84 protein-coding genes and 1 riboswitch (2 of these 85 running past the window's edge) are annotated in these 115,343 nt (G+C 42.0%); of the genes, 52 read left to right on the forward strand and 32 right to left on the reverse strand.

Features of this window, described 5'->3' with window-relative positions; all coding sequences use genetic code 11:
* From AC1XUO_RS05425 to AC1XUO_RS05470, 10 genes are all read right to left on the reverse strand, one after another.
* Positions 1-425, reverse strand: the start of a protein-coding gene (locus AC1XUO_RS05425; RefSeq protein ID WP_483328750.1) for a lipopolysaccharide biosynthesis protein. 946 nt of this gene lie to the left of the window's left edge; the window shows 425 of its 1,371 coding nt (coding positions 1-425); its start codon is at positions 423-425; its stop codon lies beyond the left edge, outside the window.
* A 182-nt stretch (positions 426-607) separates the two neighbouring features.
* On the reverse strand, positions 608-1,750 hold the full coding sequence (gene gmd, locus AC1XUO_RS05430) for a GDP-mannose 4,6-dehydratase (RefSeq protein ID WP_483328751.1): 1,143 nt from the start codon (positions 1,748-1,750) through the stop codon (positions 608-610).
* A gap of 95 nt (positions 1,751-1,845) precedes the next feature.
* Positions 1,846-2,964 carry an acyltransferase family protein gene (locus tag AC1XUO_RS05435; protein WP_483328752.1) on the reverse strand — a complete coding sequence of 373 codons (1,119 nt, stop codon included), beginning with the start codon at positions 2,962-2,964 and terminating at the stop codon, positions 1,846-1,848.
* A 130-nt stretch (positions 2,965-3,094) separates the two neighbouring features.
* On the reverse strand, positions 3,095-4,036 hold the full coding sequence (gene fcl / locus AC1XUO_RS05440; RefSeq protein ID WP_483328753.1) for a GDP-L-fucose synthase: 942 nt from the start codon (positions 4,034-4,036) through the stop codon (positions 3,095-3,097).
* A 150-nt stretch (positions 4,037-4,186) separates the two neighbouring features.
* Positions 4,187-5,188 carry a mannose-1-phosphate guanylyltransferase gene (locus tag AC1XUO_RS05445; RefSeq protein WP_483328754.1) on the reverse strand — a complete coding sequence of 334 codons (1,002 nt, stop codon included), beginning with the start codon at positions 5,186-5,188 and terminating at the stop codon, positions 4,187-4,189.
* A gap of 128 nt (positions 5,189-5,316) precedes the next feature.
* Complete coding sequence (locus AC1XUO_RS05450) at positions 5,317-6,642, reverse strand: UDP-glucose dehydrogenase family protein (protein WP_483328755.1); 1,326 nt, start codon at positions 6,640-6,642, stop codon at positions 5,317-5,319.
* A gap of 57 nt (positions 6,643-6,699) precedes the next feature.
* Positions 6,700-9,018 (reverse strand): GumC family protein, encoded by a 2,319-nt coding sequence (locus AC1XUO_RS05455; RefSeq protein ID WP_483328756.1) that lies wholly within the window; start codon positions 9,016-9,018, stop codon positions 6,700-6,702.
* 107 nt (positions 9,019-9,125) lie between these two features.
* Entirely contained in the window at positions 9,126-9,953 is an 828-nt protein-coding gene (locus AC1XUO_RS05460; RefSeq protein WP_483328757.1) for a polysaccharide biosynthesis/export family protein, read from the reverse strand.
* Positions 9,954-10,181: 228 nt separating this feature from the next.
* Positions 10,182-10,916, reverse strand: a complete 735-nt coding sequence (locus AC1XUO_RS05465; RefSeq protein WP_483328758.1) for a tyrosine-protein phosphatase — start codon at positions 10,914-10,916, stop codon at positions 10,182-10,184.
* A 780-nt stretch (positions 10,917-11,696) separates the two neighbouring features.
* Positions 11,697-13,610, reverse strand: a complete 1,914-nt coding sequence (locus AC1XUO_RS05470; protein WP_483328759.1) for a hypothetical protein — start codon at positions 13,608-13,610, stop codon at positions 11,697-11,699.
* Between the two features lie 1,071 nt (positions 13,611-14,681).
* Here AC1XUO_RS05470 and AC1XUO_RS05475 point away from each other — a divergent pair.
* The 3 genes from AC1XUO_RS05475 to gmd (AC1XUO_RS05485) all read left to right on the forward strand — a co-directional run bounded on the left by AC1XUO_RS05475 (position 14,682) and on the right by gmd (AC1XUO_RS05485) (position 18,081).
* A complete protein-coding gene (locus AC1XUO_RS05475; protein ID WP_483328760.1) occupies positions 14,682-15,683 on the forward strand; it encodes a mannose-1-phosphate guanylyltransferase in 1,002 nt (333 codons plus the stop codon).
* A gap of 227 nt (positions 15,684-15,910) precedes the next feature.
* Positions 15,911-16,852: a GDP-L-fucose synthase gene (gene fcl / locus AC1XUO_RS05480; protein ID WP_483328761.1), complete on the forward strand. Its 942-nt coding sequence runs from the start codon at positions 15,911-15,913 to the stop codon at positions 16,850-16,852.
* A gap of 86 nt (positions 16,853-16,938) precedes the next feature.
* Complete coding sequence (gene gmd, locus AC1XUO_RS05485) at positions 16,939-18,081, forward strand: GDP-mannose 4,6-dehydratase (protein ID WP_483328762.1); 1,143 nt, start codon at positions 16,939-16,941, stop codon at positions 18,079-18,081.
* Between the two features lie 253 nt (positions 18,082-18,334).
* Here the strand turns inward: gmd (AC1XUO_RS05485) and AC1XUO_RS05490 are convergent, their stop codons facing one another.
* Positions 18,335-18,514: a hypothetical protein gene (locus AC1XUO_RS05490; RefSeq protein ID WP_483328763.1), complete on the reverse strand. Its 180-nt coding sequence runs from the start codon at positions 18,512-18,514 to the stop codon at positions 18,335-18,337.
* A 596-nt stretch (positions 18,515-19,110) separates the two neighbouring features.
* Here AC1XUO_RS05490 and AC1XUO_RS05495 point away from each other — a divergent pair.
* Positions 19,111-22,455: an ExeM/NucH family extracellular endonuclease gene (locus AC1XUO_RS05495; RefSeq protein WP_483328764.1), complete on the forward strand. Its 3,345-nt coding sequence runs from the start codon at positions 19,111-19,113 to the stop codon at positions 22,453-22,455.
* 255 nt (positions 22,456-22,710) lie between these two features.
* The gene (locus AC1XUO_RS05500; RefSeq protein WP_483328765.1) at positions 22,711-23,172 is read left to right on the forward strand and encodes a hypothetical protein; all 462 of its coding nucleotides are present in this window, start codon (positions 22,711-22,713) and stop codon (positions 23,170-23,172) included.
* Between the two features lie 93 nt (positions 23,173-23,265).
* Here AC1XUO_RS05500 and AC1XUO_RS05505 read toward each other — a convergent pair whose 3' ends face one another.
* Both AC1XUO_RS05505 and AC1XUO_RS05510 read right to left on the reverse strand, forming a co-directional pair.
* Positions 23,266-23,706: a hypothetical protein gene (locus AC1XUO_RS05505; RefSeq protein WP_483328766.1), complete on the reverse strand. Its 441-nt coding sequence runs from the start codon at positions 23,704-23,706 to the stop codon at positions 23,266-23,268.
* A gap of 416 nt (positions 23,707-24,122) precedes the next feature.
* Positions 24,123-24,578 (reverse strand): ferritin-like domain-containing protein, encoded by a 456-nt coding sequence (locus AC1XUO_RS05510; RefSeq protein WP_483328767.1) that lies wholly within the window; start codon positions 24,576-24,578, stop codon positions 24,123-24,125.
* A gap of 651 nt (positions 24,579-25,229) precedes the next feature.
* On the opposite strand from AC1XUO_RS05510, the gene AC1XUO_RS05515 reads away from it, so the two are divergent.
* The 10 genes from AC1XUO_RS05515 to AC1XUO_RS05560 all read left to right on the forward strand — a co-directional run bounded on the left by AC1XUO_RS05515 (position 25,230) and on the right by AC1XUO_RS05560 (position 40,660).
* Positions 25,230-26,288: a calcium:cation antiporter gene (locus tag AC1XUO_RS05515; protein ID WP_483328768.1), complete on the forward strand. Its 1,059-nt coding sequence runs from the start codon at positions 25,230-25,232 to the stop codon at positions 26,286-26,288.
* A 596-nt stretch (positions 26,289-26,884) separates the two neighbouring features.
* Positions 26,885-30,025, forward strand: a complete 3,141-nt coding sequence (locus AC1XUO_RS05520) for a SusC/RagA family TonB-linked outer membrane protein (protein WP_483328769.1) — start codon at positions 26,885-26,887, stop codon at positions 30,023-30,025.
* A gap of 27 nt (positions 30,026-30,052) precedes the next feature.
* The gene (locus AC1XUO_RS05525) at positions 30,053-31,597 is read left to right on the forward strand and encodes a RagB/SusD family nutrient uptake outer membrane protein (RefSeq protein ID WP_483328770.1); all 1,545 of its coding nucleotides are present in this window, start codon (positions 30,053-30,055) and stop codon (positions 31,595-31,597) included.
* 74 nt (positions 31,598-31,671) lie between these two features.
* Positions 31,672-35,103 carry a VCBS repeat-containing protein gene (locus tag AC1XUO_RS05530; protein WP_483328771.1) on the forward strand — a complete coding sequence of 1,144 codons (3,432 nt, stop codon included), beginning with the start codon at positions 31,672-31,674 and terminating at the stop codon, positions 35,101-35,103.
* 172 nt (positions 35,104-35,275) lie between these two features.
* The gene (locus tag AC1XUO_RS05535; protein ID WP_483328772.1) at positions 35,276-35,725 is read left to right on the forward strand and encodes a MarR family winged helix-turn-helix transcriptional regulator; all 450 of its coding nucleotides are present in this window, start codon (positions 35,276-35,278) and stop codon (positions 35,723-35,725) included.
* A 128-nt stretch (positions 35,726-35,853) separates the two neighbouring features.
* Positions 35,854-36,903 carry an HlyD family secretion protein gene (locus AC1XUO_RS05540; protein WP_483328773.1) on the forward strand — a complete coding sequence of 350 codons (1,050 nt, stop codon included), beginning with the start codon at positions 35,854-35,856 and terminating at the stop codon, positions 36,901-36,903.
* Between the two features lie 22 nt (positions 36,904-36,925).
* Complete coding sequence (locus tag AC1XUO_RS05545; protein WP_483328774.1) at positions 36,926-38,506, forward strand: DHA2 family efflux MFS transporter permease subunit; 1,581 nt, start codon at positions 36,926-36,928, stop codon at positions 38,504-38,506.
* A gap of 19 nt (positions 38,507-38,525) precedes the next feature.
* Positions 38,526-39,824 carry a TolC family protein gene (locus AC1XUO_RS05550; RefSeq protein WP_483328775.1) on the forward strand — a complete coding sequence of 433 codons (1,299 nt, stop codon included), beginning with the start codon at positions 38,526-38,528 and terminating at the stop codon, positions 39,822-39,824.
* 144 nt (positions 39,825-39,968) lie between these two features.
* Entirely contained in the window at positions 39,969-40,346 is a 378-nt protein-coding gene (locus tag AC1XUO_RS05555) for a hypothetical protein (protein WP_483328776.1), read from the forward strand.
* A gap of 5 nt (positions 40,347-40,351) precedes the next feature.
* Entirely contained in the window at positions 40,352-40,660 is a 309-nt protein-coding gene (locus AC1XUO_RS05560; protein ID WP_483328777.1) for a hypothetical protein, read from the forward strand.
* A 96-nt stretch (positions 40,661-40,756) separates the two neighbouring features.
* Here AC1XUO_RS05560 and AC1XUO_RS05565 read toward each other — a convergent pair whose 3' ends face one another.
* The gene (locus AC1XUO_RS05565; RefSeq protein WP_483328778.1) at positions 40,757-41,632 is read right to left on the reverse strand and encodes a DUF808 domain-containing protein; all 876 of its coding nucleotides are present in this window, start codon (positions 41,630-41,632) and stop codon (positions 40,757-40,759) included.
* Positions 41,633-42,064: 432 nt separating this feature from the next.
* Here AC1XUO_RS05565 and AC1XUO_RS05570 point away from each other — a divergent pair, with 432 nt between their 5' ends.
* From AC1XUO_RS05570 to AC1XUO_RS05585, 4 genes are read left to right on the forward strand one after another with little or no spacing between them, the layout of a single operon-like run.
* The gene (locus AC1XUO_RS05570; protein ID WP_483328779.1) at positions 42,065-45,220 is read left to right on the forward strand and encodes a SusC/RagA family TonB-linked outer membrane protein; all 3,156 of its coding nucleotides are present in this window, start codon (positions 42,065-42,067) and stop codon (positions 45,218-45,220) included.
* 10 nt (positions 45,221-45,230) lie between these two features.
* Positions 45,231-46,709: a SusD/RagB family nutrient-binding outer membrane lipoprotein gene (locus tag AC1XUO_RS05575; protein WP_483328780.1), complete on the forward strand. Its 1,479-nt coding sequence runs from the start codon at positions 45,231-45,233 to the stop codon at positions 46,707-46,709.
* A 12-nt stretch (positions 46,710-46,721) separates the two neighbouring features.
* Positions 46,722-47,582: a glycerophosphodiester phosphodiesterase gene (locus AC1XUO_RS05580; RefSeq protein WP_483328781.1), complete on the forward strand. Its 861-nt coding sequence runs from the start codon at positions 46,722-46,724 to the stop codon at positions 47,580-47,582.
* A 30-nt stretch (positions 47,583-47,612) separates the two neighbouring features.
* The gene (locus tag AC1XUO_RS05585; RefSeq protein WP_483328782.1) at positions 47,613-49,154 is read left to right on the forward strand and encodes an alkaline phosphatase family protein; all 1,542 of its coding nucleotides are present in this window, start codon (positions 47,613-47,615) and stop codon (positions 49,152-49,154) included.
* A gap of 78 nt (positions 49,155-49,232) precedes the next feature.
* Here the strand turns inward: AC1XUO_RS05585 and AC1XUO_RS05590 are convergent, their stop codons facing one another.
* A complete protein-coding gene (locus tag AC1XUO_RS05590; RefSeq protein ID WP_483328783.1) occupies positions 49,233-50,099 on the reverse strand; it encodes a sugar phosphate isomerase/epimerase family protein in 867 nt (288 codons plus the stop codon).
* 659 nt (positions 50,100-50,758) lie between these two features.
* On the opposite strand from AC1XUO_RS05590, the gene AC1XUO_RS05595 reads away from it, so the two are divergent.
* The 3 genes from AC1XUO_RS05595 to AC1XUO_RS05605 are packed head-to-tail and all read left to right on the forward strand — an operon-like array spanning position 50,759 to position 53,100.
* A complete protein-coding gene (locus AC1XUO_RS05595) occupies positions 50,759-51,556 on the forward strand; it encodes a glycosyltransferase family 2 protein (protein WP_483328784.1) in 798 nt (265 codons plus the stop codon).
* Positions 51,540-52,400: a glycosyltransferase family 2 protein gene (locus AC1XUO_RS05600; protein ID WP_483328785.1), complete on the forward strand. Its 861-nt coding sequence runs from the start codon at positions 51,540-51,542 to the stop codon at positions 52,398-52,400. The genes AC1XUO_RS05595 and AC1XUO_RS05600 overlap by 17 nt, the downstream gene beginning before the upstream one ends.
* The gene (locus AC1XUO_RS05605; protein WP_483328786.1) at positions 52,393-53,100 is read left to right on the forward strand and encodes a glycosyltransferase; all 708 of its coding nucleotides are present in this window, start codon (positions 52,393-52,395) and stop codon (positions 53,098-53,100) included. Before AC1XUO_RS05600 ends, AC1XUO_RS05605 begins: the two co-directional genes overlap by 8 nt.
* Before the next feature lie 2 nt (positions 53,101-53,102).
* On the opposite strand, the gene AC1XUO_RS05610 is transcribed toward AC1XUO_RS05605, so the two are convergent.
* The 3 genes from AC1XUO_RS05610 to AC1XUO_RS05620 form a co-directional block, all read right to left on the reverse strand.
* Entirely contained in the window at positions 53,103-53,972 is an 870-nt protein-coding gene (locus tag AC1XUO_RS05610) for a glycosyltransferase family 2 protein (protein ID WP_483328787.1), read from the reverse strand.
* A gap of 65 nt (positions 53,973-54,037) precedes the next feature.
* Positions 54,038-54,442, reverse strand: coding sequence for a sugar 3,4-ketoisomerase (locus AC1XUO_RS05615; protein WP_483328788.1), 405 nt, complete (start codon positions 54,440-54,442; stop codon positions 54,038-54,040).
* 17 nt (positions 54,443-54,459) lie between these two features.
* Complete coding sequence (locus AC1XUO_RS05620; RefSeq protein ID WP_483328789.1) at positions 54,460-55,446, reverse strand: glycosyl transferase; 987 nt, start codon at positions 55,444-55,446, stop codon at positions 54,460-54,462.
* A 181-nt stretch (positions 55,447-55,627) separates the two neighbouring features.
* Between AC1XUO_RS05620 and AC1XUO_RS05625 the strand changes: the two genes are divergently transcribed.
* The 5 genes from AC1XUO_RS05625 to AC1XUO_RS05645 all read left to right on the forward strand — a co-directional run bounded on the left by AC1XUO_RS05625 (position 55,628) and on the right by AC1XUO_RS05645 (position 62,951).
* Entirely contained in the window at positions 55,628-56,416 is a 789-nt protein-coding gene (locus AC1XUO_RS05625; protein WP_483328790.1) for a methyltransferase, TIGR04325 family, read from the forward strand.
* A 205-nt stretch (positions 56,417-56,621) separates the two neighbouring features.
* A riboswitch (cobalamin riboswitch) is annotated at positions 56,622-56,755 on the forward strand.
* A 180-nt stretch (positions 56,756-56,935) separates the two neighbouring features.
* Positions 56,936-59,299: a TonB-dependent receptor domain-containing protein gene (locus AC1XUO_RS05630; RefSeq protein ID WP_483328791.1), complete on the forward strand. Its 2,364-nt coding sequence runs from the start codon at positions 56,936-56,938 to the stop codon at positions 59,297-59,299.
* A gap of 36 nt (positions 59,300-59,335) precedes the next feature.
* A complete protein-coding gene (locus AC1XUO_RS05635) occupies positions 59,336-60,043 on the forward strand; it encodes an ABC transporter ATP-binding protein (RefSeq protein ID WP_483328792.1) in 708 nt (235 codons plus the stop codon).
* A complete protein-coding gene (locus AC1XUO_RS05640) occupies positions 60,044-61,441 on the forward strand; it encodes an ABC transporter permease subunit (protein ID WP_483328793.1) in 1,398 nt (465 codons plus the stop codon).
* 46 nt (positions 61,442-61,487) lie between these two features.
* Complete coding sequence (locus tag AC1XUO_RS05645) at positions 61,488-62,951, forward strand: DUF3526 domain-containing protein (protein WP_483328794.1); 1,464 nt, start codon at positions 61,488-61,490, stop codon at positions 62,949-62,951.
* A gap of 52 nt (positions 62,952-63,003) precedes the next feature.
* Here the strand turns inward: AC1XUO_RS05645 and AC1XUO_RS05650 are convergent, their stop codons facing one another.
* Positions 63,004-63,426 carry a response regulator gene (locus tag AC1XUO_RS05650; RefSeq protein ID WP_483328795.1) on the reverse strand — a complete coding sequence of 141 codons (423 nt, stop codon included), beginning with the start codon at positions 63,424-63,426 and terminating at the stop codon, positions 63,004-63,006.
* Positions 63,427-63,627: 201 nt separating this feature from the next.
* Between AC1XUO_RS05650 and AC1XUO_RS05655 the strand changes: the two genes are divergently transcribed.
* Both AC1XUO_RS05655 and AC1XUO_RS05660 read left to right on the forward strand, forming a co-directional pair.
* Positions 63,628-65,328 (forward strand): GH39 family glycosyl hydrolase, encoded by a 1,701-nt coding sequence (locus AC1XUO_RS05655; RefSeq protein ID WP_483328796.1) that lies wholly within the window; start codon positions 63,628-63,630, stop codon positions 65,326-65,328.
* A gap of 120 nt (positions 65,329-65,448) precedes the next feature.
* Positions 65,449-66,174: a beta propeller repeat protein gene (locus tag AC1XUO_RS05660; protein ID WP_483328797.1), complete on the forward strand. Its 726-nt coding sequence runs from the start codon at positions 65,449-65,451 to the stop codon at positions 66,172-66,174.
* 106 nt (positions 66,175-66,280) lie between these two features.
* On the opposite strand, the gene AC1XUO_RS05665 is transcribed toward AC1XUO_RS05660, so the two are convergent.
* Positions 66,281-66,790, reverse strand: a complete 510-nt coding sequence (locus tag AC1XUO_RS05665; RefSeq protein WP_483328798.1) for a DUF892 family protein — start codon at positions 66,788-66,790, stop codon at positions 66,281-66,283.
* 11 nt (positions 66,791-66,801) lie between these two features.
* On the reverse strand, positions 66,802-67,161 hold the full coding sequence (locus tag AC1XUO_RS05670; RefSeq protein ID WP_483328799.1) for a response regulator: 360 nt from the start codon (positions 67,159-67,161) through the stop codon (positions 66,802-66,804).
* Positions 67,162-67,553: 392 nt separating this feature from the next.
* On the opposite strand from AC1XUO_RS05670, the gene AC1XUO_RS05675 reads away from it, so the two are divergent.
* The 8 genes from AC1XUO_RS05675 (at position 67,554) to AC1XUO_RS05710 (ending at position 74,222) form a co-directional block, all read left to right on the forward strand.
* On the forward strand, positions 67,554-69,182 hold the full coding sequence (locus tag AC1XUO_RS05675; RefSeq protein ID WP_483328800.1) for a MutS-related protein: 1,629 nt from the start codon (positions 67,554-67,556) through the stop codon (positions 69,180-69,182).
* Positions 69,183-69,367: 185 nt separating this feature from the next.
* On the forward strand, positions 69,368-69,946 hold the full coding sequence (locus tag AC1XUO_RS05680; RefSeq protein ID WP_483328801.1) for a Crp/Fnr family transcriptional regulator: 579 nt from the start codon (positions 69,368-69,370) through the stop codon (positions 69,944-69,946).
* A gap of 95 nt (positions 69,947-70,041) precedes the next feature.
* Positions 70,042-70,578 carry a YceI family protein gene (locus tag AC1XUO_RS05685; RefSeq protein WP_483328802.1) on the forward strand — a complete coding sequence of 179 codons (537 nt, stop codon included), beginning with the start codon at positions 70,042-70,044 and terminating at the stop codon, positions 70,576-70,578.
* Positions 70,579-70,588: 10 nt separating this feature from the next.
* Positions 70,589-70,810, forward strand: coding sequence for a tautomerase family protein (locus tag AC1XUO_RS05690; RefSeq protein ID WP_483328803.1), 222 nt, complete (start codon positions 70,589-70,591; stop codon positions 70,808-70,810).
* An 18-nt stretch (positions 70,811-70,828) separates the two neighbouring features.
* Positions 70,829-71,575: an SDR family NAD(P)-dependent oxidoreductase gene (locus AC1XUO_RS05695; protein ID WP_483328804.1), complete on the forward strand. Its 747-nt coding sequence runs from the start codon at positions 70,829-70,831 to the stop codon at positions 71,573-71,575.
* Between the two features lie 30 nt (positions 71,576-71,605).
* A complete protein-coding gene (locus tag AC1XUO_RS05700) occupies positions 71,606-72,034 on the forward strand; it encodes a nuclear transport factor 2 family protein (RefSeq protein WP_483328805.1) in 429 nt (142 codons plus the stop codon).
* Between the two features lie 4 nt (positions 72,035-72,038).
* Positions 72,039-73,115: an NAD(P)H-dependent flavin oxidoreductase gene (locus tag AC1XUO_RS05705; RefSeq protein WP_483328806.1), complete on the forward strand. Its 1,077-nt coding sequence runs from the start codon at positions 72,039-72,041 to the stop codon at positions 73,113-73,115.
* A gap of 102 nt (positions 73,116-73,217) precedes the next feature.
* Positions 73,218-74,222: a pectinesterase family protein gene (locus tag AC1XUO_RS05710; protein ID WP_483328807.1), complete on the forward strand. Its 1,005-nt coding sequence runs from the start codon at positions 73,218-73,220 to the stop codon at positions 74,220-74,222.
* A 112-nt stretch (positions 74,223-74,334) separates the two neighbouring features.
* Here the strand turns inward: AC1XUO_RS05710 and AC1XUO_RS05715 are convergent, their stop codons facing one another.
* The 5 genes from AC1XUO_RS05715 to AC1XUO_RS05735 all read right to left on the reverse strand — a co-directional run bounded on the left by AC1XUO_RS05715 (position 74,335) and on the right by AC1XUO_RS05735 (position 82,434).
* Positions 74,335-75,999, reverse strand: coding sequence for a hypothetical protein (locus AC1XUO_RS05715; RefSeq protein WP_483328808.1), 1,665 nt, complete (start codon positions 75,997-75,999; stop codon positions 74,335-74,337).
* Between the two features lie 209 nt (positions 76,000-76,208).
* On the reverse strand, positions 76,209-77,738 hold the full coding sequence (locus AC1XUO_RS05720) for a SulP family inorganic anion transporter (RefSeq protein WP_483328809.1): 1,530 nt from the start codon (positions 77,736-77,738) through the stop codon (positions 76,209-76,211).
* Positions 77,739-78,380: 642 nt separating this feature from the next.
* Positions 78,381-78,818, reverse strand: a complete 438-nt coding sequence (locus AC1XUO_RS05725) for a hypothetical protein (RefSeq protein ID WP_483328810.1) — start codon at positions 78,816-78,818, stop codon at positions 78,381-78,383.
* Positions 78,819-78,947: 129 nt separating this feature from the next.
* Positions 78,948-80,102: a PepSY-associated TM helix domain-containing protein gene (locus tag AC1XUO_RS05730; protein WP_483328811.1), complete on the reverse strand. Its 1,155-nt coding sequence runs from the start codon at positions 80,100-80,102 to the stop codon at positions 78,948-78,950.
* Between the two features lie 13 nt (positions 80,103-80,115).
* Positions 80,116-82,434, reverse strand: coding sequence for a TonB-dependent siderophore receptor (locus AC1XUO_RS05735; RefSeq protein ID WP_483328812.1), 2,319 nt, complete (start codon positions 82,432-82,434; stop codon positions 80,116-80,118).
* Positions 82,435-82,821: 387 nt separating this feature from the next.
* On the opposite strand from AC1XUO_RS05735, the gene AC1XUO_RS05740 reads away from it, so the two are divergent.
* From AC1XUO_RS05740 to AC1XUO_RS05750, 3 genes are read left to right on the forward strand one after another with little or no spacing between them, the layout of a single operon-like run.
* Positions 82,822-83,379: an RNA polymerase sigma factor gene (locus tag AC1XUO_RS05740; protein WP_483328813.1), complete on the forward strand. Its 558-nt coding sequence runs from the start codon at positions 82,822-82,824 to the stop codon at positions 83,377-83,379.
* Positions 83,369-84,190 (forward strand): HEAT repeat domain-containing protein, encoded by an 822-nt coding sequence (locus AC1XUO_RS05745; RefSeq protein ID WP_483328814.1) that lies wholly within the window; start codon positions 83,369-83,371, stop codon positions 84,188-84,190. Before AC1XUO_RS05740 ends, AC1XUO_RS05745 begins: the two co-directional genes overlap by 11 nt.
* Positions 84,191-84,223: 33 nt before the next feature.
* Positions 84,224-85,015 (forward strand): DUF4097 family beta strand repeat-containing protein, encoded by a 792-nt coding sequence (locus tag AC1XUO_RS05750; protein ID WP_483328815.1) that lies wholly within the window; start codon positions 84,224-84,226, stop codon positions 85,013-85,015.
* Positions 85,016-85,211: 196 nt separating this feature from the next.
* On the opposite strand, the gene AC1XUO_RS05755 is transcribed toward AC1XUO_RS05750, so the two are convergent.
* Positions 85,212-86,123, reverse strand: coding sequence for a ThuA domain-containing protein (locus tag AC1XUO_RS05755; protein ID WP_483328816.1), 912 nt, complete (start codon positions 86,121-86,123; stop codon positions 85,212-85,214).
* Positions 86,124-86,320: 197 nt separating this feature from the next.
* Between AC1XUO_RS05755 and AC1XUO_RS05760 the strand changes: the two genes are divergently transcribed.
* Positions 86,321-87,076, forward strand: a complete 756-nt coding sequence (locus AC1XUO_RS05760; protein WP_483328817.1) for an MBL fold metallo-hydrolase — start codon at positions 86,321-86,323, stop codon at positions 87,074-87,076.
* 82 nt (positions 87,077-87,158) lie between these two features.
* Here AC1XUO_RS05760 and AC1XUO_RS05765 read toward each other — a convergent pair whose 3' ends face one another.
* Positions 87,159-88,574 carry a glycoside hydrolase family 125 protein gene (locus tag AC1XUO_RS05765; protein ID WP_483328818.1) on the reverse strand — a complete coding sequence of 472 codons (1,416 nt, stop codon included), beginning with the start codon at positions 88,572-88,574 and terminating at the stop codon, positions 87,159-87,161.
* Between the two features lie 327 nt (positions 88,575-88,901).
* Between AC1XUO_RS05765 and AC1XUO_RS05770 the strand changes: the two genes are divergently transcribed.
* Positions 88,902-91,055, forward strand: a complete 2,154-nt coding sequence (locus tag AC1XUO_RS05770; RefSeq protein WP_483328819.1) for a GH92 family glycosyl hydrolase — start codon at positions 88,902-88,904, stop codon at positions 91,053-91,055.
* Positions 91,056-91,128: 73 nt separating this feature from the next.
* Here AC1XUO_RS05770 and AC1XUO_RS05775 read toward each other — a convergent pair whose 3' ends face one another.
* From AC1XUO_RS05775 to AC1XUO_RS05790, 4 genes are all read right to left on the reverse strand, one after another.
* A complete protein-coding gene (locus AC1XUO_RS05775) occupies positions 91,129-92,610 on the reverse strand; it encodes a RagB/SusD family nutrient uptake outer membrane protein (RefSeq protein WP_483328820.1) in 1,482 nt (493 codons plus the stop codon).
* Positions 92,611-92,638: 28 nt separating this feature from the next.
* Complete coding sequence (locus AC1XUO_RS05780) at positions 92,639-96,064, reverse strand: TonB-dependent receptor (RefSeq protein WP_483328821.1); 3,426 nt, start codon at positions 96,062-96,064, stop codon at positions 92,639-92,641.
* Positions 96,065-96,281: 217 nt separating this feature from the next.
* Positions 96,282-97,475: a FecR family protein gene (locus AC1XUO_RS05785; protein WP_483328822.1), complete on the reverse strand. Its 1,194-nt coding sequence runs from the start codon at positions 97,473-97,475 to the stop codon at positions 96,282-96,284.
* Positions 97,476-97,568: 93 nt separating this feature from the next.
* Positions 97,569-98,156 carry an RNA polymerase sigma factor gene (locus tag AC1XUO_RS05790; protein WP_483328823.1) on the reverse strand — a complete coding sequence of 196 codons (588 nt, stop codon included), beginning with the start codon at positions 98,154-98,156 and terminating at the stop codon, positions 97,569-97,571.
* Positions 98,157-98,974: 818 nt separating this feature from the next.
* Here AC1XUO_RS05790 and AC1XUO_RS05795 point away from each other — a divergent pair.
* The 10 genes from AC1XUO_RS05795 to AC1XUO_RS05840 all read left to right on the forward strand — a co-directional run.
* Positions 98,975-102,016 carry a SusC/RagA family TonB-linked outer membrane protein gene (locus tag AC1XUO_RS05795; RefSeq protein WP_483328824.1) on the forward strand — a complete coding sequence of 1,014 codons (3,042 nt, stop codon included), beginning with the start codon at positions 98,975-98,977 and terminating at the stop codon, positions 102,014-102,016.
* A 45-nt stretch (positions 102,017-102,061) separates the two neighbouring features.
* Entirely contained in the window at positions 102,062-103,408 is a 1,347-nt protein-coding gene (locus AC1XUO_RS05800; RefSeq protein ID WP_483328825.1) for a RagB/SusD family nutrient uptake outer membrane protein, read from the forward strand.
* An 18-nt stretch (positions 103,409-103,426) separates the two neighbouring features.
* Positions 103,427-104,806, forward strand: a complete 1,380-nt coding sequence (locus AC1XUO_RS05805; protein ID WP_483328826.1) for a DoxX family protein — start codon at positions 103,427-103,429, stop codon at positions 104,804-104,806.
* Between the two features lie 40 nt (positions 104,807-104,846).
* On the forward strand, positions 104,847-106,508 hold the full coding sequence (locus AC1XUO_RS05810) for a hypothetical protein (protein ID WP_483328827.1): 1,662 nt from the start codon (positions 104,847-104,849) through the stop codon (positions 106,506-106,508).
* 55 nt (positions 106,509-106,563) lie between these two features.
* Positions 106,564-107,100 (forward strand): c-type cytochrome, encoded by a 537-nt coding sequence (locus AC1XUO_RS05815; RefSeq protein WP_483328828.1) that lies wholly within the window; start codon positions 106,564-106,566, stop codon positions 107,098-107,100.
* Between the two features lie 26 nt (positions 107,101-107,126).
* Complete coding sequence (gene soxC, locus AC1XUO_RS05820; protein ID WP_483328829.1) at positions 107,127-108,377, forward strand: sulfite dehydrogenase; 1,251 nt, start codon at positions 107,127-107,129, stop codon at positions 108,375-108,377.
* 338 nt (positions 108,378-108,715) lie between these two features.
* The gene (locus AC1XUO_RS05825; protein WP_483328830.1) at positions 108,716-111,103 is read left to right on the forward strand and encodes a TonB-dependent receptor; all 2,388 of its coding nucleotides are present in this window, start codon (positions 108,716-108,718) and stop codon (positions 111,101-111,103) included.
* Positions 111,104-111,106: 3 nt separating this feature from the next.
* Positions 111,107-112,054, forward strand: coding sequence for a DUF4249 domain-containing protein (locus AC1XUO_RS05830; RefSeq protein WP_483328831.1), 948 nt, complete (start codon positions 111,107-111,109; stop codon positions 112,052-112,054).
* A gap of 30 nt (positions 112,055-112,084) precedes the next feature.
* A complete protein-coding gene (gene xth / locus AC1XUO_RS05835) occupies positions 112,085-112,864 on the forward strand; it encodes an exodeoxyribonuclease III (protein ID WP_483328832.1) in 780 nt (259 codons plus the stop codon).
* 373 nt (positions 112,865-113,237) lie between these two features.
* On the forward strand, positions 113,238-115,343 hold the 5' portion of the coding sequence (locus AC1XUO_RS05840; RefSeq protein ID WP_483328833.1) for a sialate O-acetylesterase. The gene runs 84 nt beyond the window's last position; only the first 2,106 of its 2,190 coding nucleotides appear in the window; the start codon lies at positions 113,238-113,240; the stop codon falls past the right edge of the window.

The following is a 115,343-nucleotide window of genomic DNA, read 5'->3' on the forward strand; positions in this document are numbered from 1 at the left end:
TACATTGTCAGGAAAATTTCACTCAATAGCAATATAAAGGCTACCGAAGTTTCCGTCTCGGTGAAAACCTTGACACCGAGTAGTTCTTTGAAGCCCCAAGTAAACGAAATGAAAATAGAAAACATTAAAAAAGCAGCAAAGACAGACAGCACAAATAAAAACGCGTTTGTCTGTAATTTTATACAAGTCAAATAATCCTCTTGTTGGTATTTAATAACAAATTCATTGTTAGATGCTCTATTCAATCCCATATCTGTCATCCCAAAAAAGGATGAAAAGGCTGTAATAATTATCCAGTCCGCATATTTGTCCACACCCCAATGTGTGATAAACAATGGGACCATAGCGATCTGATTCAGGAAGTTAACACCCAGACCAAAAGAGCTCGCCGCGAAATTTTTTGCTATTGTCTTATATACGGACATCTTTTTGCAATTTTTGTTTTTTTTCTGAATTACAACTTTATCAAGCAAAGTTGTAATTCCGGTGCTCTACCAGGGTTAATAAAGTAGCTATTTATTGATTAGTATAAACAATAAATTAATAGCCGAATCAATTAATCAATAGAATATCAGTTCTGTCAAAAAAGAAGTAGTATGACCATTTGCTATTCAAAATAATTCAAGACTCCAAATCCTTCTTTTAACAATAATTGATCTTTCTGGAACAAACGTAAATCAGAGGTCGCCATATCTTCAATCAGCATATCCAGTGTATGTTTTGGTTTCCATCCTAGTTTTTCATCACATTTGGCAGGATTTCCAATCAGCAGATCCACTTCGGTTGGGCGGTAGTATCTTGGGTCGATTTTCAAAACTGGTGTTCCAATTTTTAAATGATCACCCCCAACAATACCAAGCTCCGTTAGGCGTGTTGCATCAACCGCCGAGATCGTTCCCACTTCATTTTCTGCTTCACCTGTGAAGGTTAATTCAACACCAAGGAAAGCGAAGGTTTTACGGATAAATTCACGAACACGTGTGGTCACGCCTGTGGCAATAACAAAATCCTCAGAAACTTCCTGTTGCAGAATCAGGTACATCGCTTCTACATAATCTTTCGCATGTCCCCAGTCACGTTGAGAATCGATGTTTCCCATGTACAAACAATCTTGCAGACCCAGAACAATCTTGGCCGCAGCACGGGTAATCTTGCGTGTTACAAAAGTTTCTCCGCGAAGGGGTGATTCATGATTGAAAAGAATTCCATTTGAAGCAAACATGCCATAAGCTTCACGGTAGTTCACGGTGATCCAATATGCGTACATTTTAGCGACTGCATACGGCGAACGAGGGTAGAAGGGCGTTGTCTCTGACTGAGGCACAGCCTGTACCAATCCGTATAATTCTGAGGTTGATGCCTGGTATATTTTTGTTTTTTTTGTCAGTCCCAAAAGACGTACCGCCTCCAATATACGCAGCGTTCCGATACCATCAGCGTTGGCGGTATATTCTGGCATTTCAAAACTTACCTGCACGTGGCTCATTGCAGCCAGATTATATATTTCGTCGGGTTGAACTTCCTGGATGATACGGGTCAGGTTCATCGAGTCAGTCAGGTCACCGTAGTGTAAAATGAATTTAGCATTATCGACATGAGGATCCTGATACAAATGATCGATTCGATCGGTGTTAAATAAGGAACTTCTGCGTTTAAGACCGTGAACAGTATATCCTTTACTTAGAAGAAGTTCGCTGAGATAGGCGCCGTCTTGTCCTGTTACGCCGGTGATAAGTGCTACTTTTGACATATTATTTAGTTTTAGAATCAAATAATGAGATTTGAACTATTTTATATAGTGATATTATTGTTGTAAAATATCTTGATATTATATCGACGAAAATCTTAAAGGATAGGATTTGATTCGTTATAATTTGCTGTTACTTTTACTTTATTGAACTTAGCCTTCTTATGAAATAATTCAATCAGAGGGTTTTCAATATAAATATGAACCAGGATTCCAACTAAACAACATAAAATAGTTATTATAATTAGGACGATAGCTGAATTTACATTTGGTTGGAATCGAGACCATGGACCTAAAATGCTTGATATTATTGCAGAGTGTGTTAAATATATCGAATAGGACGCATCACCTAAAATTAATCCCAGTTTATCCAAATATGATAAAGGTGATTCTGTATAAATAGACAAACTAAACGCTATGATACCAAACGAAATAATTCCACTAACCAGAACTTGAAGAAAATTCACATTCGTCTCACCTATTTCGACCGAACCTGCAAAATAAAATAGTATACTTGTTGCTAAAATGCAAAAAAACATTCCATGGTTAGTCGCAAATTTGAATTTCAAGATATTACGTCTATATAGAAAACTAATTAGGCAGCCTATACCGAACAGGATATTTAATTTGCTAAATATAAAATTAAAAAGTTGCTTAAAATCAGATTCGATAAAGAGTTCGTCAATTTTAAAACCAAACCAAATTATTGGAGAAATAAACCAAATAATGATATATATCCATTTAGATCGAAGTTGAATTATACTGATGCCAAAAATGATATAAAATAAGAATTCATGTCTTAACGTCCAGATCTGATTAGGTTGTAAATTTCCTATTGGAAAAAGTACAAGAGATCTTAAATAGGGGAGAAAAGGAAATGTTCCCCTGCCCAAAAATCTTAATGCTGCATAAGCAAGTACACAGGCCCACATAAATGGAATTATTCTAGTAAAGCGTCTTGAAAAGAAGTCTCGGGTAGAAATCTTAGGCTTAAAGTCAAATGAATTTAGGGATACATGAGCTATTATAAAACCACTGATAACAAAAAACAACTCAACACCTACGGCTCCCGGAGAAAAAAAACCATCAAGCAAATTTCTGTCAAAATACTTCTCAAATCTAGCCATTCCAGTTATATGAAAGAGTACAACCAACACAACAGCAATCCCGCGGAGATATTGAATTCCAAGAAGCTTTTTATTATTACCAGTTTTCATCCTGAAAATTTGATTTAACGTCCTAAATTATTGACTTAAGTATGATTGTTTTTTGTTTCATGTAGTTTTCTAGAGCTGTCCGGCAGTTTTCCCCAGCATTGCTAAAAGGACTGCTATGATATTCTGCCAACTAAACAGTATAAATTTCTTGATTTTTTAGGAAGTCCTGGTAGGCCAGGGCTACTCCTTCCGGTAACTCAATGGTATGTTTCCATCCTAAACCGTGCAGTTTGGATACGTCCATCAGTTTTCTTGGTGTTCCGTCCGGTTTGCTCGTATCCCAATGGATTTCTCCTTCAAAACCCGTTGTTTTGGCAACCAGCTCTGTAAGTTCTTTAATAGACAAATCTTCACCAGTTCCGATATTGACCAGCTCGCGGCCGTTGTAAGTTTCCATCAAAAACAAACAGGCTTCGGCCAGATCATCGGCAAAAAGGAATTCACGCATCGGCGAGCCGGTTCCCCAGGCCTGCACAAAAGGTTTGTTTTCTTCTTTGGCTTCATGAAACTTACGGATCAATGCGGGCAGAACATGCGAGTTGTTCAGGTCGTAATTATCTCCGTAACCATACAAATTAGTCGGCATCACGCTGATAAAATTACTTCCGTACTGGTCGTGGTATGCTTCACAAAGTTTGATCCCGGCAATTTTTGCGATCGCATAAGGCTCATTGGTTTCTTCTAAAAGACCTGTCAATAAATAATCTTCTCGCAAAGGTTGCGGGGCCATCTTCGGGTAGATACAGGAAGAACCCAGGAACATCAGCTTTTTCACACCGTTCAGATGGGCTGAATGGACCACGTTAGCTTCCATCATCAGATTGTCATACAAAAACTCACCGCGGTAAGTATTGTTTGCCAGAATCCCGCCCACTTTGGCAGCTGCCAGAAAAACATAATCCGGCTTTTCCTCCGCAAAAAAATCAGCCACCGCCTGTTGGTTCCGAAGATCCAATTCCGAAGAAGTGCGGGTCACCACATTTTCAAACCCCTTTTTCGCCAGCCCCCTGGCAATCGCCGACCCCACCATCCCACGATGCCCGGCAATGTATATTTTTGAATTTTTTTCCATGAATATTAGCTGTTAGTTATCAGGCGTTAGCGTTTAGTACTGCCACAGACCTTCATAACGTGAACTTATTTTTAGTTAGATCTTCCATCCTCAGGATTAATCGCACCAGCGACCCAACATTAACCATTAACCATTAACAATTAATCATTACTAGCGTACCAACTCCGGAATCTCCCGTTCCAATCTCTCATAGATTTTTTTTACGTCCTGTGAGTTGCTCTTATCCAAAACCAGGATCGCATCCGCGGTTTCGACCAGCATCAGATTACTCACACCCAGGAACTCTACATGTTTGGTTGAACCAACCACGCAGTTGTTTTGCTTGAAGCGATGAACTTCGCCCTGCTGTTCCCAATGTTCCCAGATCGATTCGAAAGAACCCAGATCAGACCAGCCGAAAGTTGCCTGAACGACTTTAATTCTTGAGGATCTTTCCATCACTGCATAATCCACACTGACTGAAGGGATTTGCATCGTTTCCGATTCAGGAAGGAAAGAACCATTACGCGCCTCCCAGGTTTTCAGGGAAGTGTCATAAATTTCTGGTTCGAAGTTTTTTAATTCTTCCAGGTATATACCCGCCTGGAAACAAAACATACCACTGTTCCAAAGGAAATTTCCGGTCTCAATAAAAAGCTCAGCCGTCGATAGATCAGGTTTTTCCCGGAAAGAGATTACCTCGTTGCCGTTGTATTCTATATAACCATAACCCGTTTCGGGTTTGGATGGCGTGATCCCGAAAGTAACCAGATAACCTTCTTCTGCTAGTTTTACCGACTGTCTGATGGCTGAGTTATAAGCTTCTTCATCCGTGATGATATGGTCAGAAGGAGTAACCAGAATAATATCAGCTGGCCTACAGTTGAATGCTGCAAAAGCAATCGCTGCTGCTGTATTTCTGGGCGCTGCTTCAATAATCTCAATGTAATTCTCGACATCCGCCCGGATCAGATCGGCCTGGGAAAGTAGATAATTGTCCTTATTTCCAACCACCACTGCGTTATCAACCAGGTCTTTATTTCTCTCCGCTGTCAGCTGAAACAGAGACTTGTTGCCAAACATGGGAATGTACTGCTTGGGCATGGATTTTCTGGAAACCGGCCAAAGTCGGCTTCCAACGCCACCTGAAAGAATTACATGTATGAGTGCCATATTTCTATATCCGTTGAGTATTTAACTTGTTTTATTCCACGTGTTTCACGCAAAGCAGGGAAGGTAAGGGTAAAGACCGCAAAGCTTTTCTTCTTTGCGTAAAAACTTTGCGCCTTTGCGTGAATCCCTTATTGCAAAAGCACCCCTGCATTGACCACTTCTCTTCCGATACTGTGGTATAGAAATCCCTGATCCTGCATGGTATTGAGTTCGTATAAATTACGACCGTCGAAGATTACTTTCTCTTTCATTAGTTTGGCCATTTTTTTAAAATCCGGGGTACGGAATTGCGGCCATTCTGTGAATATCATTAACGCATCTGCATCATCCAGCGCGGCATAAGCCGTATGGCAATAGGTTAGGTCCGGCATCAGGCGTTTCACATTGTCCATCGCTTCCGGATCGTATACCGTCACATTAGCACCTGCTGCTAGAAGTGCCTTTATATTTTCCAGGGCCGGTGCTTCACGTATATCGTCTGTATAAGGTTTGAAAGCCAATCCCCACACTGCAATGGTTTTTCCGTTTAAATCACCGTCGAAATGTTCCGTAATCAAAGGGAGCAGGCGTTTTTTCTGATCGTCATTAACGGCCATAACGGATTTGAGTGTACGGAAGTCATATCCATAATCATCAGAAGTTTTCGCTAAAGCCTGTACATCTTTTGGGAAACAACTGCCTCCATAACCAATACCGGCAAAAAGAAAACGTTTTCCGATGCGGCTGTCTGTACCGATTCCACGGCGGATATCATCCACATTGGCACCCACTTTTTCGCAAAGGTTGGCGATTTCATTCATGAACGTGATTTTCAGTGCAAGGAAAGAGTTGGCAGCATATTTAGTCATTTCTGCTGAGCGCTCGTCCATAAAGATCACCGGGTTTCCCTGACGCACCAGCGGAGCGTAAAGTTTCTCCATCACCTTTTTTGCTTTATCAGAAGTTGTTCCCACGACAACGCGGTCGGGTTTCATAAAATCTTCCACGGCTACACCTTCACGAAGAAACTCCGGATTGGACACGACATCAAAATCTACTTTAGCGTTTTTTGCAATGGCATCTCTCACCTTTTCGGCAGTACCCACAGGAACAGTACTCTTGTCAATGATGACCGCGTAACTTTCCAGAATCGGTCCAAGATCGTTGGCAACACCTAAAATGTATTTGAGATCCGCAGAGCCGTCTTCACCGGGAGGGGTAGGCAGGGCAAGGAAGATTACTTCGGCATCTTTAATTCCTTCAACAAGATCGGTTGTGAAGACAAGCCGTCCTTCGGCGATATTCCGGTCAAACAATACATCAAGACCCGGTTCGTAGATTGGGATTTCTCCGTTTTGCATCCGGGTAACTTTATTCTGGTCGATATCAACACATGTAACCTGATTTCCTGTTTCTGCAAAACAAGTTCCTGTAACAAGACCAACATAACCGGTACCAACAACTGCGATTTTCATAAGATTTAATTTAACGTTGAGTAAATCAGACTGTTTTTAGATTGAGCCAAGGAATGTCTAGGCCTTTCCAACCAATTTTTTCATTCGGTATCCTATTCCCTGAACCTTGTTTTCCTTGTCATCTCCATAGTATCCGTAACCATAACCACCGTATCCGTAACCATATCCGTAACCAGCACCATAATTTACTCCGTTGAAGATTACTGAAAGATTCGAGAAACGTTTGGCACGTTGTAATTCACCGATTCTTTTTAAATGATCAACCAAAGTATAATTATATCTGACTAGATAAAGTGTGGCGTCTACATATTCCGCGATAAGGGAAGAATCTGTCACTAGGCCGTAAGGAGGAGAATCAATCAGTATATAATCATATTCCTCTCTTAATTCCTTTATTAATAAAGGAAGTCGGCCATTGCTTAAAAGTTCTGATGGGTTGGGAGGGATTGGCCCACTGGTCAATACATTAAATTTAGGATGAACAATTGTGGACTGTATAAAGTCAGACGGTTTTCCCTGCCCAATGAGGCAATTTGAAGCACCATACTGATTGGGGACTTGTAGTCGTTCGTGAAGAGTTGGCTTTCTTAAATCAAGTCCAATAAGTAAAACACGCTTATCTGAATAGGCTAAGCTCGCAGCTAAATTAATACTAACGAAACTCTTTCCTTCACCACCAATCGAAGAGGTAAACATCAGAACACGACAATTGCCATCTCCTAGATACTGGAGATTAGTTCTGAGTGCTCTAAATTGTTCGGCTACTGCACTTCTACTCGTCATTTTAATAATGGCGTCCTCTCCTGGAATTCCCTTTGCAGTCTTCATGTGACCAATCTCCCCAAGAACTGAAACACGGGCAGATCTTTCTATTTCTTCTCTGCTTTGGACAGAATTATTTAGCATCAATAGAATATTGATTATCAAAATTGGGATTATCCAACCAAGCGCAAACGCTCCAAGCCAAATTGTTGAACGTTTGGGTTTTATAGGTAGCGCAGAGGAGACAGGCGCATCAATTAAACGGCTATCGGTAACGGTTGACGCATACATTAATGCCGTCTCTTCTCTCTTTTGAAGTAGATACAAATATAAATTTTCCTTGATGCTCTGCTGACGTTTGATACCCACAAACTCACGCTCTTTTTGCGGAATACTACGTAAACCTGCGGAGAAGCGAGTATTGATACCCTGTAAATTTTGTCTGGTTACATCCATACCACGGCGTAAATTCTGTACATTCTCCCTGATTGCCTGACGTGTCCCATCCAACTGTGTGTTTATAGTCTGAAGCAACGGGTTATTAGTGGTCGTGGTTCGTGCATATTTTTCACGTTGTAATTCGAGTTCATTGAACTTGGTGAGCAGGGAAACCAATACAGGGTCGTTGATCATATATGTTGCAGGTGCAACACCTCCATCACCGGCAGTCTTAATGTAGTTATCGACACTTTCGAGGATACTGATTTGGGTGTTGACCTCATTCAGCTTGGCATCATTTTCTTTAATATTTTCAAGGAAAAGTTGAGACTCTGCGCTGATGTCCGTGATGCCTTTGGTAGTTTTATAAGATTCTACATCTTTTTCTACATCACCCAACTCCCCAGTAATTAATCCAAGACGGGTTTCTATGAACTTAAGAGTATTACTTGCTTCACTGTTTTTATCACTAAGAGATGACTGAACGTATACATCGAGCAATTTATTTAAAACATCTTTGCCTCTCTGCACGGAAGCATCCTCATAACTTAGTTCAATGACAGTACTTTTAATGTTGGGCTGTGAAACTGCCAGTCTATTTAACATTCCTTCTGCAAGGCTTTTGACATCTTTAAAAATCACTTTGATATCAGTAAAATCGCTATTTTTTCCTTTACTTACTACAAAGGCACCCCAGGCATTGTTGAAACGAAGGCCAAAGGTGTGAAGCTTTTCTTCATCATTGAATCTAAAATGAGTACTATCTACAAGATGAATTTCAAGTGGTTCCAATAAGCCGGCAGCTGTAATGATCTCTGGCTTAACGACGACCGGGCTCACATTATAGAGATTAATAGTTCTCAAGCCATCCTTTGTAGTGTATGCTACATCAAGACTAAGATCTTTAACAACCTGCTCCATTAAAGTTTGCGACTTTAGGATTTCAAGTTCATTTTCTACCAATTTGTTGCCTCCAAATTGATTACTTAGTTGTGAGAGCATATCTCCTTGTGACCCGCCAAGGCCTTTTTCCTCATCTTTAATCAGGATCGTAGTCCTGGAACTGTAAACGGGCGGTGTGATTTGCAGGTAAAAAAAAGCCGCCGTAAGCGCAATCGCTATGAAAACAGGGAATAGATACCAATATCTGAGATATTTTCGTATGTACGTCTGCAAATGAAAATCCTGTGCATCCTCCTCTAAAAAATCTTGTGACATCCTATTGAAATTTCAGTATGTAAGTAATTTTGCTTCACTTTATATTTATCCTCGGAGCTTCTGCTCTACTTGGTCAGGTTTATGATCAAAATACCTAATGTGCCAATACCGCCAATGATGGAAGCGATTACAGGTACCAGCTGTTGGCGTCTATCTGTTGCTGCCAATCTCGTTTTGACGGGTTCCACATATATAACATCATTTTTGTGCAGATAGTAGTACGGAGAGTTGAAAATTTCGCGGGAAGTCAGGTCTAATTTTGCATATTGTCTAACACCGTTTTCCTCCCTGATAATCATGACATTATCACGCTTACCAAAAATTGTAAGGTCTCCGGCAAGACTCAATACCTCTGGCAAACTTATTTTTTCATCAGGTATTACATAGATCGCCGGACGACCAACTTCTCCTAAGACAGAGACCTTGAAATTCAAGGTACGCACAACTACCGATGGCTCTTTCAGGTAATTGGTTAATCTCATCCTGATTGTGTCTGCGGCGACAGTTGTCTTCAAGTTTTTTACATTAACCTTCCCGATAAGTGGAATTTCAATGTTACCTTCTGTATCCACCAGATATCCTAATGGTTGCAAGCGTGCACCAGCACTTGTTGTTGAATAGTTCGTGCTTGCCGTCATGGCTGTATTGGCAATATTAAACATCTCATTTGCCTCAGCATTCAAACTACCGACAACAACAGATAAAAGATCATTGGTCTGAATGGTGGGTGTATAATCGTGGCTTATCTTTTGTGAAGAATTCCGTAAAGTATCCCCTTGAAAATATACAATTGACTTTGGTGATACACAGGAAGTAGTTCCACCCCATACGGCTATGTAAAGTAGTACCAGATAAATACTGTATTGGGTGAGTTTGGAAAACGTATTCTTCATAAGTTGAGATTAGATTGGTTGTTTGTTAACTATTAAATAATTGAATTTTAAATAATTATACAAGCAAAACGACACTTTGATAAATGGGGGTAGTGGGAGATTATTAAAAGCCAGTTGTAACGGTAAAATCTAATAATCCCGACAAAGTTATATAAAGTTATTTTCATTTCTACATTTTCCGATCAAAAATTTCTAATACTAATGTAGAATAAATTCTAAAATGTTAAACTACTGAGTAAGAAGTTTTTGATTTTGAAATGGATACTTGGAAAGCCATGATGACTTGTCACCTTTGGAGATCATTTCCAAATGCTGCATGCGGTGTGCGTCAGTGCCTAAAAATGTGATTAATCCATTTTTCAAAAGCCATTCTGCCATCTTATGTACATTCTCTCCGTAGTAACCTCCAAGGGATAATATGTTTACCTGAAGTTCACATCCCTGGTCGCTTAATTTTTTGTATACGGATGGATCGGAATAAAAATAGGTGTAACGTTCCGGGTGTGCCAAAACGGGCTGATAGCCTTTTTCTATGATTTTGAATAATGTTTCTGAGGTGTTCATCAGCGGGGTAGAGTAGGGAAGCTCTACCAGTAAGCGGTTTCCGGGTAAAGTCAAAAACTGTTGGCCGGTGGTCAGGATCTCAACAAAATGTTCGTCGATGAAATATTCTGCTGCTGCATTCACCTCAATCGTGAGTCCTGCTTTCTTACAGGCCGATCGAACATCTTTAAGGCCGTCTAAAATTACTTCGGGAGAATTTCTGTAACAGTCCCACATCACGTGGGGAGTAGTGTAGATGCTGGAGTAACCGAGGTCTTGCAGTTTTTGTACCATTTGTACAGATTCCTCGATGGTCTCTACGCCGTCATCAATGCCGGGAATAAGATGAGAATGTATATCCATTCCAATCCTTTCCAAACTTATTTCTTTCTTTTTCTTATCGAATAACCAGTTGAGCATATATTTTAACGGGTGCCCCAAAAATCTCCTTACCGAGGATGACCCACGGGGCGGTTACTTATTTTCAGGAATATTGTGTATTAAAGGGTAAGGCAAATTTAATGCAAAAAATTCGAGACTTCACAGAATATTGCTTGGAATTATTCAATAATAATACAAAATTCATAAATAAACGTTTTCTATTGAAGTATTCCTTTTTTTTTCTGTACTATATAATTTTTGTAGCGTGTTTGTCGGAAAATTTTTTTTTCGTCGTAGTGCGAATTTTACAATAGTCACCTGAATTTTTTGACAAAGATTAAAAAACGATAATATACAGTATGCTATTGGATTACATGGTTAAATATCTGTTCCAAAAATGCTGGCATTCGCGATAACGTTTGTAAACTTATACATCTGGGGCAGATTATGATTTTCGGATGGTATGAATATTAGAAAAGTTCTATTAGTTAGCTCGGCATTAATTTTAGTTATGTATCAGTCTTTGTACAATGTGTAGACTTTGACGACATCGCTTACCCAGGATAGATAAAATGCGTAATTCATTACGGTTACGTTACCAAAATGCATATTTCTATTACAATGAAATACGGAACGAATGGTCTATACGATTACTTAAACTACATTACTGAATCGGGGATTAAATTTTCGCTAAATCGATAACGGATGACATTAATAGAGAGGAGACGTGTAATGTTTTCACCAAAGAAATAGATAGTTAGGGGGCTATCAGATCAATTAAAATAAGTCTCATTGGATCTTTGAACCTACATGTGCTGGTTATTTAGTTGTACTTTTCTCAATTAATGGGTATTTCCCTTTCCAGTCAACGATTATTTTCGTTGAACCACAGTTTACATTAAGTACTCGATTCACCAAATTAATCATCGGGCTTTGGACCACTGGCCATATTTCGAATTGAGTCTCCATTATACCGTTGATAGAAGTTTGGGGAACAGAATTTGCAAGTCCGTCTGGATCTATCTTTAAGCCCGGATTATATTGAATTTTAAGATGATCTCCAATATTATTTACATACTCCACTACAAAGTTATTCCAGGAAATCTTGATTTTGTTTGAAATCAATTTCTGCTTGAATTTCTCAAAGCTCGTATAGTTTTGTGAGGAGTCCACTTCAAAGATGAAGCCAGTCTTTTGGAAATCACTTTTTACAACGTTAAAACCTTCCAGCCCCTCTGTTGTTAAATTTTTTTCAACATAATATGGTTTTAACGGCTTTATTCCGATGTATGTGCTGCCCTCCCTAACGAAGATCCACCCCTTGACTTCCACCATTTCGTCCACCGTTTTCGGTAATCGCAACATACCACGTTTTATTAAATGATCAGCATGAGCACTACGCCAAGCCCATTTTTCTGGTTTGGGTTTATTCGGCCACGGGTCTTTGTCTGGGATATCAAACAAAACGATTGCTGTATTTTTACTTTGCGTCGTTTGCATGAACGGAGAAACACTTCCCTTGTACCACGTATTAGGAGTCCTGTCTTTGATATTATCGCTACTATTCCAATATGGATGGAAACAATTTATATAGTTGTATCTATTATTACTACGCCAAATGATGTTAAAACCGTTGATGTCATGATCCGTATAACTGCCACCTGGAATCCAACGAAAGTTACCTGTTCCCATTGCAAAACTAGTGCCGCGATAACCTTTACGAATCATCATGTGGGGTGTTCCAGTGCCATAAAATCCAAAAGTAGGTGCAGATGATTTAGTTTCAAAGGGGCTATATTTTCCAAGGGCTATATCGTTAAATACACTTGGCGGAGATACCTCCGAGAGTGCACAATAAATAGCATGATTTGTACTTGGGATGTTTGTAAAAGTTTTTAATGATACTTCATGTGTATTTAAGCCCCAGCCCCAGTATAACCAATTCTGATATATCGTCGGCGATACAGCTTTGGCTAACGGACGGTAGTCTTCCTGAGAAATCATTCGACCGTAGGGTGCGATAATTCCTCCGTCGAAATTGTTAAGTGATAATATTGACCATTTATATAATAGAAATGCTTCTGCTATAGCTTTGACTTCAGTATCTTGGGAATATTCTAACAATATCGCTACAGGATAGTCCATGATTACTTCGTAAGTAGTAGAAAGATACTCGTAGTAGCCTTTCTCGTATACATTTTTAAAAGTTTTTCTAAGTCTTTCCTTCATTTCTGTTTTCAATTGCTCACTAGTCATACCGTTTACCCATTTTGCATCCGGAAAATACTGAGCAAATAGATAAGCACTAGTCCACATCATAGTTGCATGATTTTCCGTGCCATGTCCCATAAATCCCTCGCCGTTCTTCTTATCAATTTTTGCGAGTCTTTCCAGATCTGTTTTAATAGTAAGAATTTGATCAGGTCTAAAACTGCTTCTATACTTACCCAGGGCCAGCGCAAGCCCAGGAAAATCGAAGATTGACTGATTTTTATTACGAAGAACATTTGTAATGTAGTTCAAAGCAATTGAATCCTTAGGGTTATTCCAGAGTATTGCGCATGCTTTTGGTAATCCATATTTTCCTCTTTCGTTTAGCTTGACGTCAGCCAGCCCTTTTAGCAACCAAGCTTTTCTCTGAGGATAAGTATCCAAGGATTGCGAATATGTGGAGGAAGTAAATAAAAATATGATTTGTAGAATTAATAGCAGGCGAAAAATGATAATCTTCATGATTTGTTGAGCAATATTATTGATACTGAGTTTTAAAATTCAAATTCGTCACATACAGAAGTTTCTATCTTACACCTTAGTCCAAAATAACTCACAGATAAAGTATAGGAACCTCGCAATTGGAACGTGCAACACAATACAGAAATTGCCTATGGAGAATTAGCTCTTGACCTTAACAATGGGTAATTCACCTGGAGGTGTGTAAGTTTAGAAGGTGCATAATCTTTATCTAATTTGATGTAAAATTAGTTTTTGAGGATATGATCTAATACTACGGCTAATATAAAATATTTGTCATTCGTAGTTAGTATAATTTTATACCGATTCTCAAATTTAAATTTGTGTGAGGCAAATTAAAATATGGTTTACCATCATTTCGAAACTGTTGTTTTTGCTAAATTTTCCTTATTTATTTCTTGTAAATAAAGTTACCGTTTAAAAAATATTTTTTTGTAATATTCCAATATTAATTTAAATATAAAATTCATGACCTGATGATGGCAAGACTGATATTTCCAACGTTTTATGTGCATGGATCATCAATAAGATAATCGCGTGACTGATTTTTATTCAGCAGTCCTGCTGAATCGAATTCCTCCCAAACCATATCTGAGGAGCATTTTTATTGTTCAAACCGGTTGTTTTTATAAAGCCGGAATCACCAGCGCAGGATGAATATCCGGAAATTAATACCTTTAAAATTTGAAAATACGGCAACATACGATCCTGAATTTTATTAAATTTTCAAGTTTACCGTATAATAAGATTGTCCTGTTGGATTATGAAAACTGACAGAATATCTTTAAACTTCTGATAGATAAGGCAAAACAATGTTGTGCTGATAGCCGATTTTACCCCGTTTTATTGTAGAATTAATTGGGATTGGTTAAAATTGAAGATGTGTATGTTGTACAACCGAATCTGGCCTGACAAAGGTATTTTACAGGGATTGTTCCGGATTAAATTTCGAGGTAACAGTTTATGTATTTTTTGTCAGATAAAAATTTGACTAGTGAAAGTAGCGTAAATGTGTAACCGTTCATTTTTAACCCAAACATAAAAAAGTAAAATATGTCCATTCTACATGTAGTTCTATCAGGGGGTGTTGGCAGTCGCCTTTGGCCCGTATCAAGAAAGTCAATGCCAAAACAGTACATTCCCATGTTTGGCGACAAGTCTTTGTTTCAGCTGACAGCCGAACGTAACAAGGATTTTGTGGATAGTACAGTGGTCGTTGGAAATAAGGATAATTACCTTTTATCCCAGGCCGATCTGATCCGCGCAGGTGTGTACCAGTATTCTGAAATTATTGAAGCGGCTCCGCGTAACACGGCAGCTGCCATCGCTTTTTCTGCTTTTGATCTGAATCCGGAAGACGTGATCCTGGTGACGCCTTCGGACCACATCATCACCAATGAAGAGGCTTATGCCCAGGCGATCAACGAAGCAGTCGAACTGGCAAAAAAAGGGTTCGTCGTCACTTTCGGCATCACGCCAGCCAAACCTGAAACAGGTTATGGTTATATAGAATATGAAGGCAATGAGGTAATCTCGTTCCGTGAGAAGCCAAACCTTTCAACAGCCGAGCTTTTTATTGAGACCGGGAATTTCCTTTGGAACAGTGGTATGTTCTGTTTTCAGGCGGGCGTATATCTGGAAGAACTTAAAGCGTTTGAGCCGGAAATATATGAGACTTCCCTGAAAACCTGGGAGGCGCGTAATGGTTCTTTCCTTCCTGAAACGGAAACGATGCAGATACCTTCGGTCAGCGTGGATTATGCGGTAATGGAAAGATCCTCAAAAATCAAAGTGGTTCAGGCAACTTTCGGCTGGTCTGATCTGGGATCTTTTGAATCGATCTGGGAACACTGGGAACAGCAGGGCGAAGTTCATCGCTTCAAGCAAAACAACTGCGTGGTTGGTTCAACGAAACATGTAGAGTTCCTGGGTGTCAGTAATCTGATGCTGGTCGAAACCGCGGATGCGATCCTGGTTTTGGATAAAAGCAACTCGCAGGACGTAAAAAAAATCTATGAGAGATTGGAACGGGAGATTCCGGAGTTGGTAAGGTAAATTTTTTTAATTGTTAATTCCGGGTCGCCGGTGCGATTAATGATTAATTGTTAATGCCGGACCGCCGGTGCGGTTGGAAGAGGAATGATTTGATTAATAAATGACTTTGACTGTCGGCGCGGTCCTTCGTACAGTCGGCAGTCACTTCTCAAATTATTCAACTTATTATCTATAAATTTTACTACGAGCAAAAAGCCGAAAGCCGATTGCCGAAAGCCGAAGTTAAAATGGAAAAACACTCAAAAATATACATTGCCGGGCATCGTGGGATGGTGGGTTCGGCGATTGCCAGAGGGCTGGCGAAAAAGGGGTTTGAAAATATTGTGACCCGCACTTCTTCGGAATTGGACCTTCGGAACCAACAGGCTGTTGCGGATTTTTTTGCGGAGGAGAAACCGGATTATGTTTTTCTGGCAGCTGCCAAAGTGGGCGGGATTCTGGCAAACAATACTTACCGCGGTGAGTTTTTGTATGACAATCTGATGATGGAAGCCAATGTAGTCCACTCGGCGCATCTGCACGGTGTGAAAAAACTGATGTTCCTGGGTTCATCGTGCATCTACCCGAAAATGGCTCCGCAGCCTTTGCGTGAAGATTATTTGCTGACAGGTCTTTTGGAAGAAACTAACGAGCCTTATGCAATCGCAAAAATTGCCGGGATCAAACTTTGTGAAGCATACCACGACCAGTACGGAAGTAATTTTATCAGCGTGATGCCGACGAATTTGTATGGTTACGGAGATAATTACGACCTGAACAATTCGCATGTTCTACCCGCGCTGATCCGCAAGTTTCATGAAGCCAAAGAAGAAAACAAACCCTTTGTGCAGGCCTGGGGAACCGGCTCACCGATGCGTGAATTCCTTTTTGCCGATGATCTGGCCGAAGCCTGTTTGTTTTTGATGGAAACTTACAATGGTCGCGAGCTGGTCAATATCGGAACGGGTGAAGATTTGTCCATTAAAGAACTTACAGAGCTGGTTGCAAAAACAACAGGTTTTGAAGGAGAAATAAAATGGGATACCACAAAGCCGGATGGAACACCAAGAAAATTGATGGATGTATCCAAACTGCACGGTTTAGGATGGAAACATACCATTGAGTTACCGGAAGGAATAGCCCTGGCCTACCAGGACTTCCTGACAAATCAGGAAATTTATACAGTTTAGTTATAACATATATTTCAACCGCTTAAAGTCGACGGCCGACCGTGCGACGGACCGAGCCAAAAACCGAGAGCCCAACATCATAATCAATGTCAAAAGTAGCACTAATTACCGGCGTAACAGGACAGGATGGCGCATACCTGAGTGAACTTCTATTAAGCAAAGGATACACCGTTCACGGTATCAAGCGCAGAAGTTCTTTGTTTAATACGGATCGGATTGATCATTTGTATGAAGACCCGCATGTAGACAACGCGAAGTTTATCCTTCACTATGGAGATTTGACAGATTCTATGAATCTGACAAGAATCATCCAGGAAGTTCAGCCGGACGAAATTTATAACCTTGCGGCCATGAGCCACGTGCAGGTAAGTTTTGAAATGCCGGAATATACGGCCAATGCAGACGGTATCGGAACTTTACGTATTCTGGAAGCGGTTCGTCTTTTGGGTTTGACCAAAAAAACGAAGATCTATCAGGCGTCTACCTCTGAATTGTATGGTTTGGTTCAGGCGGTTCCTCAATCGGAAACAACACCTTTTTATCCGCGTTCTCCTTACGCAGTTGCCAAACTGTATGCCTATTGGATCACAGTGAACTATCGTGAGGCGTACGGAATGTTCGCATCAAACGGAATTCTTTTTAACCACGAATCACCACTTCGCGGCGAAACTTTTGTAACGCGGAAGATCACAAGAGCTGCGGCGAAAATTGTGCTGGGTCTTCAGGATTGTTTGTACATGGGGAACATCGATGCACAGCGCGACTGGGGACATGCAAAGGATTATGTGGAGGCGATGTATCTGATCTTGCAGCAGGAAACTTCTGAAGATTTTGTGATCGCCACAGGTGTAACGACACGTGTACGCGAGTTCATCCGTAAAACATTTGCATTCCTGGGCGTTGAGCTATTGTTTACAGGCAGTGAAGAAAATGAAGTGGGCACGATCGCTTCAGTGGATTCTGCGCGTCTTTTGGAATTGGGGATTGCATCAGGTGATCATTTGAAAATTGGAACACCGGTTTTGAAAATCGACCCAAGATACTACCGCCCGACGGAAGTGGAACTACTCATCGGTAACCCCGCCAAGTGTGATGAAAAACTGGGCTGGAAACCAAAACATACGCTCGATATGCTGATTGAAGATATGGCTACCTCCGATCTCCGTTTGTTCCAGAAAGATCAGTTATTGTTGAAAGAAGGGTTTGGGGTGATGAATTATTTTGAATAGAAATTGATAAGAGCTGGTTGGAGCCAATCCGACCAGCTCTAAATGATATTTCCAGCACGTTGGCTTCTTATATCATATCTTCTAACTGGCGAAAGAATATGTTTTGATATATTGTATTATTCTAAGATCAATAGTAGGATAAGTCGGGTTAGCGGGTAAATGTTTTAAAGCCAGAATTTGTCGTAAATAAAAATACCGTTCATGACCATGAACGGTATTTTTTTGTATGCTGTTGAATTCTTGTTCTCCTATTTTAGTATACGTTTTGAGTTGAAGTTTCCAAGGGAGCATGTGCGTGTGACTGGCTGGCTGGTTGCTTAGATTCTTTTTCAAACCGCCACAGTTTTGAGATATTTTCATAAACGAAAATTACTGCCAGACCGAAAAACATCACCACGATAGTAGCAAATGTTTTTAAATAATTCTTTTTCATAACTTCTATTTTGCTGGGTTAATAGAGGAAACAGTTTTAGACCTGTTAATGGGTTGAATATCAAAATTTTAATTGTTATTCAAAATGGAAATTATTAAATTATTTATTAAAATTTTACAGTGTAGAAGAAGTCATAAATCCGGTGTAGAACTAATCAGTTGCTTACAATCAAATTACATGCGGCGACGCCATTTCTTGTAAAATTAATTGCATAACGCGTTCGTTTGATACCAAATGTGCTTGTTTTACTCCCGATAGATCTGTGCTAAAATTTGAAGGTTTATACTTCATTCGTTTTGTCGAATTTTTCTCAATTTCAATAGTAGAATTTTGTAATTTTTGTGATGATTGGCATACACTGATGGACCGTTTGTTTCATACACGCTTTTGTGAACCAGGCGCTAACGAACCAATTTATTATCATCAGAGGTCGAGATATTTAAATGTATCGTTAAGTCTTGTGATTTTGGGCATGATATCTTAAATAGATACCCGAGTGATAATTTACTTTACCTCCCCAAATCTTCACATTCCCGTAATCCCGCCCAAAAACCGCCTGGCTACCTTTGCTGACTAACTAATCAGCAAACTATATAATGAAACATCCTTTACGGAAACTGAGGATTATTACTTTCCTCGTATTGACAATCATGGCCACGGCAGTATGGCCGTTATTGGCACAAACAAATCCGACGGCGCAAAACCTGCCTTTTTCATTTACTTCCTTGACAGGAGAAACGCTGCCGGTTGGGATGGCGGTCCACAAATTTGGCACCATTCAAAGTAGCAGAACGCTTGCACCTGCTTCCGATGACATTATCCGTGTAACAACTGTCACTGCCGGAGGTTGGCGTGATGAGGCTGATAATGGGATCAGCCTGAACGCATCCGGCACTCAGCCAGCCGGTGCGGTTCTGGTTGTTATTAATACGTCCGGTAAAACGAATATTCAGGTAAAGTGGCAGGCGCAAACCATTCATAATGGGGTAAATACAAATAATCTGGCTTTGCAGTACCGGGTTGGTACCAGTGGGGATTTTACGGATCTGGGTGATGATACGCAGGTGTATACTTCGGGTGCAACGGGCGTTGTGGCTTCATACGGCCTTACGCTTCCTGCGGTTTTGGAAAATCTCACAGAACCCGTGCAGCTTAGGTGGGTTTACTGGCAAACCGGTACCGGTGCCAGGGACCGTATCGCGCTGGATGATATAGAAATTTCTTCGGGTGTTTCTGGCCCGGATGTAACAGGACCAGTTGTCAGCACTTTTGCACCATTGGACAATGCCTCGAACGTGCTGTTGAATTCCAACCTGGTATTGACTTTTAATGAAAATGTTGTTCCTGGAACAGGTAATATTGTGATCACAAATGCTTCGGCAAACACAAGCCAGACAATAAACGTGACATCGACAGACGTATCCGTAACTTCTAATGTTGTCACGATTTCCAATGTTGTTTTGGATAACGGGATTCCTTACTATGTTACCGTTGATGCCGGGACTTTTGCCGACAATGCCGCCAATGTTTTTGCCGGAATATCCGGTCCAACAACCTGGAATTTCACGACCGTGGCAGCACCTGGCGTCCCTGTTAAGATCAGTGCGATCCAGGGAAGCGGTTCAACAGCGGCCATTACGGGCATACAAACGGTTGAAGGAATTGTTACCAGAACGTTTTCAGGAGCAACCGGGCTGAACGGATTTTTCGTGCAGGAAGAGGATGCCGATTCAGACGGAGATGCAGCAACTTCTGAGGGGATTTTTGTATACAATCTCCCGACCGATGTGGCCGGAATGGTGAGCCCGATGGAAGGAGACAAAGTGAATTTAACAGGAACGGTTCAGGATTTCGTCAGCACGACAAGCGGCGTCACAACCAGCTCCACACAGATCAGATCACTGACGAATTTTACAAATCTGGGCCTTTCGGCATTACCCGCAGTGACGACAATCAAACTGCCGGTTGCTAATGTCTCGGATCTGGAACGTTACGAAGGTATGCTGGTTGATATCAGTGCGACCTCAGGCAATCTGGCTGTAACCGAGTATTTTCAGTTGGGCCGGTATGGACAGGTTTTGCTTTCCGCGACGGGCGCATCGAACCAGCCAGGCACGGATGCACGGCTGGATCAGTTCACACAGTTCAATTTGCCAAGCACGACTGGATATGCAGCTTACCTGGCTGAAATAGCAAAACGGAAAATCATTCTTGACGACGGCAGCACCCGTCAAAATCCGGATCCGATTATTTTTGGCCGGAATGGTAATCCTTTGAGCGCAACAAACACTTTAAGAGGTGGTGATGAGGTAACAAATATCGTCGGCGTACTCGATGAACGTTTGGAAGGATATAGAATTCAGCGTGCGACCGGGGTGAATTTCCTTCCGGTCAATGAACGTCCGTCATCGCCTCCGTCTCTGGCGGCAGCAACGCTCAAAGTAGCCAGCGCCAACGTTCTGAATTATTTTACGACGCTGGATAATGGTCCGGGCGATTTCCGGGGCGCTAACAATGCAGAGGAGTTTACCAGACAAAAAGCCAAGATTATCAAGGCGCTTATCGGCACGGATGCTGATGTGATCGGGCTGATGGAAATTCAAAATAACGGGACAACACCGACAACTGCTTTGCAGGACCTGATCAACGGGCTAAATGCAGATGCAGCCGGTACTGGAACTTATGCTTTCGTTAACACAGATCCTTCGTTAACCGGTTTTACTTTATCAACTGATGCAATTACGGTAGGGATCATTTATAAAACTGACAAAGTTAGTCTTGTCGGAAATGCTGCTGCGCTGACGACCAGTACGACTTTCGACGCGGTAGGGAGAAGGCCATTGGCCCAGACTTTCAGTCAGAACTCAAACGGTGAAATATTTACCGTGGTTGTTAATCACTTTAAATCGAAAGGATCGAGTTCCGGTGGAGCGGGTGATGCTGACGTTGATGACGGGCAGAGTGCTTCCAATGGAACCCGTTCCCGCCAGGCAACGGACCTGGCCGCCTGGCTTGCAACAAGGCCAACCGGAACAACCGATCAGGATTATTTGATCCTTGGTGATTTAAATGCTTATGCCATGGAAGATCCGCTGAGAATTCTGGAAACTGCCGGTTATGCAAATCAGCTGCCAGCTACTTCCTATTCTTACGTTTTTGACGGACAGACGGGATCTTTGGATCATGCACTGGCCAGTTCGACGCTTGCATCGCAAATCACCGGAACAGCAAAATGGCATATCAATGCGGATGAGCCGGGTGTGCTGGATTATAATACAGAATTCAAGACGAATGGTCAGATCGCCGGTTTGTATGAACCGGATCAGTTCCGCGCTTCGGATCACGATCCTGTATTGGTCGGACTGGACCTGACAAACCCACTTCCGGTGCGTTTGGTTTCCTTCACGGGGAAAGCAGTGTATGGGACAGAATCTTCTCCAAAAATCCTGCTAAGCTGGACAACAGCCAGCGAGGTTAACAATGAGAAATTCGAAATCGAAAAAAGTAGTAACGGGAAAAATTTCGAAAAGATCGGAACCGTTTCAGGAAAGATCACCACAGCAGTAAGATCTGATTATAATTTTGAAGATACGGAAGCAAAGACGGGCCAGCTTTATTATTACCAGCTGAAACAGATTGATCTTGATGGCACTTCGGAACGTTCACGGATCATTGCGGTCCGCACTGATTCTTTCGAAGGGAACATTCATGTTTATCCAAATCCAAGCGCAGGTAGTTTCTCAATCTCGGGAGCAGATCCTAAGACGACTTTTAGTCTGTTTGATGTAATGGGAAGGAAAATTCAGGTCATCGCCCAACCAACATCGCAGCATGGCATTTATAATATCAAACCGGCTCAGTCACTTTCCTCTGGTATGTACCATCTGGTATTAAGCAATGCCGACGGCGAAAGTAAAACGCTGCATATCCTCGTTCAATAAAAACTGTTAAAAAAAATCTTGGCCTTCTGACAATCAATGGTTGGAAGGCCTTTTTTTTGATTTCTGATTTTGGATCAAATGCCTGGTTCAGCATACCGAAATGCATTTCATCTTGCCTGCCGAAAAATTGATTTTTAAAACCAGGCTCGTTTTTTGTATTGTATATTCTTAACTAACGAAAATTACCGGAATGCCGACGGGGAGGAAATTGTAGAAAACTGAACAAACATCAATAATAATTGAGCTATTTGAATCATGAACGAAAAAGAGACAGAAAAAGAAAATACTGATATTGAAATTTATCCGACAGACAACGCGCTCAATATTATTGTGAATCGGCAACCGCTCGGCTCACTAAAAGAGCAGGGGCCAAAATACATTCTAAGAATTGTAAATCATGTGCCCGTGCTCGTCTTCCTGGGTCAGAATCCTGAAGATTCATTTTTTAAAGAAATAAACTATCCGGTGATCCTGAAGCGTGCGGATACCGACTGGGTTGATCAGCCGCAAATCAAGATAAATCTTATTTCCAAAAATGCCACCGGTGGAAATGCAGCTACCTTGACTGAGGAGATACATCTTAGCCCATCAGATTCTGCGCAAATCCGGGAGTCATGCAAAAATCAGATTGGTAAAACGGCCGAATACATTGAATCGTCGATCATCCACATTTACGGCAGAGAACATCAGCATGAATGGCTTCAGAACTTTGACTGAGTCAGGCGGATTTCAGAAATGCATACAAACGGCTGAATTCTGCATGACCTTTTATTTCAAGGCCATGCAGAATTCCGCTTTGAAATTTTGAATCTAGATTTTTACCACATCAAAACTTTCGCCAATGGGTGAACCCCCTGCATAACTTACATTCATCGTAATCGTCAGCGTGTTATAGGTCAGTACGCCAACGCCTTCGTAACGACCAGTCACGCCGTCAATGGTAATATCCTGGCTGAAAGTGATACTTTTTGAATCGACAAACTTTACATTCTTAAAATCCAGCAACCGGGTTTTTCCGGTAAGAGAGGTGTCCAAATGCGTGATGGTGATGACATCATCCTCCGCCTTGTAGATTTGCCAGACCACCGTGCCGGTAATCTGATCGTTGGCGTTAAAGATTTTACCCCGGTAACTACCAAAATACAGCGTTTCCAGCTCAGATTGGGGTTCGGGATCTTTTTTACAGGAAAGAAATGCCAGGCAAATCAAAATGATTGATAAAGCCCCGGCACTCCGGATAATTGTTTTCATACTTATTTAAATTATGGTCTGGGTTAATGGTATTACTCGGTAACTCACGTATTGCGTAATTGTCGTTTGAGTGAAGTGCTGGCCAGGTCAGTTCCAATTCATGGCCTTTTTTAAAGCAATCGAAAAACTTAACAATCACTGTCAGAATCAAAATCCGACTATGAAAAGTTACAACTATTTTCAAAAAGATACAGAAGTAATTAATACCTTTTTTTATCCGGTAGTAATTGTTAGTATATACTGCTAAGAAATACTTTATTAAGCTATTTCACATTACCGTTAAATCAATAACCGGTGGGGGAGATAAAAGGAGTGGTCAGCCGGGGAGTGGGAGATGGTCGGGCAGGATTTAAAATGTAGTTATAAAAAAAGCCGCCTCTTGTGAAGGCAGCTTTCTTTACCAGGCTTTCTGCAAATTAAGCTTTCGCCGCATCACGAAGCGCCTTAATTTTATCATGCGCCGCATTGATGTGCAGTGATTGCGTTCTAACGATATCAAGCGCATCAGGAGTTAATTCTGAACTGCTTAATGCATCCTGATAAGCTTTTTTGATTGCATCTTCGCCACGTTCCGCTTCCGACAGAATGCTAGCTCTGTCACTTCCGCCGAACAACGATTTAACATCGATCCATACGCGGTGTAAAGCACCACTAACGCTATTTTCTGTTTCCAGATGCGCAGCAGACCCCGCAACTGCCGCCAGCTGCTGAGAATTTTGACGGCTTTGTTGAGCATATTCCTCAAAAAGTGCTTTCAAATCAAAATTCTCATCATTAATATCCTCAATTACTTTTTCAAAACCTGCTGTACGATCGTTATTGATTTCAATAAGATCACTGATTACTCCTGATGTATTTGATGAAGTCGACATAAAATTTATTAATTGTTTGTTGAATAGTAAATGTGGTAAAGAATATCGTGCCACATAACGATGGGGAGAAAAAATTGCGGTGAGGCCAGTCCACAGAATGCATCACTTTTTTTCAGGACAGGCAGTGATTTGACCCACTTCAAAGCTTCAAACGATATGTTCGCAATATCTGTGTAAAATGCTGTAAACGAGTTTTATGGGTTAAAAATAATTAGGTAACAACATAATCCGGGTTGTTCTTAGCGTTGATAGAAGTAATAAGATATTCTCAGATAATTCTATTCTGGTGCGTATCCGTTCACATCTGCAGGGTGTCAATGGCGTAATCGCAGGAGCTGAAAACACATGCAATCTGTGAATAAAATTGGATAACGTTGAAGCTTAAATTTCACAGTATGCCCTTGCATTGAACGAATGGGTTAGTGGGCAGGATCTTTATGGGCCGATTGGTTTTTGAATAAAATAGAGTCTGGTTCAATCTAATTTTATAGCATTCTTATTACATATCTCAGTCGGGAAACTCATTTGATTAAAAAGTATTTCTGTTTTTTGACCCTTACCAAGGGGATGATTATGCTCAAAGTTTGTTACTAAGGTAGGAAAGACTAATTCTTTATCATTTTATAAATAAACTATCGAGCTTCCTCAATTATGAAAAAAATCTTTCAATGGACCTATATAGCACCTCTTATCGCGTGGATTTTTTACTTTTTATTACCAGGTGATCCAAGTCTGGTGATCAACTTATTGGCGATCTTTGCTTTAATCGTCGGTGTACTCTCGGCGGTGCATCATGCAGAAGTCGTGGCTCACAGGGTTGGCGAACCTTATGGAACGATCATATTGGCAGTTGCTGTAACGCTTTTAGAGGCTTCCATTATTGTATCTTTAATGTTGACCGGTGGCGCAGGTGCTGATACCTACGCGAGGGACACCTTATTTGCAGCCGTGATGATCATTCTCAACGGTATACTCGGAATCAGCATGCTCGTAGGAGCACTGAAATATAAAGAACAAACTTTCGAGACAAAAAGCGTTACCATTGCTTTGGTAAGCTTGGTTTCGATTCTGGTGCTGACTCTTATACTGCCCAATTTTACTACCAGCATTGCCGGCCCTTCTTACAGTGCTCCGCAGCTTATTGCAATCGGGATTTGCTGTCTTGTCATCTACGGCTCATTTTTGTTTACGCAGACGATCAGACACCGGAAATATTTTCTGACCGGCGCAACGGGAGAAGAGAAAGCAGTCACGAAGGTGGAAGCCATCATCAGCCTGGTCCTTTTACTGGTTTGTCTTGGTGTGGTAATTCTACTCGCCAAAAAGCTTTCGCCAGTCATTGAAGGAGAAGTTGTTGCAGCAGGTTTACCAACGGCATTGGTGGGTGTCGCTATTGCAGCAGTTATTTTGCTACCGGAAGGAATAGCGGCCATCAGGGCTGCGAGGCGTAATCAATATCAGACCAGTATTAATCTTGCCCTGGGTTCGGCATTGGCAAGCATTGGATTGAGCATACCCACGGTTGTTATCGTTTGCACAATTATGGATTTGCCTCTGGTTCTTGGCCTGGACATGAAATCGATGGTGCTCCTGGTCCTTTCTGTTTTTACAGTGATGCTTTCACTAAACAAAGGTCAGACGAATAGTTTATATGCAATTGTACTTCTCGTAAATCTGATGATGTACATTTTTACGATCGTATTTCATTAAGATTAGCCGTTCCTTTCTGAGGTGAGCGCGGCAAATTTTTATTTCAATTAATTTTCCGTGCTCACGATCAGTTAGTCTCAGGTACTACCTGGTCTGGCATTTTTGATTTCGACTATCAGCACCTGGTATTCGTCCAAATTATCGTTTTTGGATTCGTCTTATAATGCAGAGCTTTACCTTGGAATTTCTTATGTCTGATGGGAGACTATTCTCACCGGTACAATCAAAAGCATTTTTGCTGCCTGTATATGAAATCTGAATATCGGACAGATTATCAAAAAGTCAAAATTTTTCACTTTTTACTTTCTTGATCAAGTCACTGTCCGTTGAATTATTCCATTGAACTATCTCCATTTTTCTTGTAAAAGTGTAACCAAAATTAAATTAAGAAAAATAAATCATCTAAAACTGATATTTATTTAAGTGTATCGGTGACAAATAATAAAATTATTATACATTTGTATTATAGGATTGATCCTTTTAAAAATTGGATATAATCTGACTTTTCAATTGTCTGTCTTTCGTTTCGGTCTCTTTTTTAAGGGGATTTTTATGCTTTTTAACAATTGTCATTTTAACATGTAAAATCAATGTGTATGAAGAATCGATTACAAGTCTGTTCCTGGTTGAAGGAAAATTGGTTTAGTGGTCCTGTGCTTTTATTGATGCTGTCTTTCCAGATCGCATGGGCCGGGAGTATTGCAGATCAGCAGGTTGCAGGAAAAGTAACGGCAGATAATGGCGAGGCATTACCAGGCGTCAATGTTACGCTGAAAGGAACCAGCCAGGGAACGGTTACTGATACCAAAGGAGAGTTTACAATGAGTGTGCCTTCTGGAAGCAGTATCCTGGTTTTCAGCTTTATTGGTTATACCAGGCAGGAGGTAACTGTTGGTACAAAAACACGTATTGAGATTCAGTTAGTTGCCGAAAGTCAGGCTTTGGAGGAAATGGTCGTGATCGGATATGGTAGCCAGAAAAAATCTTCTCTGACCGGTGCCGTTTCATCAGTTTCTCCAAAAGAGCTTACTGCGCTGCCGGTTATCAGCGCGGAGCAGGCTTTGCAGGGCAGGGTGCCCGGCGTCAGGGTTGTTAATAATGGTAGTCCGGGGCAGACACCCGTTGTACGTATAAGGGGGATCGGTTCAATTAATTATGCCTCGGGACCACTTTACGTGATCGACGGAATTCCGGCAGGGGATCTGAATAATCTTGACCCAAAAGATATTGAGTCGCTGGAAGTATTAAAAGACGCCAGCTCGGCGGCAATCTACGGTTCACGCGCTTCTAATGGTGTGATCATTATTTCGACTAAAAAAGGCTCGAAAGATGGAAAGCTTCATGTAAATCTGGATACCTATGTAGGAACGCAATCAGCCTGGAAAAAACTTGATGTGCTTAATACCGATCAGTATATTCAATATGCAACTGCGCTTCTTGGGAACGCAGGCATTGCGATGCCGGGCCGGCTTTCTGATCTGAATCAGCCGATCTATCCCGGTGCCACGCAGACTTTTGCCCAGACAAATACCAACTGGCAGGATGTTATGTTCCGCAATGCGCCGATTCAGCAGCACCAGATATCGGTATCTGGAGGGAATAACGTTTCCCGGTTCTTTACTTCTGCTGGCTATTTCGACCAGGAAGGAATTTTGATCGGTACCAATTACAAGCGTGCAAATGTTCGTTTAAATTCTGATCATCAGGTAACCAAATTCCTGAACATTGGACAGACTTTGACCGTTTCCTATGACAAGTCCCGCGGTGAGCAGGGTTTTGGAGGAGGACGTACCGCTGTGATGCAAATGATCCGGAACCTGCCTTACTGGCCGGTTACTGACCCGACGAAACCTGGCGGATACAGCTCGCCAACAGCCGCGGATGGTAGTGACCCGGACAACCCGGTGCGAATTGCACTGATGGATGTCACGCGGAACCAGCGGTTGAAATTACTGGGTTCCATTTTTGCCGAAGTGAAACTTGCCAGCTTTTTGAAATATCGTTTCAGTTTTGGTGCCGATATTGTTTCAGCGAACACAACCAATCAGTTTCCAATTTATAATGATGGGTTTAAGTCGCGGATCCAGTACGAAATACAAGACAACCGCACCAGTTATTTCTCACCTGTCATTACCAATCAGCTGACTTTTGAGAAAACTTTTGGCAAACACATGCTGAATGTAACAGCGATTGTTGACAAGCAAAATTTCCGGACCAGCACGTTGAATGGATCGGGTTACCGGCCAAATAATGATATCGACGAGTTGCAGGGGGCTTCCAATCCGAACGCGACCAGCACATTTGACGAAAGCTCATTGCTTTCTTATGTCGGACGTCTGAATTATGAATATGCAGGAAAATATTTGCTAAGTGGCTCAATTCGGAGGGACGGCTCTTCCCGTTTTGCACCAGGAAATAAATGGGGTACCTTCCCGTCACTATCACTCGGATGGCGCATCAGCGAAGAGGAATTCTTAAAATCGGTTCCTCAGATCTCAGAGCTTAAAATCCGTGCAAGTTATGGACAAACCGGATTTAACGGAATTGGAAGTTACGCCTGGCAGGCACTCGTGGCCGCTGATAACAGCAATTATGTTTTTGGTGGAAATAAAGTTTTGGGTTCGTATTTCAGCTCCCTCGCCAACACAGAATTGAAATGGGAAAGTACCACCATGACCAATCTTGGAGTTGACCTGGCTTTGTTTAACAACAGCGTAACATTTACTGCTGAGACCTACCAGAGAAATACAGACGGATTGTTGCTTCAGGTGCCGATTCCAAATTCTGTGGGTTACTCGACTTCTCCATTGTCAAACATTGGAAGTATGAAAAACTGGGGTTACGAATTCCAACTGGGTTACAGTAAAAATGACGGCGATTTCAAATGGAATGCCTCTGCCAATCTGGATATTACCCGGAATAAAGTATTGAGCCTTGCTACGGAAAGTGCTACGCTATTCTCGGGAGCCAATGCAGATTTTGGTGGATCTGATATCACCAAGACAGAAGCCGGCCACCCGATACAGTCCTTCTTCGGATGGCAGGTGGATGGTATCTTTCAGAACCAGGCAGAAATCGATGCAGCCAATGCCTTGGGAGACGAACAAACCAAGTACCAGGACGCGGCAGCACCGGGCGATATCCGCTTCAAGGATTTAGACGGTGATGGACGAATTACACCATCGGACAGGACATACCTGGGTAGTTTTATTCCAAAGTTCAGTTATGGGGCAAATTTTGGCGGAAACTATAAAAACTTTGATTTCACGTTGTATCTTCAAGGCGTGCAGGGCAATAAAATTTACAACGGAACGAAGGTGATCGAGCAGGGGATGCTTCGTCTTTTTAATGCCGGTACGGATGTACTTAATGCCTGGACACCAACCAATACAGATACGGATGTGCCTAGAGCTATCAGTGGTGACCCAAATAACAACAGCCGTACGAGCGATCGCTTCATCGAAAACGGATCTTATATGCGGGTTAAAAATATTAGCTTCGGTTATACGTTACCGTCAAAGATGTTGTCGACTTTGACAAGAGCGACAATCACGAAGGCCAGGATTTATGTTTCAGCGACCAACCTGCTGACGCTGACCAAATATTCAGGACTTGATCCGGAAATCGGGGTGAACGGATCGTCTACTGATTCGGCAACGCAGCTGATCAACGGGATCGATTACGGAATGTACCCGCAGCCAAGAACACTTCAGGTAGGTTTGAGTGTAGGATTTTGACATTGACACTTTATTAAAGGAACTGAAATGAAAAAGAAACTGATCATTATTTACATCTGTCTGTTTGGGATCGTATTCGCCTGTAATGACGATATTCTTGACAAGACAAATCCCAACGGCGTGACTGTCGAGGGTTATTATAAAAATGGAACTGAGCTGACCAGTGCAGTTACCAGCGTGTACTCCATGCTGAAATCCAACAATCTTGTGGCCAGAGAATGGTTCTTCCTGCACGATCTGCGCAGTGATGATGTGGCGGCAGGCGGCGGACAACTTGAAACACCGCGCAATCAGTTGTTACTGGGAACGCATGACACAGGAAATTCTGTTTTAGGCACCGTGTGGCTGGCCTACTACCGGCTGATCCATCGCGCCAATGCGGTGATCGATAATTCTGGTAAGGTGACAGATCTTGCCGATGCGGACAAAAACAGGTTACTCGGCGAGGCGCGTTTTTTAAGAGCTTACGCCTATTATGAGCTGGTGAGTATGTGGGGCAATGTTCCCCTTTATAAAAATTATGTGATGACTGTCGATGGTAGTCTGCCGAGATCACCCGCCGAAGAAGTCTATGCTTTTCTGACTTCGGAATTGCAGGCAATTCAGGCTGACCTGCCCGCTACTTATGATGCCGCGAATCAGGGCCGTGCGAGCAAGGGTGCTGCGCAAATGTTGCTTGCAAGGGTTTATTTGCAGCTGGGAGATTATGCCAACGCAAAAACTGAACTTTTGAAAGTGTACAACTCTGGTGTTTATTCATTGGTGGACAACTATAACGATAACTTTCTGGAAGAAACAGAATTTAATAAAGAGTCCATATTTGAAGTTAATTTCTTCCCGTCAGGTGGTGTTTATAACTGGGATGGAGATGGCAACGGAGCGACAGCAGGTACTGAAACCGTTCGCACGCAAGAATACTCTGCGATTGGATGGCGAAACTTGATCCCATCAAATAGTTTATTGTCAGAATTTGAAAAGACAACAAAAGGCGATGCGAAGACTGATCCACGTTACGAAGACTCGTTTTATTTTACAGGAGAGAAATACAATAACGGAGCCAACACGCTGACCGATGGACAGCAGAATGGTAACGCTTCTGTGGTTGACGGTGTGACGCTGAAAGTGAGCTGGCAAAAATATTCGCTCATGTATAAAATGAATGAGTCCTTCCTTACAGGCGGGATCAATCAGCGAATTATGCGTTTTGCCGAAACCATTCTTTCACTTGCAGAGGTAGAAAATGAAGCTGGGAATATTTCCGCAGCAGTAAACTATCTTAACATGATTCGTGCACGTAAAAGTGTTAGCATGCCTGCCTATCCGACAGCCAGATTTCCTGTCTCCACCAAAGACCAGGTATTCGATGCTATCGTCCATGAAAGGCGGGTTGAGCAAAGCGGAGAACAAATCCGTAACCGGGATATACTCAGATGGAGAAAATTCAGTAAATTGAAAGTGGAACCGTTGACATATTTCCAGGCTAATAAAATCGAATTGCTTCCAATTCCACAGCAGGAGGTAGATAATAATGCCAGGATTGAGCCAGCAGATCAAAATCCTGGTTACAATTAAATTTAACACAAAGATATCAGCAGTGCTTTTTTAGTGCTGCTGATATTTTTAAATAGAAGATACTTTTTTTTCTTATGAAAAGAGCCGCGTATCCGTTCTTCTTTTTGTCTTTCCTTTTTCTTTGTTTTTCCTGTAAAAAAAAGCAGGACACCCTTTTTATTTCCCATGGTGAAGATGAAACGGGTATCAGTTTCTCTAATACGTTAATCCCGAATGACTCAATCAACCCTTTTACGTTTACAAATTTCTACAACGGCGGAGGTGTCGGTATCGGTGACGTAAATAATGATGGCAAACCGGATATTTTCTTTGGTGGAAATCAGGTGAGTTGTCGTTTGTATTTAAGCCGGATTGACACCCTTTCAAAAAAATGGGCATTTGAAGATATTACCGAAGCCGCTGGTGTCAAAACCAACCGTTGGTGTACAGGTATTTCGATGGTCGATATCAATCAGGATGGTTTGCTGGATATTTATGTAAGTGTTGCCAAACATGTAAAAATGGCTTCGGCAGATCCTGCGGCCATAGAAAATCTGCTTTTCGTGAACCAGGGTATGGACCAGAATAACATGCCTAAATTTAAGGAAATGGGAAAAACGTATGGTTTGAATGATCCAGCGTTTACTGTACAAACTGCGTTTTTTGATGCGGATCTGGACGGCGATCTCGACGTGTTTATGATGAATTCCGCTCCTGACCTTCAAAACCCAAATTATTTACGCAAGACTTATGACGATGGTTCATATCCAAGTACCGGTAAATTTTTCCGTAACGATGGAACCGGGGCGAATGGAATTCCGGTATTTACAAATATTTCAAAAGAGGCAGGCGTTCGATTCGAAGGGCTGGGACTGGGACTGGCGGTCAGCGACCTGAATAAAGACGGTTTTCCAGACATTTATTGTTCCAATGATTTTATCAGCAGCGATATTCTATACCTGAATGATGGTGTAAAAAGTACGGGAATTGTTGGTTTTAATAACGTAATCCGAAAATCCATTGCACACACGAGTTTGTTTGGTATGGGCCTGGATGTGGCTGATATCAACAACGATACTTATCCCGATATTTTCCAACTGGATATGCTTCCTGAGGATAATTTTCGTCAGAAAAAAATGCTTGCCGGGCAGGACTACGACCGAAAAGAAATGAGTATTTCTGATCAATATGGTTATCAGCTGCAATATATGCGGAATATGCTTCAGCTAAATATGGGTACAGCAAATGATGAAAGCCAGCAAGGATTGCCGGTGTTTTCTGAAGTAGGTTTGCTGGCGGGCATTGCAAAGACCGACTGGAGCTGGGCGCCACTGATCGCGGATTTTGATAATGATGGTCAAAAAGATATTTTTATCACCAATGGATACCGCCGGGATGTAACTGACCGAGATTTCATCCAGTTCAAAGAAGATTTTTCCAGTTTTGGTACCAATAATTTCAATCAGCATAATGCGATGGAGCTGATTAAAAAGGTACCAGAAGTTCAGATAGCCAATTACGCTTATAAAAACCAGGGGAATCTTACATTTTCAAATGTTTCAAAAGACTGGGGGCTCGACCAGCTTTCATACTCCAACGGTGCCGCCTATGCAGACCTGGATGGTGACGGAGATCTGGATCTGGTTGTAAATAATATTGATTCCCCAGCCTATATCTATCAGAACAACAGTATCGAAAGCAAGAAATCAAATGCATTAAATATTGCACTGAAAGGTGTAAAGGGAAATCTTTCTGGAATCGGAACAAAGGTAACGATCTGGACAGGTAAAGATGTCCAGTATGCCGAACTGAGCGTGGTCAGAGGTTTCCAGTCATCCGTGGAGCCAACCTTACATTTTGGCCTTGGAAATAAAAATCGGATTGATAGCCTTCTTGTGGTCTGGCCGGGAGGTAAGTCACAAAAAATAAAAAATTCTCCTGCAAATGTCCGCCTTGTTTTGAATCAAAAAGATGCGGTTAATGCTGATAACCTGATTATAAATCAACCGGCACAGACTTATTTCACAGACATCACACAACAGCAGAATCTTGACTTTCGACATACGGAAAGTAATTTTGTGGATTTCAAACAAACTGCGACGATGCATAAAATGCTGTCGAAAAATGGCTTTGCGATGACCACAGGCGATGTGAATGGCGACGGTTTGGAAGATATTTTTGTCGGAGGCAGTTATCGCGGTGGCATGCCGACAATTTTTATCCAAAAAAACGATGGACTTTTTGAAAAACGCATTATTTCCAAAGATTCTTTGCACGAAAACACCGCAGCCGCTTTTCTGGACGCTGACAGTGATGGTGACCTTGACTTAATCGTCACGAACGGAGGTAATAAAATGCCTGCCGGGGAAAAAGATTTTTACAAGATTCAGTTTTATCTCAATGACGGCTCCGGCCGTTTCTCGCCAGCCCCGGCAACGGCTTTTCCTGTTCTAGCTCTAAGCAGTTCGTGTATTGCTGTTAATGATTTTGATAAGGATGGAGATCCGGATCTGTTTATTGGTGGCCGCAGTATCCCGGGAAAATATCCGTTGCCCGCAAGCAGTTATCTTCTGAGAAACGATTCCAAAAACGGCCGGCCAAAATTCACGAATGTCACTTCTGAATATTGTCCGGAGTTGGTAAATGCCGGTATGGTTTGCAGCGCACTTTGGGCCGATACCAACCAGGATGGATATGATGACCTTGTTCTGGCAGGGGAATGGATGCCAGTCAGAATTTTTGCAAACAAAAGAGGAAAATCGCTGCATACGCAAAAGTCTGATAACGGTCTGGCACAGTTTACTGGTTGGTGGAACAGTTTGGCTTCCGGCGATTTTGACAACGATGGAGATATTGATTTCATAGCGGGTAATGAAGGGCTCAATACTTTTTACCGCGCTTCGGAAAAAGAACCGATTAAAATCGTCGCAAAAGATTTCAATGGGGATGGTACATTTGATCCGCTGATGGGTTATTTTATTCAGGGTAAGCGTTATCCCAGCGTTCCCCGCGATGCATTGAACCAGCAGGTGATCCAGTTCCGTAAAAAATTTCCACATTATGCAGATTATGCCAGCGTAACATTCGACGAGCTTTTAAGCCGTGACGAACTTAAAGATGCATACAGTGCCGAAGTTACCTATCTGCAAAGTGCCTATATCGAAAATCTTGGAAAGGGTCATTTCAAGTTTCATGCGCTTCCCATTGAGGCGCAGAAGTCGCCAATCTTTGGGATAACAACTTTTGACGTTAACGCTGACAGTCACCTGGACGTGATTCTGACGGGCAATTTTTATCCCAATGAAGTGAATATGGGCCGACAGGATGCATCCACAGGACTTCTTCTTTTGGGAAATGGGAAGGGGGATTTTGCGCCGGCACCGCGCTCGGAAAGCGGATTATTGATCAGGGGCGATGCACGGAAAAGTGTCCTGTTTAAAGGGATTGATCAGCAGAACTGGCTTTTGACTGCTGTTAATTCAGGGAACATTCAGATCAATAAAGTTAATGTCGTCAGATCTGATTAGTAATTTGCCCGTCCGATCTAATTCGAAAAATTGATAAGATAGGTTTGACTGGGAACCAGATCATTTAATTTTTGCTTGACTTCCATAAACATATCGTTACTTTTACAATCGCACAAATGGTAAACTAAATTTACTATTTGTGCGTTTTATAATTTTAATTTGGGACAAACGCATGGAAAATCATATCAATACCAGGTTATTCTTTAAAGTCATTTATGTTCTGAAAAGACTGACTGACGAGTGGGGTGAAAACACCATTTCAAAGTACTTGCCTGGCTTTAAAATGGCCTATATTCCTGTTTTTATGTGTATTGGAAACGAGGGGATTTCTAATAATGAAGTGGCGCGCGAGCTGAAAATTACAAAAATGGCGGCCAGCAAAATAATTAAGGAGCTTCATGCGCTGGAATTGATTTATGGCGAAAAAGATCCTCTGGATGCCCGTTCAGAAAAGATTTTCCTTACTCAGGAGGGTAAAAAGCTCACTAAGAAAGTGAAGGACTCGGCAGATCATCTCGTGGAGGAGTATCGTAAGGTCACCGGCCATCAAAATTATGAGAATGCGATTGACGTTCTTTTGACCATCACCCGATACCATGAAGAGTTTAATGTAGGTCATTAAACCTTGAAACTGAATCTTATTGTTTGTAAATATTTATTTTACTGATTTAGTAAACTTATTTTACTAAACATTTGGAAAGGTAAACTTGGTATACTATTTTTGTAAACCAAGTTTACTAAATATAAAAAATGGAAACAGAAGAAAAAACTCAGAGCCTTGCCGGAAAAGCTTCGAAAGCGCTGATCATTTCAGCGGTAGTGATTGGTGCTTTATATTACACATACCACACGGTGGATCACTCGATGCACTATGAAAGTACTGACAACGCCCAGATTGAGACAAATTCGGTTCCTGTAATTAGTCGTATATCCGGATACGTTAGAGAATTTTCGCTGCTTGATTATCAAAAAGTCACAAAGGGAGATACGCTTGCAGTCATTGATGACAGCGACTTTGTTTTGGCCGTAGAACAGGCGAATGCAGATCTGCTTGCTGCGGAGGCAGATTTGGCTGCTGCCGAAGCTCAGTTGCCAACGATAGGTTCTAACCGGACGGTAGCAGCCGCAGGTGTAAGTATCGAAGAAGTAGGATTAGAGAAAGCCAAAAGGGACGTAGCCCGCGACGAGGCACTTTATAAGGATGGTTCGATTACATTAAGGCAACTTGAAAATAGTCAGTCAGCATATAAAACAGCTGCATCGTTGCTCGCTTCAAGCAAAACCCGGGTTCAGCAGGCTGGTGTTCAGACGGGAACCGCTCGTGCACAGATACAGCGTGCGGAAGCTAATATTGCCGCTCGAAAAACGGCTCTGGACAGAGCAAAACTGGATCTGACTTACACCCGCATTATCGCGCCATCGACAGGGAAACTGGGAAAAACAAATTTAAAACCAGGTCAGTTTGTTCAGGGAGGACAACAACTTTTTAATCTCGTCAGCAGCGATAAATACTGGATCGTGGCCAATTTCAAGGAAACCCAGCTTGAACATATGAAAGTGGGGCAGCCGGTTAAGATTGAAGTAGATGGATATCCGGATCAGGAAGTTTCCGGTAAAATTACAGGTTTCAGTGATGCCACAGGGGCCAAATTTTCTCTTTTACCACCTGACAATTCTACGGGAAATTTTGTGAAAGTTACGCAGCGCGTGCCGGTTACCATAGAAATTGATCACGTAGAATCACTTTCTGGTCTGCTTAAAGCAGGATTGAGCGTGGAGGTGGATGTAAAAGTTAAATAACTGCACGGCGCAGTCGCTAATTATGGCCAGTCAAAACAATAAATTTGTCAAGATCATCATTGTGGTTACCACAATTTCAGCGGCCATCATGGAGCTGATTGACACCTCAATCATTAACGTTGCTTTAAATAATATAAGTGGAACGCTGGGTGCCACCCTGGAAGATGCCTCATGGGTCGTAACCGCTTACGCGATTGCGAATGTGATTATTATTCCCCTGACAGGTTTTTTAAGTACCTATTTTGGCAGAAAGAATTACTATCTCGCTTCGATCATCATTTTTACAATTGCCTCTTATCTGTGCGGAACGTCTTCGTCGCTTTGGATGCTGGTATTGTGGCGCTTCGTTCAGGGTCTAGGAGGAGGAGCATTGTTATCCGTTTCGCAAGGGATTCTTTTCGAACAATTTAAGCCGGAAGAGAAGGGTATTGCAGGTGGGATTTTTGGGATGGGAATTGTCCTTGGGCCAACAATCGGTCCGGTTCTTGGTGGCTACATTGTTGATAATTATCACTGGGCACTCATTTTTGATATCAACATCCCCATTGGGATCATCGCAGCACTGTTAACCTGGAAGTTTGTTGAAAAACACCCGGAGGAGTACAACATTGACAGAAAGGCAATACCGGTTGATTACACGGGAATATTATCACTGACTGTTGGCGTTGGTGCTTTGCAGTACGTGCTCGAAAAAGGACAATCGGAAGACTGGTTCCAGGATGAGACCATCCGGTACCTCACCGCAGCCGCTGTCATCGGTATTGGTGTGTTTATCTGGTGGGAATTACGCACAAAAAATCCGGCTATTAATTTACGGGTAATGAAAAGTGTAAACCTGATCGGAAGTAACATATTGACCTTTGTGTGCGGGTTTGGGCTTTTTAGTTCTGTATATCTTTTTCCGGTTATGGTGCAGCGCGTCATGGGTTACACCCCCACGGAGGCTGGAATTTCCATGATCCCAGGGGCATTGATCACTATTTTTGCAATGCCTTTCATAGGTGCCGGGCTGGGTAAGGGTATTAAGCCCAGCTACTTTGTTTTCGCAGGATTTATCCTTTTTATTCTGCATGGTTACACATCTTCCCTGGCAACGGCCGAGGCTGGAAAGTGGTGGTTTACTTTTACCCAGGTTTGCAGAGGGCTGGGGACAGGATGTTTGACAGTTCCGCTTCTCAGTCAGGCAGTTGTTGGGTTGGAGCCGAAGGATATGCCTTACGGGATTTCGCTCAATAATATGTTCCGCTCCCTGGGTGGTGCCTTCGGGATTGCGATTATGAACACTTATGCAACGAACCGTTTTGCAACACACAGAAGTGACCTGATCTCCAATTTGCAGGGGAATAACCCGTTATTGACCAGCCGTTTGGAAAGTATTACACGGGGCATGATTGCCGAAGGCGTCAACCCGGTGTCAGCCAAACAGGCTGCCGTGAGTAATCTTGATTTTATAGTTACTAATCAAGCACAGATGCAAGCTTATCTGGATGGTTTTCTTTTGATCTCTGTGTTTTTTATCTGTACGATTCCCTTTATGCTTATGCTAAGCAATCAGGATATGGATGCCGAAACAAGAGCAAAAGTTGCTGCCGCTGCCCATTAATTTAAACTCATTTTTTTTCATGAAACGTTTCATAATCATTCTTTGTATCGGTCTGAGTACCACACAGGGCTTTACTCAACAGGTACCGGATAAACTCAAAACACTCATTACGCAGTCATTCAGTTATTTTCCTGTTTTCAAAGAACTTGACCAGGCTATTGTTATAGAAAATCAGCGCGTCGATCTGGCCAAAGCTGCAGGAAACCCTTCTGTTGTCGGATCTGGTTCTTACAATTACCTTCACCCGGTTTCAGAATTAACACTTCCGATCGCCGATCAGATGACCAAGATTAGCATCATGCCCAACAATAATTACAAAGCCATGGTCAACGGAAGTTACACGCTATGGGATTTTGGGCAGGTTAAAAACGGAGTGGAGCGGGCAAAAGCAGGTCTTCGTTATGCGAAGGATAATGCGCAGCATAACAAAAACCAGATGGCCTTTCAGGTTGCCGGTATCTATTATCAGATCGCTTATTTGAAAAAAGCGATAGCGATTCAAGACAGTGTTATTCGTTTTTTACAGCTAAATAAAAATGACATGGAAGTTAAGTTGAAAAACGGAGACGCACTAAAATATGATGTGCTGTCAATTCAGTCGGGCATTGACCAGGAGAATAACCGAAAAATTGATCTTGAAAATAGTCTTAGCAAGCAATATAATCTGATGCAATATGCCACAGGTGCTGAAATGAGTAAAGAGGATTTGGATCTGAACTTTCCGATATTTTCTGAAAGTAGTGAAGCGTCCGGCATTCTGGAAAGTGCCAGAAAGGGCAACGCACAATATCTGCTTTTGAAGGATCGTATCTCAATGGCAGAAACTGAATTGAAAATGAGCCAGATACAGGGGAAACCTACATTAGTATTGAATGCGGGTACCGGATTTGCCAACGGATACGTGCCTGACATAAATAAGTTTCGCTATACTTATCAGGCGGGCGTCACGCTCAATATACCTATTTATCAGGGCGGTAGGATTAAAAAACAGATTAGTATGTCGCAAGGGCAACTTCTCCAGTCAAAATTGGCAGAACAGAGTCTGGACAACGCTTTTAATAAAGACATTATGCAGGCTCTGACTGATATCGCAAGTAATCGTTCGAGCCTTGTTAATGCAAGACAGCAGATAGAAGAAGCGAAAGAGGCTCAAAAATTCGCTCAAAGCCGTTTTAAGAACGGGACAGGTACGAATCTGGAACTTACCAGCGCAAGCACAAATGTGCAGAGGGCTGAACTGACCCGTCTTCAATATGAATATCAGTTGTGTCTGGCCAGTCTTGAACTGGCACGACTCGAAGGAATAGTGTATTGGTAGAAATTTTCGATGGATGATTGATTTATAAGTTGGAGTAAGTTTGGTAGTGCATTCAGGCAGTCATTTAAGAAAGAATCGGCTGCCTGAATATTCTAAAATATCTGCTGGAAACAAAAACACCTGCTCACCTAAAATAAAGCTGTTATGGATTTATACCTGTTGACAATTATCTATCAGGTTCTCGCTGACCTGGAAAATAATTCAATCCATTACATTTTTTACGCACGTTATTTCTTCTACGATGAGCAAATGTATGACTATGAACCGGTGTACATCAATAAGAACTCGATTAGAGATGTAAGCTTGTTACAAAATGGTCTGGGGTGCAGGATGATGATGGATGCGGATAATTTTCAGGGACAATTTTCTATTTTTATACCGTTTGATGCAATACGGAAAATTGTTAAAGTCCGAAGCCTTACCAATGCATTTGAAAAAATAATGTTTTCTCAGAATAGAGTACAAAACGCTGATTCAATTGCTGCATACAGAGAGAAGAATCCGGATTTAAGTGCTGAATAATCATTATGGTAACTATTAATACTGATATTTGTATTGTGGGGGCTGGTTCAGCTGGCTTGTTTGCTGTTCTGGAAGCAGGTATCAACGATTTTCAATGCTGTGTTTTGGATAGTGGGCATATTGACAAAGGCGATGTCAAGGAATTAGCATTATCCGAATACCTCGAAGCAGCGATCGCTGTATTTAATCCGGTTTTTGTAACAGAAGAATTTTTTAAGACACTTGTAAAAAAACGTGATGGAACTTTCGTCGTCAAAGCAACCGGGGGAAGTGAAATTGCTTGCAGATTCGTTGTTTTTACGGAAAGTGAGTAGGTCTGCAAAAGCCATAACCGGCAAATCTGGCAAAATCTTTTAATAATCAGGCGATTCAGAATCGATGGATGCAGAATCACCTGATTTTTTTATTTATCAATGCTTTTTCTTCAAAAATACTTTCTTGAAGAGCGTGACAACCCCAACGGCGATCAGGCCAATTACCAGACCCACTGCGATTTCCTTTACGGTAGCGTTAAGGTCCGGGAAAATGTGATGGAAATAAGGTATGTTATGAACAAAAATCCCACCTGAAACCAAAATCAAAGCAACGGTACCTACTGCGCCTAAAATCCGGATCATCACCGGCAAAGCTTTAACAAGAGCGTTTCCCAGCCAGGAGAAGAAACCTTTGTTATCTGATTTCTTGATCAATTTGTAACCTGCATCGTCCATTCTTACGATCAGCGCAACAATGCCGTAAACGCCAACTGTCGCCAGTAAAGCCACAGCAGAAACTGTCAATATCTGGATACCCAGGTCCTGTCCGGCAACACTGCCCAGGGCTATGATTACGATTTCAATTGACAAAATAAAGTCGGTTGTTATGGCAGTTTTTACCTTTCCTTTCTCATACTCGCCAGCCTCATCGCCCGCTTTTGGCTTTTCCTCGGCGATCACATCTACGTGTTTTTCGTGGGGGAAAAAATATTCCACTATCTTTTCAACGCCCTCGTAAGCAAGATATAGACCGCCTAAAACCAGAACAAACGTGATCGCTGACGGCAGGAAGGCATTCAGTAGTAAGGCTAGCGGAACAATGATAATTTTATTAACAAAAGAACCTTTCGTGATCGCCCATAATACCGGCAACTCCCGCTCCGATAAAAAACCTGTTGCTTTCTCTGCATTCACTGCGAGATCATCTCCCAGGATTGCCGCGGTCTTGCGCGTTGCTACTTTCGTCGCCATGGCAACGTCATCCATCAAAAAGGCAATATCATCTAAAATCGCAAAAAATCCTGACGCCATATTTTATTTTACTTGTAAAAATATTGTATAATTTCGGTTTAGTACTGCCTGCCAGAATCTCCCGGACATGTTGTTCAATTGCGAAGGTAATAAACAGGTCGCACAGAAATACGTTTAAGGCCGATTTAACATGTTGTAAATTCTGAAATGAACGGGCGTAGAACTTACGCAACGCGAATGAAACGCAAAAATCATCCATTCTAAAATCGTGCCGCAGAACAATTAATGCATCAGGTTCGACTCATTAAGTGCATTCGAGGTTATGTTATCCCATAGCAACGGGCTCGTTGACCTTTTTCTCAACTTCATCTAACATAATGATTCGTTAATGTCCTGGTAATGTTGTCTTTTGACTGACGCGTTACCTTTGATGCATTATTAGAAACTGCGGGTCAACAGTAGTAGTTGATGCGAATATCCCCTGACCATTTTATGAAAAAACAATTACTGCCGGCATTATTTGCCTTGCTGTGGGGCCTCTTTGCGCCCTTTACGTCAACAGCCCAACTTTTAAACCTCTCCGGTAAGGTAACCGCTCCCAGCGGCGATCCACTTCCCGGAGTAAATATTTTGTTAAAAGGAACCAGTTCGGGAACCTCAACTAACGGACAAGGCGAGTATGTATTGACAAGTTCTTCGTCCGGATCGACGTTAATATTCTCTGCCATCGGCTTTATTTCCCAGGAGAAAAATATTGGAAATCAAAGTGTGATAAATGTGGTATTGGTTGAAGATACCAAGATCCTGAACGAAGTGATAGTGACCGCTCTTGGTATTAAAAGGGAAGAAAAATCGCTTGGTTTCGCCGCGCAGACGATTAATGAAAATGCAGTGAAGGACGCCAAATCCAATAACTGGGTTAATACGCTTTCGGGAAAAGTAGCGGGGCTGAACATTCAGGGAGCTGGTGCAGGACCGATGGGGTCGGCACGGATTACGCTGCGGGGAGAGTCTTCGCTTAATCTCGACAACAACCAGGCGTTGATCGTTGTGGACGGCGTGCCGGTGAGCAGCAGAATCACAGGCACAGGATTTAATTCCCATCTTTCAGCTGATAGTCCGGTAGATTATGGATCAAGCTTGTCGGATATTAATCCCGATGATATAGAGAAAGTTACGGTTTTGAAAGGGCCGGGAGCAACTGCGCTTTATGGTAGCCGGGCAGCTGGCGGCGCAATTATCATCACGACAAAATCCGGTGTGCGCAAAGACAAAGGAATCGGTGTGACGTTCAATTCTAATTTCAGTTTCGATCAGATCAATCGTTATCCTGATTATCAGTTTGAATACGGCGAGGGGCGTTCCAGTAAGTATTTTTCTTATCTGGACAGTGAGGATGGTCCTAACACCGCTACGACCGTAGCTGCCGGAAGAGCGTGGGGACCCAAGTTTGACGGGCAGTCCTATTTTCAATACAATCCCGATTCCCCTGATGGCAAACCAACTGTAAGAACGCCATGGGTTGCCAATAAAGATTACATCTCCGGTTTTTTTCAAACAGGAACCACTTTTTCTAACAGTATATCGTTGGAAGGCGGCAGTGAAAAAGGATCAGCCAGATTGTCTTTAACACATTTAAAGAACAAATGGATTATTCCTAATACCGGTTTTGAAAGGTTAAACGTAGCACTTTCGGTCAGCCAGAAAGTCTCAAATCGTTTGAAGATTAATGGAAAAGTAAATTATTCGAACAAAAAAAGTGATAACCTCCCAATGGCAGGTTACAACAATCAGTCGCTGATGTATTTTTTGATCCTTGGAACTACGCCCAATATCAAACCCGAATGGTTTAAGCCATATTGGGTTCCTGGGAAAGAGAATATTCAGCAGCGAAATCCTTTCAACCCAACACCCGATAACCCTTACCTTGGGATGTATGAAATGCTTAATAAAATGAATAAGCATGGTGTGATAGGGAATATATCAGCGGCCTATGAGATTTCAGATAAATTAGATTTTCTGGTACGGACCGGTCTTGATATGGCTTACGAATTTCGTTCTCAGCAGCGGCCTTTCAGCCTGACCAGATATCCAAGAGGAATGTACCGCGAGCAGAATGTATTCAACTATGAATCGAATACTGATTTTCTAATTAACTACAAGGACAAGATAGCCGGAATGATCGATGTTACCGCGTCGGCAGGCGCTAACGCCATGCGCCAGTCTTATGACTTTGCCGGGTTATATGCAGATCAGCTGGCACAGCCGGGGATTTACCAGATATCAAATAGTCTGGATCAGGCAGTGGCCGACCCTTTAAAAACGAAAAAGGCGATAAACAGTGTTTATGCGGCAACCCAGTTTTCGTTTGACGAAAAGATATTTCTGGACGTGACTGGCCGTAATGACTGGTCAAGTACATTGCCGTATGGAAACAATTCATTCTTTTATCCGTCTGTGAGTTCAAGTTTTTTATTGAATGAAATATTCAAACTGCCAAGTGCTGTGTCGTTTGCAAAGGTGCGCGCCTCCTGGGCTCAGGTTGGGAATGATACACGCCCATATCAAACAGCCAGATATTATGACAGGATTTATGGTAACAGCTTCACCAATTCGTCAACGCTTTTCAACGCAGATCTTAAACCGGAAATAACAGCCAGTTACGAATTTGGTCTTGATCTCCGTCTTTTGAAAAATCTGGTCGCTTTGGATATTGCCTATTACAACAATAACAGCCGGAATCAAATCCTGGCGATACCGCTGGATCCGGTTTCCGGATATGCCAATGCCTTAATTAACGCAGGATTGATCAATAGCCGTGGTGTCGAGGTAAAACTTACAGGAAAGCCGGTTACCAACAAGAATTTCAGCTGGAACACCACACTTCTTTGGTCAAGAAACAGAAGTTATGTCAGGGAACTTGCTTCCGGTATTACCAATCAGGTAATTTATGAGCATAATTCTAACGTCTCCGTAGAAGCAAGGGTAGGTGGATTAATGGGTGATATGTATGGTCGCGGATTTCAGCGTGCTCCCGATGGTCAGATTATTTATTCCTCAGTAGGATTGCCGGCAGCGTTGGATCCGGTTACCAAAAAATGGGGAAATGCATTTGCAGACTGGAAGGCAAGTTTGTCTAATGAGTTTACAATCAAAAATGTTCGTGTTAGTATCCTTTTAGACGGACAAAAAGGCGGAAGCATGTTTTCGCAAACCAACCACAAAAATAATACGCTGGGTAAAACAAAAGTTACATTGCCCGGTCGTGACGGCGGAATTATTGGCCAGGGTGTCGTAAAACAGCCGGACGGAAGTTTTGTAGCAAATACAGTAAATGTTGCTGCAAGCTCTTATTACGATAACTACTACCAGATTGCCAATGCGGAGACAAATATTTTTGACGCGTCGTTTTTGAAAATCAGGGAAGCCCGTGTTGAATTTAATCTGCCGGCAGCTTTGCTTAACAGAATTGGCGTTCGTCAGACTAGTCTGGCTTTCTTCGGCAGAGATCTTTTCAATTTTACCAAGTTTCCCGGTTTCGATCCGGAAGGTGGAAACCTGAACAATGGAACGCTTACGCCCGGTGTAGAGCTGGCGCAGTTCCCATCCACCCGCACAATGGGTATGAACCTTACGCTCAAATTTTAACGAACAGAAAATGTTAAGAAAAATATATATTCCTATTTTGTTTCTAGCCGGTTTAATGTTCTCTTGTAACGACGGTTTTGAAGAACTAAATACTGACCCTAACCGCCCGAAAGAAATCACTCCGGGTGTCATGCTTGGCCAGCTTCAGTATAAAATTATCAACAGTACTGTAAACGCCAGCCGAAATTTTACACATGAACTGATGCAAGTTGATGCGCCGCGGGCCAGTGCCGGTGGGGGAGGTTTACATCGTTACCTTGTCAATCCGGGTACAGGTGTCTGGACAAATTTTTATACTTATCTCAATGATATCCAGGATATTTATGTCATCGCCGATAAGCTGAATGAGAATAATTACAAGGCCATTTCCCTGATTTACAAAAGCTGGAGTTATTCCATTCTTACAGATCTTTATGGAGATGTGCCTTATTCACAGGCTACAAAAGCCCTGGAAGGGAATTTTCAGCCTACGTTTGATAAGCAAAAGGATATCTATATTCAAATTCTGAAAGATCTTCAAACTGCTAACAGTTTGCTTGACGATACAAAAGCGCTGACGTATGCCGGAGATATGTTGTATAATGCCAATGCGCTTTCCGGGGGAAAGAATCCGGGGATAGTGAAGTGGAAGAAGTTTTGTAATTCTCTTCGTCTACGTTTGCTGCTGCGTATTTCAAAAAGAGAGGGCGAAGTTAATGTAAGAGAACAAATCACAGGTATTCTGGCAGATCCTGTCAATAATCCGGTTTTCACAACAAACAGTGACGAAGCCATTTTTAGATATCCGGGTACTTTTCCGTTTTTCAATCCTTTTTTTAATGCAAGGCAGGTTGACTGGCGTGACGGTGTTTATTATACCAAATTCTTTATGGATAAAATGAATCAGGTCAACGACCCGAGGAGAGCGGTTTGGGGCACGCAGGTGAAATCAGGTACCGAAAATGTTTACCAGGGAATCGAAAGTGGTTATCCTACTACGCTGGAATATGCAGTAGGAAGTAATTCAAGTTACGCCGACGGACTGAAAACCTTGCCCCAGCTAGGGGTCATGATGACTCTCGCAGAAGTTGAGTTTATCAAAGCTGAATTAGCTATTAAAGGTTATAATACGGGAGCGTTGCCTGCTCAACATTATGATTCAGGGATAGGTGCATCGATGACACAATGGGGCGCGAGCATGCCTTCAGGTTTTACAAAACAGCCGGGCATACTTTATGATGCAACGGCATCGGCGGAAAAGCAGCTGGAACAGGTAATGCTCCAAAAGTATTATGCTTATTTCTTTGTGGACTACCAATCCTGGTTTGAGAAACGCAGAACCGGATATCCGGTATTGCCTCGCGGTGCAGGAATTCCGGCGGAAAATGTTTTTCCATCGCGTGTTCCTTATCCTACTTATCTGCAATCATTGAATCCGGAAGCTTTGAAAAGTGCTGTGGCAGCGATGGGAGGGGATAATAGTAATATCAAAGTTTGGTGGGAGAAATAATTTTTTTTAAAGATGATTTATAAAATAATTAATAAATGGGTTTTCTGTCTTTGGATTTTGTCAATGGTGTTCACAACACAGGCCATCGCACAGAAACTGAAAATAAAAATGCCCCAACGCGGACTTTGCGCGCATCGGGGAAGTATGGATACGCATCCTGAGAATACGATCCCGGCAATAGTGGAAGCAGCAAGACTTGGAGCACAAATGATCGAGTTTGATATTCAGTTGACCAAGGATAGTATGATGGTGATTATGCATGACGAAACGGTTGAGCGAACGACCAATGGTAAGGGAAATGTCTCAGATTTAACGTATAATTACATTCGTTCTCTTGATGCGGGTATCAGAAAGGCAGAGAAATTCAAAGGAACTTTGGTGCCAACTTTTGAAGAAGTACTGGCAGTGTTGCCTGAAAATGTCTGGTTGAATTGTCATTTAAAAGGAGACGAAGCGGTGGGTCGCGCTGCTGCTGATTTAATTAGAAAATCAGGGCGGCTGCATCAGGCTTTTCTTACCTGTTCTGAAAAGGCGGCTATTGGTGCAAAAAGACAGGTTCCGAAAATATTAATTTGTAATGGAGAAAATAGTTACCGCCGGAATACGCCAAAATATGTGGCAGAGACAATCGGAATGAAAGCGGAATTTATTCAGCTTTTGCGACCGGAATCTGGTGAGGACCGTAAACTATTGATCGCAGCGTTGAAGGCAAATAATGTAAAAATTAATTATTTTTATGCTGAAACGGCTCAGGAGCTAACCACACTTTTTGATCAGGGAGTTGATTTCGTACTTGTCAATAATCTGGGCGAACTTCTTCCAGAAACTGAAAAACTCGGAATCGAAACGTGGAAACCAGTTTACCAAAAATAGATGTTTTAAAAATCAATAGATAAATTGAGAATGAAGAAATATTTTTTTAAACCGCTGGTAGCAACCTGCGCGACCCTGATTGCAGGTATCCTGTGTCTGCCTGTACAGGGCCAGACAACAGCCAAGTCATCCCGCAATAAGACGCTCATATTCTTTTTTGACGGCCTACGGCCAGATTATATTACTGCGGAGCTGATGCCAAACTTATTTGCTTTCAAGCAAAAATCATCGGTTGGTACACAGCACCACAGTGTTTTTCCAACGGTGACAAGGGTAAACTCTGCATCGTATGCCACCGGTTCCTATCCTGGTACACACGGATTGTTAGGCAATGCTGTGTACTTTCCCAATGTGAACAAATCGAAAGCAATCGGCACGACCTATGACGATCTGATTAAAGTTCAACAGACGGAATCCAATGAATTGCTTACCGCCGTTTCCCTTGGAGAGCTTCTTCAAAAGGCGGGAGAGAAAATGATGGTTTTTAGTTCAGGTACTACCGGACAGGCGTTTTTGCAAAATCACAAAGTAGGAAACGGGGCCATTATTAACCCCGAGCTGATACTGCCGGAATCTTTAAAATCTGAGGTTCTTGCAGCCATTGGTGATGTCCCTCAAAAAGGATCGCATGTTTATGCCAAACACAAATGGGTGACTGATGCGTTGATAAATTATGGCTTGACTAATGACGGTCCGCTAGTAAGTGCAGCCTGGCTTTCTGATCCGGACGGTTCTGCTCATCGTTATGGCATCGGCTCCGAGCAGGCCATAGCGGCGTTGGCGTTTGTTGATCAGCAGTTTGGTCGCGCGCTGGATTCCCTGCAGAGTCGAGGCCTGCGCAATAAATTTAATATCATCGTTTCGACAGATCATGGATTTGTTACGCACAAAGGAAAGCAGAATCTGAGTGAGTTTTTAATTGCGCAAGGCCTGAAAAAGGACAAAGACTCAGACGATGTTGTTGTTGCCGAAGGAGCTGTTTACGTTAAAGATCACAATGCAGAAATGGTCAAAAAAATAGTTTCTGAGCTTCATAAGCAGGATTGGGTGGGGGCAGTGTTTACTAAACCAAAGAAAAAGGGTAGTATGCAAGGCTGGGTGGACGGAACACTTTCTTTCGAAGTGATCCATTATAATCATCCCAAGCGATCCGGCGATATTCTTATTGCCCCGAACTGGAATGATGAGGTTAACGACAAAGGTTATAAAGGCACCGATCTAACAACGGGCGTGGCCGGGCACGGCGGATCAAGTCCTTATGAGGTAAACATCACGCTTATGGTATCTGGTCCTGATTTTAAAAGTGGTTACCAGGGTTTACTGCCAACGTCGAATATTGACATTACTCCGACCGTTTTAGGGATTTATGACATCGCAGTGCCTTTAACCATGGACGGCAGGGTCATGACAGAAATGTTACAAAAAACGAAAAATACTACTGGTAGAGCCAGGCAGGAAATAATCCGGACAGAAGTAAAGTATCCCTGGGGTATCTACAAATTGTCCGCAGAAATGTCTGTCCTGAATAAATATCGGTACCTTAATTTCAGCAGGACTGAACGTTCGAAATAACATTATAAAAATTTTGGAGCTTTCCCACCGTTTTTACGGTAGAAAGCTCCAAACTGATTTCATATTAAAACGGAAATATCATTTCAAACCCAGGGTATTTTTGTAAAATTTAACTGTTTGGATTACGGATGGTAAATTGCTTGGTTTTTCCTGCCGATCTCTCTCAATGATGATATGGCCGTTAAAATTCTGGCTTTCCAGTTCCTTAAAAACGGCTGAAAAATCGATCACGCCTGTTCCGACAACAACGTCAACCAGTTTTGGATCGTTGTAGGCGGCAATATCTTTCAAATGAATTGCGATAATATTTCCTTTCAGTTTTTTTAATGCATCAACCGGATTTACTCCACTTTTTGGCATGTGACCAAGATCCGCGCAGACGCCGAAATTCGGATGGTTTTTCAAGGCTGCCAAAACAGAATCGGGGTGCCAGTAGGCACTTGTTCCTTTCCAGTGATTGTGAATAGCCACTTTGATACCATATTTGCCCGCAAGGCTGTCAATACTGTCCCACAAATAAACAGGAGGTTCTGCGGTGACATATTTGACGTTGAAATTTTTGGCAACCTCAAATTCTTTTTTCCAGTCATTCACCGTTTTTCCTCCGACCAGGTATATCGACTCCATTTTGAGGCCCTTCTTTTCCACAAGCGCTTTCAGTTTTTTCACACCGGAAGGAGACAAGTTCATTATCGCAGTGTCTTTCAGTTCGGAACCGGCTTTGCCAAATGTAAAACCTTCCACATATTTTAATCCAGCACTATCAGCTTTGTCAAGTTGTCCTTCAAAAGAAGAAGGATTAAAAGTATACAATGCCACGCCCAGTTTCCACGAACGCGGATTACTCAAATTAAGCGAGAGCATCGTTCCTCCGAGAAAAAGGACTACAGATAAAAATATTCCAATGGAATTTGGGCAGGCAGATTTTTTTAATACTGGTCGCATATTTTTTTTAATATTAATTTCTACACCTACACGAAGTATTGTGTCATCTTATTCTACTTTCTTTAAATTTTGGCTTAAAACCTGGCATAGATCTGATAACGATACAATACGTCATTTCATTCGCTGAGTTAATATAGAAAGCACCGTTCAAGACATCGCTTTGGAATTAATGACCAGAAAGTATCAAGACTATGTAACTCTTTGTTTTAAATTTTTTTAAAAATTAGTAAATAATTAGATTGAAATAAGAAAATAATTAGAGAATGATTCTCGTTAATTCGAGTACTTTTTCGATATTTACGTTCTCTCTATACTTTAAAAATATTATCCCTAACAATCATAATTATGTTCTCCGCAAACACTTTAATTTCTGGTTATAGTTCAGGATCTGTTCCTATCACCTTGCGAACGTATATTCACATATGTAACCGGTTGTTTCTGGTTAATTCCATTCACTAACTTCATTTCTGTACATTTCTGAACGCGCAGCGGTCGCTTTAAATCCAACATAAATTGTTTGGTCATAGCGTTGTTGTATTCTTACCTGGGCCATCTTTGACTTCCTAATCCACTGGGAACAAAGCAAGGTTACCTGTTAGGTCCGCAGATTCTGCTTTGCGCTCATGCATAAATTTATCGGAAAATAGTCTGAGGTATTGATGAAATTAATTTCACCAACAACCCTCGTTATAGCGACCTATAACTGGGCAGAGGCATTGTATTGCTGTCTTTTAAGTGTGGCCCGGCAAACAATTTTGCCGGCAGAAGTGATTATTGCGGATGATGGATCTGATTATAGAACCAGGGAAATAGTACAGCGGTTTCAGGATAGTTTTCCCGTCCCTATTATTCACGTCTGGCATGAGGATCTGGGGTTCAGAAAGACCATTATTCTCAACAAAGCGGTTTTGCGTAGTAAAGGAGAATATTTGATTCAGATTGATGGAGATGTAATACTGCATCCAAACTTTATTCAGGATCATCTCGCGGCAGCTGAACCAGACTGTTTTGTCCGTGGTAGCCGGGCAAGACTAACTGCTGCAAAAAGCACTGAGATATTGAATTCTTTCGATGCAGATTTACGATTTTATTCTCCGGGCGTCTATCATCGGCTTAATGCAGTCCGACTACCTTATTTCAGGTCTCTCGGTGAGCGGAAGGAAATGAAAAGCCGAAGTGTCCGGGGTAGTAATCTGGCTTTCTGGAAGTCAGATTTTATAAAAGTCAATGGCTACAATAACGCGTTGAATGGCTGGGGGCATGAGGACGAGGAGCTGGCTGCGCGATTTATAAATAATAACATCGTCAAAAAAATAGTGAAGCTCAGTGCGGTTCAATTTCATCTGCACCACCAGGAATTATCCAGGTTAAATGAATCACATCACAGCCAAATCTTACAGGAGACATTAACTACGAAATCTAAATTCTGCCCTAACGGATATGAAAACCTCCACTAAAACTTCCCTTATTATTTCGACTTACAACTGGCCGGAAGCACTAAGGCTATGCCTTCTAAGTGTTAAAGGTCAATCAGTTTTACCCGATGAGGTTATCATTGCCGATGATGGGTCAACCTGTCAGACCGCTCAGGTGATTGACTCGTTGCGACTGGACTTTCCGGTCAGGCTGGTACACATCTGGCAAAAAGATGAAGGTTTTCAGCTTTCCAAAATTCGTAACAAAGCGATTGCAGCGAGCTCCAATGATTATATTATTCAGATCGATGGTGATCTGATTTTGCATAAACACTTCGTAAAAGATCATTTGGAACTCAGTAAGCGCGGAACATTCGTGACAGGAAGCAGAGTACTTATGAGCCGACAGCTTTCTGAAAAAATATTGCGTCTTCAAAAAAATACTATCTCGATTTTCGAACCAGGGTTAGGTAATTTGTGCAACCGATTTAATGTTAGCTGGTTAAGTCGCTATTTGGCAGATCGTTACAAGCCAACTGATGTTTTTGCCTTGCGCGGTTGTAATATGGCCTTTTGGAAAGAAGATCTTGTACGCGTCAACGGTTACAACGAATGTTTTCATGGATGGGGCAGGGAAGACAACGAAATTGCCGTGCGGTTGATCAATTCCGGTCTTCGGAAAAGAGCGATAAAGTTTGGTGGGATTGTTTTTCACCTACATCATCAGGAGGCGGACAGGAGTGGTTGTCCTGAAAATGACCAATATCTTCGTAATGCTTTGCAGAGTAGATCAGTTTATTGCGACCGGGGAATTAATCAGTACTTTGCCGTTATGGACCAAGTTCAGGTTTATGGAAATGAATTGAGCCTTGTGTCAAATGGCTAATAATCAGCTGATATCTATCGTAATTGTAACCCGCAATGCCGCAAAATACTTGCAGCGTTGCCTGGACAGTATCTTTCTTCAAAAATATCCTTGCATAGAAATTGTTCTCATGGATGGAGCCAGCACGGATGAAACGATTTCTATAATCGAGAAGAATGCTGACAGCATTGCTTTTTGGAAAAGTGAAAAGGATAACGGGATTTACGATGCGATGAACAAAGCTCTGGACATTGTCAAAGGTAACTGGGTCTACTTTCTGGGGGCTGACGATATTTTAACACCAGATTTTTCGCTTTTTGCGGAAGAATTGACGGATCCAGGTTGTATTTACTACGGAAGTGTTCAAAAATCTGGCAAGAAATATTTAGGCAAACTTTCACCTTATCAGCAGGCCAAGACCGGTATTAACCACCAGGCAATAATTTATCCGGCAAAATTATTCTCTGTTAACAGATACGATACAACTTATCCGATTTCCGCAGATCATGTATTAAATATGCAGTTTAACAAAAATGAAATTTTCAAGTTCGAATTTAAAGACTTTGTTGTTGCAATTTTCAATGACACCGGCGTCTCCTCTGTTCAAAAAGATCGGATTTTTGAACAGAGAAAAGGACGGTTGATCCTGAAATATTTTGGGTTGAAAATATTTCTGAGATTTCAGTTTAAGATGCTGAAAGCAATGGTGTTCGGTGCCTGACATTACTTTTTACTGAAATCAATACCTTTTTGCCTGTCAAAAATAATTTTGGGAGGAAGATCCAGTACGTTTGCCTGTAAACGTTCACGCCATTTTCTTTTCGGGATTAGTTTTGCCAAACCAAGCAAGAGTCTGCAATACCAGTGTTGAAGTGATTTGCTGTCTTTCTTATTTTCTTGCCGTAACAGCTCTTTCTGTTGAGTCAGGTATTGGTCCCTTTGATTAAAACTTTTCTGATTTTCATTTCTCAGTCGAAAGCCAGCCAGCATAAAAGATGTCGTGTATAGCTTTTCGAAACGAAAAAAACGGAGCCATAACTCAAAATCTGCGGCAAGTGAATAATTCTGATCGATATAAGCACCTGCTTTTTCCCATAACGCGCGCCGCCAGAACACCGATTCCTGCTGTATAAAATGTCCGTCAAATAGCCGTAAACGGCTTGAAGACCAGCACTGCGAATACGGCTGATGATCATAAATAAAAGGATGCCCGCCTTCATCAAAATAAGTGTTGCTGCCCATGATCCATTGCACGTGCTTAAATTTTGAAAATATTTCCGCCGCTTTGAAAAGACTTTTTTTGTGGTACATATCATCCGCATTGATCCAGGCCATAATTTCTCCGGAAGATTTTTCGAAGCCTTTTTGTATTCCATGATATAAACCTTCATCCTTTTCACTGATCCAGTAAGCCAGCTGTTTCTCATATTTTTTAATGATGTTCAGAGACTCATCCGTGCTGCCGCCATCGATTATGATATATTCCAGATTCGGATATTCCTGTTTGAGCACTGAAAGAATGGTTTCTTCCAGATATTTCCCCTGATTGAAGGAAGGCGTTACGATCGTAATTTTTGGTAAATTGGAATTCATATTCAAAAAAGAGGCGCGCAAATTCAGCCAAAATTGTATGTCAGGTCAGCTTCTACCATATTTTTCTAAATCGTAAGCCTGGGTTCACGAGTCAATAAAGGATCGCCCACATACGACTCGTAGATGTAATCGTCAGCATCAAAAAATTCCGAAGCGAGCACCATTAAAATCGCATCGTCTGTAAATTCATACATTTGATGCCAATCCGTTGGTTGTAAAATCAGACACTGATCCGCCGAATTCAGAATGAACTCCTGCTTTTCCAAGCCGGTATGGTTGTAAATTTTACAGCTCCCCCTCAAACAAATCGCTGCCTGCACCGTTTTTTTATGCCGATGTCCGCCACGTACTGAATCATCAACGCCGTATATGTAAAAAATGCGCTTGATCTCAAACGGAATAACGCGCTCGATCACCGTCAGGTTTCCGCGTGTATCTGTGAAGGTTTTCAAGTTAAGTATCTGAGCCACCGAATGTAAAGTTTGGGTTATAATTTGCTTCGTTTAAAGTAGTTTTTATAAGAACCGGTCAGCAGGAATCTGGTTCGTCGCGTCAGACTGATTTTTATCCATTTTAAAGGCAATGGATTTTCGTGAAGAACCGCACGATTATCTATCTGTTTTATCTGCTGCTCTGCCGCTTCAAGTGCTCTTGCATACGGCACATACGCTGAGTTAATTACTCCTTCCTTTAAAAAATACTGCTCTGCGGTAAGCCTGAAACTATAATTCTCGCAGTATCTGAAATCGTGAAAATGATAAAAAACAAGAGGAACCTTTGGTGATTGTGCGTTTGAAATCCAAGTCCTGCCAGCAACGCTTTCATAGTCATAATCCTTTGAATTCCAGGGAGCGACACCTCCTCCGATATGCTGCAAAACGTGAACACCTTCGAAGCGTGTAGTCCAGTCATCCAGATACTTTTGATCACCAAATTTTCCGTCTTCGAACCGGTTGAAACACCAATCCAGACAGGCTTGTCTCCACCAGTCGAGTACTTTTAGGCCAGCTTCGGTATTTTTAAAAGTGACGAACTGGACACAGTAAATGCCACTTAATTCAGACTGATCATATTCCTGACTATACCGGTGGCTCGTAATCAGAACAGCATTATCTCCCATCTCATCGGTTAAAACTTTTGGATCAGAGAAAAACAATAAATCTGCGTCAAGATAAGTACAATGGTCTAGCTCATACTTGTGGATACAGTGCCAGACCGTAGACGACGTACATGTCCAGCAATATTCACCCTGTGTGCGACCTTCTTTTACAGAAAGCAATTCCTGCGTTTCAAATTCTTCCAAAGAAATGACGATAACATTGGAAAGATTCAGGCGCGTTAATATTTCACGGCTTTGCTCGTCGAAAGCAAATATATATAGTTGAAAATCAGAGGTTTGTTTTAATAACGAATAATACATCGCCAGACCTCGTGAAAGATATAACGAATTGAAAAGTGTGCAAAAATTCTGCATGTAATCAAAAAATAGAGACGCGGGTTATAACGTAAACACAAATATTACTGAATAATATTTATGGAGTTATTTAAATTTTACCAAATCAAAAATTTAATTTTAGACGGGTATTTTTGTAACCGCATGAGTATATTACTACATAAATAAAATCCTAACTTGCGCTGCACTTTAATTTGGTGATATGTCATTGTTCAAGCTGAAAAAGAAGGAAAAAAATAGATATGGCTGGTTCGGAAATTATAAGAGCTGGGAAGAGCTTGTCGCGCGTTCGGGCGGGTATGAGTCTGATAATATTCTGGAAATTACAAAAGATTCACTGCTGAAAATTAAGAATGGTCAGGCGGTATATGAGCGTGACTCCGTGCTGTTTGACAAGAAACTCTATCCGTACTCCATTATTTCAACATTGCTGTTCGCTGCTATCGAATGTGGAGGGGAGTTAAATATTATTGATTTCGGAGGTTCGCTGGGAAGTACCTATTATCAGGTAAGAGATATTATTCCTCCTTCGGTGCAAATTCACTGGAGTGTTGTTGAGCAAAAGGAATACGTAAAGTGCGGGCAAGAGCTGTTTCAGGACGACGTATTGAAATTTCACTTTGATATCGCTGAAAGTATGGCTGACACAAAGGCTGATATTTTATTGCTTTCCAGTGTTGTTCAATATCTGGAAAAACCGCATGATTTCCTTAATGAAATTAAAACTTACGATTTTAAATACATTCTTTTCGATCGGACATCTTTCATCAAAAACGACCAGCCGGACCGGTTGACACTTCAAATCGTTCCGCCCGATATTTATAAGGCTGAGTATCCGGCCTGGTTTTTCAACGAAAAAAAATTGCTTGAACATTTTACGGATTACGAAGTAAAGGTTGAATTTGAGTCCTATGTTCCCGGCGAGCAGGATATTGAAATCGATGGTGTAAAAGCCGGATATGATAAAGGATTTTTTCTGGTCAAAAAGTAAATTCCCCATTAGAAGTTCTGGAAAATTCATTTGTAAAAAACTTAAAAAGACTAAAAACCAGGAAATGTATTCTTCTTTTAATCCTATTTAAGTGATTGGTACGGAATTTTCTAAGCGGTTACTCGTTCAAGAAAACTCTCCAACATTCGTTATCGCATTTAAGTTAATTATTTCGAATAAATAGCCTATTTTTGTCCGGTAAGAAGTTTCTTGTGTCGTTGTTGTTCATTAAGATTTTGCTAATAAGGGGAACCGTGTGTGATTCACGGACTGTCGCGCAACTGTAAGTAACATTTAAAATGTTATAAGTCAGATACCTTTTTATGATGATACTTCCGCGCAGGAGTTAGTCAGGTTTTGGTATTTCTTCATTCAAATATGTACTGAACGTACATTTTGGTTTATTGATTATTTGTTTCCTGCCTTATTTTCTCTCCTGTGTTCGCGTTTTTGGCAATGTATTATGACAAATCTGAACATACTCAATATCAAAGTTGTAAATAATTTATTTGTGTATAAATGAAAATTAAACTTTTCCTTTTTTTACTTGCTGTTTTATCTTTCTCTGAGGTGTATGGTCAATTTGTTATTAAGGGAAAAGTCAGGGATACGACGAGCGGCCAGCCTTTACCGGGAGTCAGCGTAAGTATCAATGAATCTACCGGAAGCATAACTGATTCCAACGGACTTTTTGAGATACAATCGGATCAGAAAATAGATGCACTGAAAGTAAGTCATCTAGGTTATGCAACACAGGTTTTATACATTTCAGACTCTGGTCCGTTCGTTGAAATTTCCCTGTCGGAATCTGCCGGACAGGATCTGGATGAAGTGAAAATTTCTTCCAAATATTATAAAGAGTATAATCTCAATACAGTTTCCAGCGCGCTCAGATTACAGAGTCCGCTGATCAACCTTTCTCAAAATATTCAGGAAATCGGCAGTGAAGTGTTGTATGACCAGGCGGTTTTCAATATGACCGACGGCGTGACACGGAATGTGAGCGGGGTGATCCGACAGGAAGTTTCAAACAATCTGGGGCCGTATATGTTTATGCGCGGCGGGATGGTTTCCACGCTTCGGAACGGCATCGACCTGACACCAATTTATAGAGGCCCGGTTCCTGAAGATGCCGCGATTATTGACCGCGTTGAGTTTATCAAAGGCCCATCCGGATTTATGAATAACATCGGCGATCCTGCCGGAACTTTTAATGTCATGACCAAACAACCAACCGGTGGGCGACATTATTCAATCAACGCGATGCTTGGCAGTTGGGATTTTTTCAGAGCTTCTGCTGATCTGGACGGTTTGCTGGATAAAAAAGGGAAGCTCCAATACCGGCTGAATGTGATGGCCATGCGCGCTAATTCTTTCGTGAACACAGATTTTAATAAACGCTTGCTCGTCGCACCGGTGATCAAATATGTGATCAGTGATAAAACAACGGTATCGGTTGAATACATGTTACAAAAATTCAGCTATGCGCTAATGAGCCCGATCGTGATGGCGCCGAACAGTTTTGGGAGTTTGCCCAACGATTTCACGATTAATGAAAAAAGCCTGGATCCTTTTAAGGTATCTGACCATACCGGTTTTTTGACTTTTACACACAGTTTCAATAAAAATTGGAGTGCAACGGCGCGTGGATCTTTTATGCGGAATCAGTTGGAGGGAATTTACATGTGGGTGACCGGCGTTAACATTGCTAATCCCAATATCCTGCTGCGAAATCCCAAATATGACCTGAACCGCGCTACTGTTTTTTCCCAGCAGGTGTTTGTGAACGGAAGGGTAAAAACGGGCAGCATGGATCACCAGATATTAGCTGGTATCGATGTAAATCAGAAAAAATTTATCGCAGATAGTTACGTTTCCTACGATACCCAAACCAATGATGCAGGAATTTCAACGCTTACTTATTATCCGATCGACATTTCAAATCCCGAGCTTGGTGCACAAATTCCTGACTACCACACGCCCGGAGGAATACATAACGGGAATACCAATCAGGAAATCAGCTACTATTCTATTTACGCCATTGACGAACTTGCTTTTTTTAGCAACAAACTGAGACTGACGTTGGGTGGTAGATTTACCGCTGTTAAAACAAATAACAACGTGTCAAAAGTCGTAACAAAGTCAGAGGATCAGAGCGTTACACCTCGACTCGGTTTGAGTTATAGCCTGACGCCTAATCTATCGTTTTATTTACTTTACGACAGAACGATTGTTCCGCAGACGGGTGCGACGGTCAGTGGCGATGTTATCAAGCCGATGACCGGTGTAAATCATGAGATCGGGATAAAAAAGAACTGGTTTGACAGCCGGTGGAATACGACGCTGGCTTTATACAAAATTAAAAGAGCTAACATTGTTTCTACTGATCCTGATAACATTTTGTATCGTATTCAAGTGGGAGAAACAAGTTCAAAAGGAATTGATCTTGACATCAAAGGAGAAATTGTCAACGGGCTGAATATTGTAGTGAATTATGCTTACAATGACTCGAAAGTGGAACATGATGTGAATACTGCGCTCATTGGTATGCGTACGCCCATGTATGTAAAACATGTCCAGAATACCTGGATCAATTATGAGCTGCCTTCTGATTTCCTCGATGGAATCTCTGTGTCGTTGGGTTATCAGTATCAGGCAGGCCGTGGCGAGCGATATGTAACGGCTGCTCCCAAAGAAATTCCGGATTTTTTCCGACTGGACGGAGGTATGGGTTACCAGATTAAAAAGTTTAAAGTCAATCTGATCGTAAATAATTTACTTAATAAACACCTTATTGCAACGCCCTGGTACCGGAGCGGACTTTATTACTGGGTTCCGCAGGCATCCATCAATGGCCGTTTAAGTTTTAGCTATTCGTTTTGATAGCTGATCAAAAAATATTTACAACTCCTGTTTAATATGCTTAAAGCTGAAAATTTAACCAAACAATTTGGAACATACACAGCGCTGAATAATTTGAATCTTGAAATTAAAAAAGGTGATATCTACTGTCTGCTGGGTTCAAACGGCGCGGGCAAATCAACTACTATTAACATATTTCTGGGTTTCATTCCTGCAAGCAGCGGCCGCGCACTGATCGACGGAAATGAGGTTACCGTCAACAACCACGCAACGCGCGATCTGGTTGCTTACATTCCGGAGGTGGTTAATCTTTACGGTACGCTTACAGGCATGGAAAATCTGGAATTTTTCAGTGGACTTTCCGGCTATAATTATTCCAAAACCGAACTCATCCGGTTTATGGAAACCGCCGGCTTGCAGCGTTCCGCGATTGATAAGCGCGTTTCGTCTTATTCTAAAGGCATGAGGCAAAAGGTTGGTATCGCTGTTGCGCTTGTTAAAAAAGCGAAAGCCTTGTTTTTAGACGAACCAACATCGGGTCTTGATCCGCATGCCAGCAATGAATTTTCACAGATTATTACCCATCTGAGTGAACAGGGCGTAAGTACGCTAATGGCAACGCACGATCTGTTGATGGCAAAAAATCTTGGAAACAGGATAGGCATTATGCATCAGGGATCTTTAAAACATGATTTGCTTTCGAAGGAGGTTTCCCATACGGACCTGACGCGCTTGTATATTGATATTGTTAAACAGAATGTTTAGATGATACGCTTACTTATTGAAAAGGAATTAAAAGAGCTCTTCCGCACTTCGAAGGTTATCTGGATGCTTGGCGCGATACTGTCACTGATGTTTCTGGCACTTTATAACGGTTATGCAAATTATGTCAGTCACAGTAGTTTGCTCCGGGAGTCACAGGAGGTGACCTACAAACAGTTCATTTCTCAGGGTGATAAAAACCCTCATTTAGGAGCTCATTTCGGTTTTTATGCCTACAAACCTACCGCCGATATGGCGATGGTTGATAACGGGATTGAAGATTATACCGGTAATTCGTTTTACCTGGAACCGCATAAAAGGGGCGTTGTTAAATTCAAAGAAATCAGCGATGCGACCGGACTGGGGAGTTTTGGGTTTTTAAACATTGGATATCTGGCACAGTTCATTTTACCGCTTTTCATTTTTCTGATTACGCATAATATCTTCTCTAAGGAATCGGAAAATGGCACCATCAAACTTTTATTAAGTTCAAAGGCCACCGCTTATCAGATTTTCGCCGGGAAATTTTTTGGCTGTTTACTGCTGGTGCTTTCAATGATCGCTTTTATTACACTGGCATTTATGTTTTTGCTTTGGAAAGAAAATGACCAGGGCAGTTTTGCCAGACTTTTGCCTGCCTGCGGATTTTATATTCTTGGCCTCACTTTATTTTCTATCATGATCACGGCCATCGGTACCAGCGTTTCATTGCTTACTAAAAGTTCTACCTTATCGCTGATATTGCTTTCCGGATTTTGGCTGATCGGCGTTTTCCTGCTGCCTCGGCTGGTTGGGGAAATTTCAAAAAATATATATCCTTCAATCACTTCCCTGGAATTTGAGAATAAGACTTTTGACGAAAAACAGTACGGCGTAGGAGATGAAGGGCATAAGGATATCCGACGTGAAAGGCTGTTACAAGAAACAATGGCAAAGTATAACGTCAAAAAAATCGAGGATCTACCGGTTTTTTTCATTCCAATCACAATTGAATTTTTTGAGGAATCGGACGGTTTGGTGATGGACAAGGCCTATCAGGCTGTGGATGAAAATGAAAGTTTGCAGGATCATGTTGTGCTGGCCAGCGCATGGTTGTCTCCATTTCTGGCTTTCCGCGATTTTTCGATGCGGATAACGGCCACAGATATGAGCACGCACAATGATTTTACCAGAAAGGCTGAAAATCACAGGCGAAAAATCGGAGAAATCGTGGATGATTTTTATCAGAAAAATACCGTTGCAGGAAATGATTTCTGGAAAACCGTTCCACAATTTTCTTATCAGGCTCCTGGTATCGGCTGGCGACTGGGAAATGCCACGCAGTCTATTTTAATTCTGACCGGATGGTTGCTTTTCTCAATTGTGCTGATGGTTTTCAGCAGCCGAAAAATGACTGTTTAACATCAAAGGAAATTCGCCCCGATTATCAGATTTTAAAGTTACCCTCATGAAATTGTCCGTTGTCAATATATTATTCAATCACGAGATCAAGATACTTTCCCGAAACAAGGTTCTGGTTTCGCTCTTTTCGCTGATCATTCTCATCCTGATTTCTTCCCTGTGGATCGGCAGCAGCATGTTGCGAAAACAACAGAAAACGATCGGAAAAATCACGCAGACAGAAACTGCAATGACCGACAGCTTAAAAACCAGAATAAAACGCATTGAAGCAAACCAGATGGTATACCCCGGATTTATCTGGGATGATCCGACTTTTGCCTACAATACTGCCCGAAACGAAGGACCCAAATATGCAGTCAAAAAACCGTTTGCCTTGCAGGCATTAAATGTCGGGCAAAGTGATGTGCAGCCGTTTTATTACAAAGTATATATCAATAAAAAACAATATCTGACCTATGAATCAGAGGTCGAAAACAGCTTTTTGCAATTCATCGGCAATTTTGATTTTGCCTTTGTCGTCATCTATCTGTTTCCGCTTTTGATTATCGTTTTCAGTTACAACGTCCTGTCCTCAGAGAAAGAGCAGGGGACATGGGTCTTGTTAAAAACGAGTAATCAGTCAATCGCGAGGATGATTTTATGGCGCATTGTCATTCGGTATATACTTTTTACAGTTTTCTTTTGGTTGATTGTCACACCTTTTTTAGTCAGCCAGCTTGGTGTCAGCTTTCTGGCAACGTGCAACTGGGCATGGCTAATGGCCTTCGTATCGCTATATTTTGCCTTTTGGTTTGCCGTATCATTTCTGGTCAACAGCTTTTCCATGAGCTCGAATGTCAACGCAATGGTACTTATTTTCATCTGGCTTTTTACCGGGATCATCGTACCCAATCTATTACAAGTTGGACTCAATAAAGCTTATCCCATCCCTAGCCGGATCGATATGCTGACAGAAGAGCGAAATGCGATTAATAAGTATTTCGAAAAGGACGGGCAGCAACTGACCAAAGATGTATTCAGCAGTCCCCGGGCCATGATCAGGCAGGCGTCTATCGTTACACCTGAAATGGTGTATGGCTACGGTGTTATCGTTTATAAAAGTCAGGAAATAAAAGATGCGGCTACTGCCGTTGCAGAGGCAAAACTATATACCCAAATCCAAAAACAGCAGGATATTATAAGCCGTTTGCAACTGGTGAGTCCCGCTTTGATGATGCAGGAAGAACTGTCGGCTTTGACGGGGACGCACTGGCATCAGTTTAACCAGTTTAGTTTGGATGTGGATAATTTTCGAAAAGAAACACAGCGGTTTTACTATCCAAAAATGGCGTTTGAGAATACTTACAGAACTTTCAGCCTGGGAGATGCTGACGCCATTCCACAGTTCAAAAGCAGGGATTACAGAGATTTTTCGTGGACTGATCTAAGACAGACGTTTTTTACTTATTTGGGAATCATTGCCGTTATCGCTTTTGTTGGATATCGTAGAATGTTGGATTCGACAAAGTAGGTTTGCGATAAACTTAAAAAACTCCGGTATTTCCAGTTTCCGTAGGTTAGAATTAAAAGTTATTGGGCGCGGCGCATTTTTTCCAGTAATCCATAATAACTCTCAGGGTTTCTACAAGTTCTTCGTAAGAATTCTGTTTTACAAAAAAACCTTGTGCCGATGTGCTGTATGCTTCAATGACGATTTGCTGGCTAATCGCAGTAGAGAAGAACAGGTAAGGAATACATTTTAAGCTAAGTTCAGCATCGATATGTAATTTATTCCTTAACTCAAATCCATTCAATATTGGCATATTAATATCAGACAAAATCAAAAATGGAAGATCTTTCGTGCTGTGCAGATATTCAAGCGCGTCTAAACCGCTTAGGAAGTACCTTCTTTTATTTGGGTAGCCAAGCGATTCAAACGCTTGTTCCAGAAGGAATTGATCATCTTCATCGTCTTCAATTAAAATAATATCTCCGTTCTTGTTCATATTGTTGAGCCAATTTTAAGCACTGAAAGATAAACTTTTATTCAGATAAATTCTATCGAATATGAACAATCACTTTTTATTCAGACAAATTTTTTGGCTCGACTTGCACTCTTTTTGAACAAACCATCCAAGTATATCCCGCCCAGGTTCGTCTTACAAAGGATGAATTCCCTATTCAGTTATATGCCAAAATCTCATTCCATGTATTTAAAAAAAAGGAGCATTTCGCTTATTCATGCTGTAATCTGTGCAACGTTATCTACAACCGGTTTTGCCCAGACACAACAGCAACCTGTTCATATTGAGGTAAATTTGGGTACGGTGAAGGCGCCGATGAAGCCAATCTGGGCATTTTTTGGTTATGATGAGCCGAATTATACCTATATGAAAGATGGCAAAAAGCTGTTGACCGAAATTTCGCAATTAAGCAAAGTGCCGGTTTATGTGCGTGTGCATAGTCTTCTGGTAACGGGTGACGGTGAGGCGGCGTTGAAGTGGGGTTCTACCAATGCATATACCGAGGACGCCCAAGGGAAACCGGTTTATAACTGGACAATCGTTGATAAAATATTTGATACATTTCTGGAAAGAGGAATGAAACCTATCGCCCAGATTGGGTTTATGCCACAGGCCCTTTCCAGCAAACCTGAACCATACCGCCATCATTGGAAACCGGGTGATAATTATAATGATATTTATCTTGGCTGGGCCTATCCTCCGAAAGATTATGAAAAATGGGGTGAGCTGGTATACCAATGGGTTAAGCACTCGGTTGCAAAATACGGTCAGAAAGAAGTGGAAAGCTGGTATTGGGAGTTGTGGAATGAGCCTAATATCAGTTACTGGAAAGGTACAACGGAGGAGTATATCAAACTTTACGATTACACGGCCGATGCCGTAAAACGCGCGCTGCCAACAGCAAAAATGGGTGGACCGGAGGTGACAGGGCCATCTTGGGATAAGTCGGAGGTATTTATGAAAACATTTCTGGATCATGTCACCAAGGGTAAAAATTATGTAACTGGTAAGACTGGTTCACCTATTGATTTTATAACCTATCACGCGAAAGGCGCTCCAAAAATTGTGGAAGGACATGTACAGATGAATATGGGTACACAGCTTCGTGACCTGGACAAAGGTTTTGAAATTGTTGCTTCATATCCGACTTTGAAAAAATTGCCAATCATCATTGGTGAATCTGACCCGGAAGGCTGCGCAGCCTGTTCCGAAGATGTCAGCCCGCAGAATGCTTACCGGAATGGAACCATGTATTCGAGTTATACGGCTGCTTCTTTTGCCAGAAAATACGAGTTATCTGAGGCAAGAGGAGTGAATTTGCTGGGTGCGGTTAGCTGGTCTTTCGAATTTGAGGATCAGGCCTGGTACCGCGGTTTCCGTGATCTGGCTACGAATGGTGTTGACAAACCGGTTCTGAATGTTTTCAGGATGTTTGGTATGATGGAAGGAAACCGGGTGGAAGTAAAGCAGAATCTTGCTTATGATTTTAAAAAGGTTAGGGATGAGAGTGTGCGCGGCGAAGCTGATATCAACGGCCTTGCTTCTAAAAGTGCGAATGCGGCTGCTGTGATGGTTTGGAATTATCACGACGATAACGTTGCATCTCCTGACGCACCAGTGCAAGTTTCTGTCAAAGGATTGCCTGCTCAAAAAGTAATGTTATACCATTACCGGATTGACAAGGAAAACAGCAATTCGTATGAAGCCTGGAAAAGTATGGGGTCGCCCAAGCAGCCGTCCGCGGAACAGATCCGCTTGCTTGAAAAAGCCGGACAACTGGAACTGCTTACCTCGCCTGAATGGATTACGCCAAAGGACGGCAACGCGACGGTCGAAATGCAGCTTCCACGACAGGCTGTTTCCCTTCTTCACTTTAAATGGTAAACTAGTAAGCAGGGTTTCTATAAATTAATAATTAGATAATACCGGATGAATTATACGTAGTTTAAAATTGGTTACATTTGATTTATTGGAATATGTAACTTTTACAGTAACAATTAGCACATGAAGAATTTATTACTAGTCGCCTCTTTCCTGATTTTGTTTTGGTCTTGCAAAGAAAAGAGTCAGGAACCTGCACCATCAGTAACTGAACAGGAAGACCCTGATTGGATAGAATTAAAAATTCCAACCGGTAGGGAGGCTTATGCCATAGCAGGCGATCTGGATAAAACGTTGCTGGTAACCACCTGGACAAAAGCATTTTATACAACAGATCAGGGAAAAACCTGGCAGGAATCTAAAAATTTTAACGGTCCGATACCCGGGCTTTTAGTTCGGAATGACACAACTTTTGCACTGCACTTACGGACGTGGGGGGCAAACGGTACTCTTTTGGGTGCTATGGATGCACTTTATTTCAGTCCTGATTACGGGAAATCCTGGTTGTATTATCCTCAGTATTTCAAAAAATACCTCGATGACCTTTTGCCGATTGGTACCGTAAATTCCAAATCCGGAATTACATATACCATTAAATCAAATACTACACCGATAGACGCGACAAGTGCTTTCATAAACCCTTCCGAGATCGTGCAAAAAGATTCCCGCAAGGAAAGTTTGCTTAGATTTCCTTTTAAGAAAAGCCTTACCAATTTGTATCTGGATTCAAAAAATCGCTTGTACGTTGCATCTTCGGGGAGCACCTATCAGCCGGAATCAAATACCTTCTATTGCTGTACGCCGGAAATGCCTGCAATTGTTTACGTTTCAAGAAAACCGATGCCATAACTGACAATAATATCCATCCGCAATAAACGACATTCTCCATCATGCAAGTTATCATGTTGTAGAATGAAATCCCCTGAACAGTGCAAAATGAAAAAAATAGTTCTTGTTAAACGGTGGAAATATATTTCGCATTAATCAATAGGAACAAAGTCCGGCTAGCTTTTGCGTCTTCATAGTTTTCCTTTATGAGCTGTTTTATTTGCTTGATTTTTATTTTAACGGCAAGCATTTCGAGAATTTGAAAAGAGGCCATTTCAACGCACTCGATATTATGAAGGTAAAACAGAATCGACATATCCCTCAATTCAGGATTTTCACTGTGCCGTTGAATATCCCGGAAAGAATCTTCGATCAGCCCCTTCAAGCCATTCGGATCACCATCGGAATAGGACGTTTCCAATAAATCGTAAATTTCATTCATTCTGGAAATCTGCTTTTTTACATCTTCCACCGTTTCCAGTATTCCTTCCCGGAGATCGGAAAAATAAACATTATCGTAGAGTTCAGGTAACTCCGATATCAGTAATGTTTTAGCCGCGTATATTTTATCGAGATGATGAATAAAAAAATCATCAAGGTCACTTTTTTTTAAACTAATGCTATCTTCTTTCTCCATATTCAGCTTGATTAGGAAATAAATCTATTCACCTGAGCCAAAAGGCTATTTAAATTATATGGTTTTGCGAGGTAACGATCCGCTTCACACGCTTTCGCTATTTCCGGAAGATTATATTCTCCCGAGCACAGGACCACAGGAAGATTCCGCGTTTTTATATCTTTTTTTAATTCTTTACAAATATCGGCCCCGGTTTTTGACGAGCCTTTAATTCTGACATCCATCAAAATAAGGTCCGGATGTAATAGGTAAATGTCGTTTGTACCTAATCCTGTTTCAGAAAATATAACATCATGGCCTGTGTCACGAAAAACAATTTTTAAAAGTTCCAGTATATCCCGATCGTCATCAATTACAAGTATTCTTTTCATACAATTCGGACTACCACAGAGTTAATAATATCAATCCGGAAAATTAGCTAAAATATCAAGCCAGCAGCCTTAAAATGTGAGGATAAATGATCAATAAAACGATCATTCCTGCTTTTTATGACCATTATCTGAAAAAATGTTGAAAAAACAAAAAGTCTCTGAACCGGAAAGTACTGTAACTGAGGAACTACTCATTAGTTAATCCATCCGGGTATTAAAAAATTATTTTTTCAGGATTAAGTGATAAACGGTTAGTATAAAAAACATTTCACGGCATTATTTAACGGAAGAAATGGTTTGCGATCCAGGAAATTGAGTTAGTTCTGAGCCCATAGCGTTCAAAAATATACATAGTCCTACTTCACGGGGACAGATCAAAAAATCTATTATTCATGAGAAGGAAGAAATTAATGGCTCAGTTGAAAGTCAATGCTGGCAAGATAAAGTCGGACAATTTCGATTTTGGTAAAATCGAGCGTTTCTTTTTGCTGAGTGACAAAAAAGATTTCTATCAGATAATTCCGGACCGGACTTTTCAAGATCTCGATCTGGACGAAGTATTCATGTTTTTGGATCGTACAGTTTCAAAAGTTGGTCAACAGTTTTTATATCACGTGCTGCGAACAATACCGGGCACAACGGAACGAGTTGAAAAATTTGAGAAAATCATTCAGATTTTGAAACAAAATCCGGAAGTACGCGACCAGCTTATGGTTGAAATAGCATCGTTAAACAAAAACGATGCTTATTATATTTCATCTCTTTTTCTGGAAAAACACATCCAAAAACCCGGTTGGTTTTGGATTATTCCAATTCTGTCATTTGTCAGTCTCTCACTGGTTTTAGTATCATTTGTTTTCCCGAAAGCACTCATTTTCCTGGTTTTATTGCTTGCAGTCAACTTTGGTATTCACTATTGGAATAAAATTAATATTTATAAATACAGCGGTTCCATTCCTCAATTGCTAAGATTAAACCAGGTCGCGGGCATAATCACAAAACTCGACGTCATGAAAGACGTTAGCCCCGGTATCGACAGTTCAATTAAGGCGATAGACAGTCTCGGTATTCAGATGTCACTTTTTAAGATGGAGGTAAAACTCCAAAGTGAGGTTGGTTTGGCCGTGGAGTATCTGGTTGAACTGATTAAAGCGCTATTTCTGATTGAGCCATTGGTTCTTTATAATGTCCTGAAAGAACTGGACTCAATAAGGACGCAAATCCAGCAAGTTTATGAATTTGTCGGAGAGATTGATGTGGCGATGTCCATCATTTATTTACGGGGTGACATTCCTTATTTTTGTTTTCCAGCGTTGACAACTGCACAAAAACACCTGAAAGCAGTTGAGGTGTATCATCCGCTGATTTATCAATCTGTTCCAAATTCAATTGATCTTGAAGCGCGATCTGCTTTGTTGACCGGATCTAATATGTCTGGAAAGACAACATTTATTCGCGCCATCGGGATTAACGCCATTACGGCGCAAACGATCAATACTTGTTTTGCAAGAGAATTTACCTTGCCGGTGTTGAAAATACACTCTGCGATCCGGATTGCTGACGATCTTTTAAGCGAAAAGAGTTATTATTTTGAGGAGGTTTTAGCCATCAAAGATTTACTTAACGAAAGCTGCTCAGGTTTGCCAAACTTATTCCTGCTTGATGAAATGTTTAAGGGAACGAATACCGTTGAGCGGATAGCCTCAGGCAAAGCGGTTTTGAATTTTCTGAATAAGGGTGATCATATTGTCTTTGTAGCAACCCATGATCTGGAACTGGCTGAATTATTAAAGGACAAATTTTCCTTATATCATTTTACGGAAATTGTTATGGACGGCGTTATTGTTTTCGACTATAAGATCAAACCTGGAACTTTAAATAATACGAATGCCATTAGAATATTGGAATTGAATGGATATCCCAAAGAAGTGACAGACGAAGCAGCATTTCTGGCAAAACGTATTTTTGATAGTAAAAAAAAGCAAACATTAACTGAGATAGCCGCCGGTCAGACTACCTAATTATGTCAGAAGTGAAACTTAATCTTAGACAGGTTAAATAGGCTTTTACGTTATTCCGGGCTGGTATCCCGGTTATTGAACATTGTTAGAAATTCTACCAATTGAATTCATCACAGATTATACGCTACACAAGAATTAGTGAAATTGAGAGTTTCAAATTAGGTCATTGAAATTTACTGGAATGCATGGAAGGGAAAGAACTTTTGAAGCAGCATATTGCAAAAACGGTCAGCCTGACTGATGATCAGTTTGACTATGTTTTTACTCATTTTGAATCCCAGTCTTACAAGAAAGGACAGGTGATTATTGGTGACGGGCAAAAAGTGGATCATGAATACTTTGTGGTTTCTGGTTGCCTCAAGGCTTTCTACATCACTGATGAAATCAAAATGTACATTCTTCAGTTTGCAATGCCAACCTGGTGGACTTCCGACTACGGCGCTTTATACAATCAAACCAGGGCAACTATTAACGTGGATTGCATTGCTGATGCCGAAGTGTTGCGGCTTTCGAACGAGGATCGGGAAAAGCTGTGCAGCGAGTTACATCAAATTGAACATTTTTTCCGGTGGCGTACAAACAAGGGATATCTTGCTTCCCAAAAAAGGCTTTTGTCCTTTATGAATAACGATACAAAAGCCCGGTATGAGGAATTGCTGGCTATGTATCCACAACTCTACAATTTGGTTCCAAAACACCTGATTGCCGCTTATCTGGGCGTATCGCGCGAGACGCTCAGCAGGCTTTATAACAATCATAAATAATCCCGATACGAATGTGATGTAGGTCACGTAAGTGCCAGGCGTTTCTTGCTGTCCTTTGTGTTATCAAATTTTATTCATTGATAACATAAAAGAAAATGGAAACAAATAAATTCAGAGTTGACAGCGCTAAGAGCGGCATTGACTGGACAGGAAAAAAAGTAACTGGTACCCACAACGGCTCGATTGACATTGAATCGGGAACGCTGATCGTGACCGATGGAATGCTCAGCGGAGGTGATTTTACCATTGACGTAAGCACGATCAAAATCCAGGATGTTACAGATCCGGATTTAAACGCACAATTTGCAGGCCACCTATTTTCAGAAGATTTTTTCTCTCTTGAACAGTATCCTCTCGCCTCATTTGCCATTACGAGTGCAACTTATCTGGGAAACAACAATTATAAGATTACAGGAAATCTAACGATTAAAGGCATAACACATGCTGCAAGCTTTCCTGCTGAGGTTGCCATTTCGGATGGTACTGTTAGAGCCGCTGGTAAAATTATTGTTGATCGTACTAAATACGATATGAAATTTCGTTCAGGTAACTTTTTTACTAATCTTGGTGATACCCTGATCTACAACGAATTTGAATTAGACGTGAAGTTGAACGCTTTGATCACCTTTTAATTTCTCAGCCATGCCCTATGTAAAAATAGAGGTAACCCGTGAAGGTGTTACCCGCCAGCAAAAACAAGCCCTCATTGCAGGCGTGACAAACCTGATCACAGAAGTGCTCGACAAGGATCCCAAACTTACCCATGTCGTAATTCAGGAAATTGAACTGGATGATTGGGGTTATGCAGGAGAGCAGGTGTCGGTGCTGCGGGAAAATGGGATTACAGCCAACAGAAATAAGTAATAAAAATTAAACAAGAAAATGAAAGCACTAACCGTCATCGTCACCGGCGCATCCACCGGAATTGGAAAAGCTATTGCTGGCTCGTTTCTAGAAAATGGATATAACGTCGTGATTAATTCTGTAAGTGAAGAAAATCTGAGGGCAACATTTATTGAGCTGGGTAACCACAAGCGGTTGGCAATGGTGACTGGTGATATAAGCAATCCCGCAACAGGTAAGCTGCTGGTTGAATTCGCCGTGAGCCGATTTGGAGAAGTGAACGTACTGATCAATAACGCCGGTATTTTCGAGCCTAAATCTTTTCTGGAAGTTGATGAACAATACCTCGACCGATTTTTGAGTATAAATTTGAAAGGTACTTTTTTTACAACCCAGGCAGCCATCAAGCAAATGCTTAATCAAGGAGAAGGTTCTGTAATCAATATTGGTACCGTTTTGGTGGAACATGCAATCGGTGGTTTTCCGGCAACTGCTCCTGTCGCCAGTAAAGGTGGAATTCATGCTTTGACCAGACAACTTGCCGCAGAATTTGGTAACAATAATATCCGTGTAAATGGAATTGCACCAGGTGTTATAAGAAGTCCGTTGCAAGCTAAAACCGGTGTTGATGACGCTGACAGTCTTGCTGGTCTTCACCTGTTAAACCGCATCGGCGAAACACAGGATGTTGCGGAACTGGCGCTTTATCTGGCAAAAAGTAATTTTGTTAACGGTGAGATAATCAATCTGGATGGAGGGCATGTCGCCGGCCATCACATGGCATAAGGGTAGAATAAGAAAAGTATTTTTGAAGGTATGCGAAGGGTGACAAACCCGGAGCATACCATTTTTACAATGGAAGGAAAAATGGACAATTATTCAGAGAATGCAGCGGCCGTATCCGTTGTGTTAAATAATTATTTTAAAGGTGTTTATACAGGAGACAAAGTATTACTTCGACAAGTGTTTCATCCGGCGGCCCTGGTAATCGGCGATATTAAAGGACAACCTTACTTCAAAAGCCTTGCAGAGTACCTCTATGGCGTTGAGAATCGGAAAAGCCCTTTTGAATTAAACGAAACATTCAGGATGGAAATAATTTCGATTGAAATTATAAATTCCATTGCAATTGCCAAAGTACATCTGCCTATGTTTGAATTTAATTATTACGACCTGCTGTCTCTCAATAAAACGGGGCGGGAATGGGTTATAGTGAATAAATTATTAACGCACGTAAGCAACTAAAGTCATGTGGAATCAAACCAAAATCACAGAGCTTTTAGGTATCCGGTATCCCATATTTTTAGGTCCGATGGGTGGCGGATTTTCAACGCCCGACCTTGCGGCTGCTGTGTCAAATGCGGGCGGTTTAGGTAGTCTGGGGGCTTATACGTTAAAACCAGAGGAGATTTTGGAAGCTGCCAAATCGATTGAGATGAAAACCGATAAGCCCTATAATATCAACCTGTGGGTTTCGGATGTGGATGCGCGTCTCACCGATTATCAGAATGAGGATATGGAAAAAGTGAAGGCGATTTTCAAACCTTACTTTGATGAACTTGGAATAGAAATGCCAGTACTGGATTGTAATATTCCGTCAAAATTTGAAAAACAGGTGGAAGCCCTTTTCGAGATTAGGCCTGCTGTTTTCAGTTTTATATTTGGTATTCCCTCAACCGAGATTCTTCGGGAAGCGCAACGGTTAGGTATCGTGACAGTCGGAGCAGCTACAACGCTGGATGAGGCGCTTGCGCTGGAGGAAGCAAAAGTCGATGCCATTGTGGCCGCAGGTTTTGAAGCCGGCGGACACAAACCTTCTTTTTTGCGTTCGGCAGAAGACTCTTTTACAGGGACTTTCACGCTTGTACAGCAACTTAAAAGAAAAATCAAAATACCTGTTATCGCGGCTGGAGGTATCGTTGATGGTAAAGGAATTGCAGCTTCTTTTATTTTGGGTGCCGATGCTGTCCAATTGGGAACTGCTTTTCTAGTTACGGATGAATCTAATGCCAGCCCACTGCACAAAGCTGCTCTTTTATCGGAAGAGGTAAAATCTACTGTGTTATCCAAATCTTTAACCGGGCGGATGGGTAGAATGATTGGCAACCGGATCCCAGAAGAAGTACCGAACCATATTCCTGTTTTGCCATTTCCGTTGCAAACCCGTCTGATGGGTCCTTTGAGAGAAGCAGCCATTTCTCAGGGAAAAACAGATATGCTGAATTTTTGGTCCGGACAGAATCCAGTAAAATTAAAATATACCAAAGCTGATGAACTAATGAGGGTTTTGATTCGGGAGACTGACCAGGTATTCGAAGAAAAATAAAGTCGGCGGTGGAAATTATTTTTGTGTTATATCAATTTTTATTAAAATTTTTGCGGTGATCACTGTGCTTCTTTGACTTTAACGAAAGCAAACTAATTTAATATGTTCAAGAAAATCGCGAGTCTGGTTTTAGGGTTATTTTGGTGTGTTGTAACGAATGCCCAGGTGCAGGTGGTTGAGCAAAAATTTACGGTTGCGCAGGATGGCAGTGGAGATTACAAAACGATACAGGAAGCAGTCAATGCCGTGAGAGATCATTCGGAATTGAAAGCCATTATCCGGATCAAAAAGGGAATTTACAAGGAAAAACTGGTCATTCCGGCCTGGAAAAAGAATATTTCATTGATTGGTGAAATTATGGAAGAAACAATTATAACCAATGCTGACTACTCCGGAAAAGATTTTCCTGGAAAAGACTTTACCCAAAACACGAAATTCAGCACCTACACTTCTTACACAGTGCTTGTTCAGGCCAACGATTGCAATCTTCAAAACCTGACGATCGAAAACACGGCAGGACGGGTAGGGCAGGCGGTTGCGTTGGCGACAGAGGCTGACAGAATTGACATACGCAACTGCAATATTTTAGGGAATCAGGATACGCTCTACAGTTCAAAAGATGGCAGAAATTACTTTAAGGACTGTTTTATTTCCGGTACTACGGATTTTATTTTTGGAGAAGCAACCGTTGTCTTCCAGAATTGTGTGATCAAAAGTTTAGCTGATTCTTACATTACTGCCGCTTCGACAACCAAGAACCAGGCTTTTGGTTTTGTTTTTTTTAATTGTAAACTGATTGCTTCGAACGACGCAACCAAAGTTTATCTTGGACGTCCATGGCGGCCTTATGCGAAAACTGTTTTCATAGATACTGAGATGGGCAAGCATATTTTAAAGCAAGGCTGGGACCCCTGGAAAGGCGATAATATGTTTCCTGAAAAAGAGAAAACAACCTTTTATGCAGAGTTCAACAGCTCAGGAAAAGGCGCGAGTCCGGAAACTCGAACTCCCTGGTCGAGACAGCTTTCAAAAACGGAACGTCAAAAATATACTTTGAAAAATATCTTTTCAGGCTGGATTCCACCAGAAAATTTAGTCCGAAAATAGCGTGTAATTAATGCATGATAGTTGGGAGAAATTTTAACGAATTACGATTTGTAAATGTTTTAGTGCAGGTTGCCGGCTTTCGGTAATCTGCACTAAAAATTTATAGAATTGACTACATTAAGTCCAGCTCGGAATCTGTAAGTTGAAACGTCATGTCATTATCTTCCCGTTTCAGCAGGCCTATTTTGTATGTGAGAGAATCATTGGAGGCTTTATAAAAGAATGGATTGATTATACCCTGAAATCCGGGCTCAAATAACTTCCCTCTTAACCAAAACGAAGCGAAACCAGCATTTGGGGTACGGCGGACCGGATACAGAATCTGCCTTGTCGGGTGATACAGGACTACATAAGTGGTTTCGTCAGGCAATGAACCGTTTGGGCAAAGCTCGCAATCGATCGAACGTTCGCTGACCGTTAATGTGTCTCCCTTGCACTGAACAGGGATTTGCAAAGCCTGGTGAATTTGTGACAATTCTTCTTTGGTTTCATTGAGCGGAGTAAAAACTTTTTTGATCAGCAACGAATCTGGCTGTGCAAGCTGGGACGTGTTGTGAAACGATAGCAGAATTTCGCTTCTGAACTGATACATGGCAGGCAGATTTTTTTGAAAGATCGATAGCCAAACCAAGATCGCAACCGGCAGCGCGGCCAGTGCCAGTAACCTTGCCCTGGTTTTAAAAAACAACAGAGCCATGCAAAAAATACAGATGATCAGCATCGTGGGATAGAGTTGGTATCGGCTGATAATAGCCGCTTGGTAATCACCTTGTTCTATACGCGTATGAGATAAAATTGCTGCTGAAAAAAGAACGAACACAGCCACTTGAATCAGTACCAGTAAAAAGTAATGTTCCTTTTTCAGTTCGCTGTTTCTTACAAATATTTTCCACAGTTTTATAATACCCGCACTAACCAATAATACGGCGAGACCGGAGATGATAAACCCACAGGTAATTATAAATTCTGGACTGGTGATTTTAGGATGTACGGCGCAGACTTGTCCAAGAAATGCGGCAAATCCAAATAATTTATCTTTCAAAGGAGCTGGTGCACCTTCAAAAGTTGAATAGGTTCGGGTACTTTCATATCCAAAAAAGTACAAAGCTGATAACAGCACTGTGAATCCCAACCAATAAGCCAGATGTCGCCACCGTTTTTGAAAAACAAAACTTAACATACCTATACCAAGAACAAAAAAACCATTTCCCGAAGTGTAGCAGGTAACGACGGCGACCAGAAAAGAAAATTTCCATGCTGTTTTATCAGGACTGGCCAAGAGGGTAAACAGAAGCAGATATAAAAAGTGAATTGTTATGTTTTGCAGCGAGGCCATTGCCCATAATGAATTCTCAAAAAACTGGAACTGAAATAAATACCAGCCGATACAAAGTATAGCCCAGTTTGAGCTTCCAACACGTTTCATCCACCATAAAACCAACAGCCAGATTCCGATCAGTGGTAAATTTCCAATGAAGATCAATTTGGAATAGGAAAGACTTTTTGCACCGGTGAAATAATCGATCAGAAACCAGATCCTTGTGTATGCGATCCTGTGCTCATTAAGCTGGGCAAAAATAATTTTTATCTTTTCCCAAAAAGACTCAACGGTGACGATATGTGCGATTTCGAGCTGCACGATATAATCATCAAATGCAGGCAAGCCTTTATGAAGTAACCCGATTGTCAAAGCATATAACGATGGGGGAAGTAATAGGCAGATATACCAGAAGACCGGATTGATTTTTCCAGCCGTAAAGACGTTTTTCTTGTTCATGAGTGCAGTTATTTAGTGATTCCTCGTAAAAGAAAGGACCAGAAATACGACTTATTGAGATGTTGTAAAATAGCAGTCCCGCCTGAATTGATTTCCAGGAAAGGTGGTTGTTTGATGAAATAGGTAGCCAGATATAATAAGCAGAAGAGCAAAAACGAAAGTTGATGTTTCTGCTTGCGGCGACCTGTCCAGTTCATGTATGATCTGATTTACACGGCAACCTGATAGTTGGGGTCTTCCAAAATATTCACATCGATCACATCAGCAGCATTTGCGAGCAGCTTTCTGCAATCGGGACTTAAATGTTTTAAATGCACTTTTTTGCCAGCTGCATGGTACCTTTCTGTAATCTTGCTGAGTGCTTCGATTCCCGACATATCCGCAACCCTGCTTTCAGAAAAATCAATGATCACTTCTGCGGGATCACCGGCTATGTCAAATTTCTCGTTGAACGCAGTAACTGACCCAAAGAACAGCGGACCATAAATTTTGTAGTTTTTGGCTCCGTTTTCATCTACTGATTTGTGCGCGCGGATTCGTTTGGCACTTTCCCAGGCAAAGACCAGCGCAGAAATAATCACCCCGATCAAAACAGCCAGTGCCAGATTATGAAGGTAAATGGTTATGGCAGCCACCAGCATTCCGACGAATACATCCTGTTTTGGCATTTTATTGATGATCCGGAAGCTAACCCATTCAAAGGTGCCGACTGCTACCATGATCATTACGCCGGTGAGTGCAGCCATTGGCACGAGTTCAATAATCGGCGCACCAAACAGAATGATCATCAGAATTGTTAACGATGCCACAATTCCCGAAAGACGCGCTCGCGCTCCGGCAGAAAGGTTCACAAGGGTCTGGGCAATCATCGGGCAACCGCCCATACCGGAGAAAAATCCATTTAAGATATTGGCAGTTCCTTGTGCCAGGCACTCTCTGTTTCCATTTCCTTTTGTACCAGTAATTTCATCGACCAAATTCAGTGTCAGCAAACCTTCGGTGAGTCCGACACCTGCCATGATCAAAGCGTAGGGGGAAATAATTTGAAGTGTAGCAAAATTAACAGGGACATTAGGAAGATGAAACGGAGGAAATCCGCCACTTACAGAAGCAATGTCCCGGACTGTTTTCGTATCAATACCAAAACCCAGTACAACTGCGAAAACCACTACAATGGCGACTAAGGAGGGGGGGGCGGCTTTTGTAATTTTAGGAAGAAGAATGATAATCCCGATGGTCAGCAAAACCAGACCTGACATAACAATAAGTGGCGTGCCGCTCAGCCAGGCCGTTTCGCCATTGACCACAGTTTTAAATTGCTCAAGCTGAGACATGAAAATAACTACTGCCAGCCCGTTAACGAATCCGTACATTACTGGCTGAGGTACCAGGCGGACGAATTTGCCAAACTTCAAGACACCGACAAGAATCTGTATTACCCCCGCTAAAGCAACTGCTGCAAAGACATACTCAATACCATTTGATTTCATCAACGCGATCAGAACAATGACAGTTGCGCCGGCTCCACCCGATATAAGTCCGGGCCTTCCACCAAAAATTGAGGTAACAAGACCCATGATAAATGCAGCGTAGAGTCCAACCAGGGGAGGGAAACCGGCAAGAATAGCAAAAGAAAGTGATTCAGGCATCATCGTCATGGCGACGGTCAGACCAGCCAGAATTTCGGTTTTATAATTTACTTTTAACGTAAAGTCAAAAAGATTGAAGTAACCCTTCATGTATATGAGGTGATAGATGGTTTGGACGGAGTTATCCTTCCGCCTTTAAAAAATATTTATCAGGATACATCTTCGGGCGTCAGGGTGGACTCCCCACAGGTGACATAGCAGTTTTGCAAACTACTGATACAGTATTTTTCAAAATATAAATATAGATGGATTGAAATGGAAGGAATACTCCCATTATGAAAAGAATTACGTTAAGAAATGGACGTAATCCTTCAGGGCGGACTCCCTACGGGTGAAGCGAAGTTGGGGCGATATGTTTGGCCTTGCTTTTTCATTGAAGTACGCAAGAAAGCCATTAGAGTTTAAAAATCCTAACACTAATTCGATTAAACTTTATTTAATTAGTTGATATACAACGGGATATTTTTAAGTAAATATAGAAATTGCTACTAATTTTTATATTAATTGCCCGAATTATGAAATTGTACTTAAGTGCTAGGAATTGGCTAACCCAATCCTATTTTTTAAATATAAAACGTAATATACTTCTGCCTTTGTTAAATCCAGTATCCTTCGTTCTCTAAAAAAACGTGAACTAATTCCGAATCAGGAAGTAAAAGATATGCAGAACTACCCAACTTCGCGGATTGTCATTTAGGGGCTGTCCGTCAGAGAAATAAAGAGTGGCCTGGTTTACAGTTGAGTTTTATACCCAACAAAGCGGAAATTACGCGTGTTGATCGATGCATCGGTGTATCCGCTTTCGACATAGGTGTATTTCCAATTTCCCCGAATCTCCAATGAGTCGCCGGAAAATGTGATATAAGCACTTAAAACTCGGTTGCTATTTTTATCAACCGGAATATTAAATCCCAACTGGTCACTAACCGGCACTGTCAGATCTAATGTGTCAAACCCCTGAATAAAATAATTTTCTCCATTCTTAACAACTGCAACTTCGATGTTTTCAGAGAATGGTTTTGAACCAGTAGGTATTGGCACACCTATGAGATCGGATCCCGATCGAACACCAGCATACTTCCCGCTGGCGTCGGGAAGCGATTCATTTTGTGTATGCGTTTTACACCCTAAAACTAGCCAGAATGCCAATAGATAACAGTATTTTTTCATAGCTAATAGTCACTTTTACTGTAATAAGGTTGAGTAAACGAAAATTATCAAATAACGGTTACATAAAGATAAAAAAAAACGATTACAGGGAATATTTTTATCAATTTCTCTTGGGCAAATGAAAGTGTTTTATCGGCAGTTTCTTTTTCTCCGATTTTTCTCTTTTTCCCGTTTCCACCAAATCAAAAAACCTGTAACCGGCAAACTAGCTGCAATTAGTCCTGCGAAGAAAGTCAGGATTTTACCCGGCAATCCGAGTACGGCGCCGGTGTGCAAATCAAAATTTAGCTGATAAAGCTGATCACCTCCGTTAAGGTCGGCGAAGGATGCTGCCCGAAGTAGTATTCCGGTATATTGGTCACAGTTTTCCTGCGAACGATCATAGCGGTTCCAGGTTTTCAGATAGGAAGAAATGTTAATCGTTCCGGTAGGCTTTGGAGGGAAAATAACGAGATAAGAGCGGGCACCGGGATTTCTCTGGCGAGCGGATAACAAAGCTTTGTCAATGCCGTTTCCGCTGGCAGATAATGTAGAATCTGATACAGGCAGTTTTGTTTTTTCAATGGTTGTCGCGCCATTGGCCACAAATCTGGCTGAATTTTCTACCCATTCAAAGACCCAGACCAGCCCGGTTAACGCTGTAATCAACAAAATTACGGAGGCATAAAATCCAAGAACATTGTGTAAATCGTAATTTACGCGTTTGCCACTGCCTCCCCATTTGATCCGGAAACTTTTGTCACGCCTAGTCTTGCTCCATTTCTTAGGCCACCATAATATTAAGCCGGATATCAGCAGCACTACAAACATCAGGACAGACCCGCCAACCACATAATGTCCAATCTTTTCTCCAAACATCATCCGCATGTGCAGGCCCAGTACCATCTGGAAGAACTCGTATTTTGTATTTTCAATTTTAACGACTTTCCCGTTGTAAGGATTGATATAAACGCGGTAATAGTATAGATAATAATCCCAGTAGGTAAGCCCGTCGGGATTTAGCTTTTGCGATCGGAACATGTAAGTCCGATCAGGCTGTGAAGTTATTTCAACTCTGTTAATCGGCCTGTTATCCAAAGCTTTTTTTGCCACCGTAAACAGGGTGCTTAGGGGTAAAACCTTTGTTTGTTCCGGTTTGATATAGAGCCGGTCATGGTAAAAAAGTGGCCTGAGTTCATCGACGAATGCATAAGTTGCACCGCTCAAACTGATAATAAACACAACAAGCCCGGACGTGAGTCCGAGCCAGAGGTGTATTTTCGTGATTGCTTTTTTAATAGTCACAGGTTCTTTTACTTTAAAACTTAAAAGTGATGTTGCCCGTGATGCGTAATGGGTTTTGTGCCGCCAAACGGTAAGACCAGTATTTTTCACTCGTCAGGTTGTCGGCTTTAAGTCCAATTCTGAATCTGGGTTGGTCATAGAATACCGAGGCATCCAGAACCGTGTAAGATGGGATGGTAAAAGTGAAAGTTTTGGTATTGCTCTGAAATGATTCACTACCGTATACACCGCCAAAACCGGCTCCAAGACCCTTTGCAGCACCTTTCACCAACCGGTAACTGATCCATAAATTGGCCATTCGGGGTGGACCCGCCGTGGTCGGGCGATATCCCTGAATGTTCTCGTTGCTTTTCGTATACTTACTGTCGTTGTAAGTGAACCCGGCCACAATGTTCAGTCCTGAAACGGGGTTGGCAATCAACTCTGCTTCAAAACCCTTGCTAAGCTGCGTTCCGTCCTGAATCGAGAAATTGACATGGTCCGGATCGTCGCGGGTGACATTGGTTACGGAAATATCATAATAGCTAAACGTTGCCGTCACAAAACGGTAATCCAGTTTCACACCGCCTTCAACCTGGTTTGCCTGGTTTGGTTTAAAAGTATTACCAAAAAAATCAGAGCCGCTGACATTGTTGAACCCGTTCATATAATTACCAAAAATCGAGATCTTGTCCTTGACGATCTGGTAAACCACGCCAAATTTTGGTGAAAGTGCGGTTTGCTTAAAGTCGCCGCCTGTGGAATCGGTGGCAGGGAAATAGGTGCCAAGGTTGGCGTATCGGTCTATGCGGAGACTGGCCATGGCCAATAACCGATCAGTAATATTCAACACATCCGACGCATAGGCACTATATGTCCGTTCATTGATCGAAACGAAATTGCTGTATGTGGCTGCGTTCAACAGCGGAGTTACCTTCGACAGATTAAAATTGTTGTAAGCGCTGCCCGGTTTTTTGAAATTAATGGCAGGCATGTTAACTGAGGCATCGTTGCGGGTGGCACGCAAACTATACACATCGATACCAGCCACGATCCGGTTTCTCAATGGACCCAAATGGAAATCGCCAATGAAGTTTTGTTGAAAATTAGTACCGTAGTAAGGATAGTCCTGATTGGTAACGGTCTGGCGCAAAGTTGAATCAGTAAGAATAGTCAGGCCGACAACATTTCCGTCAGCCGAAGACCTGGTTCTGGATACAACGGTTTGCGATGTCCACTGCGGCGATATTTTGTATTTGATTTGCCCGAAAATATTGTATTGCTGGCCGGCGTAATTGATTGTGTTATTCGCGAAGGATAATTTATATGGCATTCCTAATTCGGTGACACTTCTGGCTTTTCCTCTCGTCGATGGCGCAACCCGCATCGGTGACGTGGATTTATAACCGCTAAACTCAACATCTAAAAGTAATGTTAGGCGTTCATTCACCGCATACGAAAAGCTTGGGGCGATAAGAAAATTCCGTGCAAAACCTGCATCCTGAAAACTTCTTTCACTATGCATCGCCGTGTTCACGCGCAACAAAGCCGATTTATCCTCGTTGAGCGGTGTATTAATATCGAGCGTCAGGCGGTTGAGATCCCAGCTTCCAGCCGAGAAAGAGACTTCACCTTTAAAGGTATCAAATGGTTTTTTGGTAACCCGGTTGAACAATCCTCCGAAGGATGATAACGTGCTTCCAAAAAGCGTCGCGGATGGTCCCTTAATTACTTCGATACGTTCAAGATTAGCCGGGTCGATCGAAGAATACGTAAAACTTCCGACGCCGTTTCTGACAAGTTGTGGTGTCGCAAATCCTCTCGATATAGAGGTTGTTCTGCCTTGGTTTCTGACCTCGGCAATTCCTGCGCCGGGCACGTTTTTAAAAGCACTGTTATAATCAGTAACGATCTGTTCCTTCATAAGTTCTTTGCTGACAACGCTGTATACCTGCGGATTTTCCATATTGGAGATCGGCATTTTAGAAACATCGTCACTTTCTTTTTTTGCGAACCGGTTTCCACCGCTCGTGATGATTACCTCGTCGAGTTTACGTGAAGAAAAATCCAGTTGAACGGATAGATTGGCCGTTGGATTTTCTTCTGTGATTGAAGTTTCGGCTGTCGATGTTTCATATCCGATCATTGAAAATTCCACGGTATAGTTTCCAGCGGGAACGTTCTTAAATTCGAAACCTCCGTTGGTGTTGGCAATGGTGCCTTTCGAGGTATTTTTGATTTTGACAGATATTCCCCGTGCAGGCGCTCCGTCAATGGTGGTGACGATGCCTTTAATAATGCCTGCCTGATTCGACTGGGCATTGGCAGACGGGTTTACAATTGGAAAAAGCATCAATAGTAAAAGAGGTACTGATATTTTTTTTAAATAGAACTCGACTGTCCGAATTCGATTATGCATGAGCGTATTCATTACAACTAAAGGTAAAATCATAAAACTGCTTCTGACTTAAATTTTGTTATTTAGACTAATTACAAAGTAAATACAAAAAAACGTATAGTCAGCAGATGTGGCAGATTTTAATGTGGCAAGTGGTATTTTTAATTGCTTTTTAATGTTAAAACTGCTCGAATACATGCTAATTCCACAGTTTTTAATAGGCGTTGGTTTAAATTTTTAGTTTTTTATCAAGCGGTTAGCGGAAAACATTTTAGGAATATTGTAACCTTTTTTATTTATCCCGGTCTTCACGTCGAATTTATAACCTGATCTTCTATACACTTGAATTCACTGGCTGATAATGCGCTAATGCTCCGGGTAAAAGAGGGCGATTTGTTTCCGATGGGACTGCTGTTCAAGCGTTATCACCGCGAATTGTTCGGATTTTTTTATCACATGAACGGCAATCCTGATTTGTGTGAAGACATGGTTCAAACTGCTTTTTACCGGATGATCAGGTACAGAAATTCATTTTCGGGAGATGGGGCCTTCAGAAGCTGGATGTATCAGCTTGCACGAAATGTTCTTCTTGATCAGGTGCAACAAAACAAACGAACAAGTAATGATCGGAATTTGGACGATTATGCTGAAAGGATAGGAGGTGGTACGCTGGCAGATGAATCTCTGCACAAAATGGAACAGGCCTCACAGCTAAGAAATGCGCTGACCAGGTTAAGTGATGCCCACCGCGAGGTGCTGGTCATGCGTGAATATCAGGAGCTCAAATATAAAGAGATTGCCGAGATTCTGAATGTCACAGAAGGAGCAGTTAAGACACGGGTTCACCGGGCTATAAACGAGCTGAAAATTATTTATTTAAAAACAGAACATGAAAGGTAAAGACATCAGCTGCGAACAGGCAAAAGACTGGTTCTTGGATGAAATACAGGGAGATTTATCTTCTGACGAAAAATATTTGCTGGATGCGCATACAGCCCAATGTATAAGCTGCCAGGAGGAACTTGCGCTTATTTCGGAACTGAGGCAATGGCTGAAAACGGATCAGCCGCCGGAGCCAGGCCCTGACATGCAGACCAAATTCTTTGAAATGTTGTATCAGGATGGGCAGGAAACCGTCAGTTTACCTGTAAAATCTCCCAAAGATTCCAGGCTGATCGGGAGGCCTGGAATCTGGTTGCAAATTGCAGCCTCTGTTTTTCTGCTCTTTACCGGAGTTACAGCCGGATACTGGTTGCGCAACAGAGACACAGGCGAAGTTTCTCAACAACAGATTGATACCATGTCAAGACAGATTCAGGAAATGAGACAGATCATGATGATGACGTTGTTCGAAAATCCGTCTGCGTCAGAGCGGCTGCATGCCGTGAGTATTTCCACAGAGATCGATCAGGCGGATGATCAGGTCATCACGGCGCTGTTGACTACGCTCAATTTTGATTCCAATACGAACGTTCGGCTGGCGGCATTGGAGGCACTTATCAAATATACGGACAATCCGAAAGTCAGGAAGGAGCTTATCCAGTCACTTCCGCACCAGGAATCGCCTGTTGTCCAAATGGCACTGTCCGACCTGATGGTTAAATTACAGGAAAAGGGGGCGGTTAAGGCGCTTCGTCAGTTGCTTCATCAAAAAGGAATTCGTGGACGAGTGAAGGAAAAAGTCGAACAGTCTATTTTACAACTTTCATAAAATATTAATTAGCATCATTTAAATTCTTGAATAATGAACAGATACCTGAAAACTGGTCTCCTGCTATTGCTATGCACTGCGGTTGAGGCTCAAAGTAACAGCAAAGGTCAATTAGTCGTAAGTTTGGAGAATCCTGGTAAACCCGGAATGGTGGACATCAATCTGGTCTACGGTTCAATCCATGTTCAGGCTTATGCCGGAAATGACGTTATCGTTGATGCCTCGGGAGAATTGCCTGTGGAAAAAGGCCAGGGTATGAAGCGTCTGGTGAAAGGAAACCCACTTGGGCTTTCTGCTGAGGAAAAAAGCAATAATGTTACCATCAGTACCAACAGTGCGTTGTTTCCGGTAAATGTTTCCATAAAAGTACCACGCAGGACTTCTTTAAAACTAAGGACCTATGACAAGGGCGATATCATCGTGGAAAATGTCATAGGTACTATGGAGGTGGAAAATGTGAATGGTTCGATCACGTTGAATAATGTTGGTGGTTCAATCATTGCGAATACTTACAATGGACTTTTAAAGGCATCATTTCTGGAAGTCAGCCCAGATAGACCCATGGCATTTTCATCAATGGGCGGCAGGATTGATCTGTCCTATCCTGCATCATTGAAGGCGAACCTGAAAGTGAAATCAGAAAATGGGGAGGTTTTTAGTGATTTTGATATAGCGCAGAGTGCCTCTAAAACGATTAAGTCAACCAGTTCAGGTGTCAACAAATCTACGCTGGATGATTGGTTATACGGAAAGATCAGCGGCGGAGGACCGGAGATTATGATAAGCAATTATTACGGGAATATATACCTCAAAAAGCTTAAATAAGGTGAGGCTGCGAATAGGCAGACGATTTATGCCCATAACGTGCAGTATTTTGGGGAGAATTGCATCCTGATCTACTTTGTAAATCATTGCGTTTAAATTAAATGCAAGATGAGATAGTAGTTAAGATTAGTGAGCTTTATTAAGGCTCATTAATTTCCAATTTCATTCTAAGCATTAAAAATCACATAAACACAAACTATTTCCCAGGTTTTGTCAATACTTCAAGCTCTTTCAACTCGGGCGTTGTTGTTGTTACACCATTTGATGGTACGTTTCCATTCGCAGTCCAGACAATTGCATTCAAAACCAGCATCCTGAAATTATCGTCTTGCCAGTTATTATGAACGTGTCCGCCGGTAAATCCAAAACTTCGCCCGCCTTGGGGTCGATTATATGCCCAGGCAATTGTCTGCGGTTCCTTGTTCTTTAAAACCGCTTCCCGAACGTATGGGTTGTTTGCATGTGATGCATCAGGCTTATCTAAGGTAGAGTCGGGGGGGAGTACTTTCAAAATCGGCGTTATATTTTTCTCATTTTCAACAAAACGCATGTGATAGTACCATTCGTCTCTAATCGCAAAAGGCTTCACGCCGTATGTGATAGGATGATCTGGCAGTTTTTTTATTTCAGGTGTCCAAAAGGGATTTACAGACCAATGCGTTTCAAAATAACCACCAACGAGCTCCCGGAATCTGTCTGCATCTTTTCCTTTTGGTAATTCCATAGTAAAATGAAGCACTACAAAACCAGTTCCATTATTCATCAGCGACTCCACTTCGGAAAGATGTGGGATTAAAATATGTCCTTCGGCACCGTCACAAAATAGTACGATGGTACTGGCATTTCGCAAGGCAGTTTCCTCCTTGGGCCATCCGTTATGATATACTGCGGTATCTATTTCCGGCATACCTTCTTTTAATTTTCTGGCAAGAAATGTTACGCCGCCATTGTATTCATGTTCGCCTTTCCCGTGACTATCCGGACCTGCGATGAAGATTATTTTCTTCCTTCCGGTTTTTGATTTTTTCTGTGGTTCAGATTGTCCAAATGAAATATCAGTTGAAAAAAATAGTATGCAAACGATAAAAAATGAATACTTCGTTGCCATAATTGGAGATGTTTAGTGGAGACTTAGATGTCGCCTTGATCGGCGAGTAAACATATTCTGCTAAAAAACCAGACCAGAAATTCCAAAGATTGGAAAATGTCTGATATGAAAATCGTTGATTATGAAATAAAAGGCAGTTTCGGGATTGAAGAATGTCGTTGGCGATCTATCTTTGAAAAACGTAATCTAAAAAAATTATGAAAATGAAGTTCACTCTTTTACTATTGCTTATATGCGGCGTTTCATTTGCACAAATGCCAGCCGCTGACGAGGTTAAAACGGCTAAGGGACCGCTGAAAATTCAGCCGCTTAATCATGCAACACTTGCCCTGACATGGAATGGAAAAACGATCTATGCTGATCCTTATGAAGGAGCAAAAACGTTTGAAGGTATTGCCGCACCGGATTTAATTTTAATCACGGATATTCATGGAGACCACTTCGACCCTGCGACACTGGAAGCACTTGATCTTTCTCACGCGATCATCGTCGCGCCACAGGCCGTTGCTGATAAGATGTCTGAGAAATTGAAAGAAAAATTGGTCATCGTTAATAATGGTCAAACGGTTAGTAAATTGGATATTTCTATCACGGCTATACCGATGTACAACCTGCCTGAGGCAGCCGATGCCAAACACACAAAAGGTAGAGGTAATGGTTATGTTTTGAAAATGGGCGGAAAGACGGTTTACCTAAGTGGAGATACTGCCGGTATTCCTGAAATGAGAGCATTGAAAAACATCGACGTAGCTTTCGTTTGCATGAATCTTCCTTATACTATGGATGTGCCGGAAGCTGCATCTGCTGTTCTTGACTTTAAACCAAAAATCGTTTATCCATACCATTATCGCGGTGCAAATGGGCTTAGTGATACGGAAGTTTTCAAGAAAACTGTAAACGATGGGAATAAATCAATTGACGTAAGATTACGCAACTGGTACTCCAAAAAGTAAATAAAAACTCCTCTGCTGATTTACTCGGCAGAGGAGTTTTTTAACATCACGTAATTAATCTTTGGATTGAATAACGCGCCGTCTAAGCAAGAAGATGCGGTTTCGTTTTATAGGTCTCCCATAAAAATTCGCCAAAGAGTGTATTGGCCCATGCAAACCAGGAACGGGTGAATTTTTTTGGATCATTTTTATGAAACGATTCGTGCATGAAACCGGTACCTGCGTTGCTATTTTTAAGCATGGTCACACATTCACGGATTTCCTTGTCATTCGTGCTGGTTAACCCGCGTACCGTGATCGCAATCGGCCAGATCATGTCTTTGCCAATATGCGGTCCACCTATTCCCTCGCCGGCAGTTCCCTTGAAAAAGAATGGGTTATTCAGGGATAATAGCATTTTGCGGGTGTTTTGGTAAACAGGATCAGTCACAGGCATAGCATCAAGATAAGGCATACCCAGAAGACTTGGCACATTAGCATCATCCATCAGGTTATAACTGCCATAACCATTCACCTCGTAAGCATAAACCTTACCATATTCCGGATGGGTCACCACGGCATGTTTTTTCAACGCAGTTTCCACCTCACTGGCTAACGCGCTCAACTCGTTCGCGGCTTTTTTATCCCCGGCTATTTTTTCGATCATTTTTGCCGCTTGTTTCAAGCTCACGACCGCGAAAAAATTCGATGGAATCAGAAATGAATAAATGGTCGCGTCGTCGCTTGGCCGGAATGAGGAACAAATCAGGCCAACCGGATTAACCGGGTATCCGTAACCAGCCATCGGCACGCCGTCTGTTGCCCAGGAAGTTTTCCGCTGAAAATGATACGGTCCATCGTCTTTTTTGCGCTGCTGTTCTTTAAATGTTTTCAGTGTCAGCATGACAGCCTCTTTCCATTTGTCATCAAACGGCGTCGTGTCTCCTGTCAATTCCCAATATCTGTAAGCAAGACGGATAGGATAACACAATGAATCGATCTCCCATTTCCGCTCATGCAAACCAGGTTTCATGTCCGTTTCGTCCGAAGCCCATTCTCCTACTTTATCAGGACTGTCGTAAAATGCATTGGCATACGGATCGCGTAGGATACAGACTGCCTGACGGTTAATGACGCCGGCAATTAGATTTTGTAATGATTTGTCTTTTTTGATAAAATGCAGATAAGGCCATACCTGCGCACTGCTGTCGCGAAGCCACATCGCATCGATATCACCGGTGATGACATACGTATCAGGTTTTGAGCCTTCCATTTTATGCGTCACAGTGGTATCAAGCGTATTAGGGAAACAGTTTTCAAACAACCAACCCAGTTCCTTATCTTTTACAGCTGATTTAAACTCAGCGATGGAATCTTCAATAATCTTGCTGCTGAATTTGCGCTGATCAGCAGGAACTCTGACAGTCGGATAATCCGCACGTGCAAACGAAGGGAACTTAGTCAGCAGAAGCCCGGTACCTAACAGTGCAGATTTCTTTAAAAATACGCTTCTTTTCATTAAAATGAATTTATTATAGGAATAGAAAAAAATTACCCGAAGGTATTTAATTCAAATTCATTTTTAATAAATCCGGTCATATTTGTTGCAAAAGCCGTCCTGAACCAGTGACCAAATTTTGAGTTACCTGAAGTATAAATGTTTTATCGGCAATACCAAACAGCAGCTTGAACCCATCAAAATCAAAGTAATGGATACCGGAATAATTATTTTGAAATTAATATTATAGAATAGAACTTGTGATAAAACAGCTTTATAAAAGGAATAACAATACAGCTTTGAAAATCGCTGATTGCAAGCACGGATATTAAAATAAAACTGTAAATAATGATTACTCAAACCAGAAATTTTGCTTTTACATCTTTATTCTTTCTGTCATTTTTCCCTGGTTGGGCGCAGAAACAGGCGGTTTACACCAAATATGTCAACACATTTATTGGTACGGCCCCGCTCACAGACCCGAAAATCCTTGGTTATAAATTGCCTGACGGCTGGCGACCCTGGGCAGGTTTAACCTTTCCGGGATCTTCGTTGCCGAATGCGATGGTGCAATTAAGTCCAATGACAGAATATGGGTCCGGCGCCGGGTATGAATATGAAGATTCAATTATTCTGGGTTTTACGCATACAAACAAGGGGCACTGGAATCTTTGTAACGTTCCAATTCTGCCTCTTTCCAAACCTGGTGAAAAATTCGGCTCCCGTTTTTCACATAAAAAAGAAAGCGCTGCTCCGGGTTTTTACCAGGTATTTCTGGAAGATTATCAGGTAAATGTCAGTTTAACTTCTACACTTCGGTCAGGATTTCATAAGTATGAATACAAAAACAACAAATCCCGGCAGATCCTTTTCGACCTTGCCCGTGCGAATAATAAAGTATCAGATTGGAAAATAGAGCAGATAGGAAAAAATGCCGTGCAGGGATATCAGCAGACTGGTGAGAAAATCTATTTTTATGCAAAGCTGAATACGGATATTGACAGGCTCGAAGAGAAAGAGGAGGGTGCCAAGACAGGATTTGCAATTGTACATTTGAAGGATGGTAGTTCGACTCCGGTCGAGGTTAAAATAGGCTTATCGTTCGTCAGTATAGAAAATGCGAAACAAAATCTTGAACAGGAAATCGGCGATAAAACTTTTGAGATAATACGCAGTGAAGCAAACCAAAAATGGGAAAAATTGTTGTCTTCGGTTCAGGTGAAAGGTGGTTCAGCCAAGCAAAAACAAATGCTTTATTCATGCCTGTACCGGTCCTTTTTGTGGCCCGCTTTGCGTAGTGATGTGAACGGCGAATTTACGGATGCAAAGAAAAATGTTGTCAAAGCAGACTTCGATTATTATACGGAGCCTTCTTTATGGGATACGTACCGAAATAAGGATGTGTTGCTTGGACTGATTTCGCCTGAGGTTACGCTGAACGTGATAAAGTCGATGAAAGATGTCGGAGACGAGACAGGTTTTATCCCTACATTTTTTCACGGTGATCACGGTGCTTCTTCCATTACGGGTGCATACCTGCGTGGAATCGATGATTTTGATGTTAAAGGAACGTATCAAATCCTTCTAAAAAATGCAAATATTGAGCACGGTGCCAGACCACATATTAAAGAATATATCGAAAAAGGTTACATTTCTGATCCCGATATTCCCAACCCTGAGGTAGAAACCAAAGCGAAAGCCGGTGTTTCGAAAACGCTGGAATATGCGTACGATGACTATTCAGTTGCACAGCTGGCGAAAAGTCTTGGCGACACAGCCAACTACCGGATTTTAATGGCCAGATCGAAAAATTACAAAAACATGTTTGATCCGGAGACGCGATTTATGAGAGGCCGACTGGAAAATGGTGATTGGATAAAACCGTTCAATCCACAGTATCCCTACTATGAATACATGTATCGGGAAGCAAACGCGTGGCAGGTTTCCTTCTTTGCACCGCATGATATGAAAGGTCTGATTGCGCTTTACGGCGGTGAAAAAGGATTTGAATCAAAGCTCGATTCTCTGTTCACCGTACCCTGGAACCCTGATTATATCGCAAGAAATGTGGAAACGATGATTGGGCAGTATTGTCACGGAAATCAGCCTGACCATGAGGCACCTTTCTCCTATCACTTTATCGGAAAACCGGAAAAATCTCAGAAAGTTCTGGATAATATTTTAAACAATTTGTACGGAATCGGCGAAGAAGGACTGGCACTCAGCGGTATGGATGACGCGGGTGAAATGTCTGCCTGGTACGTTTTCAGTGCTTTGGGTCTATATCCGTTCTCTGCAACCGATGCTGAGTATTTGGTAACAGCTCCACTTTTTGACGAGGTGACCTGGCGAACCAGTAATGGCAAAATGATTAAAATCAGTAAGCCTGGAATGGGTCGGGGCATAACTTCAATCAAGGTGAATGGCAAAGAAAACAAAGGATACTTTATATCGCATGATTTATTTAAAAACGGAGGGGAAGTTGAAATCCTGACAAAATAAATATTAAAGAGAAAAGCAAAAAGCGGTTAATGATAGCTCATTAACCGCTTTTTGCTTTTTACCAATGCTGTTATTAATATGCAGGATGTTGCTGCAAATTAGGATTTACATCCAGTTCGTCCTGCGGAACCGGAAAGGCATAACTTTTTTCAGTTGGTTTAAAATTAGTGATCCGTTTGATAATTGCGTTCTGGCGTTTTAAGTCAAAATAGGCATGACCTTCTTCGCAAAGCTCCCACGAACGTTCCTGGATAATTGCCTCACGAAGTGATTCTTTTGTCATCGAACCAGGGTTCAAAACTTCCAGTCCAGCCCGTTGCCTTACAAGATTTATACCTTTTACGGCTTCTGCGCTCGGTCCTTTTGCTTCATTTTCTGCTTCTGAGTGCATCAGTAAAACGTCTGAGTACCGCGTGATCGGCAAGTTGGTAGCATAGTCACCGGTACCTGTCGCTTTGTTATCATCAGGATTGTTGAATTTGTTGAAATGGGGCAGCGTAATTGTTTTTGGATATTCATAAACCGTCCCGTTTCCTCTGACATCGGTGTATGAAACTACAAATGTTTTGTTTCTTCGCTTATCCTGCGGACTCATAGAATCGAAAAATTTGGTTTCGGCAACCAATGAGGACCAGCCGTCCAGTTTCAACTGGTTTCCGCTACGAATACCAGTAAAAGTTGGAAAATCTTTTCCTAAGTTTATTCCGCTTTCAAGTTCCAAACTAAAAATATACTCTTTTCCGTGTTCATTCGCTATGGAAAAAACATCTGCATAATTGGCATGCAAACCGTAGCCGTATGCAGCGTTATTGATAATTTTATTAGCTTCCTCAGCTGCAAGAGGCCAGAATTCAGCTTTGTTCCAGGGTTTCCCAGCTCTTGTCAGATACGCCTTCGCCAGCATTGTTTGTGCCGCTCCGGAAGTAGCCCGTCCGATACCTCTGCCAGTCTGAACCGGAGGCAAAACCGAAAGCGCATATTTAAAATCCTCTATGATCAGATCCCAAACCTGGTCATCCGTATTGGCATTGGAAGGATATAGATCCGTTGCATTTTCAACTGTGACGTAAGGTACATGATCAAAAAAACGGACAAGAGTCAGATATGCCAGGCCGCGAAGAAATCTGGTTTCTGCCAGGATCTGATCTTTGTTTGCAGGCGTTGTATAGGTGATCCCGTCGGCGTATTGCATCACCGTGTTTGCGCGATTGACCATTCTGTACAAACCGCTCCAAATTGTTTTAAACCCAGTAGAGCTTGGCGTCCAGGTATATTGGTCCAATTCTGATCTCCAGGCTTCTCCGGAATTGTTTGGCCAGGACGATTCGCCGGGGTATTCAGCCGCAAGCCAAACCTGCCTTCCCCAGCAATCATTTGAGTGCATGGCATTGTAAACAGATACGACCGCAGCCTGCATATCAGCTTCCGATTTGTAGAAATTTAGAGGCGTAAGCGTATCATAAACTTTCTCTTCCAGAAAAGTCTCATGACATCCGAATATGCTCGTCACGAAGAGTGCTGAGGATATCCATATTTTGAAATTCGTTTTCATCATAATATTTTTAAATAGATTTTATATCTGATCAAAAGCCTACATTAACACCAACCAGGAAAGTCCGCGCGGCAGGATATGCGTTATAATCTACGCCCAATTGAAGGTTACTGTTACCTGGCGAATTGACTTCCGGGTCAAACCCTGAGTATTTTGTGAACGTCAGTAAATTCTGTCCTGTCACGTAAACCCGGCAGGAATTTATGCCTTTGGATGGTTTAAATGTGTACCCGAGAGAAGCTGTTTTTACCCGTAGAAAGGATCCGTCTTCAATAAGCCACGAAGACTGTAAAAGAAGTGGATTCACAGTAACACGTGCGCGGGGAATATTGGAGGTTGTATTCGTTGGCGTCCAGCGGTCTACTATTTCTTTTCTTTGGTTTCCCCATGGTCCGGAGACATTGCTTTCGGCACGTTGCACGTTTAAGATGTCGTTTCCGAAAGTTCCCTGCATGTAGACAGATAAATCAAATCCTTTGTAGGAGAAATTATTTGACCAGCCGTAGATAAAGTCAGGATTTGGGTCACCGACAATCATGCGGTCTTCTGCCAGGTTGATTGAGCCATTTCCGTTTTTATCAATAAAACGTGCATCTCCAAGTTTATCGTTTGCTGCAGAACGAGGCCCTGCATCAAATTGCTGCTGATTTTGGAAAACACCATCATATTGAAGCAGATTCCAAACACCAACAGGCAAACCTGGTTCAAGCCAGCTCCCGTTTATTTTCAAATGGCCAGAGATTTCGTTTTGTGTGGACGGAGTATAACCTGGAATTTCAAGCACTTTGTTACGGTTCATAGACCAGTTTGCATTCGAGCTCCACTTGAAATCTTTGACAAAAATTTCTCCGCCGATACTCAATTCAAGGCCTTTATTCTGAAGGCTCCCGATATTTCTGAAAATAGATCCGAAACCGGATGTCAGCGGAACACTTACATTCCAAAGCAGATCTGTCGTTTTCTTGTAATAATAATCAGCAACAAAATTTAGCCGATTCCCAAATAAGTCGAGATCGATACCAACATCCGTGGTAGCGGTAGTTTCCCAGCGAAGATCCGGATTGGCGATATTGTTTGGTGCCAGACCTGAAACCAAAGCGCCGCTCAGGTCATAGTTAAAAACATTCAGGCGAGCCAGTGAGCGATAGTTTTCGATATTCTGGTTACCTGTTTTTCCATAACTCGCACGAACTTTCAAGTTACTGATCGCATCGATGGATTGGATAAAAGATTCTTCAGATAACTTGTAACCAACCGCAACAGACGGGAAAAATGCCCATTTGTTATTTGCCCCGAATTTTGAGCTGCCATCAGAACGACCTGTTAACGAGAGCAGATATTTGTTGTTGTAGGTATAGTTAACCCGTCCCAGATAAGAAACCAGCTGGCTTTGATTTTTCCAGGAAATTGGACTCGCAAATACTGCACCGGCATCAAGTTTGTCGGCTCCATATAAATCAGTTAAGAAGTTGCTGGAAGAAGCGCTGAACTGCTGGTCCCGATCCATCTGGCGGGTATACCCTGCCACAACGTTGAATAAATGTTTGTTTATTTCTTTGTTGTAAGTCAGAATGTTTTCATTCAAATAGGACATGGAACGGCGGTTGGCCTGACCAGCTCTGCCGTTCGCATTGTAGCCATTTACAGTTTCGCGAGGTTCGTAAGTTTCGCGGCTCGCGTTGGACATATCAGTACCGACAGAAACTCTCAGAGAAAGATCCGTGATGATATTCCACGTAAAAGCCATCGTCCCCATCACGCGATCAACGTTCTGAAAATCTTTGTTGAACAATACAATAGGAACAGGATTGTGAACCGTGGATCCTCCGGGTGTTGGATTTAAGCGGGTGTAAGTTCCGTCTTGTTGGAAAATCGGTACAGTTGGAGGCATGATTAATGCAGCGTTTACCGTGTTTGCATTTCCACCGCCATCACCTTCCGAACGTCCGTTGTTTCCCCAAACTTTGCTGGTAGTAAGATTGGTGCTGAACATGATATTTTTGCTCAGCTTGGTATCAATATTGGCACGAATCGAAGCACGCTTGAAATCGGAACCGATCAATACGCCTTTCTGGTCAAAATAACTTCCGGATACAGCAATTTTTGTATTGTCATTACCACCGGAAATATTGATCGTATGGTTTTGAATTGCAGCCGACCGGAATATTTCATTTTGATAATCAACGCCTTCACCCATTGTTGCCGGATCCGGGAAATTGTAAAGATCTGCAGGGTTTGGGAAAACGGGTGTAGCCACACCATCGTTTACACGTGCTTCATTGACAAGTGTTGCAAACTCTCTGGCGTTCATCATATCCAGTTTTTTAATTACTTTCTGAACACCATAATAGCCGTCATAAGTCACCGAAGTTTTTCCTGCTTTTCCGCGTTTTGTCGTTACCAGAACCACACCATTTGCACCACGTGAGCCATAAATGGCAGTAGCAGAAGCATCTTTTAATATTTCCATCGAAGCGATATCACTCGGATTGATGGAAGCCAGTGGATTTTGCCCTGCACCGTTTCCTCCGGCAGTTCCCCCGGCCGTAATCGGATACCCGTCGATCACATAAAGTGGTTCGTTGCCGCTGCTCAAAGAATTTCCACCACGAATCCTGATTGAAACCCTTCCGCCAGGCGCAGAAGATGCCTGCGTAACCTGAACTCCGGCAGCGCGACCCTGGATAGCCTGATCAAAAGAAGTAGTTGGCAATTTTTTAAGATCTTCCGCTTTTATGGAAGATATGGCACCGGTCAGATCACTTTTTCTCTGCGTTCCGTAACCAACGACTACTACTTCTTCCAAAGCTTTGTCATCAACTTTGAGCGTTACATCCAGCGTTGTTCTGCTCCCCACTTCCAGTTCCTGAGTCAGATAACCTACGAATGAAAATACCAGTACAGTACCCTTATCCGTAATATCAATTTGATATTCTCCGGATGTGTTCGTGGTTGCACCTTTCGATGTGCCCTTGATGACAATATTAACACCAGGCAATCCTTCACCTTTTTCATCAATTACTTTACCGGTCAGAGCTTGCAGGAAAGAAGGTTTTTCTGCTGGTGTCATGACGGACTCTAACTTTATCTTTTCCTCTTTTTTTATAACAATATTCTTCTTGAAAATCTTGTAAGAAAGAGGCAAGTTCTGAAAAAGCTGATTCAAAGTCTGGTCGATGGTCGCATCTTTGATGCGCACAGAAACAAGGCTGGAAGTTGGCAAATCTAATTTATCGTACAAGAAAAGATAATCGGTTTGGCTCTCGATGGCTTTAAAGGCTGTTTCGATTGAAACATTTCTTTTGTCCAGTGAAATTTTCTGACTATACCCGATTGCAGTCACTTGCGACAACGTTGCCATGAGCAGTAACGTTACCAGTTTCATGGTCAATAACAGTTTAGCTGGTATGGTCAACCGGTAAGATTTGCCACGCCGGAGTAAAAATTTTATTTTCATATATTTGTAAGATTTAGGTAAAATAATAATTGCTCTCTGAACAGCGCATTTGATTGTTGAGCCTGAGTTTATTCAGGGGAAATGTTCGCAGCATTTTCCCTGTTTTAGTCTCAAACCCAGTCTAATCATGTTGGTGGTTTTGAAGTTGATTTCATAGTTAAGACGTTATGGGATTTTAGGATTAAATTTGAACGTATTAGTATATACGATTTAGGGTCTAGGCCGAGATAATTATTTTTTTATTTTCGATTTTGCAATTCACACCAGCGTATTTGAGCATGTGCAGCAATTCGGAAATATTTACATCCATGGAAACCTTCCCGGTAAATTGCCGTACGGGAATCTTTCCCTGATATTCAATTTGAACGTCATACCAGCGGGCTGCCTTTTTCATCACCTCTTCAATAGTGGCGTCGCGGAAATAGAACTGGCCCTTCTTCCATGCAATCGCCTCTTCGATATCCACTTCTTTCTTGCTTATTTGTCCTGATGTACCGATTGTTGCTTGTTGTCCAGGTTTTAAAAACATCTGGCTTCGGTTATTTTTTAACGAAACGGAACCTTCAACGAGTGTTGTTTTGGAGGAAGCTTCGTCCATGTACGCCATCACATTGAAGCTCGTACCCAGTACTTCAATTTCATTTTCCAGAAAGGAAACTTTGAAAGGCCTGTTTTTATCTTTGACCACTTCAAAAAATACTTCGCCTGTAACTTCAACCTTCCGTTCGTTTTTAGAGAAGATAGCCGGGAATTTAATAGACGACGAAGAATTAAGCCAAACTTTACTTCCATCAGGTAAAACAATTTGATATTGTCCGCCTTTCGGTGTCGAAAGTTTGTTCATCTGGTTGACGGGCTGGATAATATCCGGATTCGTAGCATTGTAGACCAGCTGGCCATTTTCTTTTTTGTGGACTTCTGTGCTGCCTTGTTTAGCCAGGACTCCATTTGCTGCACTGTCCAGAACGATGGTCGAGCCGTCTGCAAGGGTAAGCAACGCGCGGTTGCCGCCTGGTGCATAATCGGTTATCGTTGACTTGACAATTGCCACGGCTGGTTTGGCAGATTTTGACTGAAATTTGTAAAGAGCACCAAATCCAAAGAGTACGATAATAGCCGCGGCCGCATAACGCCACCAATAAAAAGTGTTCAGAGCCGGAGGTTCAATATCCTGCTCCATCGTCGCATCTGGGCTAACAATCGCGTTGAATATTTTTTCGCTTTCTTCTTTCGAAAAAAATGAATCGTTATGGTCTGATTTTTCCCAATATTCCTCAAGCAACGCAGCCATTTCCGGATCATTTTTTCCCGCTCTTACGAGTGACATCAATTCCTCAGTTTCGTCAGCGGTAGCCTCGCCGGAATAATACCGGTAGAAGAGATAAGCCAGTCGGGTAGAAAATTCATTCATATTATAACAATCATTTCTGGAAAGTACAATCTTCTCGTTTGTATCTAAGACAGAAAAATTGTTAAAAAAGGGGGTATTGGAATGGGATTATTTTTAAATAAAGTTGGACATAAAAATTATAACACTGATAATCAGTTTTTTACGAATGTAGGATGTAATGGATTCGGTGGAAATCTGAAGATATTTTTTTACTGTCTCACGAGACAGACTCAGACGGTCTGCGATTTCTGCATATTGTAGGCGCTCATGCCGGCTCATCAAATAAACGAGCCGCTGTTGTGGCGGAAGGTGGTCAATTGCTTCGTCGACGAGCATATAGCGTTCATTATCCTCAGCAACTTCTTCGCATTGCGTGTCGGAAATGATATCATCAAGGTTTGTCGTTAAAGCTTTTTCATTAGCAATTCGTTTTAAACAATTAAGCGCGTGATTTTTTGAGATGACAAAAAGATAAGCCTGGAAATTGACGGTTTCGGAAAGCGAGGCCCTGTTCGTCCATATCTTCAAAAAAACATCCTGAACTATTTCTTCGGCCAGTTCATGCGACTTCGTAATCCGGTAGATATGTGCCCCAAGTTTCTGATGATATTTGTTGAACAACCGTCTGAAAGCCCTTTCATCGCCAAGAGCGACTTGCTGCAACATATCATTTTCTTCAATGTTAGGAGCCAGGTACGACATTTTTCAAAACGTTGTCATGAAGTTATTTTGACCGAAATTTTTTTAAATTTCAATAACAATGCTAAAATAAACTTACAGTGAAAATAAAATAATTTATAAAATAAGTAAATATAACACTATTTATAATACATAATCGATTGCTTTTTTGCTATTCTTCGTGGTTTTATTAACACTCACGTAAGGAAGTATGCCAGACTACAATTATACTTATCACAGCGCATTAAATCGTCTATCTGATTTTTCTGATCTCAATTAATTATCAAAACACTTGTATGATAATTTTTTATTAATTTACTTTGTCTATCAATTTTATATACTAATAATCTTTATTCATAAGCCACCTATGGTAAGGAGACAAATCATTCAAATCATAGATGTTATGAAATCAGGATCTGTACTCACCATTTCTCAATTTTCTTCAAAAATCATGCATGCCAGTTTGGGTCTTGATGGCTGTTGTTGTTGCAGCTAAATTACTTCTGGTAACCCACCACAACTTTCATGCAGTCAGTTGGTAATTCTGACTGAACCATAAATTTTGTTCCTATCCGGATCGTCTTTCGATCGGTCGCGTATATTGTTATGCGTTATAATTCCGGATTTGTTTAGTGCTGTAATTTTAGATCAAATCAATTAAAGAAAGAACCGTTAATTTTTAAACAAAAACACATAATAAAAGAAACCGCCCTGCCAAACAATTCGATCTGGTACATCGAATCAGGCAGAGCGGAAGAGATTCAATCGTCTAAATTAAATCGATCAAATGTATGTATTTTATTACCAATGAGTCAAGGTCTCGTTTGTACGGAAGCCTAGTATTGAACAAAATCATAGCTGTAATTGCTGTGGCTTTGTTATTATTGATATCGCCCAACCGAGTTTTTGCGCAGTCGGCCGGCTCCGGACCTTTCGTTGTAAGCGGGAGCGTAACGGATGAAAATAAAGAGCCTTTGCCAGGCGTAAGTATCCTCGTTCATAACACGAGCCAGGGAGCTGTTTCGGATGTTGATGGCCATTTCAAGATAACGCTAAACAAGCCAAATGAATTTCTCACTTTTTCATTTATAGGCTATAAAACAATCCAGATCAATTCAGGAAACAGAAGTACGATCAATGTCGAACTTGCCTCTGATCATAAGCTGCTCAACGAGATCGTTGTTGTAGGTTACGGAACTCAGGAACGTAAAAACCTGATTGGTTCGATTACAAAAATTGATCCTTCGGAAACAAAAGGGATCCCAACGGGAAGTTTTGATGCGCAGTTGCAGGGCAAAGTAGCTGGTGTTCAAATTTCAAGCAGCACTGGTGTTCCGGGGGAAGCCATCAACATCCGTGTTCGTGGGGCGACTTCTATTAACGCAAGCAATGATCCGCTTTATGTATTGGATGGCGTTTTTATTAACAGCACCAGCAACCAGACATTTAGTACAGGAGGGAAGGCAACTTCTCCGATTGCCGATATTAATCCGTCTGATATCGAAAGTATTGAAGTTTTGAAGGATGCCGAAGCAACAGCGCTTTACGGTTCCCGAGGAGCAAACGGCGTTATTATCGTCACAACCAAACGCGGAAATTTTGACCAGAAACCCAAGATCAATTTCAGCACTTCACAGGGATGGGCAAAGGCAGCCAAACTTTGGGATTTAACAACCGGCCCGGAGCATGCTGAACTGGTCAATGAATGGTGGGTCAATACCGGAAAAGATACGCCGTCACTTAACAGGACTCAGGCCAATCGTCCATTTCGTCCGGTTTCGGAAGGTGGCCGTGGATTGCCGGAGCAGCAGCAAACATACGATCGCCTGAGTGAGGTTTTTCAGACAGCACATCTTCAGAATTATGATCTGTCGCTTAGCGGCGGAACGAAAACAACAAAATATTATATCGGTGGCGGTTACAACAGCCAGGAATCGATCCTGAAACCGATAACTTTTCAAAGAGCGAGTTTCAAAGTCAATCTGGACCAGAAAGTAAACGATGCCGTAACGGTCGGCGTAAGTAATACCTTTTCACGCACATTCCGGAATCAGGCAAGGGCTGGGGACGGGCCAGCAGGTGGGCTTTTGCAAGCTGCACTTCATACACCTACTTACCTTTCCCCGACCAATGAAAATGGTGAATTGGTTGGCCGTGCAGGTTTTGACAATACAACACTCTTACTAAAATACTACGACGTAAATTCTACCAGCCTTCGATACATCGGAAATTTATACGTTGAAGCTAACCTTCTTCCAAATCTTAAATTCAGATCAAGTTTTGGTATTGATTATAACAACTACGATGAATCAGAATATTGGAATACGTACCTGATCGCAGGAAGCCCGAATGGACTTGCCACTTCCAGCATCGGGCAATACACCACCTGGATTAATGAACAAACATTGTCATACCGGAAAAATCTGGGTGCGAAAAGTTCTTTCGGTATCCTTGTAGGAAACACATTACAAAGCTCAGTTTCATCCCGTACAGCAGCGGAAGGACGTGGATTTGCAAACAATTCTTTCACACAAATATCTTCCGCAGCCACAACAACCAGTGCTCAGAATTGGAGTAAAAATACGCTCACTTCATTTTTTTCGAGGGCGGATTTCAATTACGGGGGTAAATATCTGGCTGATATCAGTATCCGTGCAGATGCATCCTCTCGTTTTGGCCAGGATAATCAATGGGGTTATTTTCCGGCCGTTGGCGTTGCATGGCGTATCAAACAGGAGGGATTCCTTAAAGATACCCGCGTGATCAGCGACCTTAAATTACGTACAAGTTATGGTATCACAGGAAACCAGAATGGGATCGGAGACTTTGCATCACGTGGACTTTGGGCTGGTGGTGCTTCTTATGAAGGTTTACCCGGAATTGCGCCTCAGCAATTATCGAATCCAAATTTGAAGTGGGAAAAAACTAGTCAGTTCAACGTCGGTGTTGACCTTGGTTTATTTGACCAGAGAATCACAGTTGAACTGAACGCATACCGCAAATACACCTCCGACGGACTTCTAACAGTGGCGTTGCCGGGAACCAGCGGATTCAATACCTATTGGAGCAACGCAGCAGAGATCAGTAACAAAGGATTTGAATTCAGCATCCAGACGGCCAATATCAGAAAGGCTGATTTTACGTGGACTACGAATTTCAATGTCGCCAGAAATGTCAATAACATTGAAAAACTGGACAATCCGCTTCGTTACGGAAGTCGTGATCTGATTTTGCAGCAGCAGGGTTCTCCGCTTTATTCTTTCTGGGTTTACAAACAGCTTTACGTAGATCCGCAAACGGGAAACACGGTATACGAAGATGTGAACAACGATGGGAAAATCACAGTAGACGACCGCCAGGTTTACGGAAGTATCTGGCCGAAATTCTTCGGAGGAATCACCAATAACATTACTTACAAAGGTATTGACGTAGCTGTTTTCTTCGCTTACCAGTATGGAAACAAGATCTACAACCATAACAAATTCTTCGGTGAAGGCGGCGGAGCCCGTGACGCAGCGAGGGTAATTCTGGCAAGCAACAATGACAGATGGCAAAAGCCGGGTGACGTAACGGATGTGCCAAGACCGGATGGTGTGAACGTAAATAACTATCGTGACGGCGGCAGTCGCTGGCTTGAAGATGGTTCGTTCCTTCGTTTGCGCGCACTGAATGTTGGTTATACGATACCAAAAGTCTTTACCAGCAAATTGAAAATCGAAACACTTCGGCTGTTTTTGCAGGGAGCAAACCTGCTGACTTTTACAAAATACACAGGTCTTGATCCAGAGTCAAGCGCGAGCAGCGCTGCGAACCAGCAAGGAATCGATTTGGGAACTCCGCCGCAGCCGCGTTCTATTCAGGTGGGTTTAAATATTACGCTGTAATCCAGCCAGGCAATAACATAAATTCTCAAAACTTAGAGAAGAATCATGAAACGAATTAATTATTTACTTGCGTTGTCAATGACTTTATCTTCGCTTACATCCTGCGATTCATTCCTGGATGTTGAGCCGAAAGCTTCGATCTCCGACGAGCAAACCATATACGATAAAGCATCTGCCGAGACTGCATTGCGAGGAGTTTACAACGCAGTTGCCAATGCAAACTACTATGGAACCTCATTCCAGTCCATAGGTTATTTGTCGGGTGATAATATCCAGTGGACGGGTTCACAATCGCAGGTTCAGGAATTTATCAATCATAAGGTCAACGCAGAAAATGTAACGGTTAGTAATGCCTGGATTGCTATTTACGCAACAATCAACAGAGCGAATCAGGTTATTTCAAAAGTGCCGGCGGTAACCGATCCGACCTTAACTGACGCGCTGAAAAACCCGATTGTTGGAGAGGCATATTTCATACGTGCCCTGGCCTATTTTGACCTGGCAAGAACGTGGGGCGGAGTGCCGCTGATTACGCAGCCAACTTCGACGCCGTCCGACAACTCAGGTATCAAACGCAGCACACAAGCAGAAACATACGCGCAGGTTTTGAAAGACCTGGACGCCGCTGAGCCACTTTTAGCCGAAACCGTTAACCGCTACCATGCTACCCGCAAAACGGTATGGGCTTTGAAATCGCGTTATTTTTTATACCAAAAAGATTGGGCGAAGGCGGAAGAGTATGCAACAAAAGTAATTGCCGATGCTGTAAACTATAAACTTCTCACTCCATACAATGCATTTTTCGTGAGTAATGTCCGGGGTACACAGGAATCTGTTCTCGAAATTTTTTATAACGGAACTTCGGAAATAAACGATCACCGCGGACAATGGCAGCCGCAAACGAATGGCGGTACCCGTCAGTGGGCTCCCAATGATGCTTTTGTAACTTTGGTAAATGATCCCTTGAAAGGTGGAAACAGAAGTACGCTCGTTGCAAAAGATAATCAGAATCGCTGGTATGGAAATCTATATTACCGTTCCCCCGGCTCTGATCCTTCCTATGTGATCCGTATTGCGGAATTGTATCTGATCCGTGCAGAAGCGCGGGCGCAGCAGGCAAAACTTACCGATGCTGCTACTGATCTGAATTTAATCCGTTCCAGAGCTGGCCTCCAAGCCACCGCGGCGGCGACGAAAGATGAACTTCTTTTGGCGGTGGAGAACGAGAGAAGAATTGAGTTTGCTTTGGAACCGCACCGCTGGTTTGATCTGGTGCGTACCGGCCGTGCCGCAGCTGTGTTGAACATCACCGATCCGAACAGATATCTGATGCCGATACCTTCGGTTCAGCTTCAGACAGACAAGGCTTTGGAACAAAATCCAGGATATTAATTCTTAAACTCATCATCTATGGCAACGGTAAATTTATCGAATGACGCAAAATTCAAATATGATGCATCATTTAGTGGTCAGCGGCAGTGGAATAATTCTGAAAAAACAACTTTCAGGATTTCTTCTATCTACTTTTTCCTGCTGGCATTTCCTCTCGACTGGAAATATTCTAAAACTGTTTTTTCAATCAACTGGCTGGATCTTCACTATCGTGATTTTTTCAATCTGGCTCATTACGCTCCTGAGTTTTTTGCAGAGAATTCCTTTCTGAATTTGGTAGGGTTACTGGTTATTGCCATCATCGGCGGTCTGGTCTGGGGCGTTGTTGACAAAGAAAAAAAAGAGTATAATGCCTTGTATTACTGGATCCGTGTGCTCGTTCGCTACCGGCTTGCGCTGGGTCTGATCGCTTATGGGCTGATCAAATTTTTCCCGCTTCAATCGCCGCTTCCTTCCATCAGCAATCTAAATACACCGTATGGTGATTTTTCTGACTGGAAAATTTTCGCCCTTACGTTAGGTGTTGTGCCGGGGTATCAGTCGTTTCTTGGACTTGTCGAACTTCTTGGAGGATTACTGCTTCTGAACAGAAAAACTACATCGATCGCTACGCTGATCATAATTCCCTTCACAGGAAACGTTTTTATGTCCAACCTTGCGTATGGTGGAGGAGAGGCCGTTTACAGCTTTTACCTGATTTTGCTTGCGCTGTATTTATTTGCTTTTGATGCGCCCAGATTTTATAGTTTACTGGGACTGGAAAAACCAACAATACCAAACCGGTTTCATCCAACATACCCGGTGAAGTGGCAGCAATACGGCCGCCTTAGCTTAAAAGTGTTTTTCATTTTTTTCTTTGTGATTCTGTTTGGTTTTAAAACCAGAAACGGATATCTCCACGATCCTTATCAGTATCCGAAAGCTCCTGGCCTGGCAAAAGCCGCTGGAATTTATAATGTTGCTGAGTTCAGGATTAACGACAAAGTTTTACCCTACTCGCCCATTGATCCGGTACGCTGGAAGGATGTAGTTTTTGAAGACTGGGCCACGCTGAGTATCCGATCAAACAGACCTGTCATTATTGATCCAACCAATGTTGAAGAGATCAAAGAAAATGATTCAGACCGGGTTTATGAGTTTTTAGGATCTGCGGGCAGACATTATTACCATTATAAAATTGACGAAGCAAAACATGTTCTGAATCTTGAAAACAGAAACAAACATTACGCTTCCGACAAATTTCAACTGCGTTATAGTCGCCCCGATTCTGCAACAATTCTTCTATCCGGGCTTAATACCGACGGCGATTCAGTTGCTGTTCGCCTTGAAAAAATCAATAAAAAATATCTCCAGACTGAAATCAAGAAGCTGGGAAGAAGAGGTAGTCCAAAACTTTGATCTGAAATTGTTCGAAAATAAACGATAAACAACATTCAATATGTCAATCTTAACGAGTAATTCGGCAGAGGTAGAAGAAGAAGCCAAAAATGCACGGAGCTTAGAATCTGACGCAGAAAAGGCAGGCCAGACGACAGACAAGCAATGGCCTGAATGGCAGAAAATTCTGTTTCGTATCGCTTTCATCTTCTTCGTCAGCATTTCCCTTCCCTGGAACCCGGAATGGTATAAGGTTGTCTTTTCAATAGATTGGACAAATCTTCATTATCGTGATCCATACGACGTCGCCAGATTTGGCTCAGGACTTGAAATTTTTGGAAGAACGATTTTTGGAAATAATCTGAACGGATACGCGACCTACGTTATAACGCTGATTTTTGCTGCCATAGTCGGCGCAGTCTGGACTGTGCTGATTAAACTTCTGAAAAAAGATCCGAATAATTATATCAAACTTAATTACTGGCTGCGCACGATTGTTCGCTACCGTGCAGGCATTGGGATTATTGGTTTTGGTTTTACCAAATTGCTTCCCACACAAATGCCTTATCCGTCTCTGGGTCTTTTGAATACCGATTTTGGAGATTTTACCTTGCAGAAAATTTACTGGTTATCCGTTGGAATTGTGCCCTGGTATCAGGTTTTTGCCGGTGTGGTTGAGATTGCCGGTGGCGTACTTTTGTTTTTTCGAAAAACAACATTTCTCGGGGCAGTGTTGCTGTTCGGAGCTTTGGGTGATATTGTTTACGTGAATTTTGCCTATGATGGCGGTGTTCACGTTTATAGCTCTTACTTTGTAATCCTGTCTGCATTCCTGATGATCCAGGATATTCCACGTCTCTATAACCTGTTCATTTGTGAAAGTCTGACAGTGCCTGTTAACTATTACCCTACATTTACAAAAGCATGGCAGAAATATGCGCGGATTGGAGTCAAATCGGCTGTGATCGGCGTATTTTTAATCCTGTTCTTTTATCTATCACTGGTAAATTTTCTGTATGATCCATACAAACAACCTTCAACAGCGGGTATCAAAGAGCTTCGTGGTAATTATAATGTTACTGAATTTCGTATCAATAACAAGGAAATTCCCTATTCACCTAATGATACAGTCAGATGGCAATGGGCCACTTTTGAAAAATGGACAACACTCACTTTCAAAGTGAACAAACCGACGTCGCTTGACCTTTCTAACGGAGGAGGCGCTCCGATGAGGGATATCAGCAGGACTTTTGAATTGACAGGTACAGGCGGTGGGCAGCGGGTATTTCATTATTATGGCGATCCGGTTGAGCATGTGCTTTACTTGCAGGATAAATATAAAGCGCCGTCTGGTCGGGAACTTGGTGCACGGGATGCTACAGATCTTTCCGGTGGTGTGCCTAAACCAAAAAAGAAAAAGCTTGATCCAAAAGATGAGCCGGACCCGAACTGGATTAGTAAAGCAGTCTTGATAAATATCGGTGATGAAGTTTTGAAAATCGATCCACGTGCCGCTTCAACACGTCGTGACCGGGAATTTGCGGAGGCGCCCAGGAATGAAAATCGTAACCGGATGATACTTCGTTATCAGACAACCGACGGTAACCGGGTAATTTTGAAAGGAATCGATCAGAATAAAGATTCGTTGTATATTGTTCTGGATCGGGTCAATAAAAATTATATCTTGCCTAAAAGTACGCTTGATGCAGGGAAATATGATTAAGTCTGTTTTTTTTATCGGAGCAGTTTGCCTGCTTTTAGCGATTACATTGACTTCAATGAAAAGCCTGACTACCTATGAGAACGTTAGTCAGGCTGATACGCTTGCTCCACCCCAAACCTTCGGGTTTGGCCGTCCGGCTACATTGGAAGAAATAACTTTACTTGATACCGACGTTCGTCCGGATGGGAAAGGCCTTCCGGCTGGTTCAGGAAAAGCTGCGGCTGGTAAGCTGGTATATGTTGTAAAATGTGCCGGCTGTCATGGTATAACTGGTGTTGAAGGCCCGAATGATGCATTGGTTACTTTAAAAAATTCAACCGATCATAAAGAAAAGGTCAGAATTAAAACGATCGGAAATTACTGGCCTTATGCAACAACGGTTTTTGATTATATAAAGCGTGCAATGCCTTATAACCAGCCGGGTTCTTTGACAGATCAGGAGGTATATGACCTGACTGCTTTCCTGCTTGCGGAAAATGGCCTGATAAAAGCGAACGACCCGATTAATGCCAGGACACTTCCCGAAGTTGTAATGCCTGCAAGAGATTTCTTCGTTCCCGACGACCGTCTGAACGGCTCGGAAATCCGTTAATACCTATATTAAATTGAACAGAATTCATGGCTGATCAAAAGGGAGATAATCCGCTGATAACTGAGAAAAAAATAAGTCGCAGACAACTTCTGGGAGGTGCTGCAACGGCTGCTGTGGTCCTCGCGCAAACGGCTTCCGGGAAGAGTTTCCAGGCTGCGCTGACAAGTTCGGAACTGAATTTATTGGAAGATCCAACCAAAGTGCCGGGCGTGCCGCCGGGTACGTTAGGTACGAGATCGCCCTTTGAAAAACCTGTTAAGTCACCTTCCGAAACTTCTTCAAGAACACCTTTACAAGATTTATTCGGTACGATAACGCCATCAGATCTTCATTTTGAAAGAAACCATAACGGCGTGCCCGCTATCGATCCTGCCAAATACGAGCTGGTGATCCACGGTATGGTGGATAAACCAATGGTTTTCACACTTGCAGATCTCAAACGATTTCCTTCTGTTTCCCGAATTGCATTCCTTGAATGTTCCGGTAATTATCGTGGCGTAGCAGACGGAAAACTTACCCCGCAGCAAATTTGTGGTCTGACAAGCCAAAGTGAATGGACTGGCGTAAAACTTTCAACGCTTTTTCGCGAAGTTGGTGTACATCCGAAATCAACCTGGTTTCTGGCGGAAGGCGGCGATGCTGCGGTGATGACCAGAAGCGTTCCTGTTAATAAAGGCTGGGAAGATGCGATCATTTGTTATGCGCAAAATGGGGAGGCGATCAGACCTGAGCAGGGATATCCCGTCCGCTTATTTCTGCCCGGGTGGGAGGGGAATATCAACGTTAAATGGCTAAGAAGAATTGAATTATCTGACCAGCCATTCCAGACCAGACAGGAAACCTCAAAATATACAGAAGCCATTGGCGGTGGAAAAATAAGGCAATTCAGTTTTACAATGGATGCCCGTTCAATTATTACCTATCCTTCCTATCCGCAGAAAGTAGAAAGAGGCTGGATTGAAATTCGAGGCATTGCATGGAGCGGCAGGGGTAAAGTTGAACTTGTTGAAGTAAGTACTGATGCTGGAAAAACCTGGAATCCGGCTTCTTTGCAAAGTCCAGTGATGGATAAGGCGCATACGGCTTTCAGATATTTGTGGAACTGGAACGGCCAGCCGACCGAAATCCTGAGCCGGACAGTAGACGAAACGGGCTACACCCAGCCTTTTTTAAAAGAACTTCTCGCTGCACGTGGAGGAAATATGGGTTATCATTTCAATCCGGTTACGGCCTGGTATATCCAGGGCGATGGGCAGGTTTTATTTAAGGCAACTTGAAAGAAATGTTAATGAGCTGCTGGTAACACGCTAATTATCAAATTTTTAGTCAATTTGATTCCTGTTATTCTTTAACAGGAATTTTTTGTTCTTAATCGCTTTAACTGTTTTCTATGTTATTTTCTATTATTCCTATTTAAAATTAAATGTTCATGGCTTACAACCTTTTATATTCCTTTTAGCTCTTTGTAGTGACATGAATCAAAATGGTTTTTATATTACAGGAAAAATATGCCCTCCTTTTAAAAATTTGCAATGGCCGATAGGTTGACTAACTTTTTTAACTAATAGATTTTTATACATTTATCATATACAGGTCCTACAATATACCTTCTCCAATGCAAAAAACGTTTTACCAGTTATTGCTTCTGGTTTTTATTTCATTTCAGAGTTTAGGTCAGGAACGGATCACCATCAGTGGTTTTGTAAGAGAGCGTGGCAGCAAGGAATTGCTTCCCGGTGTGAATGTTTATATCGAAAAATCAACTTTAAACACCGCCACCAATACCTATGGTTTTTACTCGTTAACCATTCCCAAATCGGATTCAGCGTCTGTTTCTTACTCTTTTGTGGGATATGAAAAACAAAACATCCGGATCAACGCGCGTGCAGATCAGCAGATCAGTATTGATCTTGTTTCAGCAAATCAATTGGAGGAGGTTTTGGTATCTTCCAGACGGACAAGTGAGAAAGTGAGCGAGTCGGTGCAAATGAGTAAGATTGAAGTACCTATTTCCCAGATAAAAAAACTACCGGCATTTTTTGGAGAAAAAGACGTGATCCGTGTTCTTCAGCTCATGCCTGGCGTGCAGAAAGGAACGGAGGGGCAGACAGGCTTATATGTGCGCGGCGGCGGCCCGGACCAGAACCTGATAATTCTTGATGATGCGGTTGTTTACAATGCCAGCCATCTTTTTGGATTCTTTTCTGTTTTTAACGGCGATGCCCTCAAAAGTGTAGAACTTACAAAAGGAGGTTTTCCAGCCCGGTATGGCGGACGACTTTCTTCGGTTGTTGAAATGAATATGAAGGAAGGAAGCAAAGATAAACTGCATGGAGAAGGTGGAATCGGCCTTATTTCGTCAAGGTTAACGCTGGAAGGCCCTCTGGCAAATAAAAAAGCCTCCTTTCTTGTGTCTGCGCGGCGTACCTATATTGATGTGCTTGCCGCTCCATTAATCGCGCAACAACAGGTTGGTAGTGATACCAAAGTAAAACCAGGATATTATTTTTATGATTTGAATGCGAAACTGAATTATGATTTTGGTGCAAAAAATAAGGTTTATATCAGCGGATATTTCGGGCGGGACAGGTTTAAAGTAAGTGAGAAGGATAATACAAGTGAGAATAAATCAGGTTTGGATTGGGGAAATGCGACGGCAACCTTACGATGGAATCACCTGATCAATCAGAAACTTTTTGTTAACACGTCTCTTATATTCAGTCATTTTAATTTCGGGATTTATTCAAACGAAAAAGACTTAAAAGCTGGCGCGGTAACAGACCAATTCAGTCTTGATTACAATAGTCTTATCCGTGATTTCAGCCTGAAAACTGATTTTGACTATTATCCCAATACAAAACACTGGATGAAATTTGGCTTACAGGCGACCGCGCACAAATTTGTGCCGTCGGCCTTAGCCATAGCCGGGGATTTTTCCGACAATGATTTGAATTTGCAGGCAAAGCCAATCTACACTTACGAAGCAGGCATATATGCCGAAGATACCTGGCAACCATTTGAAAAGTTGAAAGTGAACGCGGGGATAAGATTAAGTACATTTCAAACTTCAACCAAAACATACATCCGGCCTGAACCAAGAATTTCGGCAGCTCTAAAATTGGCAAACGACTTTTCGTTCAAAGCGTCTTATGCCAAAATGAATCAGTACGTGCATTTGTTGAGCAACACAGGCCTCGGTCTTCCTACTGATTTATGGGTTCCAACAACGGACCGTGTCGCGCCTCAGCAATCGAGTCAGGTCGCAATGGGATTCGCAAAAGATCTGGCAACACCAGGACTGGCGCTGACTTTGGAAGGTTATTATAAAAAAATGAACAACATTATTAGTTACAAAGAAGGATCGTCTTTTATAAGCCTGGACGGTGCAAATGCTAATGAGTTAAATTGGGAGGATAATGTAACGGCCGGGAAAGCCTGGTCTTATGGAGCCGAATTTATGGTTCAGAAAAAAACCGGAAAACTTTCCGGATGGGTTGGTTATACTTTATCCTGGACCAAATGGAGATTTCCTGAACTGAATTTTGGCAAAACATTTTACCCTCGCTACGACCGGCGCCATGATATTTCGGTGGTTGGTATTTATGAACTCAGCAAACGAGTCACACTTTCAGCAACCTGGGTATACGGGACAGGAAATGCGCTTACACTACCTGTTTCGCGTTTTACTACTTACAGAAACTGGTATTTTCTTGATGGTCAAAGTAACGGTTTTGCCAATACAACGACGGAATATGGCGAGAAAAACTCATTCCGTGCGGAGGCCTATCACCGGATGGATATCGCGATCCAGTTTCATAAAAAGAAAAAGCGACATGAACGGACCTGGGAATTTGGCTTATACAATGCTTATAACCGCAGAAATCCTTTCTTTTATAATATAGACAGAAAGCAGGGATCGAAACCAAATGAGTTTGTCAACGTCCTTACGCGATACTCACTCTTTCCGATATTGCCATCGTTCAGTTATAATTTTAAGTTCTGAGTTATGAAGTTTTATAAATGTCTCGCTATCATTTTTTCTTTAACTGTACTCTGGGGTTGTGAAACACTTGTCAGTGATTTGGACGAAGACGAACTGCCGAGGATAGAATCCAAACTAGCCGTTGAGTGTTACATATCGCCGCAGTCGGAGGAGATTGTTGTGCGCGTTACAGCTTCGCAACCCTTGTTTGGGCCGTCGACCTATGAGTTTATGAGCATCAATAACGCAAAAGTAATTTTGTCGGGCGCGGACGCTGAAATCCGGATTCCTTATGACGAGTCAACTCAAACTTACAGGGTTTCGGCGGATAAGTTTAACATTGAAGCCGGTAAGCAGTATTCACTTTTGGTTGACGACGGAAAACGTCTTGTGAGATCGACCTGTACTGTTCCTGCCAAAAAAGTGACAATAAAGAATTACTCAATTGATACCATCGTCGGCCATAGTTATCGGGAGGATACCTCTGCGCGCGTCAAAATTTCCTGGGACGATATTAAGGGCGAGGCAAATTACTATTCCATAAGAGGATACTCACTAACAAGCGTTACCTATCCGGGATATGTACCTGAAACAGGAGTGTCAGGGCCGGTCCGGAGTAATAATAAAGCGTTTTTGAACATTGACAGGAATTATCTTGTCAATGACGTAAATCTGGATGGCATAACTTTTAATGCCCCGGTTTTTTACATTCAATTGCCAAATAAATTCAGTTTTAGTTATGTGAATGAGGACGGAAAACTTGACACGGCTTATTCTGACCCAGTTTTTAAGGAAGTCTATTTCGAAGTGCTTAATCTTGATATCAATTATTACAAGTTTCACAAATCGCTGGACGACAATGGGAATAATGACAATCCGTTTGTAGAGCCCACATTAGTTTATTCCAATATTGAAGGAGGACTAGGTTGTTTTGGTGCTTACAATGTTGGGAGCATCAGTATTAAGCCGTAATATTGGGCAAGAATATGCAATAGAAATTTTATGAAGATTGTTACCTATAATGTAAATGGTATTAACGGCAGACTGCCGGTTTTGCTACGATGGCTGGAAGAAACCCAGCCGGATGTGGTTTGTTTACAGGAATTAAAAGCACCGCAGGAAAAGTTTCCAGAGCAAGCGATTAACGACGCGGGATATCTGGCGGTCTGGCATGGACAAAAAAGTTGGAATGGCGTTGCCATTCTTTCAAAAGGGTACGAAATGAAGGAAGTGCGGCGGGAACTTCCCGGGGATCCGGATGACGCGCACAGCCGGTATATTGAAGCAATCGTCAATGGAATCCTGGTGGGGTGTCTTTATCTACCCAACGGAAATCCGGCGCCAGGACCTAAATTCGATTATAAGCTCGCTTGGTTTGAGCGATTTAAAATACATACAGCGTCCTTACTTGCGGAGAAAATTCCTGTCGTGCTGGCGGGAGATTATAATGTGATTCCTACTGAACGCGATGCATATAAGCCAGAAAGGTGGGTGAAAGATGCATTGTTCCGCCCTGAAACACGTGCTGCATTCGAAGAATTGATAGGGCAGGGATGGACAGATGCAATCCGGAAAATTTACCCGGACGAAGTTATTTACACATTCTGGGATTATTTCAGAGACGCTTATGGAAGAAACGCCGGTCTGAGAATTGATCATCTTTTGCTTAGCCCACAAATTGAAAGTCTTCTTGTAAATGCTGGGGTAGATAAATTTGTAAGAGGATGGGAGAAGTCGAGTGATCATGCGCCTACCTGGATTGAACTTTCAGACGCAGAATAATTTTTTAAGATGATAATTTGGCCGGACTAACGGGTGTTATCTGCATTTTTCTCGTAGCGGGACAAAGGCTGGAAAGCATCTTTGTTTTTCTGAGAAGGATTAATGATTTTTTTGTGACTTATTTGAGATTTTCACGTACTGTCATGGGGGATTTATTTTGCGGGGCTATCGGGCTAGCTGTTAATTTTAAGTATCTGATTACCAGTGTATTTATAGGTTTAATTATTCGGAGCCTGGAAAATGAAAAATTGATTGGAAGAATATATTTTAGAGATTTGAAGAATAATTATTGAATTTATGTGTCCAAAAGTCTAATAAAATATAATTTTGCATTCCCTCATTATTGAAATAGTCATGAATTTTCGTTTATCAAGTGAATAAAAGTCTTACTACCCTCCGAATCATAATATTTACATTTCTCTTTTTTTTATTCTTTCAGGCAAATGCGCAGATTGACGTAACTTCTCCTTTGGAGAGGGCAGTATTCCAGCGAGAACCGGGAGGTTCAGCAGATGTAACGATCAGTGGCAATTACAGCATTCCGGTAGACAAAATCGAAGTTCGTGCTACGGCGATTTCCGCCGGACAAGGGAAAGATATCTCATGGACAACTTTGCAGGAAAAACCTTCTGGTGGATTATTTAGCGGCACTTTAAAGATATCCGGCGGATGGTATAAAGTTGAAGTGCGCGCCAGCAAAGCAGGTATTCAGGTCGGTAATAGCGACATTATTACCAGAGTTGGGGTAGGAGAGGTTTTTGTAATAGCCGGCCAGTCCAATGCCCAGGGACAAGATGAAGATGACCGATCCTTGCCACTTCCTCCACCCGCCAAGGACGATCGTGTCAATTACATTGTTTACGACAACGAAGCATTAGATAACTGGCAAGAGGTACCTGTTGCGAATATCCAACCATTGCAATTGCAAACCGCATGGACCAATCAAAACCAGAATCCCAATATTATGGGGCCAAGAGGGCATACTGCCTGGTGTTGGGGGATCCTTGGTGATTATCTGGTACAACGTTTAAACGTGCCCGTACTTTTTGTCAATACCGCTTGGTCAGGAACGTCTGTCAGAAACTGGCAGGAAAGCAGTCGGGGAATTGTTACTACGAGTCCATATTCAGCCACCTATCAGCTGCCATCTCAAATGCCATATGCCAATTTGAAGTTGGCGATGCAATATTATGTGAAACCATTTGGAGCACGTGCGATTCTGTGGATGCAGGGAGAGGCCGACAATTATCCATTGAATACGCCAAGTGTAGCATATAAGGAAGATTTGAAAGCCGTGATATCTAAATTAGCTTCTGATATAAATCAGCAAACAACCTGGGTTATCGCCCGGGCTTCCAGAGCTGGCAATGGAGCCGGGGTTTCGGTTAATAATCCAAACGTGATCGCCGGGCAGAATGCTGTTTTAAATGAACTTCCGGGAACTACGTATCCCGGTCCTGAAACAGACAATTTGCCTGCTGAACGTAAGGACGGAACTCACTTTTTGGGCGCAGCCGCTTTAAATGTTTTGGCAACTGCGTGGAATAATGTACTCACGGATGATTTTTTTACAAAAGTTAATCCGGTTTTCCCTTCGCAAGAACCAAAGATAAACAGTGCCTGTGCAGATAATAACACATCTGTAAATCTCTCATTACCTGATGGATATGTTGCCTATGACTGGACAATTGAAGTAAATGGTAGTATCACCTCTGCCAGAGGGAAATCTATAAGCGTTAACGAGCCGGGGCGCTATATGGCAACGCTGAAAGATGTTTTCGGCAACGCAATACGCACGCAGACGATGATCATTAACAGTTCCCTAAAACCTGCCAAACCGACCATCCGGGAAATTGGCTCGCAGCAGGCCTGCGCAGATTCATTATTTACTTTTTCAATCAATGCTGGCGGTGAACTTTACAACTGGTATAAACAGGGAGAGGCTAAAAGCTTGCTGACAGGAACGAATTTGGTGGTATCGGATGAAGGAAATTATTTCGTAAGAAGTGAAAACGTATTTGGTTGTTTATCAGATAATTCCGATATGTCCTCTTTGGTCATCCGTCCGAAAATCCCCACCCCGATTATCGAACGAACTGGTCCTTTTACAGCCGAGGCCATCATTGATCAGCCGGATCTTAACGAAAAATACGAATGGAAACGCGGTCAGGAAATATTACTTACCTCGTCGATAAATACCCTTCGCACTACACAATCGGGCAGATATTCAGCAGCGGCAAACATTACGTATGTCCTGGAAAATAATATTTTAACCTGCTATTCGCCTTTTTCGGAAGATCTGGAAGTTGTAACAGACGGAGCCAATGACATCGTTGTTTATCCAAACCCCGGGGCACGCGATGATATTTATCTGGAATCCCGTGAAGATATAAGCGATGCGGAGATCACTGTATTTGATCTGTATGGGCGAGCGATGCTGACAATCAGTAGGAATATGAAGAGTAAGATCAAAATTCCG

Source organism: Dyadobacter sp. HNCC25DJ186 (assembly GCF_056895235.1).

Bases quoted from the DNA above. Each gene is read 5' to 3' on its own strand.
- gmd (WP_483328751.1), bottom strand. From the start codon at position 1,750: ATGTCAAAAGTAGCACTTATCACCGGCGTAACAGGACAAGACGGCGCC.
- AC1XUO_RS05435 (WP_483328752.1), bottom strand. From the start codon at position 2,964: ATGAAAACTGGTAATAATAAAAAGCTTCTTGGAATTCAATATCTCCGC.
- fcl (WP_483328753.1), bottom strand. From the start codon at position 4,036: ATGGAAAAAAATTCAAAAATATACATTGCCGGGCATCGTGGGATGGTG.
- AC1XUO_RS05445 (WP_483328754.1), bottom strand. From the start codon at position 5,188: ATGGCACTCATACATGTAATTCTTTCAGGTGGCGTTGGAAGCCGACTT.
- AC1XUO_RS05450 (WP_483328755.1), bottom strand. From the start codon at position 6,642: ATGAAAATCGCAGTTGTTGGTACCGGTTATGTTGGTCTTGTTACAGGA.
- AC1XUO_RS05460 (WP_483328757.1), bottom strand. From the start codon at position 9,953: ATGAAGAATACGTTTTCCAAACTCACCCAATACAGTATTTATCTGGTA.
- AC1XUO_RS05465 (WP_483328758.1), bottom strand. From the start codon at position 10,916: ATGCTCAACTGGTTATTCGATAAGAAAAAGAAAGAAATAAGTTTGGAA.
- AC1XUO_RS05470 (WP_483328759.1), bottom strand. From the start codon at position 13,610: ATGAAGATTATCATTTTTCGCCTGCTATTAATTCTACAAATCATATTT.
- AC1XUO_RS05475 (WP_483328760.1), top strand. From the start codon at position 14,682: ATGTCCATTCTACATGTAGTTCTATCAGGGGGTGTTGGCAGTCGCCTT.
- fcl (WP_483328761.1), top strand. From the start codon at position 15,911: ATGGAAAAACACTCAAAAATATACATTGCCGGGCATCGTGGGATGGTG.
- gmd (WP_483328762.1), top strand. From the start codon at position 16,939: ATGTCAAAAGTAGCACTAATTACCGGCGTAACAGGACAGGATGGCGCA.
- AC1XUO_RS05490 (WP_483328763.1), bottom strand. From the start codon at position 18,514: ATGAAAAAGAATTATTTAAAAACATTTGCTACTATCGTGGTGATGTTT.
- AC1XUO_RS05495 (WP_483328764.1), top strand. From the start codon at position 19,111: ATGAAACATCCTTTACGGAAACTGAGGATTATTACTTTCCTCGTATTG.
- AC1XUO_RS05500 (WP_483328765.1), top strand. From the start codon at position 22,711: ATGAACGAAAAAGAGACAGAAAAAGAAAATACTGATATTGAAATTTAT.
- AC1XUO_RS05505 (WP_483328766.1), bottom strand. From the start codon at position 23,706: ATGAAAACAATTATCCGGAGTGCCGGGGCTTTATCAATCATTTTGATT.
- AC1XUO_RS05510 (WP_483328767.1), bottom strand. From the start codon at position 24,578: ATGTCGACTTCATCAAATACATCAGGAGTAATCAGTGATCTTATTGAA.
- AC1XUO_RS05515 (WP_483328768.1), top strand. From the start codon at position 25,230: ATGAAAAAAATCTTTCAATGGACCTATATAGCACCTCTTATCGCGTGG.
- AC1XUO_RS05520 (WP_483328769.1), top strand. From the start codon at position 26,885: ATGAAGAATCGATTACAAGTCTGTTCCTGGTTGAAGGAAAATTGGTTT.
- AC1XUO_RS05525 (WP_483328770.1), top strand. From the start codon at position 30,053: ATGAAAAAGAAACTGATCATTATTTACATCTGTCTGTTTGGGATCGTA.
- AC1XUO_RS05530 (WP_483328771.1), top strand. From the start codon at position 31,672: ATGAAAAGAGCCGCGTATCCGTTCTTCTTTTTGTCTTTCCTTTTTCTT.
- AC1XUO_RS05535 (WP_483328772.1), top strand. From the start codon at position 35,276: ATGGAAAATCATATCAATACCAGGTTATTCTTTAAAGTCATTTATGTT.
- AC1XUO_RS05540 (WP_483328773.1), top strand. From the start codon at position 35,854: ATGGAAACAGAAGAAAAAACTCAGAGCCTTGCCGGAAAAGCTTCGAAA.
- AC1XUO_RS05545 (WP_483328774.1), top strand. From the start codon at position 36,926: ATGGCCAGTCAAAACAATAAATTTGTCAAGATCATCATTGTGGTTACC.
- AC1XUO_RS05550 (WP_483328775.1), top strand. From the start codon at position 38,526: ATGAAACGTTTCATAATCATTCTTTGTATCGGTCTGAGTACCACACAG.
- AC1XUO_RS05555 (WP_483328776.1), top strand. From the start codon at position 39,969: ATGGATTTATACCTGTTGACAATTATCTATCAGGTTCTCGCTGACCTG.
- AC1XUO_RS05560 (WP_483328777.1), top strand. From the start codon at position 40,352: ATGGTAACTATTAATACTGATATTTGTATTGTGGGGGCTGGTTCAGCT.
- AC1XUO_RS05565 (WP_483328778.1), bottom strand. From the start codon at position 41,632: ATGGCGTCAGGATTTTTTGCGATTTTAGATGATATTGCCTTTTTGATG.
- AC1XUO_RS05570 (WP_483328779.1), top strand. From the start codon at position 42,065: ATGAAAAAACAATTACTGCCGGCATTATTTGCCTTGCTGTGGGGCCTC.
- AC1XUO_RS05575 (WP_483328780.1), top strand. From the start codon at position 45,231: ATGTTAAGAAAAATATATATTCCTATTTTGTTTCTAGCCGGTTTAATG.
- AC1XUO_RS05580 (WP_483328781.1), top strand. From the start codon at position 46,722: ATGATTTATAAAATAATTAATAAATGGGTTTTCTGTCTTTGGATTTTG.
- AC1XUO_RS05585 (WP_483328782.1), top strand. From the start codon at position 47,613: ATGAAGAAATATTTTTTTAAACCGCTGGTAGCAACCTGCGCGACCCTG.
- AC1XUO_RS05590 (WP_483328783.1), bottom strand. From the start codon at position 50,099: ATGCGACCAGTATTAAAAAAATCTGCCTGCCCAAATTCCATTGGAATA.
- AC1XUO_RS05595 (WP_483328784.1), top strand. From the start codon at position 50,759: ATGAAATTAATTTCACCAACAACCCTCGTTATAGCGACCTATAACTGG.
- AC1XUO_RS05600 (WP_483328785.1), top strand. From the start codon at position 51,540: ATGAAAACCTCCACTAAAACTTCCCTTATTATTTCGACTTACAACTGG.
- AC1XUO_RS05605 (WP_483328786.1), top strand. From the start codon at position 52,393: ATGGCTAATAATCAGCTGATATCTATCGTAATTGTAACCCGCAATGCC.
- AC1XUO_RS05610 (WP_483328787.1), bottom strand. From the start codon at position 53,972: ATGAATTCCAATTTACCAAAAATTACGATCGTAACGCCTTCCTTCAAT.
- AC1XUO_RS05620 (WP_483328789.1), bottom strand. From the start codon at position 55,446: ATGCAGAATTTTTGCACACTTTTCAATTCGTTATATCTTTCACGAGGT.
- AC1XUO_RS05625 (WP_483328790.1), top strand. From the start codon at position 55,628: ATGTCATTGTTCAAGCTGAAAAAGAAGGAAAAAAATAGATATGGCTGG.
- AC1XUO_RS05630 (WP_483328791.1), top strand. From the start codon at position 56,936: ATGAAAATTAAACTTTTCCTTTTTTTACTTGCTGTTTTATCTTTCTCT.
- AC1XUO_RS05635 (WP_483328792.1), top strand. From the start codon at position 59,336: ATGCTTAAAGCTGAAAATTTAACCAAACAATTTGGAACATACACAGCG.
- AC1XUO_RS05640 (WP_483328793.1), top strand. From the start codon at position 60,044: ATGATACGCTTACTTATTGAAAAGGAATTAAAAGAGCTCTTCCGCACT.
- AC1XUO_RS05645 (WP_483328794.1), top strand. From the start codon at position 61,488: ATGAAATTGTCCGTTGTCAATATATTATTCAATCACGAGATCAAGATA.
- AC1XUO_RS05650 (WP_483328795.1), bottom strand. From the start codon at position 63,426: ATGAACAAGAACGGAGATATTATTTTAATTGAAGACGATGAAGATGAT.
- AC1XUO_RS05655 (WP_483328796.1), top strand. From the start codon at position 63,628: ATGTATTTAAAAAAAAGGAGCATTTCGCTTATTCATGCTGTAATCTGT.
- AC1XUO_RS05660 (WP_483328797.1), top strand. From the start codon at position 65,449: ATGAAGAATTTATTACTAGTCGCCTCTTTCCTGATTTTGTTTTGGTCT.
- AC1XUO_RS05665 (WP_483328798.1), bottom strand. From the start codon at position 66,790: ATGGAGAAAGAAGATAGCATTAGTTTAAAAAAAAGTGACCTTGATGAT.
- AC1XUO_RS05670 (WP_483328799.1), bottom strand. From the start codon at position 67,161: ATGAAAAGAATACTTGTAATTGATGACGATCGGGATATACTGGAACTT.
- AC1XUO_RS05675 (WP_483328800.1), top strand. From the start codon at position 67,554: ATGAGAAGGAAGAAATTAATGGCTCAGTTGAAAGTCAATGCTGGCAAG.
- AC1XUO_RS05680 (WP_483328801.1), top strand. From the start codon at position 69,368: ATGGAAGGGAAAGAACTTTTGAAGCAGCATATTGCAAAAACGGTCAGC.
- AC1XUO_RS05685 (WP_483328802.1), top strand. From the start codon at position 70,042: ATGGAAACAAATAAATTCAGAGTTGACAGCGCTAAGAGCGGCATTGAC.
- AC1XUO_RS05690 (WP_483328803.1), top strand. From the start codon at position 70,589: ATGCCCTATGTAAAAATAGAGGTAACCCGTGAAGGTGTTACCCGCCAG.
- AC1XUO_RS05695 (WP_483328804.1), top strand. From the start codon at position 70,829: ATGAAAGCACTAACCGTCATCGTCACCGGCGCATCCACCGGAATTGGA.
- AC1XUO_RS05700 (WP_483328805.1), top strand. From the start codon at position 71,606: ATGCGAAGGGTGACAAACCCGGAGCATACCATTTTTACAATGGAAGGA.
- AC1XUO_RS05705 (WP_483328806.1), top strand. From the start codon at position 72,039: ATGTGGAATCAAACCAAAATCACAGAGCTTTTAGGTATCCGGTATCCC.
- AC1XUO_RS05710 (WP_483328807.1), top strand. From the start codon at position 73,218: ATGTTCAAGAAAATCGCGAGTCTGGTTTTAGGGTTATTTTGGTGTGTT.
- AC1XUO_RS05715 (WP_483328808.1), bottom strand. From the start codon at position 75,999: ATGAACAAGAAAAACGTCTTTACGGCTGGAAAAATCAATCCGGTCTTC.
- AC1XUO_RS05720 (WP_483328809.1), bottom strand. From the start codon at position 77,738: ATGAAGGGTTACTTCAATCTTTTTGACTTTACGTTAAAAGTAAATTAT.
- AC1XUO_RS05725 (WP_483328810.1), bottom strand. From the start codon at position 78,818: ATGAAAAAATACTGTTATCTATTGGCATTCTGGCTAGTTTTAGGGTGT.
- AC1XUO_RS05735 (WP_483328812.1), bottom strand. From the start codon at position 82,434: ATGCTTTTTCCAATTGTAAACCCGTCTGCCAATGCCCAGTCGAATCAG.
- AC1XUO_RS05745 (WP_483328814.1), top strand. From the start codon at position 83,369: ATGAAAGGTAAAGACATCAGCTGCGAACAGGCAAAAGACTGGTTCTTG.
- AC1XUO_RS05750 (WP_483328815.1), top strand. From the start codon at position 84,224: ATGAACAGATACCTGAAAACTGGTCTCCTGCTATTGCTATGCACTGCG.
- AC1XUO_RS05755 (WP_483328816.1), bottom strand. From the start codon at position 86,123: ATGGCAACGAAGTATTCATTTTTTATCGTTTGCATACTATTTTTTTCA.
- AC1XUO_RS05760 (WP_483328817.1), top strand. From the start codon at position 86,321: ATGAAAATGAAGTTCACTCTTTTACTATTGCTTATATGCGGCGTTTCA.
- AC1XUO_RS05765 (WP_483328818.1), bottom strand. From the start codon at position 88,574: ATGAAAAGAAGCGTATTTTTAAAGAAATCTGCACTGTTAGGTACCGGG.
- AC1XUO_RS05770 (WP_483328819.1), top strand. From the start codon at position 88,902: ATGATTACTCAAACCAGAAATTTTGCTTTTACATCTTTATTCTTTCTG.
- AC1XUO_RS05775 (WP_483328820.1), bottom strand. From the start codon at position 92,610: ATGATGAAAACGAATTTCAAAATATGGATATCCTCAGCACTCTTCGTG.
- AC1XUO_RS05780 (WP_483328821.1), bottom strand. From the start codon at position 96,064: ATGAAAATAAAATTTTTACTCCGGCGTGGCAAATCTTACCGGTTGACC.
- AC1XUO_RS05785 (WP_483328822.1), bottom strand. From the start codon at position 97,475: ATGAATGAATTTTCTACCCGACTGGCTTATCTCTTCTACCGGTATTAT.
- AC1XUO_RS05790 (WP_483328823.1), bottom strand. From the start codon at position 98,156: ATGTCGTACCTGGCTCCTAACATTGAAGAAAATGATATGTTGCAGCAA.
- AC1XUO_RS05800 (WP_483328825.1), top strand. From the start codon at position 102,062: ATGAAACGAATTAATTATTTACTTGCGTTGTCAATGACTTTATCTTCG.
- AC1XUO_RS05805 (WP_483328826.1), top strand. From the start codon at position 103,427: ATGGCAACGGTAAATTTATCGAATGACGCAAAATTCAAATATGATGCA.
- AC1XUO_RS05810 (WP_483328827.1), top strand. From the start codon at position 104,847: ATGTCAATCTTAACGAGTAATTCGGCAGAGGTAGAAGAAGAAGCCAAA.
- AC1XUO_RS05815 (WP_483328828.1), top strand. From the start codon at position 106,564: ATGAAAAGCCTGACTACCTATGAGAACGTTAGTCAGGCTGATACGCTT.
- soxC (WP_483328829.1), top strand. From the start codon at position 107,127: ATGGCTGATCAAAAGGGAGATAATCCGCTGATAACTGAGAAAAAAATA.
- AC1XUO_RS05825 (WP_483328830.1), top strand. From the start codon at position 108,716: ATGCAAAAAACGTTTTACCAGTTATTGCTTCTGGTTTTTATTTCATTT.
- AC1XUO_RS05830 (WP_483328831.1), top strand. From the start codon at position 111,107: ATGAAGTTTTATAAATGTCTCGCTATCATTTTTTCTTTAACTGTACTC.
- xth (WP_483328832.1), top strand. From the start codon at position 112,085: ATGAAGATTGTTACCTATAATGTAAATGGTATTAACGGCAGACTGCCG.